111 protein-coding genes, 1 other RNA gene and 1 pseudogene (1 of these 113 cut by a window edge) are annotated in these 112,207 nt (G+C 60.9%); 50 read left to right on the forward strand and 63 right to left on the reverse strand.

Annotated elements, in window-relative coordinates:
• Window positions 1-17: 17 nt before the first annotated feature.
• From HQL44_14580 to HQL44_14675, 20 genes are all read right to left on the reverse strand, one after another.
• Window positions 18-167: a hypothetical protein gene (locus HQL44_14580; GenBank protein ID MBF0269808.1), complete on the reverse strand. Its 150-nt coding sequence runs from the start codon at window positions 165-167 to the stop codon at window positions 18-20.
• 1 nt (window position 168) lies between these two features.
• Entirely contained in the window at window positions 169-1,398 is a 1,230-nt protein-coding gene (locus HQL44_14585; GenBank protein ID MBF0269809.1) for a hypothetical protein, read from the reverse strand.
• Window positions 1,398-1,985 (reverse strand): toxin-activating lysine-acyltransferase, encoded by a 588-nt coding sequence (locus HQL44_14590; protein ID MBF0269810.1) that lies wholly within the window; start codon window positions 1,983-1,985, stop codon window positions 1,398-1,400. Before HQL44_14590 ends, HQL44_14585 begins: the two co-directional genes overlap by 1 nt.
• Window positions 1,986-2,296: 311 nt before the next feature.
• Entirely contained in the window at window positions 2,297-2,422 is a 126-nt protein-coding gene (locus HQL44_14595) for a type II toxin-antitoxin system RelE/ParE family toxin (GenBank protein ID MBF0269811.1), read from the reverse strand.
• The gene (locus HQL44_14600; protein MBF0269812.1) at window positions 2,400-2,588 is read right to left on the reverse strand and encodes a type II toxin-antitoxin system RelE/ParE family toxin; all 189 of its coding nucleotides are present in this window, start codon (window positions 2,586-2,588) and stop codon (window positions 2,400-2,402) included. The genes HQL44_14595 and HQL44_14600 overlap by 23 nt, the downstream gene beginning before the upstream one ends.
• Entirely contained in the window at window positions 2,581-2,844 is a 264-nt protein-coding gene (locus tag HQL44_14605) for a type II toxin-antitoxin system ParD family antitoxin (GenBank protein MBF0269813.1), read from the reverse strand. The genes HQL44_14600 and HQL44_14605 overlap by 8 nt, the downstream gene beginning before the upstream one ends.
• Window positions 2,845-2,940: 96 nt before the next feature.
• Complete coding sequence (locus HQL44_14610; protein ID MBF0269814.1) at window positions 2,941-3,465, reverse strand: hypothetical protein; 525 nt, start codon at window positions 3,463-3,465, stop codon at window positions 2,941-2,943.
• Window positions 3,466-3,496: 31 nt separating this feature from the next.
• Window positions 3,497-3,691, reverse strand: coding sequence for a hypothetical protein (locus HQL44_14615; GenBank protein MBF0269815.1), 195 nt, complete (start codon window positions 3,689-3,691; stop codon window positions 3,497-3,499).
• A gap of 117 nt (window positions 3,692-3,808) precedes the next feature.
• A complete protein-coding gene (locus HQL44_14620) occupies window positions 3,809-5,005 on the reverse strand; it encodes a multidrug effflux MFS transporter (GenBank protein MBF0269816.1) in 1,197 nt (398 codons plus the stop codon).
• A 10-nt stretch (window positions 5,006-5,015) separates the two neighbouring features.
• Complete coding sequence (locus HQL44_14625) at window positions 5,016-5,636, reverse strand: M48 family metallopeptidase (protein ID MBF0269817.1); 621 nt, start codon at window positions 5,634-5,636, stop codon at window positions 5,016-5,018.
• A gap of 89 nt (window positions 5,637-5,725) precedes the next feature.
• Window positions 5,726-6,640, reverse strand: coding sequence for a dihydrodipicolinate synthase family protein (locus tag HQL44_14630; GenBank protein ID MBF0269818.1), 915 nt, complete (start codon window positions 6,638-6,640; stop codon window positions 5,726-5,728).
• Window positions 6,641-6,656: 16 nt separating this feature from the next.
• Entirely contained in the window at window positions 6,657-7,118 is a 462-nt protein-coding gene (locus tag HQL44_14635; protein MBF0269819.1) for a YcgN family cysteine cluster protein, read from the reverse strand.
• A complete protein-coding gene (locus HQL44_14640; GenBank protein MBF0269820.1) occupies window positions 7,075-8,313 on the reverse strand; it encodes a polyhydroxyalkanoate depolymerase in 1,239 nt (412 codons plus the stop codon). The genes HQL44_14635 and HQL44_14640 overlap by 44 nt, the downstream gene beginning before the upstream one ends.
• Before the next feature lie 97 nt (window positions 8,314-8,410).
• Window positions 8,411-9,730, reverse strand: coding sequence for a cobyrinate a,c-diamide synthase (locus tag HQL44_14645; GenBank protein ID MBF0269821.1), 1,320 nt, complete (start codon window positions 9,728-9,730; stop codon window positions 8,411-8,413).
• Window positions 9,727-10,356, reverse strand: coding sequence for an SCO family protein (locus HQL44_14650; GenBank protein ID MBF0269822.1), 630 nt, complete (start codon window positions 10,354-10,356; stop codon window positions 9,727-9,729). The genes HQL44_14645 and HQL44_14650 overlap by 4 nt, the downstream gene beginning before the upstream one ends.
• An 18-nt stretch (window positions 10,357-10,374) precedes the next feature.
• Window positions 10,375-11,133 (reverse strand): sulfite exporter TauE/SafE family protein, encoded by a 759-nt coding sequence (locus tag HQL44_14655; protein ID MBF0269823.1) that lies wholly within the window; start codon window positions 11,131-11,133, stop codon window positions 10,375-10,377.
• A 107-nt stretch (window positions 11,134-11,240) separates the two neighbouring features.
• Complete coding sequence (locus HQL44_14660) at window positions 11,241-12,077, reverse strand: dienelactone hydrolase family protein (GenBank protein ID MBF0269824.1); 837 nt, start codon at window positions 12,075-12,077, stop codon at window positions 11,241-11,243.
• Window positions 12,074-13,564, reverse strand: coding sequence for a carboxypeptidase M32 (locus tag HQL44_14665; protein MBF0269825.1), 1,491 nt, complete (start codon window positions 13,562-13,564; stop codon window positions 12,074-12,076). Before HQL44_14665 ends, HQL44_14660 begins: the two co-directional genes overlap by 4 nt.
• A gap of 10 nt (window positions 13,565-13,574) precedes the next feature.
• A complete protein-coding gene (gene mobB, locus HQL44_14670) occupies window positions 13,575-14,075 on the reverse strand; it encodes a molybdopterin-guanine dinucleotide biosynthesis protein B (protein MBF0269826.1) in 501 nt (166 codons plus the stop codon).
• Entirely contained in the window at window positions 14,072-14,569 is a 498-nt protein-coding gene (locus tag HQL44_14675; GenBank protein ID MBF0269827.1) for a tRNA (cytidine(34)-2'-O)-methyltransferase, read from the reverse strand. The genes mobB and HQL44_14675 overlap by 4 nt, the downstream gene beginning before the upstream one ends.
• A 203-nt stretch (window positions 14,570-14,772) precedes the next feature.
• Here HQL44_14675 and petA point away from each other — a divergent pair, with 203 nt between their 5' ends.
• From petA to mtnA, 5 genes are all read left to right on the forward strand, one after another.
• Entirely contained in the window at window positions 14,773-15,330 is a 558-nt protein-coding gene (gene petA, locus HQL44_14680) for a ubiquinol-cytochrome c reductase iron-sulfur subunit (protein ID MBF0269828.1), read from the forward strand.
• Between the two features lie 20 nt (window positions 15,331-15,350).
• Window positions 15,351-16,568 (forward strand): cytochrome b/b6, encoded by a 1,218-nt coding sequence (locus tag HQL44_14685; GenBank protein MBF0269829.1) that lies wholly within the window; start codon window positions 15,351-15,353, stop codon window positions 16,566-16,568.
• Complete coding sequence (locus HQL44_14690) at window positions 16,568-17,326, forward strand: cytochrome c1 (GenBank protein MBF0269830.1); 759 nt, start codon at window positions 16,568-16,570, stop codon at window positions 17,324-17,326. Before HQL44_14685 ends, HQL44_14690 begins: the two co-directional genes overlap by 1 nt.
• Window positions 17,327-17,391: 65 nt before the next feature.
• On the forward strand, window positions 17,392-18,276 hold the full coding sequence (locus HQL44_14695) for an S-methyl-5'-thioadenosine phosphorylase (GenBank protein ID MBF0269831.1): 885 nt from the start codon (window positions 17,392-17,394) through the stop codon (window positions 18,274-18,276).
• A 1-nt stretch (window position 18,277) separates the two neighbouring features.
• The gene (gene mtnA, locus HQL44_14700; GenBank protein ID MBF0269832.1) at window positions 18,278-19,363 is read left to right on the forward strand and encodes an S-methyl-5-thioribose-1-phosphate isomerase; all 1,086 of its coding nucleotides are present in this window, start codon (window positions 18,278-18,280) and stop codon (window positions 19,361-19,363) included.
• A gap of 100 nt (window positions 19,364-19,463) precedes the next feature.
• Here mtnA and HQL44_14705 read toward each other — a convergent pair whose 3' ends face one another.
• Window positions 19,464-20,663: an alpha/beta fold hydrolase gene (locus HQL44_14705; GenBank protein MBF0269833.1), complete on the reverse strand. Its 1,200-nt coding sequence runs from the start codon at window positions 20,661-20,663 to the stop codon at window positions 19,464-19,466.
• A 354-nt stretch (window positions 20,664-21,017) separates the two neighbouring features.
• Between HQL44_14705 and HQL44_14710 the strand changes: the two genes are divergently transcribed.
• From HQL44_14710 to HQL44_14730, 5 genes are all read left to right on the forward strand, one after another.
• The gene (locus HQL44_14710) at window positions 21,018-21,320 is read left to right on the forward strand and encodes an STAS domain-containing protein (protein ID MBF0269834.1); all 303 of its coding nucleotides are present in this window, start codon (window positions 21,018-21,020) and stop codon (window positions 21,318-21,320) included.
• 101 nt (window positions 21,321-21,421) lie between these two features.
• Window positions 21,422-23,479: a nitrate- and nitrite sensing domain-containing protein gene (locus tag HQL44_14715; protein MBF0269835.1), complete on the forward strand. Its 2,058-nt coding sequence runs from the start codon at window positions 21,422-21,424 to the stop codon at window positions 23,477-23,479.
• A gap of 131 nt (window positions 23,480-23,610) precedes the next feature.
• Entirely contained in the window at window positions 23,611-24,249 is a 639-nt protein-coding gene (phaR, locus tag HQL44_14720; protein MBF0269836.1) for a polyhydroxyalkanoate synthesis repressor PhaR, read from the forward strand.
• Between the two features lie 348 nt (window positions 24,250-24,597).
• The gene (locus HQL44_14725; protein ID MBF0269837.1) at window positions 24,598-25,731 is read left to right on the forward strand and encodes a type III PLP-dependent enzyme; all 1,134 of its coding nucleotides are present in this window, start codon (window positions 24,598-24,600) and stop codon (window positions 25,729-25,731) included.
• Between the two features lie 169 nt (window positions 25,732-25,900).
• Window positions 25,901-27,343: a flagellar hook-basal body complex protein gene (locus tag HQL44_14730; protein MBF0269838.1), complete on the forward strand. Its 1,443-nt coding sequence runs from the start codon at window positions 25,901-25,903 to the stop codon at window positions 27,341-27,343.
• Between the two features lie 70 nt (window positions 27,344-27,413).
• Here HQL44_14730 and HQL44_14735 read toward each other — a convergent pair whose 3' ends face one another.
• Window positions 27,414-28,157, reverse strand: coding sequence for a thioredoxin domain-containing protein (locus tag HQL44_14735; protein ID MBF0269839.1), 744 nt, complete (start codon window positions 28,155-28,157; stop codon window positions 27,414-27,416).
• A gap of 77 nt (window positions 28,158-28,234) precedes the next feature.
• Here HQL44_14735 and HQL44_14740 point away from each other — a divergent pair, with 77 nt between their 5' ends.
• On the forward strand, window positions 28,235-29,881 hold the full coding sequence (locus HQL44_14740; GenBank protein MBF0269840.1) for a thiamine pyrophosphate-binding protein: 1,647 nt from the start codon (window positions 28,235-28,237) through the stop codon (window positions 29,879-29,881).
• Complete coding sequence (locus HQL44_14745) at window positions 29,878-30,828, forward strand: mitochondrial fission ELM1 family protein (GenBank protein MBF0269841.1); 951 nt, start codon at window positions 29,878-29,880, stop codon at window positions 30,826-30,828. The genes HQL44_14740 and HQL44_14745 overlap by 4 nt, the downstream gene beginning before the upstream one ends.
• On the opposite strand, the gene HQL44_14750 is transcribed toward HQL44_14745, so the two are convergent.
• Genes HQL44_14750 through HQL44_14760 form a run of 3 tightly spaced genes read right to left on the reverse strand, consistent with a single transcriptional unit; the run spans window position 30,806 to window position 34,517 of the window.
• Window positions 30,806-31,711: a 50S ribosomal protein L11 methyltransferase gene (locus HQL44_14750; GenBank protein ID MBF0269842.1), complete on the reverse strand. Its 906-nt coding sequence runs from the start codon at window positions 31,709-31,711 to the stop codon at window positions 30,806-30,808. The genes HQL44_14745 and HQL44_14750 overlap by 23 nt on opposite strands.
• The gene (locus HQL44_14755) at window positions 31,708-33,942 is read right to left on the reverse strand and encodes a UvrD-helicase domain-containing protein (protein ID MBF0269843.1); all 2,235 of its coding nucleotides are present in this window, start codon (window positions 33,940-33,942) and stop codon (window positions 31,708-31,710) included. The genes HQL44_14750 and HQL44_14755 overlap by 4 nt, the downstream gene beginning before the upstream one ends.
• Before the next feature lie 41 nt (window positions 33,943-33,983).
• Window positions 33,984-34,517: a DUF4405 domain-containing protein gene (locus tag HQL44_14760; protein ID MBF0269844.1), complete on the reverse strand. Its 534-nt coding sequence runs from the start codon at window positions 34,515-34,517 to the stop codon at window positions 33,984-33,986.
• A 100-nt stretch (window positions 34,518-34,617) separates the two neighbouring features.
• Between HQL44_14760 and HQL44_14765 the strand changes: the two genes are divergently transcribed.
• On the forward strand, window positions 34,618-35,844 hold the full coding sequence (locus HQL44_14765; protein ID MBF0269845.1) for an anion transporter: 1,227 nt from the start codon (window positions 34,618-34,620) through the stop codon (window positions 35,842-35,844).
• A 4-nt stretch (window positions 35,845-35,848) separates the two neighbouring features.
• Here HQL44_14765 and HQL44_14770 read toward each other — a convergent pair whose 3' ends face one another.
• From HQL44_14770 to HQL44_14795, 6 genes are all read right to left on the reverse strand, one after another.
• Window positions 35,849-36,157 carry a type II toxin-antitoxin system RelE/ParE family toxin gene (locus HQL44_14770; protein MBF0269846.1) on the reverse strand — a complete coding sequence of 103 codons (309 nt, stop codon included), beginning with the start codon at window positions 36,155-36,157 and terminating at the stop codon, window positions 35,849-35,851.
• Window positions 36,154-36,432 (reverse strand): type II toxin-antitoxin system Phd/YefM family antitoxin, encoded by a 279-nt coding sequence (locus HQL44_14775; protein MBF0269847.1) that lies wholly within the window; start codon window positions 36,430-36,432, stop codon window positions 36,154-36,156. The genes HQL44_14770 and HQL44_14775 overlap by 4 nt, the downstream gene beginning before the upstream one ends.
• A gap of 70 nt (window positions 36,433-36,502) precedes the next feature.
• Window positions 36,503-38,701: a phosphoribosylformylglycinamidine synthase subunit PurL gene (gene purL, locus HQL44_14780; GenBank protein ID MBF0269848.1), complete on the reverse strand. Its 2,199-nt coding sequence runs from the start codon at window positions 38,699-38,701 to the stop codon at window positions 36,503-36,505.
• A complete protein-coding gene (gene purQ / locus HQL44_14785; GenBank protein ID MBF0269849.1) occupies window positions 38,698-39,387 on the reverse strand; it encodes a phosphoribosylformylglycinamidine synthase subunit PurQ in 690 nt (229 codons plus the stop codon). Before purQ ends, purL begins: the two co-directional genes overlap by 4 nt.
• Window positions 39,388-39,483: 96 nt before the next feature.
• Window positions 39,484-40,197, reverse strand: coding sequence for a sulfite exporter TauE/SafE family protein (locus HQL44_14790; GenBank protein ID MBF0269850.1), 714 nt, complete (start codon window positions 40,195-40,197; stop codon window positions 39,484-39,486).
• A gap of 3 nt (window positions 40,198-40,200) precedes the next feature.
• Window positions 40,201-40,581 carry a thioredoxin family protein gene (locus tag HQL44_14795; GenBank protein ID MBF0269851.1) on the reverse strand — a complete coding sequence of 127 codons (381 nt, stop codon included), beginning with the start codon at window positions 40,579-40,581 and terminating at the stop codon, window positions 40,201-40,203.
• 117 nt (window positions 40,582-40,698) lie between these two features.
• Here HQL44_14795 and HQL44_14800 point away from each other — a divergent pair, with 117 nt between their 5' ends.
• Both HQL44_14800 and HQL44_14805 read left to right on the forward strand, forming a co-directional pair.
• Complete coding sequence (locus HQL44_14800) at window positions 40,699-41,280, forward strand: sigma-70 family RNA polymerase sigma factor (GenBank protein ID MBF0269852.1); 582 nt, start codon at window positions 40,699-40,701, stop codon at window positions 41,278-41,280.
• Entirely contained in the window at window positions 41,267-41,908 is a 642-nt protein-coding gene (locus tag HQL44_14805) for a DUF1109 family protein (GenBank protein ID MBF0269853.1), read from the forward strand. Before HQL44_14800 ends, HQL44_14805 begins: the two co-directional genes overlap by 14 nt.
• Here HQL44_14805 and HQL44_14810 read toward each other — a convergent pair.
• Window positions 41,905-42,162: a DUF2312 domain-containing protein gene (locus HQL44_14810; protein MBF0269854.1), complete on the reverse strand. Its 258-nt coding sequence runs from the start codon at window positions 42,160-42,162 to the stop codon at window positions 41,905-41,907. The genes HQL44_14805 and HQL44_14810 overlap by 4 nt on opposite strands.
• A 326-nt stretch (window positions 42,163-42,488) precedes the next feature.
• Between HQL44_14810 and clpB the strand changes: the two genes are divergently transcribed.
• The 3 genes from clpB to HQL44_14825 are packed head-to-tail and all read left to right on the forward strand — an operon-like array spanning window position 42,489 to window position 46,014.
• A complete protein-coding gene (gene clpB / locus HQL44_14815) occupies window positions 42,489-45,065 on the forward strand; it encodes an ATP-dependent chaperone ClpB (GenBank protein ID MBF0269855.1) in 2,577 nt (858 codons plus the stop codon).
• A 16-nt stretch (window positions 45,066-45,081) separates the two neighbouring features.
• On the forward strand, window positions 45,082-45,462 hold the full coding sequence (locus tag HQL44_14820; GenBank protein ID MBF0269856.1) for a hypothetical protein: 381 nt from the start codon (window positions 45,082-45,084) through the stop codon (window positions 45,460-45,462).
• A 48-nt stretch (window positions 45,463-45,510) separates the two neighbouring features.
• A complete protein-coding gene (locus tag HQL44_14825; protein ID MBF0269857.1) occupies window positions 45,511-46,014 on the forward strand; it encodes a copper chaperone PCu(A)C in 504 nt (167 codons plus the stop codon).
• 56 nt (window positions 46,015-46,070) lie between these two features.
• On the opposite strand, the gene HQL44_14830 is transcribed toward HQL44_14825, so the two are convergent.
• On the reverse strand, window positions 46,071-47,396 hold the full coding sequence (locus tag HQL44_14830) for a M23 family metallopeptidase (GenBank protein ID MBF0269858.1): 1,326 nt from the start codon (window positions 47,394-47,396) through the stop codon (window positions 46,071-46,073).
• A gap of 349 nt (window positions 47,397-47,745) precedes the next feature.
• On the opposite strand from HQL44_14830, the gene HQL44_14835 reads away from it, so the two are divergent.
• The 6 genes from HQL44_14835 to HQL44_14860 all read left to right on the forward strand — a co-directional run bounded on the left by HQL44_14835 (window position 47,746) and on the right by HQL44_14860 (window position 53,458).
• Entirely contained in the window at window positions 47,746-48,270 is a 525-nt protein-coding gene (locus HQL44_14835) for a thiosulfate oxidation carrier protein SoxY (GenBank protein MBF0269859.1), read from the forward strand.
• Between the two features lie 52 nt (window positions 48,271-48,322).
• On the forward strand, window positions 48,323-48,643 hold the full coding sequence (soxZ, locus tag HQL44_14840) for a thiosulfate oxidation carrier complex protein SoxZ (protein ID MBF0269860.1): 321 nt from the start codon (window positions 48,323-48,325) through the stop codon (window positions 48,641-48,643).
• A gap of 34 nt (window positions 48,644-48,677) precedes the next feature.
• On the forward strand, window positions 48,678-49,976 hold the full coding sequence (gene soxA, locus HQL44_14845) for a sulfur oxidation c-type cytochrome SoxA (GenBank protein MBF0269861.1): 1,299 nt from the start codon (window positions 48,678-48,680) through the stop codon (window positions 49,974-49,976).
• 127 nt (window positions 49,977-50,103) lie between these two features.
• Window positions 50,104-51,795, forward strand: a complete 1,692-nt coding sequence (soxB, locus tag HQL44_14850; GenBank protein MBF0269862.1) for a thiosulfohydrolase SoxB — start codon at window positions 50,104-50,106, stop codon at window positions 51,793-51,795.
• A 10-nt stretch (window positions 51,796-51,805) separates the two neighbouring features.
• Window positions 51,806-53,080 (forward strand): NAD(P)/FAD-dependent oxidoreductase, encoded by a 1,275-nt coding sequence (locus tag HQL44_14855; protein MBF0269863.1) that lies wholly within the window; start codon window positions 51,806-51,808, stop codon window positions 53,078-53,080.
• A 12-nt stretch (window positions 53,081-53,092) separates the two neighbouring features.
• Window positions 53,093-53,458, forward strand: a complete 366-nt coding sequence (locus HQL44_14860; GenBank protein MBF0269864.1) for a thioredoxin family protein — start codon at window positions 53,093-53,095, stop codon at window positions 53,456-53,458.
• On the opposite strand, the gene nhaA is transcribed toward HQL44_14860, so the two are convergent.
• The gene (nhaA, locus tag HQL44_14865) at window positions 53,443-54,603 is read right to left on the reverse strand and encodes a Na+/H+ antiporter NhaA (protein ID MBF0269865.1); all 1,161 of its coding nucleotides are present in this window, start codon (window positions 54,601-54,603) and stop codon (window positions 53,443-53,445) included. The two genes, HQL44_14860 and nhaA, sit on opposite strands and share 16 nt — an antisense overlap.
• A gap of 194 nt (window positions 54,604-54,797) precedes the next feature.
• Here nhaA and HQL44_14870 point away from each other — a divergent pair, with 194 nt between their 5' ends.
• From HQL44_14870 to HQL44_14890, 5 genes are all read left to right on the forward strand, one after another.
• Complete coding sequence (locus tag HQL44_14870) at window positions 54,798-55,850, forward strand: DUF898 domain-containing protein (protein MBF0269866.1); 1,053 nt, start codon at window positions 54,798-54,800, stop codon at window positions 55,848-55,850.
• On the forward strand, window positions 55,847-56,863 hold the full coding sequence (locus tag HQL44_14875) for a M48 family metallopeptidase (GenBank protein MBF0269867.1): 1,017 nt from the start codon (window positions 55,847-55,849) through the stop codon (window positions 56,861-56,863). The genes HQL44_14870 and HQL44_14875 overlap by 4 nt, the downstream gene beginning before the upstream one ends.
• 59 nt (window positions 56,864-56,922) lie before the next feature.
• The gene (locus tag HQL44_14880; GenBank protein MBF0269868.1) at window positions 56,923-57,717 is read left to right on the forward strand and encodes an SDR family oxidoreductase; all 795 of its coding nucleotides are present in this window, start codon (window positions 56,923-56,925) and stop codon (window positions 57,715-57,717) included.
• A gap of 298 nt (window positions 57,718-58,015) precedes the next feature.
• Complete coding sequence (locus tag HQL44_14885) at window positions 58,016-58,870, forward strand: phosphate/phosphite/phosphonate ABC transporter substrate-binding protein (protein ID MBF0269869.1); 855 nt, start codon at window positions 58,016-58,018, stop codon at window positions 58,868-58,870.
• Window positions 58,867-60,621, forward strand: a complete 1,755-nt coding sequence (locus tag HQL44_14890) for a HAMP domain-containing protein (GenBank protein ID MBF0269870.1) — start codon at window positions 58,867-58,869, stop codon at window positions 60,619-60,621. Before HQL44_14885 ends, HQL44_14890 begins: the two co-directional genes overlap by 4 nt.
• Here the strand turns inward: HQL44_14890 and HQL44_14895 are convergent, their stop codons facing one another.
• Window positions 60,622-61,536: a transcriptional regulator GcvA gene (locus tag HQL44_14895; GenBank protein MBF0269871.1), complete on the reverse strand. Its 915-nt coding sequence runs from the start codon at window positions 61,534-61,536 to the stop codon at window positions 60,622-60,624. It lies immediately after the preceding gene.
• Between the two features lie 122 nt (window positions 61,537-61,658).
• On the opposite strand from HQL44_14895, the gene HQL44_14900 reads away from it, so the two are divergent.
• Window positions 61,659-61,823, forward strand: coding sequence for a DUF1127 domain-containing protein (locus HQL44_14900; GenBank protein MBF0269872.1), 165 nt, complete (start codon window positions 61,659-61,661; stop codon window positions 61,821-61,823).
• 115 nt (window positions 61,824-61,938) lie between these two features.
• A complete protein-coding gene (locus HQL44_14905; GenBank protein ID MBF0269873.1) occupies window positions 61,939-63,345 on the forward strand; it encodes a deoxyribodipyrimidine photo-lyase in 1,407 nt (468 codons plus the stop codon).
• Here the strand turns inward: HQL44_14905 and HQL44_14910 are convergent.
• Genes HQL44_14910 through HQL44_14920 form a run of 3 tightly spaced genes read right to left on the reverse strand, consistent with a single transcriptional unit; the run spans window position 63,335 to window position 66,039 of the window.
• Complete coding sequence (locus tag HQL44_14910; protein ID MBF0269874.1) at window positions 63,335-64,939, reverse strand: pilus assembly protein; 1,605 nt, start codon at window positions 64,937-64,939, stop codon at window positions 63,335-63,337. The genes HQL44_14905 and HQL44_14910 overlap by 11 nt on opposite strands.
• A 10-nt stretch (window positions 64,940-64,949) precedes the next feature.
• Window positions 64,950-65,510 carry a pilus assembly protein gene (locus tag HQL44_14915; GenBank protein ID MBF0269875.1) on the reverse strand — a complete coding sequence of 187 codons (561 nt, stop codon included), beginning with the start codon at window positions 65,508-65,510 and terminating at the stop codon, window positions 64,950-64,952.
• Between the two features lies 1 nt (window position 65,511).
• Window positions 65,512-66,039, reverse strand: a complete 528-nt coding sequence (locus tag HQL44_14920; protein ID MBF0269876.1) for a pilus assembly protein — start codon at window positions 66,037-66,039, stop codon at window positions 65,512-65,514.
• Window positions 66,040-66,138: 99 nt separating this feature from the next.
• Here HQL44_14920 and HQL44_14925 point away from each other — a divergent pair, with 99 nt between their 5' ends.
• A complete protein-coding gene (locus HQL44_14925; GenBank protein ID MBF0269877.1) occupies window positions 66,139-67,938 on the forward strand; it encodes a tetratricopeptide repeat protein in 1,800 nt (599 codons plus the stop codon).
• Here the strand turns inward: HQL44_14925 and HQL44_14930 are convergent.
• Together HQL44_14930 and HQL44_14935 are read right to left on the reverse strand one after the other, a co-directional pair.
• Window positions 67,922-69,028 carry a glycosyltransferase family 4 protein gene (locus HQL44_14930; GenBank protein MBF0269878.1) on the reverse strand — a complete coding sequence of 369 codons (1,107 nt, stop codon included), beginning with the start codon at window positions 69,026-69,028 and terminating at the stop codon, window positions 67,922-67,924. The two genes, HQL44_14925 and HQL44_14930, sit on opposite strands and share 17 nt — an antisense overlap.
• Window positions 69,025-70,113: an NAD(P)/FAD-dependent oxidoreductase gene (locus HQL44_14935; protein MBF0269879.1), complete on the reverse strand. Its 1,089-nt coding sequence runs from the start codon at window positions 70,111-70,113 to the stop codon at window positions 69,025-69,027. Before HQL44_14935 ends, HQL44_14930 begins: the two co-directional genes overlap by 4 nt.
• Before the next feature lie 71 nt (window positions 70,114-70,184).
• Here HQL44_14935 and HQL44_14940 point away from each other — a divergent pair, with 71 nt between their 5' ends.
• The 3 genes from HQL44_14940 to HQL44_14950 all read left to right on the forward strand — a co-directional run bounded on the left by HQL44_14940 (window position 70,185) and on the right by HQL44_14950 (window position 73,465).
• Window positions 70,185-72,233 carry a molybdopterin oxidoreductase family protein gene (locus tag HQL44_14940; protein ID MBF0269880.1) on the forward strand — a complete coding sequence of 683 codons (2,049 nt, stop codon included), beginning with the start codon at window positions 70,185-70,187 and terminating at the stop codon, window positions 72,231-72,233.
• Entirely contained in the window at window positions 72,230-72,973 is a 744-nt protein-coding gene (locus HQL44_14945) for an AAA family ATPase (GenBank protein MBF0269881.1), read from the forward strand. The genes HQL44_14940 and HQL44_14945 overlap by 4 nt, the downstream gene beginning before the upstream one ends.
• 318 nt (window positions 72,974-73,291) lie before the next feature.
• Window positions 73,292-73,465, forward strand: a complete 174-nt coding sequence (locus HQL44_14950; GenBank protein ID MBF0269882.1) for a DnaJ domain-containing protein — start codon at window positions 73,292-73,294, stop codon at window positions 73,463-73,465.
• Between the two features lie 200 nt (window positions 73,466-73,665).
• Here HQL44_14950 and hemN read toward each other — a convergent pair whose 3' ends face one another.
• The gene (gene hemN / locus HQL44_14955; protein MBF0269883.1) at window positions 73,666-75,015 is read right to left on the reverse strand and encodes an oxygen-independent coproporphyrinogen III oxidase; all 1,350 of its coding nucleotides are present in this window, start codon (window positions 75,013-75,015) and stop codon (window positions 73,666-73,668) included.
• Window positions 75,016-75,089: 74 nt separating this feature from the next.
• On the opposite strand from hemN, the gene gph reads away from it, so the two are divergent.
• Both gph and HQL44_14965 read left to right on the forward strand, forming a co-directional pair.
• Window positions 75,090-75,758, forward strand: coding sequence for a phosphoglycolate phosphatase (gene gph / locus HQL44_14960; protein ID MBF0269884.1), 669 nt, complete (start codon window positions 75,090-75,092; stop codon window positions 75,756-75,758).
• Window positions 75,759-75,867: 109 nt separating this feature from the next.
• Window positions 75,868-76,245: a hemerythrin domain-containing protein gene (locus HQL44_14965; GenBank protein ID MBF0269885.1), complete on the forward strand. Its 378-nt coding sequence runs from the start codon at window positions 75,868-75,870 to the stop codon at window positions 76,243-76,245.
• Here the strand turns inward: HQL44_14965 and HQL44_14970 are convergent.
• Complete coding sequence (locus HQL44_14970; GenBank protein MBF0269886.1) at window positions 76,232-77,599, reverse strand: tetratricopeptide repeat protein; 1,368 nt, start codon at window positions 77,597-77,599, stop codon at window positions 76,232-76,234. The two genes, HQL44_14965 and HQL44_14970, sit on opposite strands and share 14 nt — an antisense overlap.
• A gap of 34 nt (window positions 77,600-77,633) precedes the next feature.
• On the opposite strand from HQL44_14970, the gene ssrA reads away from it, so the two are divergent.
• The 4 genes from ssrA to HQL44_14990 all read left to right on the forward strand — a co-directional run bounded on the left by ssrA (window position 77,634) and on the right by HQL44_14990 (window position 80,883).
• Window positions 77,634-77,977: a transfer-messenger RNA gene (gene ssrA, locus HQL44_14975) on the forward strand.
• 145 nt (window positions 77,978-78,122) lie between these two features.
• Complete coding sequence (locus HQL44_14980) at window positions 78,123-78,581, forward strand: hypothetical protein (protein MBF0269887.1); 459 nt, start codon at window positions 78,123-78,125, stop codon at window positions 78,579-78,581.
• Between the two features lie 21 nt (window positions 78,582-78,602).
• Complete coding sequence (locus HQL44_14985; protein MBF0269888.1) at window positions 78,603-80,213, forward strand: fumarate hydratase; 1,611 nt, start codon at window positions 78,603-78,605, stop codon at window positions 80,211-80,213.
• Between the two features lie 34 nt (window positions 80,214-80,247).
• Window positions 80,248-80,883: a FecR domain-containing protein gene (locus tag HQL44_14990; GenBank protein MBF0269889.1), complete on the forward strand. Its 636-nt coding sequence runs from the start codon at window positions 80,248-80,250 to the stop codon at window positions 80,881-80,883.
• Here HQL44_14990 and HQL44_14995 read toward each other — a convergent pair.
• The gene (locus HQL44_14995) at window positions 80,876-81,343 is read right to left on the reverse strand and encodes a DUF2269 domain-containing protein (protein MBF0269890.1); all 468 of its coding nucleotides are present in this window, start codon (window positions 81,341-81,343) and stop codon (window positions 80,876-80,878) included. The two genes, HQL44_14990 and HQL44_14995, sit on opposite strands and share 8 nt — an antisense overlap.
• On the reverse strand, window positions 81,343-82,608 hold the full coding sequence (locus HQL44_15000) for an NAD(P)H-binding protein (GenBank protein MBF0269891.1): 1,266 nt from the start codon (window positions 82,606-82,608) through the stop codon (window positions 81,343-81,345). Before HQL44_15000 ends, HQL44_14995 begins: the two co-directional genes overlap by 1 nt.
• A 58-nt stretch (window positions 82,609-82,666) precedes the next feature.
• Here HQL44_15000 and HQL44_15005 point away from each other — a divergent pair, with 58 nt between their 5' ends.
• Window positions 82,667-82,888, forward strand: a complete 222-nt coding sequence (locus tag HQL44_15005; protein MBF0269892.1) for a ribbon-helix-helix domain-containing protein — start codon at window positions 82,667-82,669, stop codon at window positions 82,886-82,888.
• 264 nt (window positions 82,889-83,152) lie between these two features.
• On the opposite strand, the gene HQL44_15010 is transcribed toward HQL44_15005, so the two are convergent.
• From HQL44_15010 to HQL44_15020, 3 genes are read right to left on the reverse strand one after another with little or no spacing between them, the layout of a single operon-like run.
• Window positions 83,153-86,608 (reverse strand): AsmA family protein, encoded by a 3,456-nt coding sequence (locus tag HQL44_15010; protein ID MBF0269893.1) that lies wholly within the window; start codon window positions 86,606-86,608, stop codon window positions 83,153-83,155.
• Window positions 86,609-86,616: 8 nt separating this feature from the next.
• On the reverse strand, window positions 86,617-88,008 hold the full coding sequence (locus HQL44_15015; GenBank protein ID MBF0269894.1) for an FAD-binding protein: 1,392 nt from the start codon (window positions 88,006-88,008) through the stop codon (window positions 86,617-86,619).
• Window positions 88,009-88,019: 11 nt separating this feature from the next.
• Window positions 88,020-89,264: a nucleoside:proton symporter gene (locus HQL44_15020; protein MBF0269895.1), complete on the reverse strand. Its 1,245-nt coding sequence runs from the start codon at window positions 89,262-89,264 to the stop codon at window positions 88,020-88,022.
• Window positions 89,265-89,348: 84 nt separating this feature from the next.
• Here HQL44_15020 and HQL44_15025 point away from each other — a divergent pair, with 84 nt between their 5' ends.
• Window positions 89,349-90,191: an N-formylglutamate amidohydrolase gene (locus HQL44_15025; GenBank protein ID MBF0269896.1), complete on the forward strand. Its 843-nt coding sequence runs from the start codon at window positions 89,349-89,351 to the stop codon at window positions 90,189-90,191.
• On the opposite strand, the gene chrA is transcribed toward HQL44_15025, so the two are convergent.
• The 3 genes and pseudogenes from chrA to HQL44_15040 form a co-directional block, all read right to left on the reverse strand.
• A complete protein-coding gene (gene chrA / locus HQL44_15030) occupies window positions 90,176-91,540 on the reverse strand; it encodes a chromate efflux transporter (protein ID MBF0269897.1) in 1,365 nt (454 codons plus the stop codon). The genes HQL44_15025 and chrA overlap by 16 nt on opposite strands.
• Before the next feature lie 4 nt (window positions 91,541-91,544).
• A pseudogene (locus HQL44_15035) lies at window positions 91,545-91,996 on the reverse strand (chromate resistance protein).
• A 188-nt stretch (window positions 91,997-92,184) separates the two neighbouring features.
• Window positions 92,185-94,095, reverse strand: a complete 1,911-nt coding sequence (locus tag HQL44_15040; GenBank protein ID MBF0269898.1) for a HAMP domain-containing histidine kinase — start codon at window positions 94,093-94,095, stop codon at window positions 92,185-92,187.
• 244 nt (window positions 94,096-94,339) lie between these two features.
• Between HQL44_15040 and HQL44_15045 the strand changes: the two genes are divergently transcribed.
• From HQL44_15045 to HQL44_15060, 4 genes are all read left to right on the forward strand, one after another.
• Complete coding sequence (locus HQL44_15045; protein ID MBF0269899.1) at window positions 94,340-94,576, forward strand: hypothetical protein; 237 nt, start codon at window positions 94,340-94,342, stop codon at window positions 94,574-94,576.
• Window positions 94,576-94,863, forward strand: a complete 288-nt coding sequence (locus HQL44_15050) for a type II toxin-antitoxin system RelE/ParE family toxin (protein ID MBF0269900.1) — start codon at window positions 94,576-94,578, stop codon at window positions 94,861-94,863. Before HQL44_15045 ends, HQL44_15050 begins: the two co-directional genes overlap by 1 nt.
• A 391-nt stretch (window positions 94,864-95,254) precedes the next feature.
• Complete coding sequence (locus HQL44_15055; GenBank protein MBF0269901.1) at window positions 95,255-95,719, forward strand: hypothetical protein; 465 nt, start codon at window positions 95,255-95,257, stop codon at window positions 95,717-95,719.
• A gap of 10 nt (window positions 95,720-95,729) precedes the next feature.
• On the forward strand, window positions 95,730-96,497 hold the full coding sequence (locus HQL44_15060) for a transglycosylase SLT domain-containing protein (GenBank protein ID MBF0269902.1): 768 nt from the start codon (window positions 95,730-95,732) through the stop codon (window positions 96,495-96,497).
• A 4-nt stretch (window positions 96,498-96,501) separates the two neighbouring features.
• Here HQL44_15060 and HQL44_15065 read toward each other — a convergent pair whose 3' ends face one another.
• The 6 genes from HQL44_15065 to HQL44_15090 all read right to left on the reverse strand — a co-directional run bounded on the left by HQL44_15065 (window position 96,502) and on the right by HQL44_15090 (window position 101,162).
• Complete coding sequence (locus tag HQL44_15065; protein MBF0269903.1) at window positions 96,502-97,155, reverse strand: DedA family protein; 654 nt, start codon at window positions 97,153-97,155, stop codon at window positions 96,502-96,504.
• Window positions 97,156-97,246: 91 nt separating this feature from the next.
• Complete coding sequence (locus tag HQL44_15070) at window positions 97,247-98,353, reverse strand: 5-(carboxyamino)imidazole ribonucleotide synthase (protein ID MBF0269904.1); 1,107 nt, start codon at window positions 98,351-98,353, stop codon at window positions 97,247-97,249.
• A 12-nt stretch (window positions 98,354-98,365) separates the two neighbouring features.
• Window positions 98,366-98,848 carry a 5-(carboxyamino)imidazole ribonucleotide mutase gene (gene purE, locus HQL44_15075; GenBank protein ID MBF0269905.1) on the reverse strand — a complete coding sequence of 161 codons (483 nt, stop codon included), beginning with the start codon at window positions 98,846-98,848 and terminating at the stop codon, window positions 98,366-98,368.
• A 119-nt stretch (window positions 98,849-98,967) separates the two neighbouring features.
• Complete coding sequence (locus HQL44_15080; GenBank protein ID MBF0269906.1) at window positions 98,968-99,132, reverse strand: YdcH family protein; 165 nt, start codon at window positions 99,130-99,132, stop codon at window positions 98,968-98,970.
• Window positions 99,133-99,234: 102 nt separating this feature from the next.
• Window positions 99,235-100,056, reverse strand: a complete 822-nt coding sequence (locus tag HQL44_15085; protein MBF0269907.1) for a class I SAM-dependent methyltransferase — start codon at window positions 100,054-100,056, stop codon at window positions 99,235-99,237.
• Between the two features lie 5 nt (window positions 100,057-100,061).
• The gene (locus tag HQL44_15090; protein ID MBF0269908.1) at window positions 100,062-101,162 is read right to left on the reverse strand and encodes an ATP-dependent 6-phosphofructokinase; all 1,101 of its coding nucleotides are present in this window, start codon (window positions 101,160-101,162) and stop codon (window positions 100,062-100,064) included.
• A gap of 57 nt (window positions 101,163-101,219) precedes the next feature.
• On the opposite strand from HQL44_15090, the gene HQL44_15095 reads away from it, so the two are divergent.
• Window positions 101,220-101,426 carry a DUF465 domain-containing protein gene (locus HQL44_15095; protein MBF0269909.1) on the forward strand — a complete coding sequence of 69 codons (207 nt, stop codon included), beginning with the start codon at window positions 101,220-101,222 and terminating at the stop codon, window positions 101,424-101,426.
• Here HQL44_15095 and HQL44_15100 read toward each other — a convergent pair.
• The 3 genes from HQL44_15100 to HQL44_15110 form a co-directional block, all read right to left on the reverse strand.
• Window positions 101,423-101,704, reverse strand: a complete 282-nt coding sequence (locus HQL44_15100) for a type II toxin-antitoxin system YafQ family toxin (protein ID MBF0269910.1) — start codon at window positions 101,702-101,704, stop codon at window positions 101,423-101,425. The two genes, HQL44_15095 and HQL44_15100, sit on opposite strands and share 4 nt — an antisense overlap.
• The gene (locus HQL44_15105) at window positions 101,704-101,961 is read right to left on the reverse strand and encodes a type II toxin-antitoxin system RelB/DinJ family antitoxin (protein ID MBF0269911.1); all 258 of its coding nucleotides are present in this window, start codon (window positions 101,959-101,961) and stop codon (window positions 101,704-101,706) included. Before HQL44_15105 ends, HQL44_15100 begins: the two co-directional genes overlap by 1 nt.
• A gap of 129 nt (window positions 101,962-102,090) precedes the next feature.
• Window positions 102,091-102,831, reverse strand: coding sequence for a diguanylate cyclase (locus tag HQL44_15110; GenBank protein MBF0269912.1), 741 nt, complete (start codon window positions 102,829-102,831; stop codon window positions 102,091-102,093).
• 244 nt (window positions 102,832-103,075) lie between these two features.
• Between HQL44_15110 and HQL44_15115 the strand changes: the two genes are divergently transcribed.
• Window positions 103,076-104,983 carry a propionyl-CoA synthetase gene (locus HQL44_15115; protein MBF0269913.1) on the forward strand — a complete coding sequence of 636 codons (1,908 nt, stop codon included), beginning with the start codon at window positions 103,076-103,078 and terminating at the stop codon, window positions 104,981-104,983.
• A gap of 65 nt (window positions 104,984-105,048) precedes the next feature.
• Here HQL44_15115 and HQL44_15120 read toward each other — a convergent pair whose 3' ends face one another.
• Together HQL44_15120 and HQL44_15125 are read right to left on the reverse strand one after the other, a co-directional pair.
• Window positions 105,049-106,734, reverse strand: a complete 1,686-nt coding sequence (locus HQL44_15120) for a cache domain-containing protein (protein MBF0269914.1) — start codon at window positions 106,732-106,734, stop codon at window positions 105,049-105,051.
• Window positions 106,735-106,932: 198 nt separating this feature from the next.
• On the reverse strand, window positions 106,933-109,341 hold the full coding sequence (locus tag HQL44_15125) for a phosphotransferase (GenBank protein ID MBF0269915.1): 2,409 nt from the start codon (window positions 109,339-109,341) through the stop codon (window positions 106,933-106,935).
• Window positions 109,342-109,830: 489 nt separating this feature from the next.
• On the opposite strand from HQL44_15125, the gene HQL44_15130 reads away from it, so the two are divergent.
• On the forward strand, window positions 109,831-111,054 hold the full coding sequence (locus HQL44_15130) for an ammonium transporter (GenBank protein MBF0269916.1): 1,224 nt from the start codon (window positions 109,831-109,833) through the stop codon (window positions 111,052-111,054).
• 78 nt (window positions 111,055-111,132) lie between these two features.
• Here HQL44_15130 and HQL44_15135 read toward each other — a convergent pair whose 3' ends face one another.
• Window positions 111,133-111,720, reverse strand: a complete 588-nt coding sequence (locus tag HQL44_15135; protein MBF0269917.1) for a DUF1013 domain-containing protein — start codon at window positions 111,718-111,720, stop codon at window positions 111,133-111,135.
• 249 nt (window positions 111,721-111,969) lie between these two features.
• Window positions 111,970-112,207: the final stretch of a hypothetical protein gene (locus tag HQL44_15140; protein MBF0269918.1), read on the reverse strand. Its footprint extends 1,601 nt past the window's final position; 238 of the gene's 1,839 nt are visible here — the last part of the coding sequence; its start codon lies off the right edge, out of view; the stop codon is at window positions 111,970-111,972.

The following is a 112,207-nucleotide window of genomic DNA, read 5'->3' on the forward strand; positions in this document are numbered from 1 at the left end:
TAGCCCTTTGAACCGATTCAACAAACCCTGTGGGACAGCAGTGACTCTGACCCCATTTTCCCTTGCAGCACCTCGGATTGGCCATAGGTCTGATCCATCGCCGTCCAAGCCGCCCGTTGCAACTCGGCATTATTGGCGTTCAGATCAATGGTTGTTGGATCGGCCATGTCAGACCCTCTTGCACAGGTTGATGATGGTTATGTACTTGTGGGTATCCACTTTCCAGTCGGCGTAGCGGTAAAAGGCGATCTTGCAGCCATCGGGGGATAAAACTGTTCCTGACATGCCTTCCGTCGTTACGAACAAACGCTTTTTCCCCCAAAAACGCAGCAGCTTTTCGCCCTGAAGAAGCAACAGGCCATTTTCCTGCCTTGGCCGGCCCAAGGCTTCGATCATGATTCCTGCCTTTGTCGGCAAAAGCGTGTCGAAGGTTTTAACGCCGTAGTCCCAAAGTATCTTCGGATAAGGTATTTCAGTGATCGTGCCGTCCAGGGACAGCAGGCGGTATGGCGTCAGATCATAGGGCCGGTCGCCCCAATACATCGGGTTCATGACGCGATTGGTTCTGGCACTCGACTGGCTATCCCAGTGGTTCAAAAGATATTGTCCGGAGAAGGCCAGGTACCTTGCCCTTCCGCCGTCAATTTCTTCACGCAGGATGGGAAGTTTCATGGGCGGCTTGTTTGGCCGCGCCCATACGGCATAGTCCGTCGGCTTTGGCTTGCTGCCATCCAAGGGTAAATAGGAAATGTAACCGTCCTTATCTCTGAAAAATGCCCCCGCGCCACTTTTGAAACCCGGAATTCCTGTAAATCTTTCTTCCTTATTGGGCAAAATACACATGGCAGGTTCAAAAGGTGGTTGTTCGGATAGTTCGGATATCTTTCCTTCCTTGGTCAGCCGAACATATTTGTATTGTGAACGGATAAGTTTTTGATTCTCATATCCGGGGCCTATTGCAGCAACTTCCGTTTCCTCGTCCCAGCAATTGAATCTTCCTTCGGCAACCAGCTGCGTTGTGCTTCTGGTCGTTAGATTGAACACCACTACCTGCTCAAGCCTATTTCTGTTCGCGTTTGGCACATCGCGCAACACGTTCAACAGTAACAGGTCGTCAGTCAGCCAAACTCCAGCGTCATCGGTAGGCGAGGATAAGCAGCACGACATTATCTCCAGCCCCGTTTCGATGGTCTCGAACGATACGTCCTCGATAATTCGTTTAGGCGTCTCGTCGGCTGACGTAGCAGGAACGAAGAAAAAGCAGATAAACACGACGCATGCGCCTGCAAGCCACCTGACTTGATGCGTAACAAAGCGCCATCCGCCGCGCAGCGCGCGACCGACACAGACCGATATATTGGCCGTGGCATCTCTTGTCGGGTTGCGTTGGTTGTGCATCAGCTTTCCGTCTTCCCCATGGTCTTCTCCGTCACCTTCACTTCCCCTGCCACATAACCCTGGCCATTCTCGCCGGGGCGAAGCGCCAGCAGCGGCTGGTCTTTGAACAAGGTCTGCTTCAAGTGCTTCAGCACGCCATCTTGCCCGCCGAAGGGGGCGACGATGTCGATCAGCCACAGTTTGCTTCCGCTGCGCCAGTCGGTGGGGCGCAGGCGCACCTGGCCCGAAAGGATGCGTTTCTCGGCCTCCTCGTCCAGCAGCGCCCAGGTGACGAAGGCGAAGGGCTTGTCGCCGTCCTTGAACAGGCGGAACTGTTTGTGCATCACCGGCGGCATAACCAACCAATCCATGTCGCTGATGAACAGATGCTTGTGGCCGGGCGAATGGCTCATCAGCCACACCACATCGCCCAGCACTTCTGCGGGGCCGTTGGGTTGGCGCTGTTGCGTAGGGGCCTCTGGCTTCAGGCCCGCATCGGTAACAGTGGTAGAGGGTTGTTCGCTGGCCTGCGCCGCCGCCAGATTGGATTTGGCAGGCAGTTGGGTGGGCTTGGCGGATTTATTTTTTGAACTAGCCTTGCCGGACATGCCGATCCCCCTGATGAACACATGCTCAACCGCCAGAGATCGCCTATTCCATTCGGAATAAGGCCCCTCTTTTCAGCGCATTCATGGTCCCGCAGGTAGGCTTGCTTTTGTTTGATAAGCTGGATTGAAACTCTAGACAAAGCCCCAGATGAGTCAATTGCAATTTCTCGTATTAGGATACTTCTAGAATCGCGCTTATGTTTCGGTTGAAAATTGGGAAAATTGGGGTCAGAGTCGATTCAGCGCTGACCACAATCCTCCAATTCGCGGCCCCAATTCTGCCTAGTGACAAAGGCTTTCGCGGGTAATTTTCAGAAAGCTGCGCTGATGTCGCGTGCGCCATGCAGGACGCGCAGCACGACAATGCCTGTTCCGGTTTGCTTGTAGAAGATGGTGTAGTTGCCGACAGGAAAACTATGTATGTACGCCGATGCCAAGCTCGGGGCGCTCACGTCCCATGCCCGGCTTGTCCGCCAAGAGGTCGCACTTCGCGCCGATAGAGCGCAGCATCTTTTCCGCCGCGAGCAGATTGTCTTCGGCGATGTACATGAAAATATCCGCAAGGTCGGATTCTGCAAGAGAAGTCCGTTCAACCTTAGCCATGTTTGGCCGGATTCGTGGTTTCATGTTTGGCGCGAAGCGCTCCGATCAGCGCCTCCATGTCCAACGGAGCAACGTCGCCCTGCTCCGCCAGATCAAGACCAAGCTGGATGTCCGCCCGTAGAGCCGAAAGCCTGCGCTCCCGCTCGTCAAGCAGGTGCAGGGCTTCATGCAAAACCTCTTCCGGCGAGCGGTACGCGCCTGATCGCACCTTGTCGTTAACAAGCTGTTCAAGCAGGGGGGCGAGCGTGATGGACATGTCGTTTTTCCTCATGAAGGCGAGGATAGCCTAACAGATGGGCGCATTTGTGGGCAACGCCAAGGGTGGGCGACAGGGAAATGCAGGGAATTGGGCTTAATGCTCGCCCAGAAGAATGTCGATTTCTTCCTGGTCCATCGCCTTGGTGCTGCCATGGATGATGGCGCTGGTCAGTTCGCCCAGCCGTTGCAGCAGTTGCGTGGCCTCCGAAACGAAAATTCGTTCCTCGTCGGGCGAGCGCCCGTCGGTCATCGCGGCTTCGAAGCGTGAAATGGTTGTTTGAACCAAGCGGTTCATCTGCTCGACCGCCTGCTCGAAGGGCCTGCGGAATTTGCTGGGGACATGATTGTAGGCCTCGATGGCCAATTCCTTGTCCTTGAATCCGGAATCCTGGAAATGTTCGGGATAGGTCTTGGGATGCCATTCCTTGGCTTCCTCGATGCATTCCGGACAATCGGGAAGCATCTCGAGCATCATGACGATTTCGTTGAAGTGATTCAGATAGTCGGTGGCCAGCAAGGTTTGCGGGTTGATGTTGGCGCCGCTGACTTTCTGGCGCCATTCCAGGAACGACCCCAGTTCCTCTTCGGGAATGCCATCCAGGTCTAGTTCTTCAGCCATGTCCCCTGAACCCCCCGACAGGGTCGGCCGATCAAACCGTACCCAGTGATGGCCGCGCCTCGCCCTGGTGGATCACCGCCACCATGCGCACGTAATCTTCCCACCCTTCCAGGAATTCTTGAAGGGCGATCATGACGCAGCCGTCGACTGTGTTGCCCGTCTGATCCGCCAAGGCTTCCAGGCGCTGCCCGATCTCCTCGTTCACCGTAATGGACAGGTTCCGCATTGCCCTAATATCCCCTATAGCCCGAGTCGCGACTCGGTTTCCCCGAGTCCGATTCGCAAGATATACAGGAGTTTCGCGAAGGCTGGCTACTAAATATTGCTTGTGCAAGCAAAAATCTTAACGATTCGATCTATCCCTGGCGATCAGCAGCCCATAGGCCATCGGGCAGGCGAAGGCCATGGCCAGGATGATGAGGGCCATCGGCAGGGCCGTCCCGTCATGCAGATGCCCGGTCAGTGCGCCCGCCAAAGCGCCCAAGCCGGTCTGAAGAAACCCCAGCAGCGACGAGGCCGCCCCCGCCATCTGGGGAAAAGGCCCGATCGCCCCGGCGCTGGCGTTGGGCAGCACCAATCCGACCGAGAAGAAGAGAAGACTGACCGGCGCCACCACCCCGGCCCAATGAGCCGGACCCCAAATCGCCAGACCGGTCAGCAGCAGCCCGGCCCCGGCTCCCAGCAAGGCGCCCAGGCCGATCATGCGATCCAATCCCAGGCGCAAGGTGAAGCGGCCCGCCGTCAGCGACCCGCCCATATAGCCCGCCACCACGGCGGCAAAACAAAAGCCGAAATTGCCGGGGGCGACGCCCAGCACGTCGATCAGCACAAAGGACGACCCCGAGATGAAAGAGAACAAGGCGGCGAAGGAAAAGCTCATGGTCAGCGTATAGCCCATGAAGCGGCGGTTCTTCAGCAAAGACAGCAAATTGCCCAACAGGCGGTGCGGCGCTAGGGCTTCCTGGTCGCGATGCTGATTGGTTTCCGGCAGCAACGCAAACAAGGCCAGCAGCATGGCGCCGCCAAACCCCATGAGGGCGATGAAGTTCGAGCGCCATCCGAACAGGGTTTCTAAAAAGCCGCCCAGAATCGGAGCCGCCGCCGGAGCCAGCGCCATCGCCGACGCCATGTAGGACAGAACGCGGGCCGAGCCTTCGCGCCCATAGACGTCGCGCACCACGGCGCGTCCCAGAACCGGGCCGCAGGACGCCCCCAAGGCTTGCAGGAAACGGCCCAGAATCAGCATGTCGATGGTGGGGGCGAACAGACAGAAAATGCTGGCCAGGCTGTAGAGCAGCATGCCCGCCAGCAAGACGGGGCGGCGGCCAAAGCGATCGGAGAGCGGGCCGTACACCAGCATCATCACCCCGAAACCGGCCATGAAGGCGCTGAGCGTCAACTGCGCCGAGGCCACATCGGCGTTGAAGGCCCGCATGACGGCGGGCAGCGAGGGCAGATACAGATCGGTCGAAACCGGACCAATCGCCACCAGGGCGGTCAGAAGAACCGCCAGCCCCTTCGATTTTGCTTCCAGTCGCACAAGATGCCTTTCACGAACCGTAACGATGCAGACCGGCCCCGTGGCGGCGCAGCCAGGATTTGGATTCCGCCGTATGCTCGGTCAAGCGGGCGACCAATCGCCAGAAGCGGGCCGAATGATTCAATTCTTGCAGATGCGCCACTTCATGGGCCACCACGTAATCAAGCACATGGGCGGGCGCAAGCACCAAGCGCCAGGAAAAAGCCAGATCGCCATAGGGCGTGCAGCTTCCCCAGCGCCCCTTGGTGTCTTTCAGCGTGATGCGGCCAAGTTTGGCGGCAATCTGGCGCGACTTGTCTTGCGCCGCGCTGGAAATTTCCTGGCGCGCCCGCTCTTTCAGAAAATCGCGCAGCCGCCTAGCCAGATATTCGGGCTTTCCGGACACGAAGACCGCTCCCCCTTCGATCCAAACGCCGCGCTTGGCTTCGGGCGCATGTTCGATCCGGTGATGAACCCCCAGAATGGGAATTTCCTGATTATGGGCAAAGGGGATGCGGGGCGGCAAACGCTCAAGATGCTGTTGCAGCCAGCCCCTTCGGCTTTCCACGAAGGCCATCCCCTCGGACAGCGCCACCCGGTAAGGCAGAACCAGACGCACCGTCTCGCTGATCGGATCAAGGCGCAAGGTCATGTTGACCGCACCCTTGCGGCGCGTCACTTCCAGCGGCAACGTCTTGCCGCCCAGCAGGACATCGGCTGGTGGTTGCGCCCGCAAAGCCATCAGTCGACAGGTGCTAGGGAAAAACCGATGGCCGCAAGCTGTGCGGCCAAGGCGTCGGCCTTGTCCTTGGAAAGATCGACCTGCGGCGGGCGGACCCGCCGCCAGCCATCCTTGCCGCAATGACGCGCCAGCAATTCCTTCATGGCGGCGATCATCGGCATGCCTTCCATGACGCGGCGCACCCCCGTAAGCCTTGCCTGCGCTTGCTCGGCCAGCGCCGGATCGCCAAGCGACCTGACCACGTCGCTTGCCAGCCGCGAGGCGATATTGGCGCAAGCGGTGATGCATCCAGCGCCGCCCGCCCTTAGAACCGGCAACAAACCATCGTCATAACCCGCCATGATCGCCAATTCGGGAAAGTCCTTGATTAGCGAGAGCGTGTGGTCAAGCTGGCCAGCGCTGTCCTTCAATCCGGCAATCGTTCCCGGATAGGCCTTCATCAAACGTTCGATCAGGCTGTGGGTGATGGGCACGCCCGACAATTTCGGGAAATGGTAGAGGTAAAGGCGCAGGCGGGAATCGCCCACCTCCTCGATCACGCGGGCGTAAGAGGCGAAGACGCCATCCTCGGCGACGTTCTTGTAATAGAAGGGCGGCAAGGTCAGCACGCCCAAAGCGCCCAATTCGATGGCCCGCTTGGTCAGCGCCACCGTATCTGGAAAAGCGCAGCAGCCGGTGCCGGGAACCAGATTGGCCCCCGGAATGCCCGCCTCGGCCAAACCATCCAGGATCGCCAAGCGCTCCGACACGGAAAAGGAATTGGCTTCGCCGGTGGTGCCCAGAACCGCCAAGCCGTCGCAACCGTTCGCCAGCAGCCAACGGCAATGATCGGCCAGCGCCGCAACGTCCGGGGCCAGATTTGCATCCAGGGGCGTCAGCGCCGCCGCCCAAACGCCTTTCGCCAAACCGGTCATGCAAGGCCTCCTTCGTTTAAATCTCGGGCCAGTCTACTTCATGATCGGAAAGATTGCCCGCCTTGGCTTCGGGAATGGCCCGCCCGCGCACCGACGCCTTGGCCCGATGCACGGAATTGGCGTCCCCGGTCACCAGCGGGTGCCAGCGCGGCAAGTCCTTGCCTTCGCTTAGGCGGCGATAGGCGCAGGACTTGGGCAGCCAAGCGATGGAGGCCAGCCCCTTGGGGGTCAAGGAAATGCAGTCCGGCACGTAATGGCGACGTTCCTTGTACTGCATGCAACGGCAGCTTTCGACATCCAGCAAGCGGCAAGCCACTTCGGTGTAAACGATGCCGCCGCCATCTTGGGTATAGTCGAGCTTGTGCAGGCAGCACAATCCGCAGCCGTCACACAGGGATTCCCATTCCTTCTTGGTCAGGTCCGAAAGCGACCGGTCACGCCAGAACGCGATCGAAGCGGCGGATGAAGTCCGCGACATCGGGCATGATCTCCTCGCGCCAGCGCCGTCCGTTGAAGATGCCGTAATGGCCAACCTTCTCTTGCAAGCGGTGGTGATGCATTTCGGCGGGAATATTCTCGCAAATCAGATGCGCAGCCCAAGTCTGGCCGACGGCGGAAATGTCGTCCTTCTCGCCCTCGACGGTCATCAGGGCGGTCTTTTTGATGGCCGACGTGTCGACGCGCCTGCCCCTGGAGATCCACTCGCCCTTGGGCAGCAGATGTTCCTGGAAAACCGTATGGATGGTTTGCAGATAATAGTCGGCGGGCAAATCCATCACCGACAGATATTCGTCGTAAAAGGTTTTGTGCTCGGTCACGCCGTCGCCGTCGCCCTGGACCATGTGATTGAACAGCTTCACATGCGCATCGACATGGCGATCCAGATTCATCGCCATGAAGCCCGACAATTGCAAGAATCCGGGATAGACCCGGCGCCCATGGCCGGGATGGTTGATCGGCACCACATGCACCACGTTGCGCTCGAACCAGGACAACGAGCGGCTTTGCGCCAGCTTGTTGGGCTGCGTCATGTTGTGGCGGGTGTCGATGGGGCCGCCCATCAAGGTCATGGTGCGGGGCTGGCAGGGATCGTTCATCGCCGCCATCAGGGCCACGGCGGCCATGGTCGGCACCGATGGCTGACAGACGGCGATCACATGGGTTTCAGGCCCCAGAAAGCGGATGAAGTCGATCACCATGTCGACATAGTCGTCGAGATCGAAGCGGCCCTTGTCCAGCGGCACCGTGCAGGCGTCGATCCAATCCGAGATATAGATGTCGTGATTGGGCAACATCGCTTCCACCGTGCCGCGTAACAGCGTCGCGTAATGGCCGGACAGCGGCGCCAGCATCAGCACCTTGGGGTCCTTGCGCTTCTTGGGCAGATCACGCTTGAAATGCAACAGGTGGCAAAAGGGGCTTTCGGACCAGGCGATTTCTTCCTGGATCGCCACCGACTGGCCATCAATGATGGTGTGGGACAGGCCCCATTTGGGCTTGGGATAGCGCCGGGTGGAGCGTTCCAGAATCTCGCAGCCCGCCGCCACGGCGCGCCCGAAACCCGTATAGGCCACAGGCACCCAGGGATGGGTGTAGACCTGTTGCAGCGCCTCGGCCATGGCGCGCATCGGCGTGAAGGCGGCCCGTTGCATCTCGTGAAGATAATAAAGCATCAGCTTCCTCGCCCAATTTGGCATTATATTACCGATTTATGGAAGAGATGGGAAAGCCTTTGTTGCAGTGCAACGGAAAAACTTCAGCGCTCGATAATTAATTTCCGATCAGATGCAGGAAGCTGCCGAAAACCCTGTTCCGAATCAGCCCCATAGGCAAAAGGCGGTCATCCTTGGCGTCCCAGGCGTCGAAAGCGTTTGCGCCCTCTTCCTGGCTTTGGATGGTGGCGTAGTGAAATTCATGGCCTCTGAATGTGGCGCCCGCCGCTCCGAACGGCGTGTCCGCCAACCCGCGAATTTTGCGGTAGCCCAGATGCAGACGGCGCTTCTGAAAGCTGGTGACCAGGGGCAACAAGCCCGCCATGGCGTAGCTTTTCCCATCGGCGTCGACAATGGCCTGGCCCAGCGCCATGAATCCGCCGCACTCGCCGTAAATCCAGGCGTCTCGCGCCGCCGCCGCTTTCATCCCTTGCAAGAATCCCTGCGCCTGCGACAAAACAGGGCCGTTCAATTGTGGGTAGCCGCCGGGAAGATAGACCGCGTCCGCAGCCTTGCTTGGCCCTTCTCCGGCCAGGGGCGAAAAGAAGGAAAGCTCTGCCCCCAGCCGTCGCCATCCTTCGAGAATGGCGGGATAGGCGAAGGCGAAGGCCGCGTCTTTGGCGATCGCAATACGTTGCCCCAAGACCGGCAACGGCGCTTCGAAACATCCCCGCAGGCCAGTGCCTTGGGCCAGCGCCGCCAGCCCGTCCAGATCGACATATCGCTCCATCAAATCGGCGGCCCGTTCGATGGCGCTTTCCAGGTCGGGATGTTCCGCCGCCTGCACCAATCCCAGATGGCGGCTGGGCAGGCTTAGCGCCTCGATGCGCGGCAAGGCTCCCAGGATTGCCATATCTGGACAAGCCTTGCGACAAGCCCGTTCGACCATGGCCTGATGCCCCTCGCCGCTGACCCGGTTCAAGATCACGCCCGCCAGCCGCACATCGCTTCGATAGCTGGCGAAGCCCTTGAGCACGGCGCCCGCCGAAGCGCCCATGCGGCTGACATCCAAAACCAGAATTACTGGCCAGCCGGTCAGAGCGGCCAAATCCGCCGTGGACCCATCCGGACCATCCGCGACATTGGCGCCATCAAACAAGCCCATCACGCCTTCGGCTAGAATGAAGTCCGCCTGATGCGCCGCTTCGCCGATCAACCCGGCCAGTCGCTCGGGGCGCATGGCCCAACCATCCAGATTGAAACAGACGCGCCCCGACGCCTTGGCGTGAAAAGCCGGATCGATGTAATCAGGCCCCGCCTTGGCGGGAGCGACGGCCAAGCCCCTGCGCCGATAGGCGCGCAGCAGCCCAAGCGTTATCGTCGTCTTGCCTGAACCGGTAGACGGAGCGGCCAGGATAAGGCCGGTTCCTTGCGTCACTTCACGCTTTCTTCCAGGGCGGCCGCCATCTCGGCGGCTTGCGTGCCATGCGAGAAGTGGCGGATGAATTTTCCGTCCGGCCCCATCAGATACAACAGCGCCGAATGATCGATCAAATAGCCGACTTCGGCATCCTCGGCCTTCACCCTGGCAAAATAGACCCGGTACTGTTTGGCGGCGGCAAGCACCTGTTCAGGCGTGCCGGTCAGCGCATCCATGCCGGGATAGAAGGCTTCGCCGTAATCGGCCAAACGTTCCTTGGTGTCGCGCTCGGGATCGACGGAAATGAAGATGGGCTTGATCTTCGCCGCCTTGTCCTTGCCGATCTTGCCCAGCGCCTCGGCCATCGTGCCCAGCGAGGTGGGGCACACGTCGGGGCAATAGGTGTAGCCGAAATAGACCAGCAGATATTTGCCCAGATAGGTCTTGTCCGTCACTTCCTTGCCCGAAGGATGGCTTAAGGTGAACGGCCCGCCGATGGTCACGGGGGCCGAAATCCCCCCTCCCGACCCCGATCCGGTCAGCAGATAGCGAATGCCGATCCCAAGCCCCAAAGCGATCAGCAGGGTCGCCGCAAAAATCAAGACAGGACCCAAACCCTGCGGCAGCTTTTTCATCTTGCCCATATCACCCTCGATAAACTGCTAAGCGATCAAACGCCAGGCCAGAACGGCCAGAACGCCCGCATTCAGAAGCAACAGCATCGGCGCCACGCGCTGGACCAGCCCGCCCCAGCGTTGCGACGCCAGTTGACCAAGCCCCGCCACCAGCACTAGGCCGGGCACGGTGCCCGCGGCAAAACCCATCATCGCCATGGCGCCCGACAGCGCCGAGCCGGACGCCGCCGCCGCCGACAACGCCCCCCAAACCAAGCCGCAGGGGATATAGCCCAGGATCAGTCCCAGCGCATAGCCGCGCCATCCCGTGGGGGCGGCGAACAAAGGCTTGGCGAAAACCGACAGGCGGCGAAACAACGCGCTGTCGCCATTGCCCGCCTTGATCAATCCCAGGCGCGGCACCGCATATCCCAAGAACAAAAGGGCGGCCAAAATCAGCAGCGCCGCCGACAGCCAGCGCAATCCGGTGGCGGCGCCGATCGATCCGGCCAGCAAGGCGGCACCCGCCCCCAACAGGCCGTAGGTGGTCATGCGACCCAGATGATAGGGCAACAGCAACGCCATCGACAGGCGATGCCATTCTCGCATCTGCATGGCCGGACAGGACTTCATGCGCTCGGCCATCTGCGACAGCGCGAAGGGACCGCACATGCCCGAGCAATGGGTCAAGCCGCCGACCAATCCGGTCAGCAGCAAGCTGGCCATCAGCCCGCCATCTGTGGAAATGGCGGTATGGCAATAAGAAAGACCCGATTGCAAAAGGGCCGATAGTGTCGCGCTATCCATGGCGCAGAGCATATCCCCCGATGTTCACCCCTTCAACCCAACGTTTGACGCGCCTTGGTTGACTTGGATCAACAATGTCGGGTCTTTTGCAAGCAGGGCAATCCGCGTCACTTCGCAACGCGGGCCAAAAAGGCTTCAAGCTCGGCGCCCCAATAGTCTGGATGGCGCAGCACGAAATGTCCGCCCGCCCTTGGGTCGTCGTAATAGCGAAGCACGCTGTCGCCAGCCCCCTGGGCATAGGCCTCTTGAACCCGGCGCATCAAATCAATCGGCGTCAGATTGTCGTTGGCGGCGTAAATCCACAGGGACGGCATTTTGGCGTTTCGCCCGAAGCTGCGTCCGGCCTCGACCAGATTTTCTTCCGGCGGACAGTTGCGATCCCCCTTCGGATTGCCGCCCCGCCCCCCTGCGAAACTGACGGCACCTCGCACCCCAGGGATCGCTTCCGCCGAAGCCGCCAGCACCGCCCAGCCGCCCGAAGACTGCCCGACCAAAACAATCCGCTCACTGTCGATGCCGGGAATGGCTCGCAGATGCAAAACGCTGGCTTGAATATCCTCGGCCCCTTTCTGTCCCGCCTTCAAGTAATCCGGATTCGGACAGGAATAGGCTTCGACATACATGCCGCCCGACTTGCCGAACGAACGGCGCATGACCATGGCGGCCGCCCAGCCGCGATCAAGAAACCAGCGGGCGAGAAAGTCGAGATCCTCGGGCTTTTGCGATTTGGCCCGAGCGCCCGTTCCGTGATTGAGGATGGCCAGCGGAAACGGCCCTTGCCCGTCCGGCATCCGCAAGAGCCCCTCCAGAAAGACCGTTTCGCCATTTTGGTTGGCGGGAAGGGGAATTTGCAGCCGTTCCTGACGTTCGCCAGCCAGGGTTGGCAGGCTCAGGAACAGGGCCAGAAGAAACGCCGCCGTCCCCTGCCGAAATCCCGGGGTCATTCGGCGTTCCTGCCGTTCAGATAGCGCCGCTTGATATGCGCCTTGAAGGCGGCTGCGGACAGAGGCGCGCCGGTTGCCCGTTTCAAGATGTCGTCGGTCGAGCCGAAACAGCCTTGGCTGTGGATGTTCTCCTTCAGCCAACCCATCAAGGGCTGAAAATCGCCATTTTCCAAACCAAGGCGAAGACCGGGCGCGGCGCTTTCGGCGGCGGCGAAAATCTGAGCCGCCGACAGCGCTCCCAGCGTATAGCTGGGGAAATAGCCGATGGCGCCGTCGTACCAGTGAATGTCTTGCAAACAGCCTTCGCGGTCCGAAGGCGGCACGATGCCCAATAAGCGGGTCATGCATTGATTCCAAGCGCCGGGCAGGTCGGCCACTTTCAGGTCGCCGCGGATCATGGCGCGCTCAAGCCTGAAACGCAGGATGACATGGGCGGAATAGGTCAGTTCGTCGGCATCGACGCGGATGAATCCGGGTTTCACCCAGGCAAGTTTCCTACGCAGCGCCTTGGCGTCCCAACTGCCGCCTAACGCCTCGCCCAGCAAGGGCGCCAGAAAATTGGCGAAGGCGCGCGAGCGGCAGGCCTGCATCTCAACGATCAGAGACTGGCTTTCATGCAGCGCCATGCCCCTGGCGCGACCTACCGGCTGATGACGCCAATCCTTGGGCAGGTTCATTTCATAAAGCGCATGGCCGGTTTCGTGCGCCACCCCCATCAGGGATTTCAGAGGTTCTGCTTCGTCGTAGCGCGTGGTGATGCGCACGTCATAAGGCGTGCCGCCCGAGAAGGGATGGGCGCTTTCGTCCAACCGGCCTTTATTGAAATCAAAGCCGATGACGCCCATCAGGCGGCGTCCCAACGCCTTCTGACTCGCTTGCGCAACATTGGCGGTTGGTTCTGGCGGCGCAGCGCCCTGGCGTTCCAGCACCAAGGGCAAGGTGGCGGCGATGAACTCTTCCAGATCGGCGAACAAATCCTCGATCCTGGTTTCGCGGGCCTGCGGCTCGTACAAATCCATCAGCGCTTCGTAGGGCGTCACCCCCAAAGGCTCGGCCTTGGCCTGTCCCGCCTCCCTGGTCAAGGACATCACCTTTTCCAGGGGCTTTTTCACCAGCTTGAAATCGCCCTTGGCCCTAGCTTCGCGCCAGACGATCTCGCATGCCGAGGTGGCGCGGGCCAAGGCTTCGATCAGGCGGGCGGGCACGGCGCGGGCGTGAATCCATTGGCGCGACATTTCGCCCAGATTGGCGCGCTGCCAGCCGTTCAGTTCCAATTGGTCCGCCTTGCGGATCAGCGCCGCCACCTGGGGTGCGGCCAACAGCTTGTGATGCACCCCCTTAAGCGTGGCGATTTCCTCGGCCCTGGCCGAAGCGCCGCCTTCGGGCATCATCACAGCGCCATCCCATTGCAGAATGGCGATAGCGTCCTCGATGCGCAGCAGACGCGAAAACAGCGTCTCCAGCTTCTGGTAGGCATTTTGGGGCATTGTTTTTCGCTTATTGCGTTCCTGGGTGCGTCATCAGGAACATAGCCATCCCGGCCACATCTTCCAAGGACAATAAGGGACGATCCAGGGCGGGAAGCACCGCAGCGTCGCTGGCCACCGCCACCACCGACGGATCGTCGGGCCACAGGGGCGCCCGGCCATGCAAGGGCCGAAACACCTCGATCTTGGCGTGCGGATAACGCTTGAACCCCTCGATCAGCACGAGGTCGGCTTGCGACAATTTGGCCAGCAGCTCATCCAGTCCCGGCTCTTCGACCGGCGAACGGATCTCCACCCTTATCCAACGTTCCGGCCCCGCCATCAGGCTGGCCACCGCCCCGGCCCTTCTGGCTTCGAACCCGATATCTCCCGGCTGATCCGCCGAAGCGCCGTGATGCGAATGCTTGACCGTGGCGAGGCGCAATCCGCGAGCGACCAGCTCGGGAATCAGGCGTTTGAGCAGGGTCGTCTTGCCGCTGCCGCTGGAACCGACAATGCCGAAAATCTTCATGCGGGCAGCCTATCAAGCTGCGCCAAAGCCGTATAGAGGCCGATTGCCGCCGCCTGGGCGACATTGATCGAGCGCTCGCCCACCAGCAGGGGAATCGATACCCGAAGCCCAGCCGCCTGATGCGCGCCGTCGGAAACGCCCCGGCTTTCCGAACCGAACAGCAAGATGTCGCCCGGCTCGAATCGGGCTTGCGGCAGGGAAACGGCCCCCTTGGTCGTGAACAGGACCAGCCGCCCCCCGTTCGCCCCTCGCCAAGCCTCGAAGGCGGACCAGGAGGCGTGGCGCGTCAACTGAACGCGGTCCAGATAATCCATCCCAGCCCGCCTTAACTTCTTATCATCCCATAAAAAACCGAAAGGCTCGATCAGATCCACCCCCGCACCCAGGCAGGCCGCCAGCCTGAGAATGGCCCCCGCATTTTGTGGAATGTCGGGTTCAAACAAGGCCAGCCGCAAGCCGATCTTTTCTTTAGGGAATTGTGATATAGCGCCCATTTCTTATATTTCAGCCTTTTCAAACCTACCCGCTTCGGGTATAGGAGCCTTCCGAAATCCGCAGCGGCCAGAAGGGGAGTGATGGCCGTTGGGGAGCGTTTCGTTGTTTTCGGGTGATCCCGAGACATAACAGGGTTAAGCAAGCCTTTGTCCCTGGGTCAAGACCCGACCCTTGCGGCAAGACTTTAGACCGAGGGAAACAGATGTCGTCTCAATCCAATTCCGCCGCCCCCAGCGGCTCCAGCCAGGGCGAATCGCGCCGCGACTTCCTCCTGATCGCCACGTCGGCCGTGGGCGCCGTGGGCACCGCTTTGGCGCTGTGGCCGTTCGTGCACAGCATGAACCCCGCCGCCGACACTTTGGCCCTGTCGACCACCGAAGTCGATCTGTCGAAGGTGGCCGAGGGCATGTCCATCACCGTGACTTGGCAAGGCAAGCCGGTTTTCGTGCGCCACCGCACGGCCGACGAGATCAAGCTGGCCGCCGAGACGCCGATGGCCGACCTGCGCGACCCCAAAGACGACAAGGACCGCGTTCAGAAGGCTGAATGGCTGGTTCTGATCGGCGTCTGCACCCATCTGGGCTGCATCCCGCTGGGCCAGAAGGCGGCCGACCCCAAGGGCGACTTCGGCGGCTGGTTCTGCCCCTGCCATGGCTCGCACTACGACACGTCGGGACGCATCCGCAAGGGACCCGCTCCTTTGAACCTGCCCGTTCCCAAATACACTTTCCTCACCGATACCTCGATCCGTATCGGCTAAAGAAAAAAGGATAAAGGCTCATGAGCGCCCCTGCCTTCGACAACAAGATCATCAAGTGGATCGACGAGCGTCTCCCGCTGTTCACCATGCTGGAACATTCGACGACCTCCTATCCCACGCCCAAAAATCTGAATTACTGGTGGAATTTCGGCTCGCTGGCCCTGTTCGCGCTGGTCATCATGATTCTGACCGGCATCTTCCTGGCGATGAGCTACACGCCGCATGTCAGCATGGCCTTCGATTCGGTCGAACGCATTATGCGCGACGTCAATTACGGCTGGCTGCTGCGCTATCTGCACATGAATGGCGCCTCGTTCTTCTTCATCTGCGTCTACATCCATATCTTCCGCGGCATGTATTACGGCTCCTACAAGGCGCCCCGCGAAATCCTGTGGTGGCTGGGCCTCTTGATCCTGCTGGCCATGATGGCGACCGCCTTCCTGGGCTATGTGCTGCCTTGGGGCCAGATGAGCTTCTGGGGCGCTACCGTGATCACCAACCTGTTCTCGGCCGTGCCCGTGGTCGGCGATTTCATCGTCACTTGGCTGTGGGGCGGCTTCGCGGTGGACAATCCCACGCTGAACCGCTTCTTCTCGCTGCACTATCTGCTGCCTTTCGTGATCTTCGCCCTGGTGGCCCTGCATCTGATCGCGCTGCACACCTCGAAATCCGGCAACCCTTCTGGCATCGAGATCAAGGGGCCGCAGGACACCATCCCGTTCCACCCCTACTACACGATCAAGGATCTGTACGGTGTGGGCGTGTTCCTGCTGGTGTTCCTGGGCTTCGTCTTCTACGCGCCCAACTTCTTCGGCGAGCCGGACAACTACATCCCGGCCAACCCGATGGTGACGCCGACGCATATCGTGCCGGAATGGTACTTCCTGCCCTTCTACGCCATCCTGCGCGCCATTCCCGACAAGCTGGGCGGCGTGATCGCCATGTTCGGCGCCATCATCGTGCTGTTCGCCCTGCCCTGGCTGGACAGCAGCAAGGTGAAAAGCGGCCGTTTCCGTCCGGTCTTCAAGTGGTTCTTCTGGCTGTTCCTGATCGACTGCGTCGTGCTGGGCTGGGTCGGCGGCAAGCCTGCCGAAGGCCACTACATCCCGATCGGCCAAGCCGCCACCGCTTGGTACTTCCTGCATCTTGTCGTCGTGCTGCCGCTTCTGGGCCGTCTGGAAAAGCCGTTGGCTTTGCCTGCCAGCATCAGCGCCAGCGTTCTGAAGGAGAAGGCATAATGTTGCGCACCGTTCTTATTCCTGCAGCGCTTGCCTTCGGCCTTGTCGCGACGCCCGCCCTGGCTTCCGGTGGCGCGCCCCTGACCAAGCAGTCCTGGAGCTGGGACGGCGTGTTCGGCGCCTATGACCAAGCCCAGTTGAAGCGCGGCTTCCAGGTCTTCCACGAAGTGTGCAGCAACTGCCACGGACTGAAGCTGGTGGCCTATCGCAATCTGAAGGTCATCGGCTTGTCCGAAGAAGAAGCGAAAGCCGTTGCCGGCGAGCGCGAGGTCAAGGATGGCCCCAATGACGAAGGCGAGATGTTCAACCGGCCGGGCAAGCTGTCCGACCATTACATCCCGCCCTTCGCCAACGATCAGGCCGCCCGCGTCTCCAACAACGGCGCGTTGCCGCCCGATCTGTCGCTGATCACCAAGGCGCGCGTTGGCGGTCCCGACTATGTCTACAGCCTGTTGATGGGTTATGCCGACACGCCCGAGGGTTTCACCCTTAACGACGGCATGAACTACAACAAGATCTTCGCTGGCAACCAGATTGGCATGGCTCCCCCGATCTCCGACGATCTGGTCACCTATGCCGATGGAACCAAGGCCAGCGCCGACCAGATCGCCAAGGACGTCGTGTCCTTCCTGAACTGGGCAGCCGAGCCTGAAATGGACGCCCGCAAGGGCATGGGCCTGAAGGTCATGCTGTTCTTGCTGGTGCTGACCGGCCTGTTCTACGCCCTTAAGCGCAAGATCTGGGCGGACGTGCATTAATTTTTATTTTCGTGTAAGGATTAGGCCGCCGGGGCAACCCAGGCGGCCTTTTTCTTTTCTGGAGCATGACGGACATGAAGGAAACAGTTCTCGGCATCATCGGCGGCAGCGGCGTTTACGACATTCCGGGCCTGAGCAATCCCGTCTGGAAGCGCATCGACACCCCCTGGGGCGAGCCATCCGACGAATTGCTGTTCGCCGAGCTTGACGGCCAAAGACTGGTCTTCCTGCCCCGCCATGGGCGCGGACATCGCATCCCGCCCTCGGAACTGAACTATCAGGCCAATATCGACGCCATGAAGCGCGCTGGCGTCACCGACATCCTGTCGGTCAGCGCCGTGGGCAGCCTGCGCGAGGATTTGCCGCCCGGCACCTTCGTCGTCGTCGACCAGTTCATCGACCGCAGCTTCGCCCGCGTCAAATCCTTCTTCGGCACCGGCTGCGTCGCCCATGTCGGGCTTGGCCATCCGGTCTGCGGACGCCTGGGCGATGCCGCGCAGGACTCCTTAAGGGAGTTGAACATCCCGCATCAGCGCGGCGGCACCTATGTGGTGATGGAAGGCCCGCAATTCTCGACCCTGGCCGAATCTATTCTTTACCGCTCGTGGGGGGCGCATGTCATCGGCATGACCAACATGCCGGAAGCCAAATTGGCCCGCGAGGCCGAGATGTGCTACGCCACCATCGCCATGGTCACCGATTTCGACTGCTGGCACCCCGATCACGACCATGTCAGCGTCGAGGCCATCGTGAAGGTGCTGCTGGAGAATGCCGACAAGGCGCGCTCGCTGGTGCGCAATATCGCTCCCAAGCTGAGAAATCGCCCCGCCGCCTGCCCCAAGGGCTGCGACCACGCGCTGGACAACGCCTTGATCACCGCGCATGACAAGCGAGACGCCAGCCTGCTGGCCAAGCTGGACGCCGTGGCCGGACGGGTGCTGGGGAAGTAGCATGAAAATCAACGGCACCCCCTTTCGCACCATCTGGCCCGCCCCCGCCGGTCAGGCCGTGGAAATCATCGACCAGACGCGCCTGCCGCACGAATTCGTCACCGTGCGCCTGGAAACCATGGAAGAGGCGGCGCACGCCATCATGGACATGCTGGTGCGCGGCGCACCTCTCATCGGCGCCACGGCGGCCTATGGCATGGCGCTGGCGATGAACCACAATGCCAGCGACGAAGGGCTGGAAAATTCCTACGCCTCGCTGCTGGGAACCCGCCCGACCGCCATCAATCTGCGCTGGGCCTTGGATCGCATGAAGAAGCGCCTGACGCCCGTGCATCCGGGGGCGCGGCCCGAGGCCGCCTGGGCCGAAGCCGCCGCCATTGCCGATGAGGATGTCGAAATCAACGCCGCCATCGGGCGCAACGGACTGGCCCTGATCCAAAAGGCCTGGGAGGCCAAGGGACGGCAGGGCCGGGTCAACATCCTGACCCACTGCAACGCTGGCTGGCTGGCGACGGTGGATTGGGGCACGGCCATCGCCCCCATCTATGCCGCGCATGACGCGGGCATTCCCGTCCATGTCTGGGTGGACGAAACCAGGCCTCGCAACCAAGGGGCCAGCCTGACGGCGTGGGAGCTGAAAAGCCATGGCGTGTCGCATGCCGTCATCGTCGATAATGCGGGCGGCCATTACATGCAGCATGGCTTGGTCGATCTGTGCATCGTCGGCACCGACCGCACCACGGCAAGGGGCGACGTTTGCAACAAGATCGGCACCTACCTGAAGGCCCTGGCGGCCTTCGACAACAAGGTGCCTTTCTACGTGGCGCTGCCCAGCCCCACCATCGACTGGACGCTGGAAGACGGGGTGCAGGGCATTCCGATTGAAGAGCGCAACGGCGAGGAAGTCAGCCACCTGCAGGGGCGCGCCGACGACGGGCGGATCATGAAGGTGCAGGTGACGCCGGTGGGCAGTCCGGTCGCCAATCCCGCCTTCGACGTCACCCCCGCCCGTTTGGTCACGGCCCTGATCACCGAAAAGGGCGTCTGCGCGGCCAGCGCCGAGGGGCTTAAGGGATTGTTCGGGTGATCCCTTGTCCATTTTGTCATGCCCGTGCTTGACACGGGCATCCACATGGACCCCCGGATCAAGTCCGGGGGTGACAAAAATCCAGAGCCTTCAAAGATGCTTATCCCGTCAGCCAATCGGATAAAGGTCGGTACAGTTTCTCTTCGGCCCCGCCGCCCACCATCATGCCGATGTGACCGGCGGAAAGCTCGACCAAGTTGGCAAAGGGCAATTGCGCCATCACGGCCCGGGCCGAAGCGGGCGGCACGATGCGATCCTGCCCCGGCACGATCACCAGGGACGGGCAGGCCAGTTCCTGCGGCTTCACGGCCCGGCCCGCGATCTCCCATGTCCCTTTGAAAGGCCGGTTGTCGCCATACCAGCCGAACAGGGTTTCCTCGGCCACCTTGCGGGTCAGCGGCACGCCGTCATTCACCCAATCTTCCAAAGCCACGAAGGACCGAGCCTGCGGCGACGACGGGTCCAGATGGGCAAAAGCGCGGAATTTGCGCGCCGCCAGATCGGGATCGAGGGCGGCGAACAGGCTTTGCAGCATGTCCAGCGGCAATTCGCCCAGCCGGTCCAGCAAAGGCTGCAGCCCGGGTTTCAGGCTGTTGAGCAGCATGGCCTGTTCAGCTTTGCCTGCGTGGAAATCCCAAGGCGTGGCCAGCAGGGCCAATTTGGAAACCGCCTCGCTCCTTCGCTGCGCCAGGGCAAGGGCCAGCAGACCGCCCATGCAATAGCCCGCCAGCGCCACCTTGCCGCCATGGGCGCGCGCGCACTCCCGAAGCGCTCGCTCCAGCCTGCCCGCGATATAGTCGCTTAAGCCGAAGGCCCGCTCGCTTTCGCCCGGCGCGTCCCAATCGATCAGGAAAACCCGGTGCCCCTGCGCTGCCAGAAAACGGGCCAAGCTGCGCCCAGGGGCGAGATCGAGAATATAGGCGCGGTTGACCAGCGATGGGACCAGCAGAACCGCGCCCAGGCGTCCCGTTCCCCCATAATCAAGCAAGCGCGTCGTGCCCTCGGCCCACAGACTAGGCGGATCGGTCAATGACCGGCGGTAGGGATGGGTCAGCCAAGCGGCGATGCCTTGCTGGAAATCCTGAATCTGGCTTTCAGCCTCGGCCTGAACGGCCTTACGCAGCGCCTCGGGGTTTGCGCTTTCGAGTTCCGGGGCCAGGCTTGAGAACGGCCCTTTCAAGGACGGCGATGCGTTTTTCAAGTGCGGCAAGGCGGCCAGCGAGGTCAGCAGCCCTGTCATCTGGGCCGCCAGATGCAGCATCAGCGGCCTGGGGCCTTGGGCGCGGGGATTGCGGGGCATGTGCCTCTCCCGGTTTCATGACGCCTTGCGCGAAAACGGCCATGCCTTGGCTCATGGCCTGGAAACTGTTGGTCAGCGCCTCGGCCATCGCCTTGGCCAGGGCCGGATCGTTGCCCATGCCGCTCATCTGCCGGTTCCAAAGCTCGAGATAGCGTTTGGCCAGGTCTTGCAGGTCGGGCGATTCGGGCGGTGGCTTGCCGGTCATGACATCGACTATCCCCTAATTGGCCCAATCGCGAAAGCAGATTAACTAATTGAAGGGGTATAAATTATTGCTGTTCCAGTTTGATGGCAATTATGGTTCACTGTCGTCGGGAAGGGTCGGACATGTCCTAAATTGAGCGGAGTTGCGCCATGGACTATACGACTGCCAAAGAGAATGACAGCACGGCCGTCTTTCTGAAGGGTCGCCTGACCTTCAACGACCACGAAAAATTCCGCGTCATGTTAGACGAGCTTGAGGCTCAGAACGCCGTTCATCTGGTGGTTGATCTGCAATCGCTGGAATCGATCGATTCCGTCGGCCTGGGCCTGTTGATGATCGCCCGCGACAGGGCCAAGGAGCGAAACGGCAAATTCGTCTTGCGCAACCCGCAAGGCGAAGTGAAGCGGGTGTTCGCCATCAGCAAGGCCAGCGTTCTTTTCACGATCCAATAAACACGATTCAAGTTCGAGAGCCGGACATGGCCGGCGCCGCAACCTTGAATCGCGCGCGCCCAGCTCTGTCGGCACACATGTTGCGCTGAGGAGAGACGAGCATGATCCCTACTTTGTCGAATCTACGCATTGGCTGGCGCGTGACGCTGGCCATGCTGCCCTTGGCCCTTGGATTGGTCTGGGTTTCCGCCCAGTCGTTGCAGGAGCGCCACACGGTGACTCGCCAGTCGGAGCGCCTGATCCAACTGGTCGGACTGGCGGTGACGACCAGCAGCGCCGTGCATGAAATGCAGCGCGAGCGCGGCGCCACCGCGCTTTTCCTGGGCAGCAAGGGAACGAAATTCGGACCCGAACTGGCCGAGCAGCGAAAAGCCACCGACAAAGCCCTCGGCGTCTTTGAAAGCGCGGTCAAAGGGATCGACGCGCAAAGCCTGGACGGCGATTTCGCCAAGGCACTCGGCCAGGCGCAAGACATGGCCAAGCAACTGGCTGCTGGTCGCGCCGGAGTCGATTCCCAAAGCGGGCCTGCGGGAAGCGCCGTCGGCGCCTATACGCGCACGATCTCGCAGTTCATCGCACTGATCGGTCGGTTGGGTTCCTTTACCGACGACGGCAAGACGACGAACGCCATCGCCGCCTACTTCACCTTCGTTGTCGGCAAGGAACGTGCTGGCCAGGAACGCGCCGTCGCCGCCGGCGGCTTCGCGGCTGGCAAGTTCGAACCCGCGCAATATCGCCGTTTGGTCGAAGTGGTGGCCGAGCAGGATCTGTCCTTCCAAACCTTCCAAAACCAAGCCACCGCCGCCCAGGTGGGCCGCCTGCGCCAAGCCGAAGACAGCCAAACCGCCAAGGACGTTCTGGCCATGCGCCAGATCGCCATCGGCAGCCTGGAAAGCGGCAATCTGGGATCGGTATCGGCGGAAACCTGGTTCCAGTCCTCGACCAAGCGCATCGACCTGATGAAAGAGGTGGAAGACGCCGTCGCTGGCGACCTGTCCGCCCTGACCCGCTCGGTCCATGAAAGCTCCAACCGCGCCTTCATGACGCTGGCCGCGCTGCTGGGCCTTCTTTTGGCCGTCACGCTGATCGTGGTGGTGGTCATGGTGCGCAGCATCACCACGCCGGTCGGGCGGCTGGTCGGCGTCATGGGCAGGCTGGCGGGCGGCGAGGTCAACATCGAGATCCATGGCACGAAGCGCAAGGACGAAGTCGGCGACATGGCCCGCGCCACCCAGGTCTTCAAGGAAAACGCCCTGGAGAAAATCAGGCTTGAGGAAGAGCAGGCGGAAACCAAGCGCCGCTCCGACGCCGAGCGGCGTCAGGCCATGCTGTCGCTGGCGGACAATTTCGAGTCGAGCGTCAAGGTGGCCGTGGAGACGGTGGCCGTCGCCGTAGGCGACATTCGCAGCATCTCGCAAAACACCGCCAAACGCTCGGAAGTCAGCGGCAGCAGCTCGCTGATGGTCGGCGAGGCGGCCTTGTCCACCTCGGAACGGGTCGAGGCGGTTTCCGCCGCCACCCAGGAAATGACGGCCTCGGTCAACGAAATCGCCCAGCAGGTCCAGCGCTCGACCCAGGTGGCCAGCCAGGCGGTGACGACCATTTCCTCGACCGATCAGCAGATGCGCGACCTGTCCGACGCCGCCAAGCAGATCGGCACGGTCGTGCAGCTGATCACCGACATCGCTTCCCAGACCAATCTGCTGGCCTTGAACGCCACCATCGAGGCGGCCAGGGCGGGCGAAGCGGGCAAGGGTTTCGCCGTCGTGGCGGGCGAGGTCAAGAACCTGGCCAACCAGACCGCCAAAGCGACCGAGGAAATCGGCAAACAGGTCGCCCAGGTGCAGGCGGCGACCGACGAAGCGGTCAGCCAGATCGACGAAGTGACCCGCGTCATCCGGGAAATCGACGCCATTTCAACCTCGATCGCCAGCGCCATCCAGGAGCAGGAGGCCGCCACCCGCGAGATCGCCCGCAATATCGAAGAGGTCGCCAACGAGGCGAACCGAGTCTCGGACGGGGTGGCCAGCGTCACCCAATCCTCGGCCTCGGCCTGTTCGGGATCGGTTCGGGTGATCTGGAGCACCGAAAAGCTGGCAGGGACCGTCCAGGCCCTTCAGAAGGAGGTCACGGGCTTCCTGGACCGCGTGCGGGCTTGACGAAAGAGGGAGCGGGCGGGGCGATGACCCGCTCCCTCCCGCGAGCGCGAAAGACCTTTTGCGGTGCGGCGAACTGTAGATTAGGATGGCCCTCATTCTTCTGGGCATCCGCCCCCCGGAAAGGAACGACCATGTCAGAGCAGACCACGACCGAGACCGCCGCCCCGGTAACGATTAAGAAATACGCCAACCGCAGGCTCTATAATACCGCAACCTCCAGTTATGTGACGCTCGACCACCTCTGCCAGATGGTCAAGGACGGGGTCGAGTTCCAGGTTTTCGACGCCAAGACCGGCGACGACATCACCCGTTCGGTCCTGACCCAGATCATCGTGGAAGAGGAAGGCAAAGGCGGGCAGAACCTGCTGCCGATCAGCTTTCTGCGCCAACTGATCGGTTTTTACGGCGACAATCTGCAGCATCTGGTGCCGCGCTATCTCGAGATGAGCATGCAGAGCTTCGCCACCAACCAAGAGCAGTTCCGCAACATGCTGCAAAACGCCTGGGGGCCGTTGTTTCCCTTCGGCCGCCTGGACGATGTCGGCAAGCAAAACATGGCATTCTTCGAAAACGCCATGAAGATGTGGGCGCCCTTCATGAAGCAGAATGCCGAAGCCATCCAGGGTATGTCCGTCCCCCAGGCCTTGTCGGCGGCTTCCGGCGAGCAAAGCCCGCAGGCCCTCTCCGACCTGCAAAGCAAGATCGAAGGGCTGCAGCGCCAGATCGACGACTTCATGTCTCAGGCCCGCCGGGAAGCCGCCAAGAAATAGGCCTTCCGGCTGGGCGGCCCTTCCCGGCTGCCGGGAGGGGGCAAAAAAATGCGCCTGACGCAAAATTTTCTCTTTCATTCCCGCGCAATTCGCGTATATAGCCACTTATAGACGCATACGCGCACGTGCCTCTGGCCCACGGGCAATCTCGGAAGGTTAAGCAACGACGTTGTTGTGTTCTTACTTGTCGCCAACGGCAACTTGTGAGGATGTGACCATGTCCGAGATAAAGCGCGGCGACGCGCCTAATCATCATTCTGTTTCCGCCGGCCTCCTGGGCTATTTCGGGATGGCTGTACTGTGTTCGGCCCGCGTCGTTCTCGAGCGGAAGCTGGAGGATTGGCGTCAATGAGCCAGAAAATCGCCCGTTTCCTTGCCGAGCGGCAGCCAGAAACGCCCTGCTTGGTGGTCGATCTCGACGTGATCGCCGAGAACTACACGGCGCTCAAGAACTCGTTGCCGATCGCCGAGGTCTATTACGCCGTCAAGGCCAACCCGGCGCCCGAGATCGTGACCATGCTGAACGGCATGGGGTCCAGCTTCGACACCGCCAGCCTGACGGAAATCGACCTCTGCCTGGATTGCGGGGCCGAACCATCGCGCATTTCCTTCGGCAGCACCATCAAGAAGCAGCGCGACATCGAAGCCGCCTTCGCGCGCGGCGTGCGCCTGTTCGCCTTCGACAGCCAGGCCGAGTTGGACAAGCTGACCAAGGCCGCCCCCGGCGCTTCGGTCTTTTGCCGCATCCTGGTCGACAATGCGGGCGCCGACTGGCCGCTGTCGCGCAAATTCGGCTGCGAGATCGAGATGGCCCGCGACCTGTTGATCCAGGCCCGCGAGCGCGGTCTCGACCCTTACGGCGTCTCCTTCCATGTCGGCTCGCAGCAGACCGACCTTAGCCAGTGGGATGTCGCGGTGGGCCGCGCCGCCATGCTGATCACGGCGCTGAACGAAGCGGGCATCGAGTTGAAGATGGTCAATCTGGGCGGCGGCTTCCCGGCGCGCTACCGCACCGACATCGCCGACATCGACGCCTATGGCGACGCCATCATGAAGGCCATGACCCATCATTTCGGCAACCGCCTGCCCGCCATGATCGTTGAACCGGGCCGCTCGCTGGTGGGCGATGCGGGCGTCATCCAGACCGAAGTGGTGCTGATCTCGAAGAAAAGCTATGCCGAGGACGAGGCCCGCTGGGTCTATCTGGACATCGGCAAGTTCAGCGGCTTGGCCGAAACCATGGACGAGGCCATCAAATACCGCGTGCGCACGCCGCATGACGGCGGCAGGACCGGGCCGGTGGTGATCGCCGGGCCCACCTGCGATTCGGCGGATATCCTGTACGAAAAGGCGGGATATGAACTGCCGCTTGGCCTTGAAGTGGGCGACAAGATCGAACTGCTTTCGACCGGGGCCTACACCACCACCTATTCATCGGTGGGCTTCAACGGCTTCGCGCCTCTGAAGGCTTATTTCATCTGACGCACGAAGGGCGGCGCGAACACCACCCGGCAATTCTTTCCCCGCCCGGCAGGCCATGCCGGGCGGATTTTCTTTCAGCCATTGAAATGTCTTGGCTTTTCGCCAGCACCTCCTGGCACGGCGATTGCTGTGGTCTTCACAGGAATTTTCACTTGCCAGGAGCCGGACCATGTTATGGGGCGCCTTCACAAACAGCATGACGGCCATGATGGCGCAAAGCCATTCCATGAACGTCATCAGTCAGAACGTCGTGAACATCAACACGGCTGGGTACAAGAAGACCGAGGATCTGTTCAAGACCTCGCTGTCGGAAAGCTATCCCGGCTGGAACATCTTCGGCGTCGATAAGGTGACGCGCCAGTCGGTGGACCGCCAGGGCACCATCCTGGGCACCGGCGGCAATCTGGACATGGCCATCAACGGCCAGGGTATGTTCATCCTAAGCCCAACGGCGGGCATGCCGGATAGAGAGGCCGACTATACCTTTGGCCGCGCCGGCAATTTCTTGTGGAAGGTTGACACGACCGATACCTCAACGACCGCCGCTGCGGACACGACCTATAGCGTCTCGTACAGCGACACTTGGAACAGCACGACCTCGAGGGGCGCCGAGCCGCCATCTTCGAATTTGCGCCCCACCTATCTTTCGACGCCCGACGGGCAATATCTGCTGGCTTTCGCGTCCGACCCGCAAACCGGCGTCTTCACAACCTCAAGCGGTCTTTCCGACCTGACGGCGGTGCGCACCGACGCCTATACGCTGTCGGCTGGCATGGCGACCAGCACGTTGACCATGCGCGCCAACATCGATTCGAACACCAGCAAGGACGATACCGTCGAATTCGGCATTCCGGCCTACAAGGCCGTGGAAAATCCCGACAGCGGCGTCACCGACTATCTATCCGACCAAATCAACTTCGTGCTCACCCCCGACCCGTCGCTGGAAAATGTCTGGTCGCTCGATTTCACGCTGGGGTCCAACGGCACGTCCGGCACGGCGACAGGTGGCCCATATACCCTGACCTTCGACGGCGATGGACGACTGGTCACGGTCGATCCGGCGGGAGCTGGCGGCGATCTTTTCGTCGATACCGCGATCACCTGGAACGACGTGAACTTTACCTCGACCGTCACGACGGCCTCGACGGCGACGCCGGTCACGGCATCGACGATCAGCATGGATCTGTCGGGGCTGACCCAGTATTCAGGCAACAGCCTGATCTACAATTTCGAGCAGAACGGCAATGTGAACGGCTATCTGCGCGACACCTACTTCACCAATGACGGTTTCCTGGTAGGCAGTTACAGCAACAACGAAACCAGGCGCATGTATCAGATTCCCGTCGCCACCTTCGACGCCCCCAACCAACTGATGGCTCTGTCGGGCACGCGCTGGGCCTATGACGAGAACGCAGGCGACATCACCGTGCGCGCGCAAGGCGTCAATGACGAAGGGCTGATGACCTGGACGGCGGCGGCGGTGGAACAGTCGAACGTGGCGATCGAGGATGAGTTCACCAAGATGATCATCACCCAGAAGGCCTATACGATGGCGACCAAGGTGTTCCAGACCGCCGACGAAATGACGACGACGGTCAGGGATTTGAAGTAAGAACAACGCCGCCTAACGAATCATGGCCGGGGTTGCCCCCGGCCATGACGCATTTCCGAGAACCTCTTCGTTACTTCATCTTCTTGACGCGGGCGTCGGCCAGCCACTGGCGCAAGCTGGCTTCGGGCAAGGCGCCCGGAATGATGTTGTCGCCCATGACGAAGCCGGGCGTGCCGCGGATGCCCAGCGATTCCGCCAGATCCATGTTGGCCTTCAGCATTTTCGTGATGTCGTCGCCCGCCATGTCCTTTTTCAGGCGCGCGGTATCAAGGCCGACGCTTTTGGCCAGTTCCATCACGCTCTCTTCGTTGTAAGCGCCCTTGTGGCGCATCATGGCGTCTTGGAACTCCACATATTTCTTCTGCTTGGCGGCCGCCAGCGCCGCCTTGGAGGCGAACACCGATTCGGCGCCCAGGATGGGGAATTCCTTGAAGACCAGCTTGACCTTGCCGTCATCCTTGACGACGCGCATCACGACGTCATGGACCGACTTGCAATAGCCGCAACGGTAATCGAAGAATTCGACCAAGGTCACGTCGCCCTTGGGATTGCCGCCCACCGGCGAATTGGCGTCCTCGTAAACGTCCTTCTTGCGATCCGTCAGCGCCTTCTTGGACTCGGCCTCGGTCGCCAGTCGCTGTTTTTCCTCAAGCGCCTGGATGGCGTCGGCGATCAGTTCCGGATTCTCCATCAGCATTTCGCGCACGATCTTGCGAACCTCCTGGGCCTGTTTGAGGCTAAGGGTGTTTTCGGCGGCAGCCGCTGGAAGGCTGATCGACGCGGCAAGAAGCAGGCTGGCCAACAAGTTACGCATGAGTCTGTCCATTCCTTTCAAAGGGGGCGTCATCATGGCTTCTTGACGCCTGTCACGCAACGTTCTAAGCCAAGTTTATGACGAAAAAAGGGCGTACAGGCGGGCATATCGTCACAGAACATCTGCTCTGCCAGGGGGTGGAGCGGGTCTTTTGCGTGCCCGGCGAGAGCTATCTGCCCATTCTGGACGCCCTGTACCGCAAGAAAATCAAGGTAATCGTCTGCCGCCAGGAAGGCGGGGCGGCCTTCATGGCCGAAGCCCAGGCCAAACTGACCGGAAAGCCCGGAGTCGTCTTGGCCACCCGTGGGCCGGGTGCCGCCAACGCCGTCATCGGCGTGCATACGGCGATGCAAGATTCCACCCCCCTGGTCCTGCTGCTGGGCGATGTGGGCCGCGATTTCTACGGGCGCGAAGCCTTCCAGGAGGTCGATTTCGCCGCCATGTTCGCCCCCTTGTGCAAGTGGGCGGCCAGGGTCGAGGACATCGGGCATCTGCCCTCGATGCTGGCGCATGCCTTCCAGCAGGCCGTCTCCGACCGGCCCGGCCCGGTGGTGTTGGCCCTGCCCGAGGATTTGCTGCGCGAGGAAGCCGCCCCCTCCAAGGCCAAGATTCTGTCCGCCTTTCGGCCCCAGGCCAGCGACGAGCAGCTTCTTGCGGCGGCGGCTTGTCTTAAAAAGGCCAAACGCCCGCTTTTGATCGCGGGCGGCAGCCAATGGACGGATGAAGGGCGGGCTGGCCTGGACCGGCTGGCAAGAAAATGGAAACTGCCCGTCGCCGTCCCCTTTCGCCGCCAGGACCTGATGACGGGCCAGCATCCCTGCTTTGCGGGCGATCTGGGCATCGGCCCTGACCCCCAATTGCTGGCGGCGGCCATGGAGGCCGACCTTCTGTTCCTGCTGGGCACCCGCCTGGGCGAAATCGCCAGCCAGGGCTATCGGCTTCCAAAGGCCGGACAAACCGTCATCCATGTCCATGCCGGAGCGGGCGAGTTGGGCAAGGTGTTCCACGCCGATCTGGCCATCAACGCAACGCCCGATTCCTTCGCCCAAGCATTTCAGGCGTCAAGCGCGCCCGCAAAACCGGCTTGGTCCGCCTGGACCAAACAATTGCGCCAGGCCCGCCAGGAATGGTCGAAACCGCGACCGACCGGCGGAAGCCTGGATGCCGGACTGGTCATGGAGGCGCTGGAACGCCTGTTGCCCGACGACGCCATTCTAACCGTCGATGCCGGAAATTTCGCAGGCTGGCCGCAAAGGTTCCTGACCTTCGGGTCGCGCCGCCTGCTGGGTCCCACCTGCGGCGCCATGGGTTACAGCATTCCCGCCGCCGTCGGCGCTTCCCTTCAGGCGCCGGATCGCACCGTGGTTTCTTTCGTTGGCGACGGCGGCGCTCTGATGACCGGCCAGGAACTGGCGACCGCCATCCAGCACAAGGCCAAGCCCATCATCCTGATCTTCGACAATGGCATGTTCGCCACCATCCGCATGCATCAAGAAGCGCGCTATCCAGGCCGCGTGGTGGCGACCGATCTGCAAAATCCCGACTTCGCTTCCTGGGCCGAAAGTTTCGGCGCTTTTGGCCAGACCGTGACCAGAACCCAAGAGTTCGAACCCGCCTTCAAACGGGCCATGGCATGCGGCAAGGCGGCAGTGCTGCATCTGAAAACCGATCCCGACATCATCACGCCCAGGATGCGGCTGTCAAAAGTGAAGACCAAGCCATGAATGTCTGGGTTCTGGCCGATACCGCCGCCGGACACGCCAACCAAGCCTTGGGCGTGGCGGAAGCGCTGGACAGGCCGCATCTGGTCAAACGGATTGCCTATACCAAGCTGGCTGGCCTGCCCAACTTGATGCGCGGCTCCTCCCTGATGGGCGTGGCGAAAGAAGCCCGCCAGGAATTGACCCCGCCCTGGCCCAACCTGGTGATCGCGGCCGGGCGGCGCACCGCCCCGATTGCCCGCTGGATCAAGCGGCAAAGCGGGGGAGAGGCCAAAATCGTTCAGATCATGCATCCCGGCACATCCGCCCATGATTTCGATCTGATCGCCCTGCCGCTGCACGATTCCCATCCTGACGCCGCCAACCAGCTTCGCATCACGGGAGCGCCGCATCGGCTGACGTCTTTGAAGCTGACAGCGGCGGCGCAGGAATGGGAAGTGCTACTTGCCCATCTGCCGCGCCCCTATCTGGCGGTGCTGGTCGGCGGAGCCACGCATAAGCGCCCCTTCGACGATGCTGCGGCGACCCTGCTGGGCCAACAGGTGGAAGCCCTGCGCCAACAATCTGGCGGCAGCCTGCTGGTCACGGGCAGCCGCAGAACGCCGCATCGCGCCTGGGCGGCGTTGACCGCGCAGCTATCGCAGCCCAACGCCTTGTTCGACGGCCATGGAAGCGACAATCCGTATCTGGGCTTTTTGGCCTTGGCCGACGCCATCGTGGTGACGGGCGATTCTGTGTCCATGGCCTGCGAGGCCTGCTTCACGGCCAAGCCGGTTCACATCTTCGCGCCGCCCGGTTTCGTGGGCGATAAACATGCAAGACTGCATCAAGATTTGTACGAACGCGGTTACGCCAGCCCGCTGGGCGGCCAGCCGCATTCGCGACCGCAAACGCCCTTGGATGCCGCTGGCGAGGTGGCCAGGGAAATCAGTCGGCGATTCTCTTTCTAAGCACCAGACAAGCCCAGCCATCGATCAGGATGCGCCGCTCAAGACTTAGGCCCTGCATCTGATGGGCCGATAGCACCATGCGTTCCTGGCGCTCCAACAGCCCGGCCAGCACGGCAACGCCGCCCGGCTTCAGATGCGCCTTCAAATCCTTGGCCAAGCGCATGAGCGGTCTGGCCAGGATATTGGCGAAGATCAGATCATAGGGCGCTCGCCTGGCGATCTCCCAATGCCGATAGCCGGGCGCCGTGACGGCGGCAACGAAGGCGCTGGCCCGATTGTCCCTGGCATTGGCCTTCGTGACGCGCATGCTTTCGGGATCGATATCCGACGCCATGACCCGACAGCGCCATAATTTCGCCGCCGCAAGCCCCAGAATGCCCGAGCCGCAGCCGACATCCAGCACATTGGCAAGGCGCCCCTTCTTCGCCAGACCATCAAGGGCCAGCAGGCAACCCTTGGTGCTGGCATGTTCGCCGGAACCGAAAGCCGTTCCCGCATCGACCTTCAGGGCGATGGCGCCAAAGGGCGGGGCTTCGGTGACGTGCGATCCATGAATGAAGAAGCGGCCCGCCTGGATGGGCGGGAACGAAGCCAGATTGAGCGAAAGCCAATCTCGCTGCTCGAGACGTCCGAATTCGACCTCGGGCATCTCCATGTTCTGGGCGGCCGCCATGGCGGCAATGGCCGACACGGTTTCGGGCCGTTCAATCGGGTGACGCGACAAGCCCTCTACGATCCACAGGCCGCCATCGCCTTCATCCTGCCCCTCGGCGGCAAAGCGCGACACGGTATCGGCAAGTCCCTCCAAAGCGTCTTCGAAGGCGGCCGCCTTGTCTTCCGATACGACCAAGGCCACGCGCCACAAATCAGTTCCCGCCGTCATGCCTTCCTCACGAAACTATCCACCACTTTCTTGGCTCCCGCCTTGTCGAACAGAATGTCCAGCCTTGTGCCATCGACGTCCAGCACCCGGCCATAGCCGAATTTCTCATGGAAGACGCGATCGCCTTCAGAAAAACCGGCTTCGGATTCCTTGATGAAACCGCGCATGTTCTCCTTGGCCTTGGCTGCGAAACGCTGGCCCCATCCGGCGCCGGTCTCTGCGAAATTGCGAGACACGTCCAGCCCCTTCATGCCCCGGTTCTCGACATGCGCTTCGGGCAGTTCCGAAATGAAGCGCGAGGGGGCTGGATGCACCCATTGATTATAGACGCGCCGTTCGCCCGAATAGGAGATCACCGCCAATTTGCGCGCCCTGGTGATGCCCACATAGGCCAGACGGCGCTCTTCTTCCAAGCCTCGTTCGCCTTGATCGTCCAAGGCGCGGGGGTGCGGAAACAAGCCTTCCTCCCAGCCCGGCAGAAAGACGGCGTCGAATTCCAATCCCTTGGCGCCATGCAGCGTCATCAGGGTCACCTTGTCGGCGTCTGCGCCGGCATTGTTTTCCATGACCAGACTGACATGTTCCAGGAAGGCGGTCAGGCTTTCGAAGGGTTCGATGGCGGAATAAAGTTCCTTCAGATTTTCCACCCGGCCCGGCGCGTCGGGCGCGGTATCGGCCTTCCACATGGCGATATAGCCGGACTCCTCCAGAATCTGCTGGGCCAGATCGGCTGGCGAAAGACCGCCAACCAAACTGCTCCAACGCTGGAAATTATCCAGCACGGCTTTCAGACCGGCCTTGGCGCGCGGCTTGATTTCGTCGGTCTCGACCAGATTCACCGATGCCGCCAGCATCGAGACGTTCATGGCGCGAGACAATCGGTGGATGATTTGCAGCGTGCTGTCGCCCAAGCCGCGCTTTGGCGTATTGACGATGCGCTCGAAAGCCAAGGAATCGTCGGGCTGCGCCACCACGCGCAGATAGGCCAGCGCATCGCGGATTTCCTGGCGTTCGTAAAAGCGAGGCCCGCCCACCACGCGGTAAGGCAGGCCGATGGTGATGAAGCGTTCTTCGAATTCGCGGGTCTGGAACCCGGCCCTGACCAGCACCGCCATCTCGGCGTAGGAAATTCCCTCTTTCTTCAGAACCACCATGCGGTCGGCGATCTGACGCGCCTCTTCCTCGCCATTCCAAAGCCCCATCACCTCGACCTTGGCCGCAGTTTTGGAAGCACCCTCGCGCCCGGGACGCAAGGTTTTACCCAGCCGACCGGCATTGTGGGCGATCAAGCCGCTGGCCGCCCCCAGGATATGTTCGCCGGAACGGTAATTGCGTTCAAGCCGGATCACACGAGCGCCGGGAAAATCATGCTCGAAGCGCAAGATGTTGTCGATCTCTGCGCCGCGCCAGGAATAGATCGACTGATCGTCGTCGCCGACGCAGCACAGATTGCCGCTTTTCTGCGCCAACAAGCGCAGCCACAGATATTGCGCTACGTTGGTGTCTTGGTATTCGTCGACCAGGATGTAGCGGAAGCGTTCCTGATACTGGGCCAAGGCCTCGGGATTTTTCTGGAACAACTGCAGGCACAGCAACAAAAGATCGCCGAAATCGGCGGCGTTCAGCGTTTGCATGCGATCCTGATATTGCCGGTATAGCGGGATCAGGCGCTTGTCGGGATCGTCGGCTTCGGGCACTTGGTCGGGCGACAGTCCCTTGTCCTTCCAGGCCTGGATTTCGCGCAAGATGGCGGCGGGCGGCCAACGTTTGGGATCGATATTGCCTTCATTCAGCAACTGCTTGACCAGACGCAACTGGTCGTCCTCGTCCAGCACGGTGAAGTTCGATTTCAGCCCCACCGCCTCGCCATGCGCGCGCAAAATCTTGACGCCGATGGAATGGAAGGTGCCCAGCCAAGCCGAGCGCGCCGCCGGTCCCACCAATCCGGCCACCCGCTCTTGCATCTCGCCCGCCGCCTTGTTGGTGAAGGTGACGGCCAGCACCTGCCAGGGTTGGGCCTTGCCGCTGTCCAGGATATAGGCCAAGCGGGCGGTCAGAACGCGGGTCTTGCCGGTGCCAGCCCCCGCCAGCACCAGCACCGGGCCTTCGACGGCCAGGGCGGCTTCGCGCTGTTCGGAGTTCAGCCCGTCAAAATAGGGATAGCTGGGCGGGGCCGCTGACAGGGCCGGGCCTGCCAACGGCTCGTCATCTAGGGCAAAAGGATCGGACATGGGCGGCAATATAAGCCAAGCCCGATCCGATATTAAATCGCTTATTTGTCGGCAGGCTTCAGAATAAGCGCGTAAAGCCGCGCCAAGTCCTTGCCTTGGTTTCTGGCGATCTCTTCCAGAGGTTGCGAGGGGCTGGCGACCCGGACCCCGCCCGCTTCCAAACGTTGAACCAGTTGGCCGGGTTCGACCCCCATCATCGGGGCCAAACTTTCCAAGGGCGCCTTGGCCGTGACATCCACCATGGCTTTCATCGGATTGCCGCCGGGCGAAGACCCCAGCGAAGCCGACAGCATGAATGCGCCCAAGGCCAGCGCCGCCGTCCCCGAAAGCGCCCATGCGCGTTTCGATCTCAGCAGGTTCATGAACCCCTTCCAGTGCCGGGCGACATGTAGAACCGCCGCCAGCATGAAAGCTAGGCTCAGCCATTCATGGGCCGACTTCAGATATTTGTCGCCGATATGAAAGAAGATGAGCAGGCCGGTTGCGCCGACCACAAAAAAGGTGGCGATGGTCAGTTGGGTGGCATAGCTGGCCAGGAAGGTCTTCTTGGCTGGCGCGTAAGTTGTCGCACGCATGTTTTCAAGCCCGCGCTTTGTCGTTGAAGGATGGCGGACCTTATCAGGCGAATGTTTCTTGGGTTTGTGGCCTGCGTAACAAAGTGTATCTTTGTGCCGCATGACAACGCTGATTCTTCTCGTCTTCCTGGCCACCTATCTCGGCATGGCTGCGGGCCGCGTGCCAGGCCTGAAGCTGGACCGCACCGGCATCGCCCTCTTCGCTGGCGTGCTGCTGCTGGCCGTTGGCGCTGTGCCGGTGGACAGTTTGGGATCGCGCATCGATCTGCCCACCTTGATGCTGTTGTTCGGCTTGATGATCGTCTCGGCTCAATTTCAAGGCGCTGGTTTCTATCGCTATGCGGCGGCAAGGATCGCTGGCGCGCATGGCCATCCGGTGGTTCTGCTGGCACTCACCGTGGCTGTGGCGGGCGGATTGTCGGCCATTCTCGTCAACGATATCGTGGTCTTCGCCATGGCGCCCATTCTGGCGCTGGGTGCTACGCAGCGAGGCCTTGATCCCCGCCCCTTCCTGATCGCGCTGGCGGGGGCCGCCAACGCCGGCTCGGCCATCACCGTCATCGGCAATCCGCAGAACATTCTGATCGGCCAAGTGGGCGGGCTGGATTTCTGGCGTTTCCTGGCCGTCTGCGCTGTGCCGGGACTACTGGCCCTGATCTGCGTCTTCACCGTCACCTGGGCGGGATGGAGGGGCAGTCTTGCCCATCAGGCGCGCACGGCGTTGCCGCCGCCAGAACCTGCGCAGCGCTGGCCCACCATCAAGGGCGCATTGTCGCTGCTGCTGCTGATCGCCGCCTTCGCCACCCCCTTTCCGCGCGAGTTGGCGGCCCTTGCCGTGGCTGGCCTGCTGCTGGCCAGCCGCAAGATGAGCAGCCGTGAGATGATCGGCGCGGTGGATTGGCACCTGTTGCTGTTGATCGCCAGTTTGTTCCTGGTCACCAGCGCCTTTGCCCAATTGGACATCGCGGCATCGGGCGTGGCGCTGCTAAAGGAACATGGCTGGCGGCTGGAGAGTTTGAGCGTGATGACGCCGGTGATGCTGTTCTTGTCCAACAGCATCGGCAATGTGCCCGCCGTGATTCTGTTGCTGTCGCTGTTCGGCGTGCCGGACGCCGGAACCCTGCACGGCATGGCGCTGTTGTCCACGCTGTCGGGCAATCTGCTGCTGACGGGATCGCTGGCCAACATCATCGTGGCGGAGCGGGCGCAATCGGTGGGCGTGAAGCTGGGCTTTGCCGATCACGCGAAATCGGGCGTGCCGATGACGCTGCTTAGCTTGGCCCTGGCCGTGGGCTGGCTGTGGGCGATTGGGGAAATGGGGTTTTGATCGCTTACGCCAGCCAATAATCGCGACGGCCATGGCGGACGTGAAGCACATGCACGGTTTCGCCGTCGATGGAAAAGAAGATGCGCCATGGCGTTCCGCGCCCGTGCAAGGCTTGGCGTATATCGCAATCGAAAGCTTCGCTTTCCGGCGCAATCGGGTGGGATTCCGGCAACGTCTCTAAACCCAGGATTTTTTCGCGGATGCCCGTCAGCCACTTGGCCGCGTAGGTTGGGTTTTCGGCGGCAAGCCATTCGTAGGCTTGGCGGATATTGTCGGCGGCATAGGGCGTGATGATGACCCTGTACCGCTTCATGCCTTGTCCGCATCAAGTTGATTGAAGAAGTCTGTGGCTTCCGTCCCCTGCCCGTCGCGGGCCTGGGCCAAGCCCTTGCGGACGGCGGTGACCGTGTTGGCGTAATCAAGTTGATCCTGAATGTCCTGCCAAGCCCCAGCATCCATGACGACCAGCGATGGCTTACCGTTGACCGTCAGGATCGACGGGCGACCGGTTTCCTTCAGGTGCGACATGAAACTGCCGGTGTCGCGCTTGAACTCGGTCAGCGGCCGGATGTCTTTGGTGATGTCCATAACCCGCGCATCCATAAAGCATCGAATAAGATGCGAATATAGCGCATTTTCAGTCGCAAGTCGAGCAGCCCTAATTGCTGTCCGGTCCGCTCATGAAGTTGGGCAGCCAGCTTTCGTGCGCCTCCACCAATTCGGCAAGCGCTACCGCCGACGCCCCCAAGCGCACATCATTGCCGCCGGTGGTGCCGATCATCGCCGCTGGAATTCCAGCTTGCGCCGCCTCGATCAGGATGGCCGCCGCTTCCGCCGCAGTGACGGCCAGCACATAGCGGGCCTGATCCTCGCCGAACCAATAGGCATGTTCCACGGCACCCGCAGGCGCATCGGCCAAAGTCACGCCCAAGCCGCCCGCCATCGCCATTTCGGCGACGCTGACCAGCAATCCGCCGCCCGACACATCATGACAGGCGGTAACGCGGCCAGATGTAATCAGGGCGCGCACGAAATCGCCGTTCTTCCTCTCAGCCGCCAAATCGACCAGGGGGGCCGATCCCGCCTCGGTGCCGCCGATCTCGCGGGCATAGATGCTGGCTCCCAGATGGCCCTTGGTTTCGCCGACTACCAGCACAACCTCGCCCTCCTGTTCGAAGGCGATGCCGACGCGCTGGTCCAACTGGTCGATGACGCCCACCGCGCCGATGGCGGGGGTGGGCAGAATGGCTTGTCCGTTGGTTTCGTTGTAAAGCGAGACATTGCCGGAAACCACCGGGAAGTCGAGGGCCACGCAGGCCTCGCCCATGCCCTGGATGGCTTTCACGATCTGGCCCATGATCTCGGGCTTTTCGGGATTGCCGAAATTCAAATTGTCGGTGACGGCCAGCGGGCGCGCGCCCACGGCTGTCAGATTGCGCCAAGCCTCGGCCACCGCCTGCTTGCCGCCCTCATACGGATTGGCTTGGCAATAACGCGGCGTGCAGTCGGTGGTGATCGCCAGCGCCTTGTTGGCGCCATGCACGCGCACCACGCCCGCATCGCCGCCGGGGCGGCCTATCGTGTCGCCCATCACCATATGGTCGTACTGGCTGTAGATCCAACGCTTGGAGCACAGGTCGGGCGTGTTCAACAGCGTCTTAAGCGCTTCCAGCGGCGCTGCGGCCTTGACCGATTTGGCGTCGATGGGAGCGGCCAGCTTGGGTTCCACCCAGGGCCGGTCATATTCGGGGCTGGCCAGCGCCAATGGGTCGATGGGCAGATCGGCCACCACCTCGCCATGGCGCTTCAGCACCATATGTTTGGTGTCGGTCAGCACGCCCACGATGGCGAAATCCAACTCCCACTTGTCGAAGATCGCCTTGGCTATGTCTTCCTTGCCGGGCTTCAACACCATCAGCATGCGTTCTTGCGATTCCGACAGCATGATCTCGTAGGCGCTCATGCCCACTTCGCGCATCGGCACCTTATCCAGGTCCATCTCAATGCCAAGCCCGCCCTTCGACGCCATCTCGAAGGACGACGAGGTCAGGCCCGCTGCCCCCATGTCCTGGATGGCGACGATGACGTCGGTGGCCATCAGCTCCATGCAGGCTTCGATCAGCAGCTTTTCGGTGAAGGGGTCGCCCACCTGCACGGTGGGGCGTTTTTCTTCCGAATCTTCATTGAATTCAGCACTCGCCATGGTGGCGCCGTGAATGCCGTCGCGCCCGGTTTTGGACCCCACATAAACCACCGGATTGCCCACACCTGCGGCAGCCGAATAGAAGATGCGGTCAGCGGGAGCCAGGCCAACGGTCATGGCGTTGACCAGGATGTTGCCGTTATAGGCAGCATGGAAATCGCATTCGCCGCCCACCGTCGGCACGCCCACGCAATTGCCGTAACCGCCGATGCCCGACACCACGCCCGACACCAGATGGCGGGTCTTGGCGTGATCGGGCGAACCGAAACGCAGCGCGTTCATGTTGGCGACGGGGCGCGCCCCCATGGTGAAAACGTCGCGCAAAATGCCGCCCACACCCGTGGCGGCACCCTGATAGGGTTCGATGAAGCTGGGATGGTTGTGGCTTTCCATCTTGAAGATGCAGGCCAGCCCGTCGCCGATATCGATGACGCCCGCATTCTCGCCCGGCCCGCAGATCACCCAGGGTGCCTTGGTCGGCAAGGTCTTCAGCCATTTCTTCGAGGATTTGTACGAGCAATGCTCGCTCCACATGACCGAGAAAATGCCAAGCTCGGTCAGGTTGGGTTCGCGCCCCATGATTTCGAGAACCAGCTTGTATTCTGAATCGGACAAGCCGTGCTGCTTGATGACTTCGGGGGTAATCTGGCTCACTTCAAAGCCTCCAGCAGAGAATCGAACATCGGACGACCATCTGTGCCGCCCAACTCAGCCTCGGCCAATCGTTCGGGATGCGGCATCAAGCCCAGCACATTGCCTTGCATGTTGTAGACGCCCGCGATGTTGTTCAGCGAACCGTTGGGATTGGCGCTGTCCGTCAAATTGCCCTCTTCGTCGCAATAGCGAAAGGCGACTTGGCCTTCATCCTCAATGCGGGCCAGCATGTCGGAACTGGCGAAGAAATTGCCGTCGGCATGGGCGATGGGAATGCGGATCACTTGGCCCTTGCGGTACTTGCCAGCGAAGGCTGTGTCGTTGCGCGAAACGGTCAGATGCACGTCCTTGCAGCAGAATTTAAGGCCGCGATTGCGCATCAGCACGCCCGGCAGCAACCCCGCCTCGGTCAAAATCTGAAAGCCGTTGCAGATGCCCAGCACATGCACGCCCGCGTCGGCCCGGCGCTTGACCTCCTGCAGGATCGGCGAATGGGCCGCCATGGCGCCCGAGCGCAGATAGTCGCCGTATGAGAAACCGCCCGGCACCACGATGAGATCAAGGCGCGGCAGTTCGGTATCTCGGTGCCAAGCCATCAGGGGCTTGGTTCCGGTGACGGCCTCAAGACTGACCGCCACGTCGCGGTCGCAGTTGGAGCCGGGGAAGACGATGACGGCGGCTTTCAAGGGATTGGCCTCGAATCTGGGGAAAAACCGCCCCTTTCATAATGCCAAGCGCTGACTTTGGCAAAGGAAGCCGCGAAAACCAAGGAATCCAGCGCGTTAGAAGCGGGTCACGAGATCGATCAGCCAGTCGGGAAGCAGGGCTACGAGTCGGGTTTCCAGCGCCTTGTCCAGCCCGCTTAAGACCATGATCCCCACGAACAGCAATGCGCCGCCCAGGATCGGCTTGGCCAGGCGGCCCAGCACGGCCAGCCGGCGAACCCCGCCCCGAAAGACATAGGCCAGAAGAACCAGGGGCAATCCCGCCCCCAGGCCGAAAGCCAGCATGACCAGCCCGGCCCCGCCAGCACTTTCCGCCTGGGCGGCCAAACCGACGGCAGCCCCCAAGGTGGGGCCGGTGCAAGGCGACCAGACGGCGCCCAGCAGCAGCCCCAACAGGAACTGGCCGCCCAATCCATCCGGGGTGAAACGGGCCAGAAGATCGTTTCCGCCGCCGGTCAACGGGGCCAGCGCCACGGCAAAGCCTTGTTGCAAGGCAGGAACCAGCAAGACCAAGCCGAAAACGACCATCAGAATGGCCGCTCCACTGCGGACCAGCCCACTATCCAATCCCAGGGCGAAACCGAACAGCGCCAGAAAGATTCCCAGCACGGCGAACGAAAGGGAAAGGCCGCCCGCCAAAGCCAGCGGCCCCAGCCGATGCCCCCTGGCCGCGCCAGCGACCAGAACCGGCAGCAAGGGCAGGACGCAAGGCGAGAGCGTCGACAACGCCCCCGCCAAACTTGCCAGCCCCAGACTGCCCCAGCCGATCATCGCCTACATGCCCGTCGCCTTGTCGGTCAGGGCGCGGATTTTCGCGGGATCGGTTTCTCCGGTCGAACGACCGGTTTCCTGCTTGCCCTTGAAGACGATCAGCGTGCTTTGCATCTGCACGCCGAATTGTTTCAGCACGTCCTTGCGGCTGTCGAAATCGACTTCATAGACCACCAAGCCCGGCTTTTCCTTTTCGATCGCCGAGACGGTTGGTTTTTGCTTGGTGCAGGTTGGGCACCAGGGCGCGGTCACATGGATAAGAACCGGCTTTCCAGCCTCTTGATCGGCCATGAAAGCCTTGGCTTCATAGGGCGTCGCCGCCAACGCTTGCGCGGCCCCCATCAGCAGGACCGCCAGACTTGCCATGAATAATCTTGTGAACATTGGCCGAACTCCTCGCTATGGGCGGGCGAAATTGACCCTCTCCGTGATCCTGGTTCGATGGCCTTCCAAAAAGGTTACGGCTTGTTTTTAAGTTTTTTTCCCTGAACACTGGCGTGGATGCGCGCCAGCTTGGATCAGGAAAGGGAATGGGGTGCTCTGATGCGCCAAGCGCAAGAGGGCGACAAGCGGGCCTATGCCCGCCTGCTGGGCGAGGTCTCCCCCTTGCTGCGGACCATTGCCCTGCACAAGCGCTGCCCGCCCGATCTGGCCGAAGACATCGTGCAAGACACGCTGCTTTCCGTCCATACGGCCAGACAGACCTATGACCCTGAACGCGCTTTCATGCCCTGGCTGATGGCGATCTTCAGCCACCGCCTGATCGACCGGCTGCGCCGCGACTATCGTCTGCGCGCCAACGAAATCGCCTTCGACCCCTGGCATGTAACTTTCCAATCGCTGCCAGCGAAAGAGGAAGGGAATGCAAGACAGGCCGCCCGCGATGTGGCAGACGCGCTGGCCCAACTGCCAGCCGGACAGCGGCGCGCCTTGGAGCTGATGAAGCTGCAGGGGCTTTCGCTGAAGGAAGCCTCGGCTTTGACGGGGCGCAGCGTTCCAACCCTGAAAATCACCGTTCACAGGGCCATGACGCGGCTTAGGAACTATCTGGCCCAGAAGGAAGACGGCCATGCAGACCGATGACTTGATCGCCCAATTAAGCGCCGACCTTCGTCCGGTGGAAAGAATCGCCCCGCCCGAGCGACGCTTGGCGCTGTGGCTGTTGCTGGCCGTTCCCTATCTGGCCGTCATCATCGCCATCGATGGATTGGCCCCGGAACTGGGGCAACGCTTTACAGAGCCGGGCTTTCTTCTGGAACAGGCGGCGGCGCTGACCACCGCCCTGCTGGCGGGCTATGCGGCGCTCTGCCTCAGCGTTCCCGGACGCCCCAGCTGGATTTCCTGGCTGCCCCTGCTTCCCTTGTCGCTCTGGCTGGGATCGCTGGGTCAGGGCTGCTGGCAAAGCTGGCTGGCGCTGGGCGTCGGCGGCCTTGACCCCGGCAACGACATCACCTGCATTCCGTCAATCGCGCTGGGAAGTCTGGTTCCGGCGGCGGCCATGGTTTTCATGTTGAAACGCGGCCTGATCTTCGCGCCGAAAAGCGCTCTGTTGCTGGCCGCCCTGGCCTCGGCGGGATTGGCCGAACTGGCGCTGCGCCTGCACCACCCGGTCGATGCCAGCCCGGTCGTTCTGGTCTGGCATGGCGGCATTATCTTCGCCATCGCCCTTCTGGGCCGCGCGCTGGGGCCTCGAATGCTGAGGCGCGCTTAGACCATTCCGATGGCTTGCATGTACAACTCGAGCAGCTCTTCCTGCTCGCGGCGATCCTGAGGATCGGATTTGCGGATGCGGATCAACTGGCGGATGATCTTGACGTCGAACCCGGCAGATTTGGCTTCGGAATAGACATCCTTGATGTCGGCGGCCAGGGCGGCCTTTTCCTCTTCCAAACGCTCGACGCGCTCGATGAAGCTCTTTAAGCGCTCGCCCGTGATCCCGCCCTTGTCGCCTGCCTTGCCCGTCATGATCCTGTCCTCCCGGATTGAAGGCCCGGAAGATAGCCCCCCCGCAGCCCTTCCCGCAACCCCCTGGTTTATGCCAATTTGCGTTAATCGGAAGCGATTAACGCAAGCCTCAAGCGCCGGGCGGGCGCTGCGCGCCCTTGGCTCTCGCTCGCCAGGAGGCTCGCGCGCGGGCTTTGCCCGCGTCCAAGCAGCAAAATTGCCGCTTGGTTAACTCCCCTTGCGGTTAAGGTTTTTTTCCCCATATCCCGGCCAAGAGGCTAATCTAGAGGGGTCTCGAGGCCGCTGCCTTTCAGGGTCCGAAACCCCGTCACGAGGAAAAGAGAATCATGGATCTCGAGAAATATTCAGACCGCTGCAAGGGTTTCATGCAGTCGGCTCAGATGCTGGCTTTGCGAAGCGGCCACCAATTGTTCACGCCAGAACATCTGCTGAAGGTGCTGCTGGAGGACCAGGAAGGGCTGGCCGCCAATCTGATCGGCGAGGCGGGCGGCGACGCCAAGGCGGCGCTGAAGGCGGTCGAGGCCGAACTGGCCAAAATTCCCAAGGTCGAGGGAGCGGGGGCCGGGCAAATCTACCTGACGCCCGAACTGGCCCGCGTTCTGAAAAGCGCTGAGACACTGGCCGAGAAGTCGGGCGACAGTTTCGTCACCGCCGAGCGCCTGCTGATGGCGCTGGCCATGGCGGCGGGCACCCCTTCGGCCAAGGCGCTTGGCGAAGGCAAGGTGACGGCGCATGCGCTGAACAAGGCCATCGAGAATGTGCGCAAGGGCCGCCAGGCCCATTCCGCCAGCGCCGAGAACAGCTATGACGCGCTGAAGAAATATGCGCGCGACCTGACCCAGGCGGCCCGCGACGGCAAGCTGGACCCGGTGATCGGCAGGGACGAGGAGATCAGGCGCACCATCCAGGTCTTGGCGCGCCGAACCAAAAACAATCCGGTGCTGATCGGCGAACCCGGCGTCGGCAAGACGGCCATCGTCGAGGGCTTGGCCTTGCGCATCGTCAATGGCGACGTGCCGGAAGCCTTGAAGGACAAGCAGTTGATGGTGCTGGACCTGGGCGCTTTGGTGGCCGGGGCCAAGTTCCGGGGCGAGTTCGAAGAGCGGTTGAAGGCAGTGCTGACCGAGACCACGGCGGCCGAAGGCAACATCATCTTGTTCATCGACGAGATGCATACGCTGGTCGGCGCAGGTGCTGCCGAAGGATCGATGGACGCCTCCAACCTGTTGAAACCCGCCTTGGCCAGGGGCGAGTTGCATTGCGTGGGAGCGACCACGCTGAACGAATATCGCAAGCATGTCGAAAAGGACGCGGCGCTGGCTAGGCGCTTCCAACCGGTCTTCGTGGATGAACCCACGGTGGAGGACACGGTCTCCATCCTGCGCGGCATCAAGGAAAAGTACGAATTGCACCATGGCGTGCGCATCGCCGACGGGGCCTTGGTCGCCGCCGCCACCCTGTCGGCCCGCTACATCACCGACCGTTTCCTGCCCGACAAGGCGATCGATCTGGTTGACGAAGCCTCGTCCCGCCTGCGCATGGAGGTCGATTCCAAGCCGGAAGCGCTGGACGAATTGGACCGGCGCATCATGCAGCTGAAAATCGAGCGCGAGGCTTTGAAAAAGGAACCCGACGCCGCCTCGAAGGATCGTTTGCAAAAGCTGGAAGGCGAGTTGGTCGGCCTTGAAAAGAAGGCGGCCGAAATGGCGGCCTCCTGGAAATCGGCCAAGGACGGACTGGCCAACGCCACCAAGATCAAGGAATTGCTGGAACAGGCCCGCATCGAAGTCGAGAAGGCGCAACGCGAAGGCAAGTACGAACGGGCGGGCGAACTGCTTTACGACCAGATTCCAAAGCTGGAAAAGAAGCTGGAAAAGATGGATGGCGGCGCCGACAAGGGCAGCTTGAAGGAAACCGTGACGCCCGAACTGATCGCGGGCGTGGTCTCGCGCTGGACCGGCGTGCCGGTCGATAAAATGCTGGAAGGCGAACGGACCAAGCTGCTGGCCATGGAAAAGAACCTGCAACGACGCGTCGTCGGCCAGGAAGAGGCGGTGATCGCCGTCTCGAACGCCGTGCGCCGCTCGCGCGCTGGTCTGGCCGATCCGCACCGGCCCATCGGCTCGTTCCTGTTCCTTGGCCCCACCGGCGTCGGCAAAACCGAACTGTGCAAGGCGCTGGCCGAATTCATGTTCGACGACGATTCAGCGCTTTTGCGCATCGACATGTCGGAATATATGGAGAAACATTCGGTAGCCCGCCTGATCGGAGCGCCGCCCGGCTATGTCGGCTATGACGAGGGTGGGGCTTTGGCCGAAGCCGTGCGCAGGCGTCCCTATCAGGTCATCTTGTTCGATGAAATCGAAAAGGCGCATCCGGATGTTTTCAACGTGCTGCTGCAAGTGCTGGACGATGGCCGCCTGACCGACGGCCATGGCCGAACCGTCGATTTCAAAAATACGCTGATCGTGCTGACCTCGAACCTGGGCGCCGACATTCTGGCCAACCAGCCGGAAGGCGAGGATTCCGCCGCCGTCAGGGAGCCGGTGATGGAAATGGTGCGCGCTTCCTTCCGCCCGGAATTCCTGAACCGCTTGGACGAGATCCTGCTTTTCCACCGGCTGGGCCGCGCCCATATGGACGGCATCGTCGATATCCAATTGGGCCGCCTGCGCAAATTGCTGGCGGATCGCAAGATCACGCTGGAGTTGGACAAGAAGGCCATCACATGGCTGGGAGACCAAGGCTACAACCCGGCCTATGGGGCCAGACCCTTGAAGCGGCTGATCCAGCAAGCGCTTCAGAATCCTTTGGCCGGATTGTTGCTGGAAGGAAGCCTGAAGGACGGCCAAAAGGTGAAGGTTGGCGTCAAGGGCGACGAACTGGACATTCACCCAGCATGACCTGTAAAATGGCGGCATGAGGCTTAATCGCATCTTGCCGCCATTCTCCCCAAAACGCCTAGCCGCATGGCTGGCGGTGGTTGCTTTGCTGATGCAGGCCGCTTTCGTGCCGCCGTCTTTTTCAGCCGCAGGCGCGCCTGACCAATTGATGGTCGATGCGCATGTTTTATGTTCCGGCGCCTCGCTTCCTTTGAGCACGCCAGACACCGGCAATCAAGATGGCTGCGCCTTTTGTCTGGCTGGCGCCTGCGCGCCCGTCATCGCGCTGACGGCCCCCACGGTTGAACTGCCCTTGCCAAGCGGGTCCGGCCATGCGCTGGGACCGGCGCCTGACATCGGCGTTGCGCAGTCGATCGCCTCTCATCCCCGCGCGCGCGGCCCCCCGCAGAACGTCTGATTTCCCCCATACGATCACGATCTATCCATTTTATCGGGAGTATCAGACATGTTGCGTACCTTGTTTCTGGCCACTGCTTTTTGCTTGGCCGCAATGACCGCCAATGCCCACGACTACAAGCTGGGCGATCTGACCATTCAGCACCCCTGGGCCAGGGCTTCGGCGGGCATGGCAGGTGCGGGCGGGGCCTTCTTCACCATCGTCAATGGCGGGGCCTCCGACAAGCTGCTCAAGGCGGAAGCCGACGTTTCCAAGGTGGTGGAGCTGCATACCCACATCAAGGACGGCGAAGTGATGCGCATGCGCCAAGTGCCAGACATCGACGTCGCAGGCGGAACGGAAACCAAGCTGGCCCCCGGCGGCTTGCATGTCATGCTGATCGGGCTGAAGGCTCCTTTGAAGGAAGGCCAGGTCTTTCCCATGACGCTGACTTTCGAAAAGTCCGGCACGGTCACGGTCGAAGTGCAGGTGCAGGGCGTGGCTTCCAGTACGCCAAGCCATGGCCCTGCGGTTCAGGAAAAAAAGCAGGAAATGCAGCACAAGAGCCACTAACGAAAATGGGCGGCAGGGTCAACCTGCCGCCCTTATTCTGTCGGCGCAAAACAATCTTACTGCACCGCGGCCATTTTTCCGAGCACAGCGGCATCGGCCATTTTGCGCTCGGTTTCGCGGCGCGCCTGATGGAACAGATCCAACTCCTTGCCCGCCAGCTTGCGGCCCGACGGCATCTTGATGCTTAAGGGGTTGACCTGATTGCCGTTGACCATCACTTCGTAATGAAGATGCGGCCCCGTCGACAGGCCGGTCGAGCCGACATAGGCCACCACCTGGCCCTGGCCGACGCGCTTGCCGGTTCTGACGCCCTTGGCGAAACCCGAAAGATGCGCGTAAGCGGTGGAGAATCCGTTGGCGTGGCGGATGCGCAGATAATTGCCATAGCCTTTGTTGACGCCCGCCATCTCGACCACGCCATCGCCCGCCGCCTGAATGGGTGCGCCATGGGGCAGGCCGAAATCGATGCCCTTATGCATGCGCGAATAGCCCAGGATCGGATGCCTGCGCGAACCGAATTTCGATGTGATGCGAGCGCCATCGGCTGGCGTGCGCAGCAGGGCCTTTTTCACACTCTCGCCCTTGTCGTTGAAATAATCGACCAGCCCATCGGCGGCCTTGAAACGATAGTAATGCAAGGGCTTGCCGGACAACGTCATCGATAGATAGTAAATGTCGCCATCCTTGACGGCATTGCCCTTCTCGTCGGTCCAGCGTTCGTAGAAGACTTGGAAACTGTCGCCTTCCTGGATGTCGCGTTGGAAATCGACGTCGTAGGACAGCACGCGCACCATGGTGGACAGAACATTATGGCCGATGCCCGCCTTGATCGCGGCGTCATACAGGCTGGAATCGATCCGCCCTTCGGCTCGCACAATTTCATGGCTCAAGGGCTTTAGGTTTTCCTTGGCGGAGAAACTTCCGTCCTCGCCGCGCGCCAGCTCGATCTTGCGCGCATAGTCAGGTTCGAAGGAAAGCCCCATGAAGCGCGATCCCCCCAACCCATCGGGAGTCGGCTGGAACGTCACTTCGATTTGCTGCCCGCTTTTCAGATCGCGGGGATTGAACATTTTGCGCAGCGCGCCGATGGCGGCATGCGCCTCGCCCGCCTCGGCGCCTTCATCGATTAGAATCTGGGCCAACGTGTCGCCCGGCTCGACGGCCAGCAGACGAACCATCGGCAGAAGAACCTCTTCTTCCAGCAAACTGTCGCCATTGAGGGTGCCCGCGCCAAGCTGGGTTTTGGAATATTCGCCGTCCAGCAGGGCAGCACCCGCGCCCTGGACCCGCCCGCCCGTGCCGGGATCGATGAAAAGAAGCGCCGTCGCCGTCAGAAAGGCCAGTCCAAGAATGCCCCGCCGGACAAGTCGCCCCGTTTCCATGCCAACCTCTTCCCCTTGCTTCTCTTCTTATGACGGTAAAAATGCGGGAATTAGCCCAAGCTGTCAACCGACACATTGATTCCGAACGATAATTTATTCACAGCCCCGCAGGCTATGCAGGCCTCATATGGGAATTTAGACCTTTTTGCGGGCCAGATAACACATGGCGATTGTGTTGAATTAGTACTAATACGTGGTTGTAGTACCATGATATATGCAGAAAATCAATTCGGTGGACTTGGTTTCGCATGTACATTAGGGTTTGTCAGGATTTGCCATACACACGACCATGTAAAATACCGCATTCAACTAAATTGCTGCGTATTTTTCAAAATAAAGGGGAGATCCAATGAAACATCCAACGTCACTCGATTCAACCATGCCCAGGCGCGCTTTGCTGGCGCGTGGCGCCAAGCTGGCGGGCGCTTGCGCAGCGCTGGCGGCCTTCGGCCCCCTGGCGCTGATCCCTGGCAAGGCCTTGGCCCAGGCCAAGGGCATTCAACCCGAGGAGAGCCTGCAACAGACCATGGACCGATTGTTCGGCAAGCGCCCGATCAAAGAGGCTGGCAACGTCTTCGAATTCAAGATTCCCATGATCGCCGAGAACGGATCGGTGGTCGCCGCCCGCGTCGAGGTGAAAGGGACGATGACCAAGGACAAATACGCCAAGGCCATCTACATCATCGCCGACAAGAACCGCCGGCCGCTATCGGCCAAATACACCTTCACGCCCGATGCGGGCGGGGCGCTGGTGGGCACCAATCTTCGCCTTGGCGACACTACCAACGTGCGGGCCGTGGTCGAAATGAGCGACGGCAGCCTTTATCAAGCCATCCAGGAAGTGCGCGTGACCGTCGGCGGTTGCGGCGGCTGACCCCGCCCCATCGTTCCGCCAACGCCACATCGCATCGTCAAGGAGAACAATCATGGCCGAAGTCAAGATCCGCCTTCCCAAAACCGTCGCCAAGGGCGAAGTGATCGCCGTTCGCGCGCTTGTGACCCATCCCATGGAAGTCGTCGAGCGCGGCAAGGACGGCAAGGTCATCGAGAAAGTCTACAACTTCATTCACACCGTCACGGTCACCTTCAATGGCAAGACCATCATGACGGGCGAAATGACCCAGTCCCTAAGCGCCAATCCTTTTGTGGAATTCCCGCTCAAGGTCAACGAACCCGGAAAACTCGTCATCACCTTCGAGGACACGACGGGCGAGAAGCACATCGGCGCGATCGACGTCGCGTTCTGACGCAGACCCGAAAAAAAATCATGGGGAGGCCAACATGCATCAATGGACATCCTGGCGATCTTTCGCCATTGCAGCCGGGTCGGCACTGATCGTCGCCGCCTGCGCCACCGCCGTTCCCGAATGGACGTCGCAGGCGATCAAGGAATCGGCGGCGCCCTTGGAAATGAAGGACGGCAAGCAGGTTCAGATTCGCTACAACGAAGGACCCTACAGCCCCTTTGCCGCCATCGACTGGTCGAAATACCGCACCTACGCCTACAATGAAACGATCCCGCAGCCGCCCGTCGTCAAGGCTGCGATGCCCAAGGACGTCAAAGGCGACGTCGAGAAGGGCAAGAAGCTGTTCCAAAACCGCAACAAGGCGCCCTGCACCGGGTGCCATGTGGTCAGGGACGATATCTGGCCGATGGGCAATGTCGGCCCCAATCTGTCCCATTTCGCCGAAAAGAAATTCAAGGACGAATTCGTCTATCAGATGATCTACGACATGCGTTCGGTGAACGAAGACAGCCACATGCCGCCCTGGGGCACGTCGGGCGCCTTCACGCCCGAAGAAATCGTGCATCTGGTGGCCTATCTGCAAACCCAGAAAGGACCCGACGTCAAGCGCAAGGACCCCAATATCGACCCGTCCACGCGCTATGTCTCGGAAGGGTTTGGCGACAATCTCGACCCCACCAACAATCCGGCCATCGCCATGGCCGAAAGCGCTGCCGCCAAGGTCTGGAAAAAGGCCGGAACGAACGGCAAGACCTGCGAGTCTTGCCATGCGGGCGGACCAGCCAAGATGGTCGGCGTCGCCACCAAATGGCCGCGCTTCGTGAAAACCTATGATCGCACCATGGCGATCGAGGATTTCCTGGGGCCGCACAGCAAGGACACGATGGGGGCAAACAGCCTGCCCGCCCAAGGGACTGACAACATCCTGACCGCGACCGCCATCAAGATGGCGTCCAACGGGATGAATCAGAACATCGACATGTCGACGCCCGAGATGAAGGCGGCACTCGAGCGCGGCAAGGGGTCTTTCTACAACCGGGTCGGCCAGCGCAATCACGCCTGCGCCGACTGCCACACGCCGGAAAGAGGCGGCGGACATTTCCTGGGCGGGCGCATGCTGCCCCAGGTTACGATGCCGATGAACCTGCATTTCCCCACCTACCGCACCAACTTCGCCAAAGTGTGGGACATCAGGAAGCGCTTCCAATGGTGCACCCTGCCGCTGGGCATGAACTTCATCCCCGGCGATTCGATCGAATATGCGGAACTCGAGCTTTATCTGGCCTCATTCGGCCAGGGCAAGCCAATCCGCGTCCCCGGTCTGGGTCACTAAAGGATATGCTCTCTTTCCTTCGTCATTGCCGGGCTTGACCCGGCAATCCATGGACCCCCGGGCCAAGCCCGGGGGTGACGACGGGGGACGAAACTTTCCCATGCCCTACCGTTAATTGGAGGCATTCATGGACGAGGTATCACGGCGCGACTTTCTCGCCCTGGCCGGCGTGGCGGCGGGCGCATCCCTGATCAGCGGACGCGGCATCGGTGCCGAAATGAAACCTGAGAACCTGACCGATTTTCAGGCGATGGGCAATGTGACGCTACTGCACATGACCGACAGCCACGCCACGCTGCTGCCCGTGCATTACCGAGAACCGGACAGTCTGTACGGCGTGGGCGCCGAAGCGGGCAAGCCGCCTTATCTGACAGGAAAAACCCTGCTCGACCATTACGGCTTCAAGCCGGGGTCGCCGGAGGCGCACGCCTACACGCATCTGTCCTTCACTGAATTGGCGCGGCAATACGGACCCATGGGCGGCTATGCCCATATCGCCGCCCTGGTCAATCGCGTCAAGACGGAACGCCCCGGCAAGGTGCTGCTGCTGGACGGCGGCGACACCATCCAAGGGTCGGCCACCGCGCTGTGGACGCAAGGGCGCGACATGATCGACGTCGTCAACCAGCTTGGCGTCGACGTTTTCTCGCCGCACTGGGAGTTCACATACGGCATCGACAAGGTGCGGGAATATTTCGGCGACGCCGAAAAGCAAGGCGTCTTCAAGGGCGATTTCGTGGCCCAGAATGTGCGCGACACCCAATGGCGGGAACCGGTCTTCAAACCCTATACGGTGCGCGAAACGGGCGGCGTCAAGATCGGCGTCATCGGCCAGGCCTTTCCCTACACGCCGATTTCGCATCCGCTGCGCTTCGTGCCCGACCTGACCTTCGGGATCGAGGAGGGACGGATTCAAGAGCTGGTCGACGAGCTGCGCAACAAGGAAAAAGTGGATGTCGTCGTTCTGCTCAGCCACAACGGCTTCTCGGTAGATTGGAAACTGGCCGGGCGCGTCAAGGGCATCGACGTCATCCTGGGCGGCCACACGCATGATGCGCTGGCCCAGCCTGTAAAGGTCGGCAACACGCTGGTCATCCAATCGGGCGCGCACGGCAAGTGGCTGTCGCGCCTGGACCTCGACGTGAAGGACAAACGCGTGCGGGGCTGGCGCTACAAGCTGATCCCCGTTCTTTCGAACGCCCAGCCTTCCGATCCGGCCATGGCCAAGCTGATCGAAACCATCCGCGCCCCCTTCAAGGACAAATTGTCCGAAAAGCTGGCAGTGTCGGAATCATTGCTGTGGCGGCGGGGAAATTTCAACGGCCCCTTCGACGAAATCATCCTCGACGCCTTGATGAAACATTACGACGCCCAGATAGCCTTCTCGCCCGGCTTCAGGTGGGGCATCAGCATTCTGCCCGGCCAGACGATCACCCAAGAAGACGTCTTTACCCATACCGGCCTGACCTATCCCAACACTTGGTCGCGCGAACTTTTAGGGGCCGAGATCAAGCATGTCATGGAAGATGTGGCGAACAACCTGTTCCATCCCGATCCCTATGCCCGCCAGGGCGGCGACATGGTGCGCGTGGGCGGGGTCAGCTACGCCATCGACCCCAAAAAGCCGATGGGCCAGCGCATTTCCAACATCATGGTGGCGGGCAAGCCTCTGGACCAAGCCAAATCCTACAAGGCGGCGGGCTGGGCTTCGATGCAGGAGATGAAAGGCCCGCCTTGCTATGACGTGGTCACGGCCTATCTGCGCGGACAGGGCAAGGTTAGGATCGAAGACCGCAACCGCGTGCAGTTGATCGGATAGGAGAAAGCCCATGAAACGGCGCGCCGTCTTGACAGGCCTGGCGGGCATCCTGGCCGCGGGCGTTTCGCCCCTGATCCTAAGCCGCCCTTCGGCGGCGGACCTGACCGGCAAGAACAAGCGCGTGGTCATCGCTGGCGGCGGCGTCGCCGGATGCAAGACGGCGGTCGAATTGCGCCGCTTGCTGCCGGACGCCGAGATTCTGCTGGTGGAACCGCAGCCCAGCTTTTTTTCCGGCCCGGCCACGCTTGATTGCGTTTTTGGACGCAGACCCTTCGCCGACGCCATGCGCGGCTACGAGCTGTTGTCCGCCAAGGGGATCAAGATCATTCGCGGCCAGGTTCTGGGGGCCGACATGAAAAAGAACATGGTGGAGACCAGCAAAGGCTCGTTCGTCTATTCCGCCTTGGTGGCGGCCAGCGGCATCGAACTTGCCACTGAAACGATCGACGGCTTGCAGGCCGATCCCGAAGCCAATCTGTCGCTCTACGACCGCCAGGCCCTGTCCAAGCTGCATACCCGCCTGTTCGCCTTCAAGGGCGGCAACATCGTCGTCAGCGCGCCGCCGGGCGCCGTAAAATGTTCGCCAGCCCCCTACGAATATGTCTTGCTGCTGGCTCATCATCTGAAATCGCGCAACCTTAAGGGCAAGGTGGTGCTGATCGATGATCGGCCCAATCCGCAGCCCCAACTGGTGGCCGATGGTTTCAGCGCTGCCTTCGGCGCCTTCGGCCCCTATATCGATTACGTCTTTCAAGAAAGCGTGGCCCGCGTCGACGTCAAGAAGCGCGAGGTGGAAACCAGCATGGGCGATAAAATCCCCTATGATCTGCTGTCGCTGATTCCGCCCAACAAGGCAAGCAAGCTGGTCGCCAAGCTAGGCATTCAAGGATCGAATGACAGCTTTGCCGATGTCGATCCTCTAACGCTGCGCAGCAAGGTGAACGAGGCGGTCTTCGCCCTGGGCGACGCGGCGCGCACCCCGTATGGCTTTAGCGCCGCCGCCGCTTTCGAAAGCGCTGTCCTGTGCGCCAAGGGCGTGGCCGGTCAACTTGGCGTCAAGCAGCCCGACATAACCCAAGACAGCCCTGCCCGCGTGCAAACCGCCTGCTATCCCTATCTGTCGCCCGATCTGGCGATGCGCTCGATTTCGCGCTATGCGGTGCATCTGGACAAGGGCGCTTTGAAGCTGCACTCTGATCCCGACGCCGAGGCCAAGGGCACGCCCGACAACAAGGCCGCCCGCCTGAAATGGGAGCGCGACATGCTGGCATCGATCTTTGGCTGACGAGGTCTTGCGATGAAGAACATGCTGCTGATTCTGGCCCTGGCCTTCGCAACCTTCCCAGCAGGGGCGGGCGAGTTGGTGATGTTCGGCTTCGAAGGCTGCCCCTATTGCGCCGCCTGGGAGCGCGATGTCGGCCAACATTACGCCAGTACCGACGTGGCGGCGCTCCTTCCGCTAAGACGCATCGACATCAAGGCGGAACGCCCCAAGGGCTATGAGAAGATCGAAGGCGTGCGCCTGTCGCCGACCTTTGTGATCATGGCCTGCAAGGAAGAGGTCGAGCGCATCCAGGGCTACCGCGATTCGGGCACCTTCTGGGACCTGATGGATATGGCCGCCGCCAAGGCAAGAGCGCGCGAAGCTCAGGCCAAGTGCTGACGCGAACCGGCGCTGGCAAGGCGCAAGATCAAGTAGCCAGCCGCAGCCGAGGCGAATGACCCCAGCAGCACGCCAAGCCTAGTCGCATTCAACTGGCTGTCGTCGGCGAAGGCCAGGGTTCCCACGAACAGGCTCATGGTGAATCCGATGCCGGTCAGAACGGCAACGCCGTAGAATTGCATCCATGTCGCCCCTGTCGGCAACCCTCCCAGCCGCAACTTGATTGCCAGCCAGGACAATCCGACGACTCCCGCCTGCTTGCCCACAAACAATCCCAGCGCCGTGCCCAGAGTTACGGGATGAACCAGGGCGTCCAGCCCCAAACCATCCAGGGGGACGCCCGCATTGGCCAAGGCGAACAGCGGCAAAATGCCGAAAACGATCCAGGGATGCAGGGAATGTTCGATTTGTTCCGAAGGATTGGGGCGCGGCAGAATCAAGCCGACGGCAACGCCCGCCAGCGTGGCGTGGACGCCCGACTTCAATACGCAGACCCACATGAAGGCGCCCAGCAGCACATAGGGGGCGATGCGCCTGACGCCCAAGAGATTCAACAGAATCAGGCCAACCAGCCCCACTCCCGCCAGCCCCAGCGACAGGGCCGACAGGTCTGCCGTGTAGAAAATGGCGATCACCACGATGGCGCCCAAATCGTCAAGGACGGCCAGCGCCAACAGAAACACCTTCAACGATACGGGAACGCGGGTACCCAGCAGCGAAAGCACGCCCAGCGAAAAGGCGATGTCGGTCGCCGACGGAATGGCCCAACCGCCCAAAGTTTCCGGGGTCTGCCAGTTGAACGCGGCATAGACCGCAGCCGGAACCGCCATGCCACCCACGGCGGCCACGGCAGGCAGGGCCGCCTTTCGCATGTCGTTCAGTTCGCCGGCCATCACTTCTCGCTTGATCTCAATGCCGACCAGCATGAAGAAGACGGCCATCAAGCCGTCATTGACCCAATGCAGCAGAGTTTTGGACAGGGCGTAATCGCCCACCGAGAACGAAATCTTGAGGGCCAGCAGGTCTTGGTAAAGCCCTCCCCAGGACGAGTTGGCCCAAACCATGGCCAGCGCTGCGGCGGCGGCCAGGAAGAATCCCCCCGCCGATTCCTGACGCAAGAAGTGCATGATGCTTTTCACGGCGATTGTCCCTTCCTTCCAAGGGGGAGATATAGACTTTTTGTGCCGCAAGACAAGTTCGTGACTACCGCTATGCCGCCAATCCACCCTGGCCACCAAACGGGGGATAGGATGTCGATGGAGTTGCACCCCCACGTAATACCACTTACAGTGGTTGCCCTGGAGCGCCCTGGGGGCGTTCATCTTAAGGGGGGATTTTCATGTACGACGCCAATCCGCAAACTGGCTCTAAGCCATTCGGCAGGGCGCCCGGCCCGCCCATGGGTTTCGTCTTTTCCGGCACCGCCTCGGAATATTTCAGCATCTGGATCGTCAATCTGATCCTAAGCTCCCTGACTCTGGGCATCTATTCGGCCTGGGCCAAGGTGCGCAACAATCGCTATTTCTACGGCAGCACCTCGCTGGACGGCGCCTGCTTCGAATATCACGCGACGCCGATGCAAATTCTGAAAGGCCGCCTGATCGCCTTTGCCCTGATCCTCGTCTACGCCATCGCGGGCAATCTTGTTCCCCCGCTTGGATTGGTCCTTGGCCTTGCCTGGCTTTTCCTGGTTCCAGTGGTGATTAATTTAAGCCTGCGCTTCAACGCGCGCATGAGCAGTTATCGCAATGTGCATTTCGATTTCGAAGGTTCCTACGGCAAGGCCTTCCTGGTCTTCATTCTTCTACCGATTGTCGCCCTTGTTTCGCTAGGACTTCTTGCCCCCTATGCTCATCGTGAGACCTCGCGCTATCTGGTTCAAGGCTATCGCTTCGGGGGCAAGTCCTTCAATGCCGACCTCCCCGTCGGCGGCTTCTATAAAATATATCTTCAGGCATTCGGCCTGCTGCTGGCACCGGTGATTGTCCTGTTCATCGTTTGGGGTCTTGGCGACATGGCCAGTCTTGATGAAATGGCGGCGATCATTCCTCTGGCCTTTTACGCCATCATCTTGCTGCTGGCTCCTTTCGTCCGCGCCAAGGCGCGCAATCTGATCTTCAGCCACGCCTCGCTTGAAGGTGGACATCGCTTTTCCTCCAGCCTCAACCCCTGGCGCTACGCCTGGATATCAGCCAGCAATCTTGTCTTGATGGTTCTTAGCCTGGGCTTTCTTCTGCCCTGGGCGCGCGTTCGCATGGCCAGATACATGGCCGACAGCACGGCGGTCATTCCGGCTGGCGACCTGTCGGGCTTCGTGTCGCAGCTTGCCGTCAATCAGCAATCCTTCGCCTCGGAGATGGCCGACATGGCGGATGTGGACATCGCCTTGTGACGGAGCGCTTGAAAGGCTGGCTGTACGAGGAAAACAGCTCGCAGCGGCGCGACGTTTTTGTGGACATCGATGATGGCGGATCGCTTCGCCTGGGCGGCCAAGCGCTGTGTTCCTGGCTGGCGGTAACGGTTTCGGATCGCATCGGCCAGATCCCGCGCCGCCTACGCCTGCCAGATGGCCGCGTGCTGGAAACGCAAGACAACGAAGCCGTCGACCGGCTGGAAATCCGCTTCAACCGCCAAGCCAGCGCCCGCTTGTTGCATCGCTTGGAATCGCGCTGGCGTTGGGCGGCGGCGGCCCTGGCCGCCACCGTTCTTCTAGGCTGGCTGACCGTTGTTTACGGCATCCCACTCGCCGCCAACCGGCTGGCCTTCGCCCTGCCGCAATCGCTGCTGACCATGGCCAGTCAGCAGACGCTGGAAGCCTTCGATCAACTGGCCTTCCACCCTTCCATGTTGGAGGAGAAACGCAGGGCTGAAATAGAGGCCCTGCTGAAACGGGCCGCCAAGGCCGCCGACAGCGACCATCACTACCGCCTTGCCCTGCGCGATGCGGGCAAGATCGGCGCCAACGCCTTCGCGCTTCCCGATGGCACCATCGTCATGACGGATCAACTGGCGGACCTGGCCGAAAGCGATCTGGAAATCTTAGCCGTGTTCGCCCATGAAATCGGCCATGTGGAAATGCGCCACGGCATGCAGCGCATGGTGCAAAGCTCGGCCATGGCTGCCATGGCCCTGTTCGTCTTGGGCGACGTGTCGGACGTGCTGACCGCCCTGCCCGCCATGCTGTTGGAATCGGCTTATTCGCGCGACTTCGAACGCGAAGCCGATCTGTTCGCCGTCGCCTTGATGCGAAAACTGTCCTTGCCGCCAGCCCATCTGGCCGCCTTTCTCGAGCGGATGGAGAAGGCGGAAGGGCAGACCTCGGCCCCGGCTTGGCTGTCCACCCATCCCCCAACGCCGGATCGGCTGCGCCTGATCCGCGAGGCGGATGCGCTACAGCGCCCCTAATTCGGTAACCCTATACCGAATTTATTGCATTGGCCGGTGGCCCAAGCTACAGTTTCGCCATGAGCCAACCAGCCCAGCCCCTGAAGAACAAGCACGCCGCCATTACCGGTGGCGGGCGCGGCATTGGGGCGGCGATTGCCGACTCCCTGGCCAGCCAGGGAGCCAATCTGACCTTGCTGGGCCGCAATGCCGATGCCTTGGAAAGTGCTGCGGCAGGCCTTCGCTCGCGCCATGGAATTGAGGTTTGCGCGTCAGCCGCTGATATCGCAGACGAGGCGCAGGTCAAAGCCGCCTTCGCCCAATGCATGGACCAGCAAGGACCGGTGGACATTCTGGTCAACAATGCGGGCATCGCCCTGTCCGCCCCCTTCATGAAAAGCGACGCCGCATTCTGGAAAAAAATTCTGGATGTCGATCTGATGGGCGCCGTTTTTGCCGCACAGGCCGTGCTGCCCGGCATGCAAAAGGCCAATTGGGGGCGCATCGTCAATATCGCCTCCACCGCCGGGCTGACCGGCATGGCCTATATCGCCGCTTATTGCGCCGCCAAACATGCGATGGTCGGTTTCACCCGCTCGCTGGCCATCGAATTGGCCAAGACAGGCGTTACCGTCAACGCCGTCTGTCCGGGCTATACCGACACCGACATCGTCGCCCAATCGCTCGATACGATCACCGCCAAGACCGGGCGCTCGCGCGACGAGGCCCTGGCCCAATTGCTGGCCCACAACCCGCAGGGCCGACTGGTGCAACCCAGCGAGGTGGGGGGCACGGTGGCTTGGCTGTGTTCCGACGCCGCTAACTCGGTCACCGGCCAGAGCATCGTTCTGGCGGGCGGCGAACTGATGCCGTAAACTTGGCGCATGCGCCGCCTGTTTGCCGCCCCCCCGTCTTAGGAATTCTCTGGGCGGCATCGTCGGCAGCGGCCACTTTTACTAAGAAAAATGGCCGCAACTACAAAGAGTTAAAAGAATTAGTCGGCGGCAAACGTAAACTTTCCCGCCGATCATCAAGTATTAACACGCCTTGAGCCGTCTCGGCGCTTTTCGAAATCCGCTCATCTTGCTATTCTTCCTTTTGGGTGGTGGCCGCCGGTCTTGCAATGGATCGGCGTCGCTTCAGGAGTTCTGAAGCGGAAGCGAGGGATGTGTTATGCGTTTTGTTAATAAGTTGGGCCTGGCGGCGTCTTGCCTGATCGCCAGCCTACTGGCGGCGTTTCAGGCAAACGCCCAAACCGCTCCGTTGGATGTCGGCATTTTTCCGCACTTAAGCGTGCGCACCCTGATGGAGCGTTTCCAGCCCCTTCGGGATCATCTGGAGCGCAGCCTGCAAAGGCCGGTGACGTTCGTAACCGCTCCCGATTTCCAAACTTTCGTCGAGCGAACGCAGGCCAAGCAGTACAGCTTTGTCATTACGGCGCCGCATTTCGCCCGCTTGGCGCAATTGAAGGCGGGATACCGCCCCCTGCTGCAACCGAAAAGCTCGATGCGGGGCGTCTTTCTGGTGTCCGCCGCGGCGCCGATCTTCAAACTGGCCGATCTGAAGGGGCGCAAGATCGCAACCCCCGACCGTCTGGCCGTGGTCACGGCCATGGGCGAAGACGCCTTGCAGGCGGAAGGCGTCAAGATTCCAACTGACGCCGCCCTTCTTGCCCTGCCCTCGCACAACGCGGCCGTGCTGGCCCTCAAACACGGCCAAGCCGATGCCGCCTTGATCTCGGAATTGCAGTTCCTGCAAATGAAAGCCGAGGAGCGGGCCGAACTCAGGCCCATTGCGACCACCAAAACCTTGCCCATGCCGCTTATCTTCATGGCCGGGCCGGATATGCCCGGAGCGGAAGCGCAGGCCATTGGAAACGCCATCCTCGATTTTGCGAAGACGGAAGAGGGCAAGCGCTTTTTGGAGACGACCCGCTATCAAGACATCGAGCCGACGTCCGAGGCGGAAATGAAACAGCTTGACCCCTATCTTCCGGCGCTTGAACGGGCGTTGAGCGAGAAGCCATGAGCGGCGTTTGCAAGTGGTGCCGTTTGGGCGTGAAGATTCTGTCGGCCAGTCTGGCCATCGAAATCCTCATGCTGCTGCTTTTGCTGGCCAGCACCAGCGCCGTGTCCAATTCTCGCCTGGAATCATTGTTCCATTTGCGCCTGGACGAGGTTGGCAAATTGTTCAACGCCTCGCTGTCCGGCCCCTTGGCGTCGCAAGACCTGGCGACCCTGCAAGACGTCTTGGATGCGCTGCGCAACGAAGACGCCATCAGCTATCTCGTGGTGGTGAACAATCGCGGCCAGCGCGTGGCCGCCAGCGGTTGGGCGGAAAGCAAGGAATTGCCGCAGCCCATGGCCAAACCGATCATCGGCAAGCGTTTCGACGCGTCATTGCCGATCACGCTGGCGGCATCGCGCTACGGCACGCTCCACTACGGCGTCGAAACCGTCCTGCTGGCCGAAGCGCAGCAAACCTTGCTGGCCAGAGGCGCCTTGATCGCCGGTCTTGAAGTCCTGCTTTCGGCCATTGCGCTTTCGCTGATCAGCCTGCTTCTGACCCGCCGATTGGTGCGCCTGAGCGAGGCGGCGGAAACCATCGCCAAGGGCGATCTGTCGATCCGGGTTCCGGTGGGCGACAAGGACGAGGTGGGAAAGCTGGCCGTCAGTTTCAACGCCATGGCCGACGCCCTCTACGCCCGCATGCGCGCCCTGGCCTTGAGCGAGGAGAAATTCTCCAAGGCCTTTTCAGGCAGCCCGGACGCCATGATCATTACGGATTCCGAAAGTCATATCCTGGACGTCAACGCTGCCTTCGAACGCATTTTCGCGATGCCGCGCCGCGAGGCCTTGGGCGCCTCGATTTCCGTTCTGTGCGCCACCGACTGCACCCAAGCTCTGGACAACATCATCAACTCTCCCGAATCCATCAGCGGCAGCGAAGTGGTTTTGACCAGGGGCGACGGCAAAACGCTGTCTTGCCTGATTTCATCAGACAATATCGAACTGGCGGGATCTGCCTGCCGCATTTCGATCCTGCGCGACATTTCAGCGCGCAAGGAGATCGAGGCGGCCCTTGAGCGCTCGAACCACGATCTCGAGCAATTCGCCTATGTGTCTTCGCACGATCTGCGCGAACCTTTGCGGATGGTCAGTTCCTATGTCAGCCTGCTGGAGCGGCGCTATGCCGACAAGCTGGACGACGACGCTCGCGAATTCATCGCCTACGCCAAGGATGGCGCCGAGCGCATGAACCGCCTGATTCTCGATCTTCTGGACTATTCCCGCGCCACGCGCGACGACAAGCCCTTTGCCGCCTTCAATCTTTCATCGGCGCTTCAAGGCGCTTTGGACAATCTGCAATTGCTGATCGTCGAAAGCCATGCCACGGTCACGATCGACGGCGCGCTGCCGCAGGTGGCGGGCAACATCACCCAGATCACCCGCCTGTTTCAGAATTTGATCGGCAATGCGATCAAATATCGCTCGCCAGACCGGCCGCTGGTCATTTCCATCAAGGCAGCGCCTGGCGATCATCAATGGACGATCTCGGTCGCCGACAACGGAATCGGCATAGACCGGCAATATTTCGAACGCATCTTCATGATCTTCCAGCGCCTGCACGGTCGCGGCGTCTATGAAGGAACGGGGATCGGTCTGGCCGTGTGCAAACGCATCGTCGAACACCACAAAGGACGCATCTGGGTCAAATCGGAGCCAAATCTTGGCAGCGTCTTCATGTTCACCCTGCCCGCCGTCGACGGCGCGCCCTGATCAGCCTTCGCGATCTTCCGCCAAGGCGTCTAGGCGCGCCTGCGCCAAAGCCCAGTCGCAAAAGGCCCTGACCTTGGGCCGTTTGGCCGCCCCTTCCGGATAGACGACATAGAAGGCGAAATTCTTGGGCATCGGCACTTCGAAGGGAATGATCAGCCGCCCTTCCTCGATGTCTCTGCGAATGACCGCTCTGCGCGCCAGGGCGACGCCCGCCCCTTCGACGGCGGCCTGGATCGCTTCGGCCCCGGTGCCGAAACGCATGCCGCGATCAGGGTCGATCTCCTTCACGTCCGCCGCCGTCAACCAAATGCGCCAACTGTCCGGCTCGACCAGATCATGCAGCAGCGTATGGCCGGCCAAATCCTCGGGCCGCTTCAAGGCGACAGGGCCGTTCATCAGCTTCGGACTGGCGACGGGCACGCTTTTCGCCTGAAACATGCGATGCGCCGCTAATCCAGGCCAAACGCCCTGCCCGTGGCGAATGGCGACATCCACGCCGTCGCGCACGAAATCTGCCAGTTTGGGCGTGCTGACCAAGCGCAGCTCGATCTCGGGATGGGTTTCCTGCCAAGCGGGCAATCTGGGGATCAACCAGCGCGACAGGATGGTGGGCGAGATGCTGACATTCAACACGCCCTGGCGATCCTGGTCTTCCATCAAACGCCTGGTGGCGCGCTCGATCGCTTCGAAAGCCTCCCTCAGGACGGGAGCATAGCTTTCCCCCGCCGGGGTCAGTTCCAAGGCGCGCGTCAGGCGCATGAACAGGGGTTGGCCCAGAAAATCTTCCAGCGACTTCACCTGATGGCTGACCGCCGCCTGGGTGACGTGCAGTTCCTCGGCGGCCCTCGTAAAGCTGAGATGCCGGGCAGCGACTTCGAAAGCCCTGAGCGAGGTCAGGGGCGGCAAGCGGGCCATGGATTAGTTTTCCTTATTTGTTTCTCGCAATTATCGTCGTTTGTACGCGGCTAATCGCAGGCGCATAAATCAACATAACTTATGGATTGGTCCAGGCCAAGCCCTTTTGACAGGAGAGTTCAATGACCCGTTCCCTTCCCGCTTTCTTTTCCCTGCTGACCCGCTGGCATGAAAATGCCCAGGGCCGGGCCAGACTGGCTCGTCTGCCCGAGGGCGCGCTCAAGGACCTTGGCCTATCTAAAGCCAGCGCCTGGGCGGAAATTCAAAAGCCGTTCTGGAAGGCGTAACCGCCATGGGCAAGACAGCCAAGACGACTCCGCCGCTCCCCGTCAGAAGCGCGCTCGACATCCCGGTAACCAAACTGCGTTGAAGAGGACAAGCCAAAGGGCTATTTGATGATGCATGCCGTCTTCTCCACCCCGCCCCGGCCTGTTCTGGTTTCGCCGCGACCTGCGCCTTGAAGACAATGCCGCCCTGTCGCTGGCGGCCAAACACGAGGGCGGCTTGGCCTTGATCTATGTCCTGGATCCAGGCCAGGACCGCTCAAACGCCGCGCATTGGTGGCTAAAACGAAGCCTGGCCGCCCTGAATGCCGATCTGGCAAGGCTGGGGCAAAATTTGTTCGTCTTCGAAGGATCGCCGCTTGAGGTCATTCCCGCCCTGGCCAAGCGGATCGATGCCGGGCGGGTTCTGTGGAATCTGGTCTTCGAACCCGAATCTCGCGAGCAAGACGCCCTGTTGGAAGAAAAACTGAGGGCCAGCGGCGTCGAGGTCGAGACCGGGCAATCGTCGCACCTATTCCCGCCAGGGACAGTCTTGAACAAAAGCGGCCAGCCCTTTCGCGTCTTCACGCCCTTCTGGAGAAGCTGCCGCCAATATCTGCCCATCCCGCGCATAGCGCCTGCTCCCAAGCGCTTGCCGCCGCCATTGAAACTTGATGGCCATATCGACCTGGATGCGCGACAGGAACCAGCTTGGTCAAGTCAGTTCGCCCAATATTGGCAGCCGGGAGAGCGGGGCGCCAAACGCAGGCTGAGTGATTTCATCGACAATAAACTTGCCGATTATGGGCGGCGGCGCGACCAACCCGGCATCGACGGCACGTCGCGCCTGTCCGCTCATTTGCACTTTGGAGAAATCGGCCCCTTGCAGATCCTGGCCGCCCTCGAGAAAAAGCGCCTGAGCGGAGCTGGGAGCGAGGATGGCCGCGAAAAGTTTTTGTCCGAGCTGGGCTGGCGCGAATTCTCAACCCATTTGCTGGCCCAGTTTCCGCAACTGGAGCGGCTTGAATTTCGCCCGGAATTCCGCTCGCACCCCTGGAAAAGCGATGCCGCCACGTTAAAGGCTTGGCGCAAGGGGCAAACCGGGATTCCCATCGTGGATGCAGGCATGCGCGAATTATGGACCACCGGCTGGATGCACAACCGGGTGCGCATGATCGCGGCGTCCTTCCTGGTCAAGCAACTGCAGCAAGATTGGCGCTTGGGCTTGGCGTGGTTCAAAGAGACGCTGCTGGACGGCGACGCCGCCAGCAATGGCGCAGGCTGGCAGTGGGTGGCGGGCACTGGCGCCGACGCCGCGCCCTATTTCCGCATTTTCAATCCCGTGCTGCAGGGGCGAAAATTCGATGCGGATGGATGTTATGTCCGCCGCTGGGTTCCCGAGATCGCCCATCTCGCCAACGAGCATTTGCACGCTCCCTGGCTGGCGGACGACGCCAAACACCTCGCCTACCCGCCGCCTCTGGTCGATCTGGCCAAGGCCAGAACCCTGGCCCTGGCCGCTAGACAGAAAAGCGTTACTTGCTGATTCTCAGCTTCGACAGTTCCTTGGCGATTTGCTGGAAAGCGGCGTTCAACTGTTCCGACGAAGGCGAATCAAAGAACTTGCTGGTGTCCGAAGCGCAAGACCTCAACCTGTTCTTGACGCTCGTGCTGATGCCGGTGCCAAGCGCAATGGTATAGATGACGACATCGCTTTTGCCGTTGGTCTGCAACGCCTTGATGTTGTTGCAAACCTCGGTCAGGCGCGCGTCTTCGTTGGTCACGGCGGCGCTGGCCCTGGCTGAATAGCCGCTGACGGCGCTGGTTCCGATGGTGCCTTCGTCGGAGGTATAGCCATAGCCGGTATAGCTGTGATCGGGGCCATTGTTCTCGGTGCGGCAACTGCTTTGGCGGATCGACGTGTTGTCGCCGTCGGTAAGCAGAATGATCGCCTTGTTCCAGCCGTCTGTCCCGTAATCGACGCCTTCGCTAAACGGAGCGCTGGGAGAAATCACCCGCCAGGCCCAGGCCAGCCCTACATGGACGATGGTGCCGGTATCGTCGCCCCAGGGCACCAGGGCGGATATTTCCTGCTCGATGCTGCTGCGGTTGTTGGTCATCGGCAGGATGGCCCTGGGGCACGACTTGTTGGGTCCGGACTGGTTGTAATTGCTGTCGGTCGCCGTTTCGTCGATCGAATACCAGCGCGTGCCCACATTGTTGCTGCTGGTGACGCCGTTGCTGGACGAACGGTTCCTGCAATAGGTGTTGCCGCTGGTCGAACCCGGGCGCGAATAAGGTTCCCGCGGCCAGTAGTAGGGCGCCCATTTGCCATTGGTTCCCAAGGTGCCGTCATAGACATCCGTCACATCGGGTGAATTCGTCGTGTGCGTCGCATCCTCGCGCTCGCGCACGCAGCCTTTCCAACTGGTGCCGGTCGACGTTCCGTCGGCATTTGTGGTGTAGCTGGACAGATTGACCGTCTCGCCCGACGACGATATCCAGGGCGCATATTGCGAAACGCCCCATTTCACATAATCGCTGTTGCTGGGGCCGATATTGACCGCCGTCGCGAAGGGCACCATGCCCAAACGCAGTTTCTCGGGCTGCGTCTGTTCGCCGAACAGAATGTCGACCAAATCCTGCGACGCCGTGCGCAAGGCCTGAATCTTGCCGCTGGACGCCATGGAGCCGGTCGTATCCAGCGCCAGCACCACTTCAAGCCCCTTGATCTCGCGCGTGATCTCGTTGGAGTAGGAGACGTCCAGATAATTCACGCCGACCACCGACAGAAACACCGTTTCCAGATTGACGCTGGCGCTTAAGGCCACCGTATTGTTCACGCTGTCGATGGTCATCTGAAGGCCGGTTGGGGTTCCCATGACTTCAGCGGGATAGTTCTTGTAGAAGAAATTCTCCATCGTCGTTTGCAGCGCCGCCTGATCGCCCTGGGTGGACCCTACGGCCAATCCGGCCGCATCGAGGGCGTAGGCCAGACGCGACCGCACGACATAGGCCCTGGAAATATCGACAGCGACGCCAATGCCCAGAATCAGCGGAACCAGGGCGATGGCGAGAATGACCGCCATATTTCCCCGCCGGTCGCCTAGAAATCGTTTCAGAATCCGGCTCGCGGACATGGTCCGTCTCCTAGCTTGAGCAAGTGGAACTGGTGGTCGAACATTTGACGACCGGCGAACGGCGCGGCCGCAAGAACGACATTTCTTCCAGAAAGATGGTATCGGTGATCAAGGTGCCAAAGAGCGGCGTGTAGGTATAGGTCAAGTAGGCGATCAGAACGCCTTCGCCGGGCAATCCAAGCCCCACCGCCTGGGTCAGCACGCTGCTGCCGCCCGTCGTGCCCACGATGCGCTGCCATTCGATTTCCGGCGCGCCGCTGGTCGTATTGTAGCGCACGCTGGCGATGTTGATTGACAGTGCCGCGGTGGAATAGGGATCGAAAATTCTTTGTGCGGCGACGATAACGTCATCGACCTCGGCGGGCGTGATGACGCTTTCTTGCGATACCAGATCGGCGACCGTTTCCGTGGCGGCGATAATCTTGCGTTCAACCAGAAGCACGCCGGTCAGTTCGATGGTCGCCATGTAAAGCGCGATCATCATGGGAGCGATCAGGGCAAATTCGACCGCCGCCGTTCCCCGGCTTTTGCCCAATCTGCCTGCCCAATTGCGGATTGATGAAATGAACATGTCAACTTCCCGCCGGCGTGAACGGCTCGTTCCTGAAAACGACCGTCGTTATCAACTGCATCGTTTCCGTTCCGTAGGCATAGCTGATCAAAGGCGTCATGAAACTCCAGACCCGGGCCACGCGCACGATGACGATGTCGCCCGGCTCGGTGTCGGCATAGCTTGAAGGCACCAGATTGCCGTTGGCGTCGAACATGCTGGTCATGCTGGACAGAACGAAGGTGGGGAAGGTATCGACGGTATAGCTCAGGTCGTTGCACGACATCATGTGGTAAAGATTGTCGCAAAGCAGATTCTTGAAAGCTGTTTCCGGATCGCCCGCATTCTGCACGACGCCTGTGCGCACCTGGCGCGCTGCCTCCTGCGCCGCCCCCTCCATGACGACCGAATGCAAAAGCATGACACCCGATTCGATGATGCCGAACAGAAGGATCAGAAACGCCGGGGCCAAGAGCGCGAATTCGACGCTAAGACTGCCGCGCTCCTTGCGGCGGATCGGGTTTCTGAAAAGGGCGGGAAGGCGGAACATGGCTTTTTCCTGGTTTACTCTTAGCTTCATCCTAGGGCATTTTAGCTACGGGTCCTGTGACTAGGGTCACTCGTTCGAAGAGATCATGACAAGCGAACAATGGCGAAATCCGACCAAAATATACATAAAATTTTCTCTTCCCGCCTTGAGCAGGCCAAGCGCCATCACCGGGCAGGCCGCCTGCGCGAAGCGGAATCCCTTTTTTCCAAGCTCCTTGGGGAATTCGGCGCGCTGCCAGAAGCCGTGGCGGAGCTGGCGGCGGCGGCGGCAGAGATGGGCGAAACCGAAGCCGCGGTCTCGCTGTACCGGCGCGCCTTGCGCATTCCCCCCCAAAGGCCGCAAACCCTGTCCGCTTTTGGCGCTCTTTTGGCGCGCATCGGCCAGGGAGCCGAGGCGATCGCACTTTTAAGGCAGGCGCTGGCGCTTTCGCCGAACAGCCCTCAACTTCACTATAATCTTGGCAAGGCCTTGGCTGGATCGGGCAACACGCTACAAGCCATTGCGTCATATCAGCAGGCAATTTCGCTTGATCCGAAATTTGTCTGGGCTTTCACAAACCTTGGCAACGCGCTGGCCGACCTGGGCCGTCACGAGGAAGCGTCGCATGCTTACCGCCAAGCGATTCGCCTTGCCCCGTCCGATGCTGCGCTTTGGAGCAATTTTCTGCTGAGCCGCCAATATGCGGAAGCGGAGACCGCCGAGACGTTATTTGGCGCAAGCATTGGCTTCGAAGAAAGCGTGGGCTTGCCCTTAAGAAAAACTTGGAAGGCGCATGCCAACAGCCGCGATGCCGAGCGGATCTTGCGCGTCGCCTTTATTTCCGCCGATCTAAGGCGCCATCCGGTCGGCTATTTCCTGGAAGGCGTTCTGGCCCACCTCGACCCGTCCAAAGTGGCGGTGAGGGTTTACTGCGATCACCGCAAGGACGATGATCTTACCCAGCGAATGAGGGCGCACGTTCCCGCCTGGACGGTGGTCGATGGAATGGATGACGCGGCCTTGGCAAAGCGCATTCGCGAAGATGAAATTGACATCTTGATTGATCTGGCCGGACACACGGCATCGAACAGGCTTCGTGTCTTTGCCATGAAGCCGGCGCCGGTTCAGGTCAGCTGGATGGGATATGTCAGCACCACCGGCCTGAAGGCCATGGATTGGATTGTTTCCGACAGGCATCAGATTTTTCCCGACGAGGATCGCTTCTATGTGGAGAAGGTCGCATGCCTGCCAAATTCATGGCTATGTTTCACACCCCCCGCCGAAGCGCCACCTCCCAGCCGCAGCCCAGCCATTGAGAATGGCTTCGTCACCTTCGGATGTTTCAACAATCCGGTTAAACTTTCCCAGCGCACGCTTCGGTCTTGGGCCGCCCTGCTGGCCGACCTTCCAACGGCAAGGCTTCTGCTGCGCGCGCAAGCGTTTCAGTCGAGTGAACGGGCGGAATATTTCCGCAGCCAAATGATGGCGGCGGGACTGGATCCCAGCCGCCTTGATGTCAGTCCGGGCTTGGCGCACGGCGATCTGCTGGCCTCGTACGCACAGGTCGATATCGCGCTGGACCCAATGGCCTATTCCGGCGGCGTTACGACGCTTGAAGCCTTGTGGATGGGAGTTCCTGTCGTTACCTTGCCCGGCGCCACCTTCGCCAGTCGTCATTCGACCAGCTTTCTGGACACGCTGGGCCTGAATGAACTGATCGCCAGCAGTGAAGCCGACTACATCGCCAAGGCAAAAGGGTTGGCGGCCGATCTTGCGCGCCTGCAGGAGTTAAGGGGGGAACTGCGCGCCCGCATGTCCGCTTCGCCTTTGTTGGACTGCAAGACATTCACAAGGAATCTGGAAACGCTCCTGCGCGACCTTTGGAAGCACTGGTGCGCCGATGTTAGTTCTTCCCGCTGATCCGCCCAAGCCAGACTTCCCACTCTTCCGCTCGCTTCGCCCAAATGCACGCGCTTCTAACATAGGCCACCTGGCGCGCCAAATGCTCGGCCAGTCCCTCTGGTTCGCGCTTGACCTTATCCAGCACCTGGCGCATGGCTTGGGCATAGGCGTGGGCATGATCCATGGGAACAGACCCCGGTTTCATCAAGATGCCAAAGCCAGCCGTGGTTTCCGGCAAAGCCCCCAATTCCGATGTGACGATCAGACATCCCGCCGCCATCGCTTCCATCACGGCGATGCATGACGTTTCGGCGAATGTATTGGGATAGGACAAGATCGATGCGCGCGACAGCGCCTTGGCCAATTCCGGCTGCGGAATTGATCCCACATGCTCCACGCCCTTCAGATCGCGCGCCAGGGCGTACAGAACCTCATGCGCCTCTTCCTGGGCATTATATACTTTCATGCTGGAATAGATTTTCAAGGTGGCGCCGGGAATGGACTTGCGAATACTGGGCCAAGCCAGCAGCAGCACATCCAACCCCCTGAACGGCGTGCTTGTATAGGCGAAGACCGGCGCTTGGCCCGACATGAACCAGGGCTTGGGCAAAGTCAGCGATTCAAAGACCGGGGAGATCGCGTTGCGCATGACGCCAATGCGTGACGGCTGCAAACCGAAGTCCTTGACGAATTCGCCGCTCTGCCAATCGCTGACAAGCGCGAAGGCGTCCCAAGTCTCGCGCTCGGACTGTCTTGCCAGGAACGACATTGCCTTCTGATCGGCGGCATGCTGGTTCCACAAAATCAGCTTTGGCCCGCCGTTTCCAAGGCTGTTGCGCAAAGACTGGCCAATGCAGCAATTCAGCGCAACGACGACATCCTGGCTTTTCAGAAAATCGCCCGCGAATCCCTTTGTCGGCCCCAAACAGTCAACGCCGCGATAAATCCCTGGCGTTGACGTCTTGTTGGCAAAACTGACTTCATGCCCGCGCTTGGCCAACTCGGCAGCCAGATAACACAGCCCGGACTGCGAGCCGCCCATGGGGCGTTGATAAGGCGTTTCGACCGTATAATCCCAGTCGATGGGATCCATGAAGCAGATTTTCATGCCGCCATCCTGGCGACATGCCCGCCAATTGCCAAGCAGGAAGTCAGGCCGGGCGATTCGATGCCGTAAAGCCCGATGAATCCTGGGTGGGCGCGTTCGATCACGAAATCCTGCGCCGGATCGTTTGGCCCTTGCACCTTGGGGCGGATGCCCGCATAGCCCGGTTCCAAGGCGCCGTCCTTCAGGCCCGGCCAGTAGTTGCGGATCGCATCATAGAAAGCCAGGCCGCGCTCAGGATCGACCTGGTAGTCGATCTTGTCCACCCATTCCACATCGGGGCCGAAGCGCCCCCGTCCGGCCAGGTCGCGGGTGAAATGCACGCCCAGTCCAGCATGGCCGGGCACGGGATAAACCAAGCGCGAGAAGGGCGTTCTTCCGATCAAATTGAAGTAATTTCCCTTGGCGAAATGGCATGGCGGGATATGGGCTGGCGGCAACCCGACAATCTCGCGGGCAACCGCCCAAGCGCCAAGACCCGCCGCATTGACGACAAGACCGGCTTCAATCTCGGTCGGCTCGGCCCCTCCCACCTTGAGGTGGATGCGCTCACCGCTCAATGCGCCGCCCACGACCGGCGACTTTAGGGCCAGAACCGCCCCCTTGGCCTCGGCATCGGCCAGCAGCGACAACATCAGCGCATGGCTGTCCAGAATGCCTGTGTTCGGCGAATAAAGTGCGGCCAGGCAGAACAGGTCAGGCTCCAGCGCTTGTGCCTGGGCTGCCGTCAAATCCTGCAGCCCCTCGACGCCATTGTCCTTGGCCGATTGCTTCAGTTTCTCCAGAAGCGGCTTTTCGGCTTCGTTGGTCGCCACCAGCAACTTGCCCAGACGCTGATGGGCAATCCCCCTGGCTTGACAATAGTCATAGAGCAGGCGACCGCCTTCGACGCAGAATCGGGCCTTCAAACTGTCCTTGGGATAATACAGACCCGCATGGATGACTTCGCTGTTGCGCGCACTTGTCCCGGTGCCGATGACGCCCTCGGATTCCAAGATCAGAACGTCGCGTCCCGCCCGCGCAAGCGCCCTGGCGATGGCCAACCCGACCACGCCCGCCCCAATCACCACGGCATCCTGACTTTCCATGGCGAGATTGTGGTCTTTCGCCCAGGGGGTGGTCAAGTCGGGCCTGACAGGGTAGATTCCCAAACTCTTCAATGGAGCCAAGCATGACGACCCGCCCCTCGGTCTGCCCCCATGATTGTCCCAGCGCCTGCGCGCTTGATGTGGAGCTGTTGCCAGATGGCCGCATCGGCCGTTTGTCGGGCGCCAAGGACCATCCCCATACGCAAGGCGTCATCTGCGCCAAGGTCGCCCGCTATGCGGAACGGGTGCATCACGAAGGCCGTCTGACCACGCCCTTAAAGCGCACCGGCGCCAAGGGCGAAGGCAAATTCGCGGCCATTTCCTGGGACGAGGCGCTGGATGAAGTCGCCGACCGTTTCAGGGACGTTGCCCGTCTGCACGGATTGGAATCCGTCTGGCCCTACCAGTATGCGGGCACGATGGGGCTGGTGATGCGCAATTCGCTGGAACGCCTGCGCCATGTCATGGGCTATGCCGGACAGCATTACACCATCTGCTCCAGCGCCGGGGGCGCCGGTCTGTTGGCAGGCGTCGGCGCCAAGCTGGGCGTCGATATGCGCGAAATGGTGAAATCGGACCTGATCGTGATTTGGGGCACCAATGTGGTGGCCACGCAAATTCAGGTGATGACCTTGATCACCGAAGCCAAGCGCAGCCGTGGCACCAAGCTGGTGGTGATCGATCCCTACCGCAACGCCACCGCCGAAAAGGCCGACATGCATCTGATGCTGAAGCCCGGCACCGATGGCGCGCTGGCCGCAGCCGTCATGCATGTGCTGCTGAAGGAAGGCCTGGCGGACCTTGACTATCTGGCCCGCCTGACCGATTTCGGCCCCGACGTCGAGGCGCATCTTTCCAGCCGCTCGCCCGCCTGGGCGTCCAAAATCACCGGCCTGTCGGAAGATGAAATCATCGCCTTTGCCCGCCTGTACGGCTCGACGAAGAAAAGCTATCTGCGCCTGGGTTTCGGCTTTACCCGTCAGCGCAATGGCGCGGTGGCGGCTCATGCCGTGTCTTGCCTGCCCGCCGTGACCGGCGCATGGACCGTCGAAGGCGGCGGCGGCCTGATGAACAACAGCGCTTGTTTCAAAGGCCTGAAGATGCATCTGCTCGATGGCTCGGACGCCGCCAAGCCGGGCATTCGCCAGCTTGACATGAGCCGCATCGGCCCCATCCTGACCGGCGACAAGCAAGACATCGGCCAGGGTCCCGGCGTGCATGCCATGCTGATCCAGAACACCAATCCGATGGTGGTGGCGCCCGACTTCAAGAAAGTGCAGGCAGGCTTCATGCGCAGCGACCTGTTCGTCTGCGTGCATGAGCAGCGCATGAGCGAAACGGCGCTGATGGCCGATATCGTGCTGCCCGCCACCACATTCTTGGAACATGACGATCTGTACAGCTCGTACGGCACCAGTTTTCTTCAAGTGTCCAAGGCGGTGATCGCCCCGATTGGCGAGGCGCGCAGCAACCATGATGTGATCCGCGCCCTTGCCAAGCGGCTTGGCGCGCAGCATCCGGGATTCGAGCTGACCGCCTGGGAGCTGATCGACGCCACCTTGTCGATGTCTGGCCTGCCATCGGCCGAAGAAGCCGCCCGTCTTCGCTGGATCGACATGTCGCCCGGCTTCGAAGCCACGCATTTCCTGAACGGCTTCGGCCATGCGGATCAGCGCTTCCACTTCAAGCCGGATTGGGGCCAAGATGGCCTGCCCGCCTTCCCCGATCATTACGCGGCCATCGACGTCGAGGACGAGCGCCATCCCTTCCGTCTGGTGACGGCCCCGGCCCGCCATTTCCTGAATTCCTCGTTCAATGAAACGCCATCCTCTCGCAAGGCCGAGAACACGCCCACCGTGATGGTGCATCCCGCTGACCTTAAGCGCCTGTCTTTGGCCAATGGCCAGATGGTGCGCATGGGCAACGAGAAAGGCTCCTTGCTGCTGGCCGCCAAATCCTTCGATGGCGTGCCGCCGGGCGTGGTGATTGCGGAAGGCCTGTGGGGAAACGCCGATTTCCAAGGCGGCGCGGGCATCAATCTTCTGACCAGCGCCGATGCGATTCCGCCTAAGGGAGGCGCTCCCTTCCACGACACGAAAGTCTGGCTGGCGATGCCATGACCAGCCTTCTGGTTTTCGGAAACGCCAAGGGCGGCACGGGAAAATCCACCCTGGCCGTCCACACGGCGGTGGGGTTGCTGCGCCAGGGCAAGCGCGTGGCGGCGCTCGATCTCGATCCCAATCAAGGATCGCTGACCCGTTACCTTGAAAACCGGCGCAGCTTTCACCCCAGCTTGCCCGCGCCCGACACCTTGCCGCTGGCGGCCGACGCCACGTCTGCCGATCTGCTGGCGGCGATCTCGCAATTGGCCCCCAATGCCGATGTGATCATCCTGGACACGCCGGGATCGGATACGCCCTTGGCGCGCGCCGGGCACGCCGTGGCCGATACGCTGATCACCCCCTTGAACGACAGCTTTCTCGATCTTGACGTCTTGGCCAGGGTCGATCCCGCCAGCCATAAAATCTTGCGGCCCAGCGGCTATAGCGAAATGGTCTGGAAGGCTAGGCAGGATCGTTTCAAGCAGGACCGCGGCCAGATCGACTGGATCGTGGCCCGCAACCGCATCTCGCAATTGGGGTCGCGCAACGCCAGGGCCATGGAAGGCGTGCTGGGCGATTTGTCGGCGCGCATTCGCTTTCGCCAGGCGCCAGGGCTATCCGAGCGCGTGATTTTCCGCGAACTGTTCTTGCAGGGCCTGACCTTGCTTGATCTTGCCGAGGCGCAGATATCCTATACCATGTCGCATGTCGCGGCGCGCCAGGAACTGCGCAACCTTCTCGACGCCATAAGGATATAGGAAATGTCTTGGCTGGTCTTCGGCGTCTTCGCCGGTATCGGGCTGATCTTGCTGATGCGCTGGCTGTCGCTGTCGAAGCCCGGCCAGGCCAAACGCGCGCTCACCTGGGGTTTGGTCAGCATCGTCGTGCTGACCGCCGCTTTCCTGGCCATGACGGGAAGGCTGGCCTGGGCGGGCGCAGCGCTTTCGGCCTTGATTCCCTGGGCGATGCGGGGCATGCAGGCGCATGCCCTGTGGCGGCAATTCAAAAGCTATACCCAAGGGACGTCCAAATCCTCATCCGGACAACAAGCGCCGCCCAGGCCGGGCCAGCAGCGCATGAGCAGCGAAGAAGCCTATGCGGTGCTGGGCCTGAAACCCGGAGCCTCCAGCGACGAGATACAAATCGCCTACAAGCGCTTGATCCAGAAAATGCATCCCGACGCGGGCGGCAGCGACGCCTTGGCGGCGCAAATCAACCAAGCCCGCGACGTGCTGATGGGCAAGAAGTAATAAGCTCTTCGGCGTAAGAAGTGGAATTTGTCGGATGTTTCAATCCGTCATGGCCGGGCTTGACCCGGCCATCCACGATTTTCTTGCAAAAACACCAGAAGGCAAGGCGTGGATACCCGGCTCAAGGCCGGGCATGACGATGTGTTTACTGGCCTCTGAAAAATTGGCAAATCCACTTGAAACGTCGAAGGGCCAAATAGTTAAACCGCCTTGGCGTGGCGTTGCTCGCCAGCCTTCAGATAGGTGTCGAAGGCGGCGCAGACGGCGCGCACCAAAGGGCGGCCCTCTTCGGTGACGGCGATCACATTGCCTGAAATGTCGCAGATGCCATCTTCGGCCAACGGCCTAAGCCTTGCCAATTCATTGGCGAAATAGGCTGGCGTTTGACCAAAGCGCTTGGCCGTTTCATCCAGATCGACGGACAAATCGCACATCAACCGCTCGATCACGGCCCGGCGCAGCTTGTCCTCGCCGGATACGGCAACACCGCGCGTCACTGCCAGCTTGCCTTCGCGGATCACGCGCTTATAGGCGTCGATGCTGCCTTCATTGCCGACATAACCTTGCGGCAGCGCGCCGATGGATGACGCGCCAAAGCCGATCAGGGCCGAAGCGCTGTCGGTGGTGTAGCCCTGGAAATTGCGAAACAGGCGTTTTTCGCGCAGCGCTATCGCCAGTTCGTCGTCGGGGGCCGCGAAATGGTCAAGCCCCACCGCCACATAGCCCAGCTCGACCAGCCGTTTGGTGGCCGACAGATATTGGCGCCAGCGCTCGGGCACGTCTGGCAAGGTCTTCTCGTCGATCAAGCGCTGATGCTTCTTCATCCAGGGCACATGCGCATAGCCGAACAGCGCCACGCGCTTGGGGCTAAGGCCCGCCGCCCGTTCCACCAGATCGATGACGCTGGCCTCGGTTTGATGGGGCAGGCCATAGACCAGATCGACATTGATGTCTTGGATGCCGCTGGCCCGCAACCAGTCGATCACGCGCAGGCTGACCTCGAAAGGTTGGATGCGATTAATCGCACGCTGCACCTTCTCGTCGAAATCCTGCACGCCGATGCTGGCCCGCGTGACCCCCGCCTTCGCCATCGCCTTGACATAGGCTTCGTCCGCCGTGCGCGGGTCCAGCTCGACCGCGATTTCGCCGTCCGCCGCCACGTCGAAATGCTGGCGCATCAGATCGATGGTGCGCGACAAATCCTCGGGCGTCAGGATGGTGGGACTGCCGCCGCCGAAATGGATATGGCGGGCATGTCGCTTCTTGCCTAGCCGGGCGGCCACCATGCCGACTTCAGCGAACAGGACCTGCAGATAATCGGCCACCGGCTCGTAGCGCTGGGTGATCTTGGTGTGGCAGCCGCAGAACCAGCACATTTCGGCGCAATAAGCGATGTGCAGATACAGGGACAGCGGCAAATCAGCAGGCAGATCCGCCAGCCATTCCTCATAGGTCGCGGCATTCACCCCGGCATGGAAATGCGGGGCGGTGGGATACGAGGTATAGCGCGGCAGGCGCAGATCGTATTTATCAAGCCATTCTTGTCGCATGGCGCAACCTTATCCTTTTCGCCCCCGGCACGGCAACCCTTGAAGCCCTGTGGTTTTCCGTCTAGCTTTATCACATGCAAATTCTGGCCCTTTTATTCGATCTCGACGGCACTTTGGTCGATAGCCTGCCCGATCTGTCCCATGCCCTCAATCTACAATTGGCCGAGGGTGGGCTGAGACGTCTGGAACAGGCCGAGGTTCGCCTGATGATCGGCGATGGCGCCAAGAAGCTGGTCGAGCGCGCCTTTGCGGCGGCGGGCCAAGCGCAACCTGCGGATATCGAATCCAAAGTAAAGCGCTTTCTCGAGCTTTACGAGGAAGCCCCCGCCCAGCGCACCACCGTCTATCCCGGCGTCGTGGAAACCCTTTCCCATTTGAAGGAACAGGGTGTGAAACTGGCTGTGGTGACCAACAAACCGCAGGAAGCGACTGAACAAGTGCTGGCATGCCTGGAGTTGGGGCATTTGTTCGACGTGGTGGTGGGCGCGGGATCGGCCCGTGCCCTGAAACCCGATCCCGCCCCTCTTGTCTTGGCTCTCGAAAAGCTGGGTGTCGGCAAGGAGCAGGCGGTGATGATCGGCGACAACGCCAACGACGTCGATGCCGCCAAGGCGCTGAACGTCCCAGTAGTGGCGGTCACCTATGGCTATGCGCGCACGGCACCTGAATCGCTTGGCGCCGATCTCCTAATCGAGAGCATGGGCGACCTGCCCACGGCCCTTCGCTGGTTTTCCGCCCGATAAGTTTTTATCCGCACCTTGATTCCGACCCCCGCGCACCCCTTCTTCAAGCAGTGAAGAATTGAGGAGACGGTAGAGCGTGAACGAGAAAACCATCCTTTGGTCCCCATCCATGAGCGTTGGCGTTGACGAGTTGGATGCGGCCCATCTGAATTTGATCAATCTGGTCAACAACCTGTTCGAAACCGGGCAAAAGCCGGAGGCGCGGCAAAATCTCGAAGACGCCGTGGCGGCGCTGATGTCGCACACTTTGGCGCACTTCGCGCATGAGGAAGCCTATCTGAACAGCCGCAACGCGGCCATGGCCGCCAAGCATCAATCGGAACATATCCGCCTGTTCGCCGAACTGGAGGCGATCTGTCAGCGTCTTTTGAAAGGGGGCGGAAAAGAATTCGATTCGGCCACCGCCGCCTTCCTGCGCCATTGGATGGTCAGCCACATCATGGCGCACGACAAGCGCGACTATCCCCAGCTGGCTAAGGCGTCTTGAATTCGCCGACCAGCAAGGACTCCGGATAAATCAGATGACCTGCCCCGGGATTTTGCGGATAGCCGTAGGCATGTCCGGGAAAAACGCCCTTTTTCAGCCCGCCAAGGCGGGGATCGGCGGCCAGCACCGAATAAAGCGCCGTCTGGTCGAAAAAGCCGAACAATTGCTTCTTGTCCACGAAATGCGCCAAGAAACTGGCCTGGGACCTAGCAAAGGCCAGCCCTTGGCTGGTCGGAGAAACGCCGACCAGATTGGCCTGCGGCTCGTTCCAAGGATCGACCATCGATCCTTCAAGCCTGCGGATCGCCATATCGCAGCCGGTCAGAACCTCCCACAACGGCGCCAGGGGTTTTAGCGCCACCGCATCGACATCCATGACCAGAAGCGGGCGGGCGTAGCTTTCCAACAATCCGGGCAGGGCCAGAAAACGGGCCGATGCGTAGTAGGTGTTCACGAAATTGCGCGAATGCCCGCCCAGCGGCGGACGTTCCAGGCTGACGCCAACCCGAAGCGCCCTGGCCGCCGCCAAACAATCCTCGTCAGGATGGATCAAATGCACATGCAGGCTAGCCGTTTCGCCTTCGAAACGGCGCAGCGACGCCAGCAGGTTCGCCGCATAACGGTCGAAATAGCCTTTGTCGCAACCGATGACCGCCAGCGGCCCCTCGCCTTCGGCCCTTTGCACCCACTCGAAGGCGTGCGGACGGTCAGGCAAGTCTTGAAAGAAGCCAGGATCAAGGCGGATGCCGCTCTCCACCCAGGCAAAAAGCTCCCTGGCCTGGGCGAATTGGGCTTCCGCCCCCGGCAAATCGCCCGCTTTGGCCAGCAGGCAGCCCGCCCTTGAGTAAGCGAAGGGAAGGTCCGGGGCCAGCTTTTGGGCCTCAAGATAGGCGGCCAGGGCGACTTGGGTCTGACCCTGTGACCTGAAGGCGTTGCCCCGCCCGATGGCCCCGGCATAGCCGCTCCCCTCCGGCTGGCCAGTAATCTCGTTCAGGGCCTGCCAAACCACATTGTAAATGCGCAAATCGTCGGGCTTCAGTTTTCTGGCCTTCAACCAGGCTTCGACGGCGGCAAAGGGATCGTTCAGCGCTTGGCAGGCCGAGGCCAAGCCAAGCCAGGCTTCGGCCCTGTCTGGCATGAAATGCGTCGCCCGCTCGAACGCCAAGCGGGCGGCTAAGCCGTCGCCCTTTCCCTCAGAGGCCAAGCCCAGGCCCAGCCAAGCAGGGCCATTGTCGGGATCGATGTCCAGGACGCTGCGATAGGCGCTCTCAGCATCGCCAAACCGGCCCTGGCGACGCAAATCGTCGCCAACTTCCAAAAAGCGCAGGGCGGAAATCAGAAACGGGTCGGCCATGGCCCACTATACCCATCCGCCCTCCATGTCCCAAGCTCTTCCCAAGCCAGCCTTTACACCCTATATTCAGAACTGCCGGGAAACCGGCTATGGCGCTAAACGCCTTGCAGAATAAGCATTGCGGACCCGGGGGCGGTACCCGGCGCCTCCACCATTCCAAGGCCTGGTTGTCGGGCTGAGCTTGGGGGCGAAACAGGATCGACGCGTGTGGTAAAGGCAGGGTCTGTGCCCGGTATGGTTCCGCCGTTAGCGGGCCGTTTTACAAGAGCCAACGACAACGAGGCTCTCGCCATTGCCGCGTAATCTACGCCCCTAACGGGGCATGATTATAGGCTTTAGCGCGGTTCGGGGGGCACCGGGCAACAGAAGCCCCCCACTTATTATCGTGAACAAGGCCCCTGCGGCCTCGTTCTCTCCTGGCAAGACCCAGGGTTGCCAAGCAACCCGCCCACCAGCTTTGCTGGCAATGTTTAATTGGCGCGCATCGCGCGCAGCGCTTGAGGGACAGATATAAAGGGGACCCATGACAGACAGCGCCTTCCGATACGACAAAATGGTTGAAGACGCGCTGAAGGGCGTGGTGCGCCAGTGCCTGTTGCAGGTGGGCAAGCGCGGCGGCCTTCCCGGCCAGCATCATTTCTACATCACCTACCGCACGCGTCATCCCGGCGTGGCCCTGCCCACCCATCTACGCGAACGCTATCCCGAGGAAATCACCATCGTTCTTCAGCACCAGTTCTGGAATCTGGATGTCGGCGAGGAGGGGTTCTCGGTCGGTCTGTCTTTCGGCGGCGTGCAGGAAACCTTGGTGGTGCCCTTTGCCGCCATCACCGCCTTTGCCGATCCTTCCTGCAAGTTCGGCCTGCAATTCCAGACCGAAATCGTGGCCGACCCCAAAGCCAAAACCGAACCGGCAGAGCTGCCGGTCGCCAAGGACAACGGCGCCAAGGTCGTAACGCTCGACGCCTTTCGCAAGAAATAACGCCCACTCTTCGAGGTTCCCATGGCTGACACCGCCTTCTCAGAGATGTTCCCGCTTGCCCCCGACGCCACGCAATATCGCCAGATCGCCAAGGATCATGTCGGCGTCGAGAAATTCAAGGGCAAGGACGTGCTGGTGGTCGAACCCAAGGCGCTGGAGATCCTGGCCTTCGAGGGCTTCAAGGACATTTCGCACCTGTTGCGCCCCAGCCACCTTGCACAACTGGCGGCGATTTTGGAAGATCCCGAAGCCAGCGAGAATGATCGCTTCGTCGCCTTCGACATGCTGAAGAACGCCAATATCGCGGCGGGCATGAAGCTGCCGATGTGTCAGGATACCGGCACCGCCATCATCACCGCCAAGAAGGGCGGCCAAGTCTGGACCGGCGGCGGCGACGAGGCTGCCCTGTCGGCGGGCGTTCAGCGCGCCTATACCGAACTGAACCTGCGCTACAGCCAAGTGGCTCCGGTCTCGTTGTACGAGGAAGTGAACACCGGCAACAACCTGCCCGCCCAGATCGACATTTCGGCGGTGAATGGCGACGCCTATAAATTTCTGTTCATGGCCAAGGGCGGCGGCTCGGCCAACAAGACCTATCTGTATCAGCAGACCAAGGCGCTGTTGAACCCCGACAGCCTGCTGAAATTCCTGGATGTGCAGATTCGCACACTGGGCACGGCGGCCTGTCCGCCCTACCATCTGGCCATCGTCATCGGTGGCACTTCGGCGGAAATGTGCCTAAAGACCGTGAAGCTGGCCTCGGCCCGCTATCTCGATGGTCTGCCGACCGTAGGCTCGAAGGCGGCGCACGCCATCCGCGACCCCGAATTGGAAGCCATCGTCCATAAGATGACGCAGAATATGGGCCTGGGCGCGCAGTTCGGCGGCAAATATTTCTGCCACGATGTGCGCGTCATCCGCCTGCCGCGCCACGGCGCATCGCTGCCGGTGGGACTGGGCGTTTCCTGTTCCGCCGACCGCCAAGCGGTGGCCAAGATCACCAAGGATGGCTTGTTCCTGGAAGCCTTGGAGACCGATCCCTCGACATATCTGCCCAAGATTGACGAAAGCAAACTGAGCGGCCAAGTGGTGAACGTCGACCTTAAAAAGCCGATGAGCGAGATCAGGGCCACATTGTCGCAATATCCCATCAAGACCAGATTGGCGCTGACCGGCACCTTGATCGTGGCCCGCGACATCGCGCACGCCAAGCTGAAAGAACGTCTCGATTCCGGCCAGGGCCTGCCGCAATATTTCAAGGATCATCCGGTCTATTACGCTGGCCCCGCCAAAACGCCCACCGGCATGGCCTCGGGGTCTTTCGGCCCCACCACGGCGGGGCGCATGGACAGCTATGTCGATCTGTTCCAGGCCAATGGCGGCAGCATGGTCATGCTGGCCAAGGGCAATCGTTCGAAGGCGGTGACCGAATCTTGCAAGAAGCATGGCGGCTTCTATCTGGGATCGATCGGCGGCTCGGCGGCCCGTTTGGCTCAGGACTGCATCAAGAAGGTCGAGGTGCTGGAATATCCCGAACTGGGCATGGAAGCCGTCTGGAAGATCGAGGTCGAAAATTTCCCCGCCTTCATCATCGTCGACGACAAGGGCAACGACTTTTTCGAGAAACTATAGCCGTCGCCAACGTCACGCAAGCAAGGAGAGCAAGATGTTTCGCCGCTCCGTTTTTCTGCTGCCGATCCTTCTGGCCCTGGCCCTGCCCGCCTGCGCCGCTGACAAAAAAGCGCCGCCGGTCATCGCAGGGCATGTCTCGCGCATTCAAGAAAGCGCCATGCTGAACGGGCTGGCGCTGACCCAAAAGGGCGCCCTCGTGCATGTCGGCGATAAGCTGTCGACCGGCAAGGACTCGCGCCTCGAACTGCGCTTTACCGACGGCGGCACCTTGGTGCTGGGCGAAAACGGCCAATTGGTGGTCGATGCCTATCTCTATGATCCCGTGAAGATCAAGGGCAACAGCCTGCTCAGTGTCGTCCAGGGCGCTTTCAAGGCGACCACGGCGGGCATCGCCAAGCTGGAAGACCAGCCCTACAAAGTGCGAACGGCGGTGGCGACCATCGGCATTCGCGGCACCACTTTCTGGGGCGGCGGGCTGGGAGAAGGAAGCGGCTACAATGTCCTGGTGCTGGAAGGCAAGGGCGTGGTGGTCGAGAACCAACTGGGCAAGGTGGAACTGGCCGGGGCGGGCCTGGGCACCTCGATTGCGGCGGGCGGAGCGCCTGGGGCACCCGTTGTCTGGTCGCCCGAGCGCCAGGCCGAAGCGGCGGCGACGGTGTCGTTTAAGTAGGGCGGATGACCATCAGAGCGAAGATGCCCACCAAGGCCAGGAAAGCAGGCCAGCCAAGGGCAAACCATATCCGCATGAGACGGTGAGCCTGAACGGGCAGCGGCGATCCTTCGTTCGTCGCTTTTCTGGCCAAGTCTCGCACCTTATACTGGATTGCCACCACGGGCAGCCAACAGGCCAAAGCCAAAACATAAAGCCCATAGACGAACTGCAGCCACAGGGCGAGAGGGTCGTGTCCGCCCAGATAAATCAGGGCGAGGCCGGTTAATACCTGCACTGCGCCAGAACTGGCCGTGAACAACCAATCAGCCAAAACAACGTTTGATGTCACCACAGCCAGAACCTTGGCATCGCCACGTCGATAGGCGAACCACATGTGGAAGGCTGTCCCCAATCCAGTGCCAAACAACAAAGTTGCCGACAAGATATGCACGATTTTGACCAGGAAGAATGGTTCCATTATTTCTTTTCCTCCATAGCCCACAAAACGAGAATGGCGGCAAGAATAGGAAGATTTTTCAATAGAGGTCCCAGTGGTTCCAGCCACAAGGCGGGAGTCAGAAGCGATAGAAATATTGTGTAACCGGCAACCATCAAGCCTTGCAACGGCAGGCTCCAATGCAGCCCACGCCCAAGGATCAAACTGGCCGCCAGCATAAGATCGAAAGCGCCGGCGAGACGGACCCAAATGGGTGAAACGGGTATCTCCGTCCAGCTTTCCGGCGCCAGAAACAAGCCCATCAGTCCCGATGCCAGCCACAGAATAGCCAGGACGGCTCGCAGCAACGGATTCAGAAAATAAAGACGCGCGTGCCAGCGGTCCTGGACATGCGAGGGGCATTTAACATGCCATTGGTCCATGCTGAGAAACCGCAAGCCGGTTGCGCCTTCAAACGCCGTGGCACTTGCTGCGTTGCCGTGCAGCAATTGGGACAGTGCCGTGGTTGAAAATGGGCCGCCCCCGATAAGATCGCCGACCTTGCATGCCACTCGGATCAGCCATAGAGGAACAGGCAATACGAAGGCCTGGGGCAATCCAAGCCAAGCCCTCAGTTTGACAAGAATTTCCCTAAGGCTTAGTTGCTCTGGCCCACAAGGCTCGAGCGTGCATTGCCTCGGTTCGCCCGTTTCGATAAAGCGGACCACCGCCTGTGCCAAATCGTCGGCGTGCAGAGGCTGAAAGACCTGATCGCCGCAGCCGGGAACAGGAATGACGATTGGCAACGCGGCAAGCCCTCTCATCAGGGACGTGCCGCCATAGCTTCCCTGCGCATATACCAAGGACGGGCGCAGGATCAACCAGTTAAGGTCGAGTTGCTTCAAACGTTCTTCCGCTTCATATTTGCTCAGCGCAAAACCGGTTCCTGCCTCTTTATCCGCGCCTGTGGCGGAAATGTGAATGATGCGCTTCACCCCGGCCATCTGGCAGGCTTGATACAAGGCCATGGGGCCACTGACATGAACGGCATCCAAAGACTGGCCAGGAGCGGCACGTAAAATTCCAGCCGCGTTGACAACAGCATCAACGCCCTTAAGCCGATCCGCCCAGTCCTCTGGCGCAACGTCGCTGTTGAGATCGACTGCTATCTCGGAAATGCCCGGAAAGCGTCGAGGCATCTCCCCCGTCTCGCGCACCGCAGCAATCACCTGATGGTCTGCCGACAAAAGTGCCGCCACAATATGTCGGCCGATAAACCCCTTGGCACCCAGAACGAGAACCCGCACTTGCGCCTCCCCTTGAAGGGTATCATTCTGCCTTCAGAATCAGCACAAAGGAAGGCGCATGACGTCCAATCAGTTGCGCAAGCGCTCGCTGTCGATTGCCGGGCACCGGACCAGCGTGGCGCTTGAGCCGGAATTCTGGAAAGCCTTGGAAGAAATCGCCGCCCAGCGCCAGACATCCTTGAGCGATCTGGTGGCGAAGACCGACGAAACGCGCCAAGCGAATGGGCTTTCCAGCGCGCTGCGTCTTCTGGCGCTTGAGCATTATCGCAAGTCGCCCTAGGGTCAGAACTCATTAACGCCACGGACGCGACGCTGGAGATTTTGTTGTCTGAACAGGCGCTTGGCCCGCCGTGGACTGGCTGTCCACAAGGGGCAAGCAACGCATTCGGGCGGCAAAATCACCGCGTCCCTTCGGGCTTCGAAGGAAATGGCCGACTGATGCGTCAAAACGCTCGACCGTATTCCCGATACGCTCATCGCGTTTTTCCTGTCATTCGGCCATTTCCTTCAGAAGCGCGTCTCGCGGGGTTCATGAGTTTTGACCCTACAACCCCTTCAGAATGTTCTTGAGGATCTTCGAGGGCTTTTCCTTTTGCGCCGGTTGCTGCGCAGGTTGATCCGCCGATGGCGAAGACGGCGCTTGCTGCTGCGGCGCGGAACCGCCGCCCAGCAAACCGTCCAGGCCCTTGGCCTTCAGTCCCTTCATCAAGCCCTTCTCGACCGCCCAGCGCTGCAGATCGTCGATATCGACGAATTTGCGCGGCGCGTCCAGGGGGCCTTGCAGGCGAACGCCCAGCGACGGGCCATTGGCGCTGCCCGTCAGCTTGAAGGCGAGCTTGGCGTCCTGGGTCCATTGCGGCAAATCGGCCTGCATGGTGCCCGACCCCGTGCCGCCATCGGCCACCAGTTTGATGTCGTTGCTGGTGACGATGCCGTTATTCGCCTTGAAGCTGGCCGACATCTGGCTGAAGGCGGTTTTGCCGCCGCCGGAAACCGTGGAAGCCAGCCCCGCCAGGGCCGCCACATTGTTGATGTTGGCCAACTGGCGATTGACGGCGGGAAGATCGATCCCCTCCACCACGCCGTCCTTGGCGGCGAAACCGCCATTGCCGGTCAGATGCGACACCAGCTCGGCCTCGCTTCTGCCCGACGACGTTAGGCTGAATTGCGCATCATATTTCCCAGCCGCCTGATGAAGGCCCGCCAATTCGCTCAACGTGGATTTCAGATCGGCGCCCACCAGCGTCGCCTTGCTCTCGACCTGCATGCCAGCCCCAGCCACCAGACGCGCCTGGGCGTCCAGCGCGCCGCCCCACAAGGTTGCGGTCAGTTTCGACACCGTAAGAACGCCGTCTCTAAGTTCGGCGCTGGCAACCGGCTTTAACATGCGAATGCCCGACACGCGCAAGCCAGCCAGGCTGATGTCCGCCTTGGCGTCGATATCTTTCAAGCCCGACAAATCGATGGGCGATGAAGACCAGCGCGCGCCGCCGCCTTGGGCCAGCGCCGCCAATTGAACGCCAATCTTCTCGGGCAGGGGCATGCCGTGACGGCCAAGCGCCGCCATCTTCCTGGGCATATAGGCGTCCAGGTCGATCTCGCCGCCCGTGAGCTTCGCCGTCAGTTGCGGGCGAGCGCCGGTCAGCAGAATCTGCGCGCCGCCTTCGACCTTTCCCTTGCCCAGAAGGAGCGCCAGATTTGACAGGTCGATCTTCGCAGGATCGGCCGACAGCGATGACGCCAAGTCCAGCGGCCCCCAATGGCCGTCTTGCTTGAGCAGTTGCGCCGCGTTGGGATGTTTGAGCGACATCTTGCCGTCAAAACGCGGCGACAGGCTGACGATGTCGTGAATTTTGCCGTCTAGCCTGGCGTCGGCGCCCTTGGCGCTCAGAAGTGCTGACAAATCCAACCCGTCCACCCCGCCATCCAACATGGCGGTCAAGGCCAAGGGGCCAAGATCGTCCAATCCCGACGCCGAAAGACCGGCTATCGCCGCCAGCAGAGCGGGTTGGCGGCTGGCCAGCTCAAGCGACAGTTTCTTGAAGCTGGGCAGGCCTTTGCTCAATCCCTCGATGCCGCCCTTCAAGCGCAGGTTTGATCCGGCCAGATCGCCCACGCCCGCATCCTTCATCATCAGATCGCCATTCAGCAGCGAACCGTCGATCAGTATTTTGTTGGCCGCCGTTTTTTTCCAGACCACGTTGTTGGCGGTCAGCCGGATATTCGCGTCAAAGCCCGTCAGGAAGGCCAAGGGCGAGATTTGCGCCTTGGAAGCGGCGGGAGGAGCGGCGCCTTTCGCAACCGGCGACGAAGAGGTGGAAGCGCTTTCCTTTTCCGTCTGCTGCGAAACCGGCTGGCTCGCCAGATACGAATCGAGATCGAGGCGGTTCAGATCGAGCGCCAGCCCCACGGCGGGCCTGACGCCCGGCTTCAAGATGGCCGCCCCCAGAAGGCGCGTTTCGTCCAACGTCATATCCAGATTGGTCAGCCGCACTTCTTGTGACGTGCCCTGGACGCTGGCCTTCAGCCGGAAATTTTGCAGGCGGTTGGCGGCAAGGTTCTTGGGTTCGCCGCCCAGCCAAGCCAGCGTGGCGCGCAGCTTGGGCGTCTGCGCTTCCAGATTGCCTTCGAACTTCAAGCCTTGCGGCACATTGTTGACGAAACCGAAGAAGGCCGCTTCACCGCCGCCCGGCAATTGCAGCGACGCCTGGCTGACCGTCAGTTCGCCCGCATTCAAGGCCGCGTCGAAATGAACTTGTTCGATGGACTGACCATTCCAAGCCACGCTGCCCACGCGCAGATCGAAAATGGCGGCAAGATTGCCCGGCAATTGCACGGTCTTTGCCGATGGCGTCTTGGCCGTTTCCTGCGGCTTGTCGCTCGGCCCCGCCTTCTCGGCCCCGCCTGTTGTTCGTGCGACGGGCTGCGCGGTCGCTTGCGGCTGCGCCCCTTTGGGCGTCAGGCGGTCAAGATCGAGGCGGTCCATTTCAAGACGCGCTTCCAAGCGGCTTTCGGCGCCCAGCACCAGTTTCAGCTTGCCATATCCCTTGCCGCCCGCCAGTTCGATGCGGGTCTCATCCAGCGAGATCGTATTGGCCGAAGCCGCCAAGGTCGATTCGATGCGCAGCGGATCGGGCGCCAACCCCTGCGCCACGCCCAGCGAACGGGCCAAGCCATCCAGGCTGGGCGCCTCGACCACCAGCTTTCCCCTGGCCGCATAGCCGCCGGAAAGCAGGCTGAGCAGGCCGCCATAGCGGGCCTTGAAGCCGGGACCGGGCAAGGTGAATTCGATATTGAGCGGAGAGGCGCGGTCGCGGCGCAGTTCTTCCAGACCGCCGGACAGCAACACCGGCTGGCCCAGGAAATTCGCCTGACCCTCGAATTTATAAGGACCCGTCAGGGATCCCGCCTCGGCGTCCAATCCAATGCCGTCGAACTTCTGCATGGCCTGGGTTCTGGCGTCCTTCACGATCACCGTGGCGTTCGACACTTGAAGATGATTGATCTCGACGCTGGGCGCTTGGCCCTTATCCTGAGACGAAGAAGCGTCCTTGCCTTCTTGCTTGGGCGGCAGGGCCTGCGCCGGAGCCACCGAGGTTGTGGGCAACCAACTGGGCGATCCATCGGCCATGGTTTCCAAGGTCACCGTGGCGCCGTCCAGCAAGATGGCCTGGAAGGCGATGCGGCCCTGCGCCATCTTCAAAAGCGACAACTCGACGCGCGCCTTGCGCAGGTCAAGCAGATCGGGATCCGCAGCCCCCTTTGGCGCCTTGACCTTCACGCCGCGCAAGGTCACTGCGGGCGAAGGCAACAACCTGAAATCGATCCCCGATTCGATGCTGACCGGGTGGCCAAGGGCTTGCGTCAATTTGCTCTCGATCTCGGGACGGAAGCGGTCCGCCTTGACGAACAAGGGAGCGATGAAGCCGACCGCCGAGACGGTCAGCGCCAGGGCGCCCAGAACGATCAGGGACTTTCGAAAAGGTTCGATCCGCGTCATGTCCAATTTCATACGCGGATCACCTTCCCGGGATTCATGATGTTCAAAGGATCAATGGCGCGCTTTAGCGTGCGCATCAGATCGGCCGCCGGGCCGAATTCCTTTTCAAGATAGTGCATCTTGCCGGTGCCGATGCCATGTTCGCCGGTGCAGGTGCCGCCCATGGCCAGGGCGCGCTCGACCATACGCCCGCTCAAGCGCTTGGCTTCCGACAGGTCTTTCTCAACGCCCGGCTCGATCAGAAAGATGGTGTGGAAATTGCCGTCGCCGACATGCCCCACGATGGCCGCCGTCAGGAAGGATTGCGAAACGTCGGCCCGCGTTTCGCCGATGGCCTCGGCCAGTCGCGAGATGGGCACGCAGACGTCCGTCGTCAAACCCTTGCAGCCGGGCTTCAAGGCCAGCGCCGCGTAATAGGCGTCGTGCCTGGCCTGCCACATTTTCGAACGATCCTCAGTCTTGGCCGCCCAGGTAAAGCGCTCGCCGCCCTCTTCGGCGGCGATGGCGCCCACCGTCTCGGCCTGTTCCGCCACCCCTTGTTGGGAACCGTGGAATTCGAAGAACAAGGTGGGCTTTTCCAAAAGATCGAGCTTGGCGAATCGATTGACCGCCATCACCGAGGTTTCGTCCAGCAATTCCATTCTGGCCACCGGAATGCCGCTTTGGATGATCAGGATCACGGTGTTGACGGCGGCCTCGACGCTGGGAAACGAGCAGACAGCCGCCGAGATGGCTTCCGGAATGCCGTACAGACGCAAGGTCAATTCGGTGATGATGCCCAGCGTTCCCTCGCAGCCGACGAACAGATGGGTCAGGTCGTATCCCGCCGCCGACTTCTTGGCCCTGGACGCCGTGGTGATGATCTGTCCGTCGGGCAACACGACGGTGGCCGACAGCACGGCCTCTTTCATGGTGCCGTAGCGCACGGCGTTGGTGCCGGAAGCGCGGGTCGCCGCCATGCCGCCCAGGCTGGCGTCGGCCCCCGGATCGACCGGAAAGAACAGGCCCTGATCGCGTAAGAATTCGTTCAACTGCTTGCGCGTGACGCCTGCCTGGACCGTCACGTCCAAATCCTCGGGACGCACGGCGACGATCTTGTTCATCCCCATCAGATCGATGCAGACCCCGCCTTCCAGCGCCGCCACATGGCCTTCCAGCGAGGTGCCGGTGCCGAAGGCGACCACGGGCACGCGGCGCTTGGCGCAGGCCTTGACGATGGCGCTGACCTCTTCGGTCGATTGGGCGAAGGCCACGGCGTCGGGCAAGGCCGTCTCGTGATAGGATTCGTCGTGGCCGTGCTGCTCGCACACCGCGCCCGAGGTGCTGAGGCGCTCGCCCAGAAGCGCTTTCAACTCGGCGATCAATTCAGGGGGAGCCGTCCGGCGAACTGGCTTGTCCATGGATATGTCTCCTAAATCAGCAGCCCCGCCACGGCGCCGGTCATCAGACTGGCCAACGTGCCGGAGAGGATCGACTTCACGCCAAGCTCGACGATCTCGGCCCGTCGCGTCGGGGCCAAAGCCCCCATGCCGCCGATCATGATGCCAAGACTTCCGAAATTGGCGAAACCGCACATACCGTATGTCATGAGGAGGCGCGAGCGCTCGTTCAAGGCCCCTTGGGGCAATTGGGACATTTTGAGGTAAGCCAGCAGTTCGTTCAACACCGTCTTGACCCCCATCAGTTCGGCGGCCACGAACACATCCTGGGCGGGAATTCCCATCAGCCAGACCAGCGGGATCATCGGCCAGGAGAAAATGCGTTCCAGCGTCACCGGCCTGCCCGCGAAATCGGGCAACAGATTCAAGGCCGCATTGCCCAGATAGACCAACCCGACCAGCACGATCAGCATCGCCGTGATGTTCAGCAGCAGTTGAATGCCGTCCTGGGTTCCTTTGGCGACGGCATCCATCGAACCGGCATACAGGGCTTCGGGGGCAAGTGCTTCGCTGGCGGTTTTTCCCGTGTCCGGCACCATGATCTTGCCCACCATCACTGCGGCGGGAACGCTGATCAGCGAGGCGGTCAGCAGATGGCCGATGGGATCGGGAATGACGCCGTTCAGGAAGGTGGCGTAAAGCACCATCACGGTCCCGGCGATGGTAGCCATGCCGCAAGTCATGACCACGAACAATTCGCCCCGGCTTAAGCGTTCGAGATAGGGCCTGATCAGCAGCGGCGCTTCGACCATGCCCAGAAAGGCGTTGGCGGCGGCGCTGACGCCGACGGCGCCGCCCACTTTCATGCTCTTCTCAAGCAGGAAGGCAAAGCCGCGCACCACCAAGGGCAGGATGCGCCAGTGATAGAGCAGCGCCGACAAGGCGCTCATCAGCAGCACCAGGGGCAAGGCCTGGAAGGCCAGCACGAAACTGGAGCCGGGGGCGCTCTCGGCAAAGGGCAGCGCCCCGCCGCCCAGAAAGCCGAACACGAACGAGGTTCCGGCCTGAGTGGCCCCTTGCAAGACGGCCACTATATTTCCAAGGACGGCAAAGGCTTCCTTGACGCCCGGAAATTTCAGCAACAAGGCGGCCAGGGCGATTTGCACGGCAAGGCCCGCCAGAACCAGACGCCATGAGACGAGGCGCTTGCCCTCGCTGAACATCCAGGCGACGGCCACCAAGCCCAGAAGCCCGACAATGCTTTGCAACTGTTCCAAGCGCCCTCCCCTTTCGTTTGAATCCGACACTACCCCCTGGGCTGGGGGCTGGCAACGGCTTGGCGTTTCACGTTAATCTAATGGATGCGCGCCTTGGACCCCAGCCTGTTCAGCTTGCAACAGCCCACCAGCCAGACCCTTCCCCTGGTGGTCGCCGTTCCGCATGCCGGGCGCGATTACGGGGAACGTTTTTCAAGCGGGACCGTGATCGGCTTGCCGCAATTGCGCGTCACCGAGGATGCCTTCGCCGATGAACTGGCGTCTCAGGCGCCAGCCCTGGGCATTCCCCTGCTGTGCGCCCTGTTTCCCCGCATCTGGCTGGATGTGAACCGGGACGCAGGCGAAATCGATCCCTTGCTGACGCCGGACGCTAACGCCGAAGCCTCGTTCCTGGCCTCCAACAACGTGCGGGCCGGGCTGGGCGTGGTGCCCAGGCTGCTGACCGGCGGGCGGACGATCCACGCGGCCCAGCTGCCGATGGCCGAAATCAAGGCGCGGCTGTCCATGGCTTGGCGTCCCTATCACGACTGCTTGGCCGAATTGACCGAAACCACCAGACAGCATTTCGGAACCTGCCTTTTGATCGACTGTCACAGCATGCCCAGCGGGCGCGAGATCGATCCCATCGATATCTCGCTGGGCGACGGTTTCGGCGCCACCGCCGATCCATCCATCGTTGATGAAGCGGAACGGTTCTTCCTGGAACTGGGGCTGAACGTCTCTCGCAACCAGCCCTATGCGGGCGGCTATACGACGCGCCATTACGGAAAACCCGAGACGGGGATTCACGCCCTGCAAATCGAGATCAGGCGCGGCCTTTACATGGACGAACGCAGCTTCGAACGCCAGCCGGGACTGGCGGAACTGACGACCCATCTGGGCGACTTGTTTGCCCGGATGGGTCGGATCGTTCACAGCCTCGCGTAATATAAGACGGCCCCCAGAAGGGCGCTGGCCAACAACACTTTCAGCATGCCCATCTTGAATTTCAGCGTCGCCAGAATGGCCGCCGCCGAAAGAGCCAGCGCCAGCGCGTCCAGACTGGACAGGTCGGGAACCAGCAACTTCATGCCGAACATCCGCACTTCGTCCAGCTTGGCGAACAAGACATGCAGCGCGAACCAGACCGACAGGTTCAAGATGACGCCCACCACCGCCGCCGTGATCGCCGACAGGGCGGCATTCAGGCTTTGGTTGCCGCGCAGGGCTTCGATATAGGGCGCTCCCAGGAAGATCCAAAGAAAGCAGGGAACGAAGGTGACATAGGTGGTCACCACCGCGCCGATGGTTCCGGCCACCAAGGGATCAAGCGGCCCCGGATTGCGCCACGCGGCCAGGAAACCCACGAATTGCAGCACCATGATCAACGGTCCCGGCGTGGTTTCGGCCAAACCCAACCCATCCAGCATCTCGCCCGGTTGCAGCCAGCCGTAAGTGCCCACCGCCTGTTGGGCGACATAGGCCAGCACGGCGTAAGCGCCGCCGAAGGTCACCACCGCCATCTTGCTGAAGAAAATGCCCTCCTGGGTGAAGACATGGCCAACCCCCAGAAATGCGGCGAAGAGGAGAAGGGGGGCCAGCCACAAGGTCAGCCAGACCGCCGATACTTTTAGCGCGCGGCCCGCCGACGGTTTGGTGTGGTCAAGGCTTCCCGCCAGAAAGGCGGCGTCGATCACCGCTTCGTCTTCTTTCTTGACGGCTTTCTTGGCTTGCACGAAGACGTGCGGCCACTTGCGCCCCCCCAAAAAGCCGATCAATCCGGCGCCTGCCACGATCAGGGGAAAGGGCAGATCCAGAAAGAAAATGGCGAAGAAGGCCAGACCGGCCAGACCGTACATGAAGCGGTTCTTGAGTGCGCGTTTGGCGATGCGCAGCAAGGCTTCCACCACCACGGCCAGCACGGCGGCCTTGATGCCGAAGAACAGGGCTTCGACCACCGGCAATTCATGCAGCGTGGCGTACAGCACGCTCAAGCCCCACATCACGATGGCGCCGGGCAGCACGAACAAAATGCCCGCCGCCAAGCCGCCCGCCGTGCGATGCAAAAGCCATCCCATATAGGTGGCCAGTTGCTGGGCCTCGGGTCCCGGCAGCAGCATGCAATAATTCAGCGCATGCAAGAAACGGCTTTCGGAAATCCACTTCTTCTCATCGACCAGCAGCCGGTGCATCAGGGCGATCTGTCCCGCCGGCCCTCCGAAGCCGATCAGTCCTATTTTCAGCCACAGGCGAAAGGCCTCGCCGAAGCTAACGCCTTTGTTCGTTTGTTCCATCATGTCCTCACGCCGTCCAGCTATGGGTTTCAGTCTGGCAGCTTTTCAGCCAGGCGTAGAGTGAATCGTAGATGAACATGCCATGCCTAAGCATCTCGTGATCGTCTTCGAACAAGGCCGACAGGCCCAGCGAGATGGCCAGCAGGCCGGATGCCTGCGGAGCCAAGTCCAACCGATCCGTATCCGCGCCGCGCCGCGCACGATAACCGCCAGACGGCGCAACTGGGGCTGGGTCAGCTTGTAGCGTTCAAGAAAAATGTCGAAGCTGCAAAGCTCGCCCTGATGCGACAGGTCGGCGCCTGGAATGTCATAGGGAATGGCCTGTTCCTGTTCGGCGACCGTGAAAACCTGTTCCTTGGGGACATACAGGAATTCGGGCGCGTCGTCGATGAAGCGCGCAATCAGCCAAGGGCAGGCGATGCGGTCGATCTTGGGGCGTTCGCGGGTGATCCATTTCATGGCGGCATCCTTTGCGTTGTGGAAAGGATGCGGATCGGCCAATCATCCATGAATTCCGGCCAAGCCACACCCTCCCCGGTTTTGGGGCGAGTGCAGAACTTGGACGATTCGCCAGATTGGGCGGGCCGTCTAACCGGGCGTCTGCGGCCCGGTTCTGAATAACTAGCTCTTTCCTATGTCGGAATCAATCAGGAAGGATCGCCGACCGTCGACGGATTTTCCTTCAGCGTGAAAATGAAATTGCTGCCGCCGCCGGGTTCGCTTTCGATCCAGATGTCGCCGCCATGCGCCTTGACGATGCGCTGGCAGAGGGCTAGGCCGATGCCGTAACCGGGAATGGACGCGCCCGCGTCGCGCTGGAACAGCTGAAAGACGCGCTCGCGCCTGTCTTCAGGAATGCCGATGCCGTTGTCGCGCACCGAAACCTTGATCTCGCCCTTGCCTGGAAAAAAGTCGATGCGCACCCGAGGCGCGCGGTCGGGATGGCGGTATTTCAGCGCGTTCTCGATCAAGTTCTGGATCAGGCGCCTGATCAGTTCCCGATTGCATCGCACATTGGGCAGGTCGGCCCTGGCCGCCACGTCGATAGCCCCGCTGGCCGATGCGGCAAGGGGCTGCAGCATGTCCGCCGCTTCTATTGCAATCTCGGGAATGCTGGCGCTGGAATACGAATCGGCGGATTGATGGCCGACCCTGGAATAATCGAGCAGCCCCAGAATCATCGCGTCCATCTGCTGGGCGCCCGCGCGGATATGTTCAAGAAACTCGGCGCCTTCGCCGGTCAGGACATCCTTGAAGCGCCGATCCAGCAATTGCGCGAAGCCGTTGATGTTGCGCATGGGGGCGCGCAGATCGTGCGAAATGGCATAGGCGAAACTCTCCAACTCCTTGTTCGAGCGGACCAGTTCGGCGGTTCTCGTTTCCACGCGTTGGGCCAAAGTTTCGCGCTCGCGGGCCAAATCCCTGGCCGCCAGATTCTTGGCGTGCAGGGCGCGAGCCAGGGAAACGGCCAACACGATCAAGGCCAGCACGAACAGCGTCAGCGTCAACAGGTGCCAGCGATAGGCCTCGAGAAGATCGGGCGGCTGGTTCAGAATGATTGAACCCGGCTGCAGTTTCTTGCGGTCGTCCCACCCCCACTTGTCCAACTGCGTCCAATCATAGACATGGCGCATGCTGGCCGGATGAGTGACCGGCCTGTCCTGGCTGATGTCCTGAACCGCCTTGCCGACATTGCGCCCGACAACCTCGACGCTGAGTTGGTATCCGCCGACGACGCCGCTGCCCATCAGGCTTTCCCAATTGCTGAAGATGGGCGCATTCGCCGTCTCGGCGATGCGGCGCGCCGCCTCGAAGGGCGTCAACTGCGCGCCGCGACCATCCGAGAACATCAGCAGGTAATAGATGATCGTTCCCGGCGGCAGTTTCGAGGTTCTGGCGATCGTTTCGTCAAGCGGCAAGTCGAACAGTTCATCGACCGGAAGGTTGGGGGCAACCTTGTCTTTGGCCTGCCTGAAATTATTCAGTCTCGTCCGACCCATCGCATTCGACTGCTCGACGATCACCGCGATGCGCTTGGCCTGGCTAAGGCGCAGCGCCTCGCTGAGCGAGGTTTCGTAATCGGTCTTGACCGTGATGCTGACGTCGCGCTCGGGCGACATGTTGATCGCCGCTACGTCCGTATCGGACAATTCAAGATAGATGATGGGCGTTTCTTCGCCCAAAAGATCGCGGCTTGCCGCCGCCAGCGCCGCCGCCGGAAGCGCCCAAGCGATCACCGCGTCGAACCGTTGGTCCTTGTATTTCTTGGCGATTAGGGCGCGAACACCTTGCGCCGCCTGATCGGCGGGCAGGCGCGAGGCATCCAGAAATTCAAAATAGACGTTGCTCTGCCCGGCGCGGTAGCCAAGCACATGGTCCAACCCGCGCTCGAAAGCGGCCTGGGCGGGCAAATCCTTGTTGAAACTAGACAAGACCAGCAGATTCAACCGCTCCGGCGACGCAAGCGCCCCCCGCCCCGGGAACAAGGCAAGGCCGACCAGAAACGCAAACAGGCACACGCGTCCCCACATCCGCGAGGACAGACTGCAATCAGGCATTCTTTTGTTCCGTTCAGATGGAACTTATTTCGTAATATTAGCAAAAAATATAGGGATATGTATTTGCCGATACAACGTGGCAGCCCCGCAAAAACGCGGGGCTTTGCTGGGGGTGCATTTTAAATGCGCCAGCATCTCATTGAACCCATTGAATTTAGTGTTTTAAAAGCACGGAGCGTGTCTTAAGCGCTTGCGGAATCAACCACCCTTTGCCAATCCAACTCCTTCGGCTATCATGCTTTGCATGGCAACTAAGATCGAAACGACGGTCAGGACTGCGGCAGCCGATCTCGCCAAGGCGGGTTTGTCGGGCGGTCGACATGTCACCATGCTGATCCGCGACGCCGAGGATGAAGCGAAGCTCGCGGAGCTGAGCAAAGCCATTGCCGAGGGCGATAGCAGCGGCGAACCGGTCGAGGCCGCGCAGGTCTTCGCCGATCTGAAACGCCACCTGACGGCAAAGTCGCACAAGCTGTCTTAATGGCTGGGGCATTTTTTCAGCCCGCAGCCCGGCGCGACCTTTTTGAAATTGCCGATTACATCGACAGCGACCGCCCTGGCCGGGGGATGGCCTTCGCCCAAGAGATCGAAACCGCCTGCAAATTGTGGGCAGGAATGCCTTTGGCCGGGCGCACGCGCGACGAAATCTCGCCAGGGCTGCGCAGCTTTCCCGTCGGACAATATATCGTTTTCTACCGCCCCATCGATGACGGCATCTTGATCATCCGCGTCCTGCACGGCATGCGTGATTTGAAGACGCTGCTTTAAATGTCCAAGGCCGTTCTTTCAGATATGCCCGTAATGCGCTAAGATCGGCCCCTCGGCGGGCGCGTGGATATGGGGTCAGAGTTGATTTCTTGAGATAGAGATATGGTAGAGATATGGGGTCAAGAGATATGGGGTCAGAGTTGATTTCTTTTGCGGCCCATGAAGCCGGGTAGGGAAAAAAATCGACTCTGACCCCAATTTCTTGGTAGCATATTTTTTGGCGCAAGCTCTACACGTCCAGCAAATTTAAGACTTTAACTATCTAGTATCTAAATTGCTAAATATAAAATCGCCAACAATAACAAAGTGACTATAATTAATAGCCATCCCTACTATTTCAGGAAAAACGTTTGGGGGAAATTGGGGTCAGAGTCGATTTCATTTTCGCCCCATGAAGCTGGGTAGGGAAAAGATCGACTCTGCCCCCACAACCGACCCCACAACTCCAATTTCCCCCAATTTCCCCAATTTCCTGCTGGACCCCAATTTCCTGTTTCTGGGCAATCCATTGATTTTGAACAAAAAAAGGGGCCGCAGCGAACTGCGGCCCAAGTCTAGGGAGGAAACGTCCAAGAAAGCAGACAAGTCAGCGTCGTTGACGCTCAATTGCTGCAGTGCGAAATATAGCGATACAGATGTTGCGGTGCAAGAGCATTTTTGCATAGCTGATAAACTCTTTTCCTCTCAGGCATCTATTGGAAAGCGCCGCCGGTCGCCTGCTTCTGGCCCGCACATTGCATCGGATATTGCGGATATCAGGAACCGCAAACATGTCAAAGCACTGCCGCCCCCTCTTCGCCCTTCCCGCCCTGTTTCTGGCTTTGCTGGTTTCGGCCCCGGCGGCCGCCCAAAATGACCCATTTGCCTTGTGCAGCACCCAAGTTGCCAGGGCCGAGGCCGAGGCAGGCATCCCAAAAGGCCTGCTGGCCGCCATTTCAGCCGTCGAGTCCGGACGCTGGGACAAGGAACGCCGCGCCGCCCTGGCCTGGCCCTGGACGGTGACATCGGGCAGCAATGGGCAATTTTTCGCTAGCAAGGCGGAAGCGATTGCCGAGGTCCGACGCATGAAGGCGCAAGGCATTCGCAACATCGACGTCGGTTGCATGCAGATCAACCTGCATTTCCACGCCGAAGCTTTCGATTCCCTGGACGAGGCCTTCGATCCCGCCACCAACGCCAGCTATGCCGCCCGCTTCCTGGGGTCGCTTTACCAGACCCATCAAGATTGGATGACGGCGGCCAGCCACTACCACTCGGCCACGCCCGAACTGGGGGCGCGCTACCGGGCCAAGGTTCTGGCCGCCTGGAACGGCGAAGCGGCTCCGAGCGGCCCCATCGCCCAGGAAACGCTTCAAACGGCTGACTGGACCCTGGTTCGCCCGGCATTCGCCAAGCCTGCCGACGGCGCCACGGCCAAACTGGCTTCGGCGCCCGCCATCCAGCCCAGACCGCAAATCACCGCGCCCAGCGCCGCCAACGCCAACCGTCAGCCCGCCAAAGTCCAGGCGGTCGCCCATATCGCCACGCCCCCCAGCGAGGCGGCCAGACAGGAAGCCAGGAACTTCGCCAATGCCTGGCGCGAGGCAAGGCTGGCCGAATACAAGAACCGCAAGACGGCCAGGGGCGGCGTTTGATTTTCTAAACTTCGGGCGTTTTCGGGGCGGCGTTGGAAGCCGCCAGGGCTTCGGCCTCTTCGGCGGCGATGGCCGCCTGTTGGGCGCGCCTGCGCTTCATGGTGCTAAAGAACCACAGCACGACGAACAGGGCGACGAAACCGCCCATGATGTGGAATTTGTACGCCCCCAGCCATTCGCCCATGGCGACGCCCAGGAAATAGCCGCCCCAGGCGAAGGCATTGGCCCAGACGGCGGCGGCGATGAAATTGAGGATGAAATATTTCAAGCGCGAAACGCCGCTCATGCCGATCACGAAGGGGCTGATGTTGCGCACGCCGTAGATGAAACGGAAAGACAGGATGAACAGGGTCTGATGGTCGCGGACCATGTGAAAGGCCCATTCGACTTTCTTTTCCATGCCCGGCCAGCGGGCCAGCAAGGGCTGTCCGTAGCGCCGTCCGATATAGAAATAGAACTGATCGCCGATGAAGCTGCCCATCAGCGCGAACAGCATGACCAGCCAGATATTGATGTGATAAGTGCCTTCCTGGGCCAAGTATCCCAGCACGATGATGAAGGTTTCGCCTTCCAAAAAGGTCCAGATCACCACCACCGCATAGACAAGGTAATGGTAGCTTTCCAGAAAGCTGCGAGCGTGCTGTAAGATTTCGTCCAAGATGGTCCCGGGTGCAAAGCGCTGGCGTTTTTTTCAATGTCGTCAAGACGGAGGCTTCCGTCAATGGCCGACCTTCCTTTTCGCAAGTGCGCTATTTGTGACCCGCCAGGGGCAGGCTGTCCAGCGGATAAAGACGCGTCACATGCCCCATCTTGCGACCTGGGCGCATTTGCGTTTTTCCATACAGGTGCAATTTGGCGTTGGGTTCGCCCAACAGGGCTTCCCACTTGCCGGCCGCTTCGCCGATCAGATTGGTCATCACCGCGTCGGAATGACGTCGGGGCGATCCCAGGGGCAGGCCGCAAACGGCGCGCACCACTTGCTCGAACTGGCTGGTCAGGCAGGCGTCGATCGTCCAATGGCCGGAATTATGGGGTCTGGGCGCCATTTCATTGACCAGCAGGCGGCCATCGCCGGTCAGGAACATCTCGACCGCCAGCACGCCGACCAGATTTAAAGCATCGACCGCCTGATGGGCGATGGCCAGCGCTTTGTCGCGCAGATCGCTGGAAATCGGCGCCGGGGCGGTGGTGGTGTCCAGGATATGGTGGGTGTGAACATTTTCCACCACATCCCAAGCCGCCCAGCTTCCATCCAGGCCGCGGGCGACCAGGGCCGATATCTCGCGCTCGAACGTCACAAAACCTTCAAGAACCGCCCGCTCCGTCGCCAGACTGTCCCAGGCTTGGTCCAGATTGGTGTCCGGGCCGATCTTGACCTGCCCTTTGCCGTCATAGCCAAGCCTGGCCGTCTTCAGGATCGAGGGCGTGCCGAGTTCCAGCACGGCGGCCTTCAGATCAAGGGCCGAACCGACGTCGCGCCAAGGCGCCGTCTCGATGCCGAGATCGTTGAAGAAGCGCTTCTCGCAAAGCCGGTCCTGGGCGGTTTCCAGCGCATACGATCCGGGCCGCACGGGAATCAAGCGCTCGAGAAAACGCACCGGACTGGACGGAATGTTCTCGAATTCCAGCGTGACCGCATCGACCTGGGACGCGAACTTGGCCAGCGCCGCCTCGTCTTCGAACGAAGCCACGGTGACGGCGTCCGACACCTGGGCGGCGGGGCTGTTTTCTTCCGGCGTGAAGATATGCGCCCGATAGCCCAGCGACGCCGCCGCCAGGGCCGTCATGCGGCCCAATTGTCCGCCGCCTAAAATGCCAATGGTGCCGCCGGGCGGAATCGGACGATGAGAGGGCATGAAGTTGTTCCGTCAGACCGGTTCGTCGGCGACCGAGGCCGTCTGGGTGGCCCTTCTTTCATCGACGGCTTGGGCCAGTTTGGGGTCCGACAGGGCCAGGACGCTGGCGGCCAGCAAGGCGGCGTTGACGGCGCCCGCCCTTCCGATGGCCAATGTACCCACGGGAATGCCCGCAGGCATCTGGACGATGGACAACAGACTGTCCATGCCTTTCAAGGCCTGACTTTCGACGGGAACGCCGAACACCGGCAAGCGGGTCATGGACGCGGTCATGCCGGGCAGATGGGCAGCCCCGCCCGCCCCCGCGATGATGACCTTAAGCCCCCTGGACACGGCGCTTTCGGCGTAATCGACCAGCCGCTTGGGCGTGCGATGGGCCGAAACGATGCGCACTTCATGCGCCACGCCAAGTTCATCCAGGATCCCAGCGGCATGGCGCATGGTCTCCCAGTCGGATTGGCTGCCCATGATGATGCCGACCAACGGCTGGCTCATAACGCGAAAGGCCCTTTAGCCACAGGAAAGCGGGGATTATAGGGAGGACGCCGCCGGATGCAATAAATAACAAAGGGCCGGTCCTAAGACCGGCCCTCGAAAGATCGGGAATGCCTGGATCAAGGACTAAGTCGATGCATCTCGTCCTTAAGCCGCAATTTCTGGCGTTTCAATTCGTGAATTTGAACATCGTCGGGACTGGGGCGGTGGGTCTCGTTTTCCAACGCCGCCTCAAGCGCGGCATGTTTGGTACGTAAAGATTCCAGGCGGTCCTCTATGCTCATTTCGAGCCTCCATGTGAGTTGGTGGCCCAAGAATCCTAACCGAAACCCGTTGTGGATAAAACAACAACTGGGTCAGCATTTATGACCTTGCCGGGGAACGGCTTAAGGCGGAAGGGAAAAATCGATATTCCGGCCCTTGATGCTGCGATGCAGCGCTTCCCCCCCATCCCCGGCCATCTGGTCGAAATAGCGCAGCACCACCGGCTTTTGGGCCGAGAAGGTGATCACCCAATGGTCCAGCAGGCGCCTGACCTCGGTATCCAGATTGTTGGGCAGGCATTCGATGACATAGGCGGCATAACGCGATTTGAGGTGGGGCGGGCAGAAATAGGCCTTGTTGGGCGACAGGGCCAGGGGAACGAAATCGGCGCGCCCCTTGAAGGTGGCCAGAATGCCCTCGGTGACTTCGGGCATCAGGTAGGAGAACACGTCGTCAAAGACGATCACGCCGTCTGGCGAGGTGGCTTCGAGCGCGATCTTTGAATCGGCCAGGATATGCGTCAATCGATGGTCGCCATCGACGTGAAACAGGCGGGCCTTGCCTTGACCCACCTTTTCCAGGACCCGCGCCGGTTCCTTGGTCGTATCCGCCTTGACCAGATTGAAGCGGCCCAGGTCGAACCCCAGTTCAAGCGCGTTGCCGATGAAAGCGTCGGGATGGTTGTAGGGCGGATTGGGCCAGTAAAGATCGAAGATGTCGATCGCCTGCATCCGTTCGCCAGGCCTTAGCAGATGCGCCATCAGAAAGGCCGAGCGGCCATGCAAAACGCCGATTTCCGCCATGTCGCCCGTAACACCCGCCCCTTTCTGCGCCAAATCCAGGGCTAAAAACAGCCCGGCATCCAGGGGCGACAGAAAGCCCTGCACGCCCTCCATGCGGTTCGAGATGTAATCAAGGGCGGGCAGATAGGGCGAGTCTTCCACTGCCCTTACACCTTGGCTTCGCCGACATAGATGCCAAGCCCCTGCGCCGAGCGCAGCAGGGGATCGTCCAGCGAGACCGAGCGCGTGACACCGGCGACTTCGGCCAGGGGCACGTCGGTGACGCCACGGCCTTGCCAAGCCACCATGCGGTCGAAACGCTCATAGGCCACCAGATCGACCGCATGCACGCCGAAGGCCGAAGCCAGAACGCGGTCGCGCATCGAAGGCGTGCCGCCCCGCTGCACATGGCCCAGCACCGTATAGCGGGTTTCGGCGCCCACCAGATTGGCCAGCTTGTCGGACAGATAATGGCCGATGCCGCCGTAACGCACCTGTTGGTCGGAATGGGCCACCGTGACCGGACCGCCGGTTTCCGTTTTCACGCCCTCGGCCACCACCATCAGCCCGTGATTGCGCCCAGTGGCCTTCACCCTGTCGAGCTTGGCCTTCACCCCCTCCAGCGTATAGGGAATTTCGGGGATCAGGATCACGTCGGCGCCGCCCGCCACGCCGGAATGCAGGGCGATATGACCCGCGTCGCGGCCCATCACTTCCAGAATCATGATGCGATGATGGCTGGCCGCCGTGGGCTGCAACCGGTCCAGCGCTTCGACGCAGACATCGACGGCGGTGTTGAACCCCACCGAGGATTGCGTCAGGTGCACGTCGTTGTCGATGGTCTTGGGCACGGCGACCAGGGGAATGTTGCCCTGCTGGGCCAGTTTGCGGATGATGCGCAAGGACCCGTCGCCGCCGATGGCGATCATGGCGTCGATGCCAAGCTCGCGCACCGCCTCGATAAGTTCGTTCGACCGGTCCTTCTTCGTGCCGTCCGGCATCGGAAAGGCGAAGGGGTCGCCCTTGTTGGTGGTGCCCAGGAAGGTGCCGCCCTGGCGCAGCATGTCGCCGCCGCAAACGTTGAGATCGAGTTCCAGATACTGCAAGGGCCGCTGCATCAGGCCCATCGTGCCGTCCTTGATGCCCAGCACCCGCCAGCCATAGCCATCGACGGCCCTGGCCACCACGGCGCGGATCACCGCGTTCAGCCCGGCGCAGTCGCCCCCCGAGGTCAGAACCGCTATCGTCTTTTTGTGGCTGTTGGCCATGCGCGCTGTCCCTTATGCAACTTGTTCAAATGGTTTTGAGTCTGCTAGTCTTGGCCCATGATCGACGAGACCCAGGAAGAACTCAAGGCCCGGCTTGCCATGCTTCGAACGGAGCATCGCGATCTCGACGACGTCATCGCCACGCTGGCCGAGAAAGCCCCCCTGGATCAAATACAGATGCAACGCCTGAAAAAACGCAAGCTGCTTCTGAAGGATCAGATCAGCAAGCTCGAGAATATTTTGTTACCGGACATTATCGCTTAATCGAACAGATCGGCATGGGTGCCGGTTCTGGTTAAAACCAGTTCCTCCTCAGAGACAAGCCAGATCAGCAACCAGTCGGCTTCGACGTGACACTCCCAGTGCGGCGCCCAGTCGCCTGACAGGCGATGAGGCCGGTTGCGGGGATCGATGGGCAGGCCCGATTGCAGCCTTTCAACGACAGACCATAGTTTCTCGAGATTCTTCCCGCGCTTCCTGGCCAGCTTCAGATCGCGCTCGAACTGGCGCGTCGTAACGATATCCAGGGGAAAGGGCGGCATCAGCGATGGGCCGCTCTCAAAGCCTCCAGGCTTTTCCACTTCTTCAAATTCTTGCCCTGCCCAGCATCCCGCATCGCCGCCAGCGTCGCCTTGTTGGGGATTTTCACCTCGAAGGGCAAACCGTGCTGCAGCGTGACCTGTTTGTAGAACAAGGTGATCGCCTCGGTCGAGGTCAGGCCAAGTGCTTCGAACACGGCCTCTGCCTCATGCTTGAGGTCAGGTTCTACCCGGGCGCGGATGGTCTCGGTTTTGGGCATGGCGGTTCTCCGTTTCCAGAAACGTACCCCAAATGGGGTGCAGATACAAGAGACGCGAGAAGCCAGAGAGAAGCGAGATCAATAGAGAAACAGGGACAGGTCTTGATTGTTTCCTGATTTTACCGTCGCCTAAACCGCCGGGTCGCAGCGCAAAAGCGCCTCTTCGGCCGGTTCGCCGGGTTCAAACCTTTGCGCTTTCCAAGAAATCTCGACCGGGATGCGCTCGCCCTCCCATTCGAACAGGCGCATGCCCAACTGCTCCATCACGCTGTCGATCTTGTGGACGGCCTGTTCTTGCGTGGCCTGCGGCATGACGACGGCCAGACAGGGGCCGCCCAGACAGCCCACGATGTCGGTCTGGCGAACCTGATTGACCAGCACTTCGGTCACTTGCGCCAACAGCGCATCCGACGCATGCAGGCCGAAGCGCCCCCGCAGCATGTCGCAGGTGCGAATGTCGAAGCGGGCCAGCGACCCGGCAATCGCCGAACGTTCGGAATAGTCCTTCAGGCGCGTCAGTTCGCGCAGAAAGGCGCGCCGGTTGAAGCAGCCGGGCAGCCAGGCGTGCTTGTCGGCCTGCTCCTCCAGCCATTTCATGCGGCTGTCGCGCTGCTCGATCTCGGCGCGCAGACGGTCCATTTCGGAAACCATTGAATTGAGCGCCTTTTGCACTTCGGGCGTCAGTTTGCGCTCGGGGATGCCCAGCACCGAGGCGATGTCGGAAAAGACATGGCGCAGCGAGGGCGTTCGCTTGTTGCGCTGCTGCTGCCCGCCATAGCTGCCATAGCCAAGCCCGGCGCTGGGGCCGCTGGCGGGCGACGATGCCCCCGCAGCTTGCGCCGAGGCGGTGGTGAGAGGTATCTCGGCCATTGCCATCCTTTCCGTTGCAGGGCCAAGTAGGAACAAACCGTCCGCCGACCATTTCTTGGCCTAGCGCAAGATGTTGTCACACTATATCACAATTTCAATTGCGGCGAAGGGGGCATACAACCTTTCCAGCGCCTCCCCGTTCGGGCGGTTTTTCGGGTAGGAGAGGCTTGCCAACGCCCCCCGGCCTGTCGCAAACTGCGACCCTAAAAAGAATTAGGCCTAATCTCAAAGAAGGAAACGCACCATGAGCGGCCGTTACGCCGAAGACTATCAGCGCTCGATCAATGACCCCAACGGCTATTGGGCCGATGCCGCCAAGGACATCGTCTGGTCCAAGCCCTATGCCAAGGTGCTGGACGATTCGAAGCCCCCCTTCTATCGCTGGTTCACGGGCGGCGAGGTCAATACCTGCTTCAACGCGTTGGACCGCCATGTCGAGGAGGGGCGCGCCGATCAGGCGGCGCTGATCTATGACAGCCCGGTCACCAACACCAAAGCCACCTTCACCTATCGCGAATTGCGAGACGCCGTTGCGTCGTTCGCGGGCGTGCTGGCCGGTCTGGGCGTGGCCAAGGGCGACCGCGTGATTCTGTACATGCCGATGGTGCCCGAAGCCGCCATCGCCATGCTGGCCTGCGCCCGCCTGGGCGCCGTGCATTCCGTGGTCTTCGGCGGTTTCGCCGCCAACGAATTGGCGACCCGCATCAACGACGCCAAGCCCAAGGTGATCGTGTCCGCCTCTTGCGGCATCGAAGTGGCGAAGGTGATTCCCTACAAGCATCTGCTGGACGGCGCCATCGACATGGCGACCCACAAGCCCAGCCATTGCGTGATCTTGCAGCGCCCGATGGAAAAGGCCGACATGGTGCCGGGGCGCGACGTCGATTGGGCCGAAGCGGTCAAAACCGCCAAGCCCGCCGATTGCGTGCCGGTGGCCGCCACCGACCCGCTTTACATCCTCTATACGTCGGGCACCACCGGCCAGCCCAAGGGCGTTGTGCGCGACAATGGCGGCCATATGGTGGCCTTGAAGAAATCGATGAAGACCGTCTACGACATGGACCCCGGCGACGTGTTCTGGGCGGCTTCCGACGTTGGCTGGGTGGTCGGCCACAGCTATATCGTTTACGCGCCCCTTTTGCACGGCTGCACCACCATCTTGTACGAAGGCAAGCCGGTGGGCACGCCCGACGCGGGCGCCTTCTGGCGCGTGATCTCGGAACACAAGGTCAAGGCGCTGTTCACCGCGCCAACCGCCTTTCGCGCCATCAAGCGCGACGATCCGAACGCCGAATTCTTGAAAAAGTACGACATGAGCTGTTTCAAGACGCTGTTCCTGGCGGGCGAGCGTTGCGACCCCGACACGCTGAAATGGGCCGAAGACCATCTGAAGGTGCCGGTGGTCGATCACTGGTGGCAGACCGAGACCGGCTGGGCCATTTGCGCCAATCCGATGGGGCTTGAGCGTTTTGCCGTCAAGCCCGGCTCGCCCACCAAGGCCGTGCCCGGTTGGGACGTGCAGGTGCTGGACGAAGCGCATCATCCGGCCAAGCCAGGCCAGGTGGGGGCGTTGGTGATGAAACTGCCGCTGCCTCCGGGCAGTTTGCCGACGCTGTGGAACGCAGACGAGCGCTATGTCCAAAGCTATCTCGAGGAGTTTCCGGGCTTTTACAAAACCGGCGACGCGGGCTTCATCGACGAGGACGGTTACGTCTATGTCATGAGCCGCACCGACGACATCATCAATGTCGCCGGACACCGCCTAAGCACCGGCGGCATGGAGGAAGTGCTGGCCAATCACCCCGACGTCGCCGAATGCGCCGTCATCGGCGTTGCCGACCAGTTGAAAGGCCAATTGCCTTTGGGCTTCGTAGTGCTGAAGGCGGGCGTCACCAAACCGCACAACGAGATCGTGAAGGAAATCGTGGCCATGGTGCGCGACCGCATCGGACCCGTCGCCGCCTTCAAGACGGCGTTGGTGGTCAAGCGCCTGCCCAAAACCCGCTCGGGAAAAATTCTGCGCGGCACCATGCAAAAGATCGCCGACCAGCAGGAGTACAAGATGCCCGCCACCATCGACGATCCGCAAATTCTGGGCGAGATCGACGAGGCCTTGACCGAAGTGGGCTACGCCCACGGCAGAAAGGAATAAGCGAGGCTATCGAGAAGAGAACCGGCCGGGAACGCAAATTTCCCGGCCGGTTTTTTTGTTGCTTGCTACGCTTGACGCACGCTGGCAAGGAAGGTCTGGATGTCCTTGTTCAGGCTTTCTGCCCGTTCGTTCAGCATGGCCGCCGCATCCAGCACCTGATGCGACGCTGTTCCGGTTTCTTGCGAAACCGTCAGCACCTGATGGCAATTCGCCGTAACTTCCTGGGTGCCTTGCGATGCCTGGGCGACGTTGCGGGCGATCTCGCTGGAGGCAGCACTTTGCTGCTCGACCGATTCGGCGATCGAGCCTGAAATCTCGTTCATGCGCTCGATGGTTTCGCCGATGCCGCGCAAGGCTTCGACCGCCTGCTGGGTGGCATTCTGAACGTCGGTGATTTGCGCCGTGATTTCGTCGGTAGCCTTGGCGGTTTGGTTGGCCAGATTCTTGACCTCGCCCGCCACCACGGCGAATCCCTTGCCGGCGTCGCCCGCCCTCGCCGCCTCGATGGTGGCGTTCAGGGCCAGCAGATTGGTCTGACCGGCGATATCGTTGATCATGCTGACCACGTCGCCGATCTTCTGCGCCGCCTGCGCCAAACCCTGAACAAGCTCGTTCGTCTTGTCGGCTTCCTCCTTGGCGGCGCGCGCGATTTGGGAAGACGCCGCCACCTGGCGCGTGATTTCGCCAATCGAGGCCGACAACTCCTCGGCCGCCGAAGCCACGCTTTGCACATTGCAAGAAGCCTGATCCGCCGACGAAGCCATGGTCTGCGTCTGACGCTCGGTTTGTTGGGCCATGGCCGACATGGATTGCGATGTGCTTTTCAACTGCGTCGAAGCGCTCAGCACGTCCTTGATGCTGGCCGATGCCGCCTTTTCGAAGCTAAGGGTCGAAGCGTCGATGCGCTTGATGCGCGCTTCCTCGGCCCTCTCCTCGGCCTCAAGCTTGGCCTGTATTTCCTTGCGGCGAACCGCGTTCTGGCGCCAAACATCCACCGCCTTGGCGATGCTGCCCACTTCGTCGGCGCGATCAAGATACGGCACGTTAAGGTCGGTGCTCCCCTGGGCCAGTTCACCCAGATTACCCGTCAGACGCGCCAAGGGGACTGAAACGGTAGCGTTCACGTAAATCCTGGCGAGAATGACGGCCAGCAGCATGGCCGCCACCGACAGGCCGATGACCCAGAATTGAATCTGCTTGTTTGCCCGGTAGAATTCCTCGGTCTTGATGCCGACGTACAGAATGCCGATCACCTGCCCGGATGCATCGAAGATGGGATCGTAGCCGGTGATGTAGGGCGTTCCCAGAATCTCCACCACGCCCCTGAAGGGCGTTTTCTTGTCGATGACGCTTTCATAGGCGGCGTTGCGGGCCAGTTTGGTTCCGGTGGCGCGCGATCCGTCATCCTTGCGCACCGACGTCGCCACACGCACATCGCCCATGAAGACGGTCGCCGTGCCGCCGACCAGTTGCGTTACGGCGTCGGCAAGGTCGTTGCGCTCGTTCAGCGCCTTGTCGCCCGCAAAAATCTTGCCGTCCTCTATTTTGAAGACGCTTCCCTCATGCTTCACCATCTGCCAGGCAACCCGCATGTTGCGGTCAATTGCCGCCAGGGCCTGACGATCGCTTTCGCCATTCAAGATCAGCAAGGAAGCCAACGAGGCGCCAAGGCCAACGATCAAGGCCGTCGCCATCACCGCCATGGTGATGCGCGCCGAGATGCTCCATTTGAAAGAAATGCCACCCGACATGTTTCAGCTCCGAGAAAAACTACCCAAAAATCCCCGAGGCTGAATAGCATCTTTCTCTTTTATTTCATATCATTTTAGGGCTTTTTTTATTGCGCTAATTATGCCCTGGGTGTTAAAAGCTTGCGCGCCCAGGAAGGGATTAACGGCCGCCCCGACCAACAAGACGGAAACGGACGGGGCGAAATTCAGGCCTATCCCTTACGCGTGGCCCGCGTTGGCCAAGGCGTAGTTCAGGAACGCCTTCACAAGGTTCATATTGACCTTATTGCCGAACACCACCTGCATGCGCAGAAGGCGGCCCAACTTCACGGCGGCATGCAGGAACATCATCGCGGGCAGCAAGGCCTTCTCCGCCTCGGCCAGCGGGAATTCCTGATCATAGGCTTCAATGAAGCTCTGGGACTTCTCGGGATCAAACCGTGCCTGCTTATCGATGAAGGCGAATTCCAGCGCCCCTTCCGCCACATCCTCGATCCGGGGAGAAAATCGCGCCGCCTGGAAATCGTACAGCAGCGCCTCGCCCTTCACGAACATGATGTTCCTGGGCGTCACGTCGCCGTGGCAATGAATCCAGGGAATATCCTTGGCGTTCTCGATCCGTTGGCGCGCCTGCTCGATCTTGGGGATCAGGGATTCGAACTGGCTTCGCATTTCCTGATCGTCGGTGAATTTTGGCAACAGCGCCGAAAAATCGTGCAGCCAGAATTCAAGCGATTCCTGAAGGCGATAGGAATCGATAGGGGCGGCATCCTGGGAAAGCGCCTTGTTGACCTGGGCCACCGTGCTGGCCGCCGACATCAAATGAGCGCTCGTCCATTCGCCCACCTTGTCGGCGACGATGAAGTCGAGAAGCATGCAATTATACTCGCCCATCGGCTGGGTGAGCTTGCCGTCCTTGCCGGGGCGGGGAATGATGGCTGGCGCTTTCTTCTCGGCCAAACGTTCCAGCAACAAGGCCTCGTAGGCTAGATGCGTGCCGCGCTTGCCTTGAACGGGCGGCGTGAACTCGGCCCCTTTCATCACCTTGACGATGTAGTCGCCGTCCTTCGATTTGGCGCGGAACACTTCGTTGAAGCTGACGCCCTTCAAGGGATCGATAGCGTCAAGCTGCACGTCGAAATGTTCGGCCACGAAGGCGGGCAAACGCTCCAGAACGTCCTTCTTCTCGTAGAGCACCTCGCGCGAGGGAAAGCCGCTTAAGTACTTGTCCTTCACCGCGGCATCCATGCGCGATGCGAAGAACAGATAGGCTTCGACCAGATGCTGGCGAAAGGGAATGTTCGGATAGTCCTTGGCGTAGGGGTTGTCGATCGGATAATCGACCTCGCCCAAATGGTAATAGTCGCAGCCGCAGACCTTCCAGAAGAATTTCAGGTCCCAGGATTCCGGCACCGGATAGCGCTCGTCCATTTCGATCAGGATGTCGAAGTCGGAACCCAGCTTGGCCCAACCGATATGCAGGAACGGCACCTCATAGCGCCCGGTCTGGCTGCCCGATTTCTTCCACTGCATGGGATTGAGAAGATACACCTTCCTGACTGCGGGATGTCGGCTGATATGCTCTTTCACATAGTAGAGGAAAGCGTCGTTCAACCCCTTCAACTGAGCGTCGTCATAGACGATTTTGTTGGGCTTGACGAAGCCGATGCCGTGCTTGTTGAGGAACTGGTCGAAACGCGCCCATTCGCGGTCGGGATTGGCGCTTTCCGGCGAGGTCTTCGCAGGAACGATCACCTTGCCGGTTTCGCCATTGAACAGGAACTTCTGGAAATCGAGGTCGAAGGCGCTGGCAAGATTGTGCTTGCGGACATAGTCGAAGACGTCCAGCACCTGAAGTTTCAAGAGGTTCAGTTCCTTCGATGAGAAGCGCTTGGCGTTCTCGGCCAGATAGGCCGTCAGCGGCACGACTGGCGACTTGACGGCCAGCTTGGGCAGCGGTTTTGGCGACGCTTTGGCTATCTTCAAGGAGATGCGAGCCTTTTCGATTTCATAGATTTCCTTCTGGGGATCGGCCTTCTTGTAGCCCAGTCCATTGAACAGCTGCAGCAGCTTTTTGTAATAAGGTTCCTCGATGACGACGCGCGCGGTTTCCCGCTCTCCATCCGTGCCGGTTTCTTCGACCCGGTGGAGAAGCTCGTTGATTTCGATGAGATTCAGGGTTTCCTTGAGATCGACGGGCCGCTCGCGCATTTCAAGCACCTCCTTGGCGGCCCTGGCGAAGTTCAGGAACGACGGCTTGTCGAGCAGGATTTTGTAATTGCGCAAATGGATGTGAAAGCCGTCGGTGTTCTCTTCCAGCGAAATGCGGGTCGGATTGTAAACGATGGTCTGCTTCAGCGGCTTTTTGTTGAAGAAGGTCTTGATGGTGTCGCTTTGATTGGTGTTTGGGTTGACGCCGTCCTTGAATCCCGCCTCGATTTCCTTGCGGACCAGGGGAATATAGGTCTCGCACAGATCGGCGAACTCGATGAATTCGTCTACGTTGAATTCAATCCTGAGGTCCCGGTAATGGACATGGATGTTCTCGCCCATATCCATGAAGAAGGTGTTGAAGCGATTCTTCTCCAGCCCTTCCGAGCGGTGATAAAGACGGATGATGATGCCCATGCCCCTGCTTGCGTCCTTCTGGCAAAACCGGACCGCGCCGCCTTTGGCCGGTCACCCCCCTGATTTCGCGAGATTCTAACATGGCTTCAAGGCGTTCCGAGCGATTTTTCTTGGCGCATCGGCGAAGGACGCTCTACCGAACAGCCTTGCCCGCGCGATGTTCTGTGCGCCATTTCAACTTCGTCGGCCCTCCTACTCTCCAATCAAGGGTTAGCCCAGTACGTGGCTAATTTTTGCGCTATCCTTATATGTGGCTATAAATCGAGCATTGTTCTTTATTGATATTAAACTGATTTTCCTGAAACGTGGGATTGGACGTCAACGCACAAAATTTCATCAGATTATGAATTGGGCAGGCCAAACTTTCATCTCAGCGTCCTCGCTTGCCAAGCTCTCTTTGTAACAATGACCTGTTTTTTAATGCTTTTCCGAACTGGCACGGCACTTGCGCTCGCGCGGGCAACGATCATCGATCAGGGGAGCATCAACATGGACACCGCCAAGTCCGGCGCCGACGTCTTATTCATCCTTCTGGGCGCCATTATGGTGCTTGCCATGCATTCAGGCTTCGCATTTCTCGAACTGGGAACCGTGCGGCGCAAGAACCAGGTGAATGCCCTGGTCAAGATCCTGACCGACTTCGCCGTATCGACCCTTGCCTATTTCCTGGTCGGTTACACAGTGGCTTACGGCGTGTCCTTCTTCGTCGGCGCCAAGGCGTTGTCGGGCGAGGGTGGGTTTTTCGCCGCCCATGGCTACGAAATGGTGAAGTTCTTTTTCCTGCTGACCTTCGCGGCGGCCATTCCGGCCATCATTTCGGGCGGCATCGCCGAGCGCGCCAAATTCTTCCCGCAATTGATCGCCACCGCCGTTCTGGTGGGTCTGGTCTATCCCTTCTTCGAGGGCTTGGTTTGGGGCGGGCGTCTTGGCTTTCAAAGCATGATCGAGGGGCTGTTTGGAGCGCCCTTCCATGATTTCGCCGGTTCGGTGGTCGTGCATGCGGTGGGCGGCTGGGCCGGATTGGGCGCTGTGCTGATGCTGGGCAACCGCCTGGGACGTTACAAGAAGGGCGGCGGGCTGGTCGCATTTCCGCCCTCGAACATTCCCTTCCTGGCGCTGGGCGCTTGGATCCTGACCGTCGGCTGGTTCGGCTTTAATGTCATGAGCGCCCAAACCGTCGAGGCGGTATCGGGCCTAGTGGCGATGAACTCGCTGATGGCCATGGTGGGCGGTACCTTGGCTGCCCTGATCGTGGGGCGCAACGATCCCGGTTTCGTGCATAACGGCCCCTTGGCCGGTTTGGTCGCCGTCTGCGCCGGGTCCGACGTCATGCATCCGCTTGGCGCCCTGGCGACCGGCGTTCTTGCCGGCGCCTTGTTCGTCTGGGCCTTCGATCAATGCCAGTTGAAATGGAAGATCGACGATGTTCTGGGCGTTTGGCCGCTGCACGGTCTTTGCGGCGCCATGGGCGGCATCGCCTGCGGCGTATTTGGCCTGGAAGCCCTGGGCGGCATGGGCGGCGTCAGCCTGATGTCGCAGCTGGCGGGCACGCTGGTGGGCGCTGCCTATGCCCTGATCTGCGGCGCCGCCATTTACGGCGTCTTGAAAATGACCATCGGCATCCGGCTTAGCGAGGAAGGCGAGCGGCACGGCGCCGATCTGGCCATCCACAACATCACCGCCTATCCGGAAGAGGACGCCACGAGAATGTAGATCATTCAGCGGGGGGAAGAAGAAAGGCGCGGGATTCGCTCCCGCGCCTTTTTTCGTTTCCAGCGTAGCGCTGACTCTTCAGCCTTCGCCGGACGCCGGCGGCGTTTCAGAGGCCGGTTCGGCTGCTTCCGCGGCAATGCCCGACCGGGGCCTGGACAAGGCCACCATCTTTTCAAGATCGGCTTCGCTGCACAGGCCCAGCGTCACCGGGTTGCGCGGCTTGATGTTCTGGTGATTCCAATGCGTGCGGTCGCGCACCGATGAAATGGTCGGCTTGGTGGTGCCGATCAGCTTGCAGATTTGCGCATCCGAAAGCTCGGGATGATGCTTGATGATCCAGGCGATGGCGTCGGGGCGGTCCTGACGCTTGGACACTGGCATGTAGCGCGCCCCCTTGGTCCTGGCGCGGGGTTGCGGCAGGTCGGGCATTTTCATCAATAGCAGACGAGCGTCTGGGTTGCGCTGGCAGCGTTGAATTTCATCTGGGCCGATCTGACCGGTGGCCACCGGGTCCAGTCCGACGATGCCCACGGCCACTTCGCCATCGGCGATGGCCTGGATTTCCAGCGAATGCATGCCGCAGAAATCGGCGATCTGCTCGAAGGTCAACGTCGTGTTCTCAACCAGCCAAACAGCCGTTGCCTTGGGCATCAAGGGAAGGGCCATAGTCAATCTCCTCACCTAGGGGCCATAAGAACAGGGTAACAGCCGTTCCCCGTCGCGATCCGGCCAGGACCGCACGCCACTAATGGACGCTTTTTTGTGAACCAAGCCTTTTATATACCCTACCCGATCCGCCGGGTCAAACCGCCAGACGCCAAAAAATCCCTTTTCTTTATAAGCTACTGAGGCGTTGTGAAAAAAAGAGGCGGCAGGTTGCCCTGCCGCCCCATTTCGGTAATCACTCTATCAGCATCAGCTCCAGGTGATCTTTTCGATATTGTCGAACTGGATCTCCTGATCGTCTGTCCTGATGGTGCCGCTGACCGGGTGATCGAAGGTGAAGGTGCCGGAGTCTTGGCCGTTGGTCATCGTCTGACCATCGACCTCGAGCGTCCAAGCGCCCTGTTCCAGCGACCCGGCAGGCCCGCCATCCATATTCATCTGGATGGTGTCGGTCCAGCAGCCCGATCCGCCGTTGACGCTGGCCGTT

Source organism: Alphaproteobacteria bacterium, assembly GCA_015231795.1.
In the GTDB taxonomy this organism is placed as follows: domain Bacteria; phylum Pseudomonadota; class Alphaproteobacteria; order Rhodospirillales; family WMHbin7; genus WMHbin7.

Bases quoted from the DNA above. Each gene is read 5' to 3' on its own strand.
- HQL44_14580 (MBF0269808.1), bottom strand. From the start codon at position 167: ATGGCCGATCCAACAACCATTGATCTGAACGCCAATAATGCCGAGTTG.
- HQL44_14585 (MBF0269809.1), bottom strand. From the start codon at position 1,398: ATGCACAACCAACGCAACCCGACAAGAGATGCCACGGCCAATATATCG.
- HQL44_14590 (MBF0269810.1), bottom strand. From the start codon at position 1,985: ATGTCCGGCAAGGCTAGTTCAAAAAATAAATCCGCCAAGCCCACCCAA.
- HQL44_14600 (MBF0269812.1), bottom strand. From the start codon at position 2,588: ATGGCTAAGGTTGAACGGACTTCTCTTGCAGAATCCGACCTTGCGGAT.
- HQL44_14605 (MBF0269813.1), bottom strand. From the start codon at position 2,844: ATGTCCATCACGCTCGCCCCCCTGCTTGAACAGCTTGTTAACGACAAG.
- HQL44_14610 (MBF0269814.1), bottom strand. From the start codon at position 3,465: ATGGCTGAAGAACTAGACCTGGATGGCATTCCCGAAGAGGAACTGGGG.
- HQL44_14615 (MBF0269815.1), bottom strand. From the start codon at position 3,691: ATGCGGAACCTGTCCATTACGGTGAACGAGGAGATCGGGCAGCGCCTG.
- HQL44_14625 (MBF0269817.1), bottom strand. From the start codon at position 5,636: ATGACCTTGCGCCTTGATCCGATCAGCGAGACGGTGCGTCTGGTTCTG.
- HQL44_14630 (MBF0269818.1), bottom strand. From the start codon at position 6,640: ATGACCGGTTTGGCGAAAGGCGTTTGGGCGGCGGCGCTGACGCCCCTG.
- HQL44_14635 (MBF0269819.1), bottom strand. From the start codon at position 7,118: ATGTCGCGGACTTCATCCGCCGCTTCGATCGCGTTCTGGCGTGACCGG.
- HQL44_14640 (MBF0269820.1), bottom strand. From the start codon at position 8,313: ATGCTTTATTATCTTCACGAGATGCAACGGGCCGCCTTCACGCCGATG.
- HQL44_14650 (MBF0269822.1), bottom strand. From the start codon at position 10,356: ATGGGCAAGATGAAAAAGCTGCCGCAGGGTTTGGGTCCTGTCTTGATT.
- HQL44_14655 (MBF0269823.1), bottom strand. From the start codon at position 11,133: ATGGATAGCGCGACACTATCGGCCCTTTTGCAATCGGGTCTTTCTTAT.
- HQL44_14660 (MBF0269824.1), bottom strand. From the start codon at position 12,077: ATGACCCCGGGATTTCGGCAGGGGACGGCGGCGTTTCTTCTGGCCCTG.
- HQL44_14665 (MBF0269825.1), bottom strand. From the start codon at position 13,564: ATGCCCCAAAATGCCTACCAGAAGCTGGAGACGCTGTTTTCGCGTCTG.
- mobB (MBF0269826.1), bottom strand. From the start codon at position 14,075: ATGAAGATTTTCGGCATTGTCGGTTCCAGCGGCAGCGGCAAGACGACC.
- HQL44_14675 (MBF0269827.1), bottom strand. From the start codon at position 14,569: ATGGGCGCTATATCACAATTCCCTAAAGAAAAGATCGGCTTGCGGCTG.
- petA (MBF0269828.1), top strand. From the start codon at position 14,773: ATGTCGTCTCAATCCAATTCCGCCGCCCCCAGCGGCTCCAGCCAGGGC.
- HQL44_14685 (MBF0269829.1), top strand. From the start codon at position 15,351: ATGAGCGCCCCTGCCTTCGACAACAAGATCATCAAGTGGATCGACGAG.
- HQL44_14690 (MBF0269830.1), top strand. From the start codon at position 16,568: ATGTTGCGCACCGTTCTTATTCCTGCAGCGCTTGCCTTCGGCCTTGTC.
- HQL44_14695 (MBF0269831.1), top strand. From the start codon at position 17,392: ATGACGGACATGAAGGAAACAGTTCTCGGCATCATCGGCGGCAGCGGC.
- mtnA (MBF0269832.1), top strand. From the start codon at position 18,278: ATGAAAATCAACGGCACCCCCTTTCGCACCATCTGGCCCGCCCCCGCC.
- HQL44_14705 (MBF0269833.1), bottom strand. From the start codon at position 20,663: ATGCCCCGCAATCCCCGCGCCCAAGGCCCCAGGCCGCTGATGCTGCAT.
- HQL44_14710 (MBF0269834.1), top strand. From the start codon at position 21,018: ATGGACTATACGACTGCCAAAGAGAATGACAGCACGGCCGTCTTTCTG.
- HQL44_14715 (MBF0269835.1), top strand. From the start codon at position 21,422: ATGATCCCTACTTTGTCGAATCTACGCATTGGCTGGCGCGTGACGCTG.
- phaR (MBF0269836.1), top strand. From the start codon at position 23,611: ATGTCAGAGCAGACCACGACCGAGACCGCCGCCCCGGTAACGATTAAG.
- HQL44_14725 (MBF0269837.1), top strand. From the start codon at position 24,598: ATGAGCCAGAAAATCGCCCGTTTCCTTGCCGAGCGGCAGCCAGAAACG.
- HQL44_14730 (MBF0269838.1), top strand. From the start codon at position 25,901: ATGTTATGGGGCGCCTTCACAAACAGCATGACGGCCATGATGGCGCAA.
- HQL44_14735 (MBF0269839.1), bottom strand. From the start codon at position 28,157: ATGCGTAACTTGTTGGCCAGCCTGCTTCTTGCCGCGTCGATCAGCCTT.
- HQL44_14740 (MBF0269840.1), top strand. From the start codon at position 28,235: ATGACGAAAAAAGGGCGTACAGGCGGGCATATCGTCACAGAACATCTG.
- HQL44_14745 (MBF0269841.1), top strand. From the start codon at position 29,878: ATGAATGTCTGGGTTCTGGCCGATACCGCCGCCGGACACGCCAACCAA.
- HQL44_14750 (MBF0269842.1), bottom strand. From the start codon at position 31,711: ATGACGGCGGGAACTGATTTGTGGCGCGTGGCCTTGGTCGTATCGGAA.
- HQL44_14755 (MBF0269843.1), bottom strand. From the start codon at position 33,942: ATGTCCGATCCTTTTGCCCTAGATGACGAGCCGTTGGCAGGCCCGGCC.
- HQL44_14760 (MBF0269844.1), bottom strand. From the start codon at position 34,517: ATGCGTGCGACAACTTACGCGCCAGCCAAGAAGACCTTCCTGGCCAGC.
- HQL44_14765 (MBF0269845.1), top strand. From the start codon at position 34,618: ATGACAACGCTGATTCTTCTCGTCTTCCTGGCCACCTATCTCGGCATG.
- HQL44_14770 (MBF0269846.1), bottom strand. From the start codon at position 36,157: ATGAAGCGGTACAGGGTCATCATCACGCCCTATGCCGCCGACAATATC.
- HQL44_14775 (MBF0269847.1), bottom strand. From the start codon at position 36,432: ATGGACATCACCAAAGACATCCGGCCGCTGACCGAGTTCAAGCGCGAC.
- HQL44_14790 (MBF0269850.1), bottom strand. From the start codon at position 40,197: ATGATCGGCTGGGGCAGTCTGGGGCTGGCAAGTTTGGCGGGGGCGTTG.
- HQL44_14795 (MBF0269851.1), bottom strand. From the start codon at position 40,581: ATGTTCACAAGATTATTCATGGCAAGTCTGGCGGTCCTGCTGATGGGG.
- HQL44_14800 (MBF0269852.1), top strand. From the start codon at position 40,699: ATGCGCGCCAGCTTGGATCAGGAAAGGGAATGGGGTGCTCTGATGCGC.
- HQL44_14805 (MBF0269853.1), top strand. From the start codon at position 41,267: ATGCAGACCGATGACTTGATCGCCCAATTAAGCGCCGACCTTCGTCCG.
- HQL44_14810 (MBF0269854.1), bottom strand. From the start codon at position 42,162: ATGACGGGCAAGGCAGGCGACAAGGGCGGGATCACGGGCGAGCGCTTA.
- clpB (MBF0269855.1), top strand. From the start codon at position 42,489: ATGGATCTCGAGAAATATTCAGACCGCTGCAAGGGTTTCATGCAGTCG.
- HQL44_14820 (MBF0269856.1), top strand. From the start codon at position 45,082: ATGAGGCTTAATCGCATCTTGCCGCCATTCTCCCCAAAACGCCTAGCC.
- HQL44_14825 (MBF0269857.1), top strand. From the start codon at position 45,511: ATGTTGCGTACCTTGTTTCTGGCCACTGCTTTTTGCTTGGCCGCAATG.
- HQL44_14830 (MBF0269858.1), bottom strand. From the start codon at position 47,396: ATGGAAACGGGGCGACTTGTCCGGCGGGGCATTCTTGGACTGGCCTTT.
- HQL44_14835 (MBF0269859.1), top strand. From the start codon at position 47,746: ATGAAACATCCAACGTCACTCGATTCAACCATGCCCAGGCGCGCTTTG.
- soxZ (MBF0269860.1), top strand. From the start codon at position 48,323: ATGGCCGAAGTCAAGATCCGCCTTCCCAAAACCGTCGCCAAGGGCGAA.
- soxA (MBF0269861.1), top strand. From the start codon at position 48,678: ATGCATCAATGGACATCCTGGCGATCTTTCGCCATTGCAGCCGGGTCG.
- soxB (MBF0269862.1), top strand. From the start codon at position 50,104: ATGGACGAGGTATCACGGCGCGACTTTCTCGCCCTGGCCGGCGTGGCG.
- HQL44_14855 (MBF0269863.1), top strand. From the start codon at position 51,806: ATGAAACGGCGCGCCGTCTTGACAGGCCTGGCGGGCATCCTGGCCGCG.
- HQL44_14860 (MBF0269864.1), top strand. From the start codon at position 53,093: ATGAAGAACATGCTGCTGATTCTGGCCCTGGCCTTCGCAACCTTCCCA.
- HQL44_14870 (MBF0269866.1), top strand. From the start codon at position 54,798: ATGTACGACGCCAATCCGCAAACTGGCTCTAAGCCATTCGGCAGGGCG.
- HQL44_14880 (MBF0269868.1), top strand. From the start codon at position 56,923: ATGAGCCAACCAGCCCAGCCCCTGAAGAACAAGCACGCCGCCATTACC.
- HQL44_14885 (MBF0269869.1), top strand. From the start codon at position 58,016: ATGCGTTTTGTTAATAAGTTGGGCCTGGCGGCGTCTTGCCTGATCGCC.
- HQL44_14890 (MBF0269870.1), top strand. From the start codon at position 58,867: ATGAGCGGCGTTTGCAAGTGGTGCCGTTTGGGCGTGAAGATTCTGTCG.
- HQL44_14895 (MBF0269871.1), bottom strand. From the start codon at position 61,536: ATGGCCCGCTTGCCGCCCCTGACCTCGCTCAGGGCTTTCGAAGTCGCT.
- HQL44_14900 (MBF0269872.1), top strand. From the start codon at position 61,659: ATGACCCGTTCCCTTCCCGCTTTCTTTTCCCTGCTGACCCGCTGGCAT.
- HQL44_14905 (MBF0269873.1), top strand. From the start codon at position 61,939: ATGCCGTCTTCTCCACCCCGCCCCGGCCTGTTCTGGTTTCGCCGCGAC.
- HQL44_14910 (MBF0269874.1), bottom strand. From the start codon at position 64,939: ATGTCCGCGAGCCGGATTCTGAAACGATTTCTAGGCGACCGGCGGGGA.
- HQL44_14915 (MBF0269875.1), bottom strand. From the start codon at position 65,510: ATGTTCATTTCATCAATCCGCAATTGGGCAGGCAGATTGGGCAAAAGC.
- HQL44_14920 (MBF0269876.1), bottom strand. From the start codon at position 66,039: ATGTTCCGCCTTCCCGCCCTTTTCAGAAACCCGATCCGCCGCAAGGAG.
- HQL44_14925 (MBF0269877.1), top strand. From the start codon at position 66,139: ATGGCGAAATCCGACCAAAATATACATAAAATTTTCTCTTCCCGCCTT.
- HQL44_14930 (MBF0269878.1), bottom strand. From the start codon at position 69,028: ATGAAAATCTGCTTCATGGATCCCATCGACTGGGATTATACGGTCGAA.
- HQL44_14935 (MBF0269879.1), bottom strand. From the start codon at position 70,113: ATGGAAAGTCAGGATGCCGTGGTGATTGGGGCGGGCGTGGTCGGGTTG.
- HQL44_14940 (MBF0269880.1), top strand. From the start codon at position 70,185: ATGGAGCCAAGCATGACGACCCGCCCCTCGGTCTGCCCCCATGATTGT.
- HQL44_14945 (MBF0269881.1), top strand. From the start codon at position 72,230: ATGACCAGCCTTCTGGTTTTCGGAAACGCCAAGGGCGGCACGGGAAAA.
- HQL44_14950 (MBF0269882.1), top strand. From the start codon at position 73,292: ATGAGCAGCGAAGAAGCCTATGCGGTGCTGGGCCTGAAACCCGGAGCC.
- hemN (MBF0269883.1), bottom strand. From the start codon at position 75,015: ATGCGACAAGAATGGCTTGATAAATACGATCTGCGCCTGCCGCGCTAT.
- gph (MBF0269884.1), top strand. From the start codon at position 75,090: ATGCAAATTCTGGCCCTTTTATTCGATCTCGACGGCACTTTGGTCGAT.
- HQL44_14965 (MBF0269885.1), top strand. From the start codon at position 75,868: ATGAGCGTTGGCGTTGACGAGTTGGATGCGGCCCATCTGAATTTGATC.
- HQL44_14970 (MBF0269886.1), bottom strand. From the start codon at position 77,599: ATGGCCGACCCGTTTCTGATTTCCGCCCTGCGCTTTTTGGAAGTTGGC.
- HQL44_14980 (MBF0269887.1), top strand. From the start codon at position 78,123: ATGACAGACAGCGCCTTCCGATACGACAAAATGGTTGAAGACGCGCTG.
- HQL44_14985 (MBF0269888.1), top strand. From the start codon at position 78,603: ATGGCTGACACCGCCTTCTCAGAGATGTTCCCGCTTGCCCCCGACGCC.
- HQL44_14990 (MBF0269889.1), top strand. From the start codon at position 80,248: ATGTTTCGCCGCTCCGTTTTTCTGCTGCCGATCCTTCTGGCCCTGGCC.
- HQL44_14995 (MBF0269890.1), bottom strand. From the start codon at position 81,343: ATGGAACCATTCTTCCTGGTCAAAATCGTGCATATCTTGTCGGCAACT.
- HQL44_15005 (MBF0269892.1), top strand. From the start codon at position 82,667: ATGACGTCCAATCAGTTGCGCAAGCGCTCGCTGTCGATTGCCGGGCAC.
- HQL44_15010 (MBF0269893.1), bottom strand. From the start codon at position 86,608: ATGACGCGGATCGAACCTTTTCGAAAGTCCCTGATCGTTCTGGGCGCC.
- HQL44_15015 (MBF0269894.1), bottom strand. From the start codon at position 88,008: ATGGACAAGCCAGTTCGCCGGACGGCTCCCCCTGAATTGATCGCCGAG.
- HQL44_15025 (MBF0269896.1), top strand. From the start codon at position 89,349: ATGCGCGCCTTGGACCCCAGCCTGTTCAGCTTGCAACAGCCCACCAGC.
- chrA (MBF0269897.1), bottom strand. From the start codon at position 91,540: ATGATGGAACAAACGAACAAAGGCGTTAGCTTCGGCGAGGCCTTTCGC.
- HQL44_15040 (MBF0269898.1), bottom strand. From the start codon at position 94,095: ATGCCTGATTGCAGTCTGTCCTCGCGGATGTGGGGACGCGTGTGCCTG.
- HQL44_15045 (MBF0269899.1), top strand. From the start codon at position 94,340: ATGGCAACTAAGATCGAAACGACGGTCAGGACTGCGGCAGCCGATCTC.
- HQL44_15050 (MBF0269900.1), top strand. From the start codon at position 94,576: ATGGCTGGGGCATTTTTTCAGCCCGCAGCCCGGCGCGACCTTTTTGAA.
- HQL44_15055 (MBF0269901.1), top strand. From the start codon at position 95,255: ATGAAGCTGGGTAGGGAAAAGATCGACTCTGCCCCCACAACCGACCCC.
- HQL44_15070 (MBF0269904.1), bottom strand. From the start codon at position 98,353: ATGCCCTCTCATCGTCCGATTCCGCCCGGCGGCACCATTGGCATTTTA.
- purE (MBF0269905.1), bottom strand. From the start codon at position 98,848: ATGAGCCAGCCGTTGGTCGGCATCATCATGGGCAGCCAATCCGACTGG.
- HQL44_15080 (MBF0269906.1), bottom strand. From the start codon at position 99,132: ATGAGCATAGAGGACCGCCTGGAATCTTTACGTACCAAACATGCCGCG.
- HQL44_15090 (MBF0269908.1), bottom strand. From the start codon at position 101,162: ATGGCCAACAGCCACAAAAAGACGATAGCGGTTCTGACCTCGGGGGGC.
- HQL44_15095 (MBF0269909.1), top strand. From the start codon at position 101,220: ATGATCGACGAGACCCAGGAAGAACTCAAGGCCCGGCTTGCCATGCTT.
- HQL44_15100 (MBF0269910.1), bottom strand. From the start codon at position 101,704: ATGCCGCCCTTTCCCCTGGATATCGTTACGACGCGCCAGTTCGAGCGC.
- HQL44_15105 (MBF0269911.1), bottom strand. From the start codon at position 101,961: ATGCCCAAAACCGAGACCATCCGCGCCCGGGTAGAACCTGACCTCAAG.
- HQL44_15110 (MBF0269912.1), bottom strand. From the start codon at position 102,831: ATGGCCGAGATACCTCTCACCACCGCCTCGGCGCAAGCTGCGGGGGCA.
- HQL44_15115 (MBF0269913.1), top strand. From the start codon at position 103,076: ATGAGCGGCCGTTACGCCGAAGACTATCAGCGCTCGATCAATGACCCC.
- HQL44_15120 (MBF0269914.1), bottom strand. From the start codon at position 106,734: ATGTCGGGTGGCATTTCTTTCAAATGGAGCATCTCGGCGCGCATCACC.
- HQL44_15125 (MBF0269915.1), bottom strand. From the start codon at position 109,341: ATGGGCATCATCATCCGTCTTTATCACCGCTCGGAAGGGCTGGAGAAG.
- HQL44_15130 (MBF0269916.1), top strand. From the start codon at position 109,831: ATGGACACCGCCAAGTCCGGCGCCGACGTCTTATTCATCCTTCTGGGC.
- HQL44_15135 (MBF0269917.1), bottom strand. From the start codon at position 111,720: ATGGCCCTTCCCTTGATGCCCAAGGCAACGGCTGTTTGGCTGGTTGAG.